The organism is Actinotignum sanguinis (assembly GCF_030230305.1).
Taxonomy (GTDB): Bacteria; Actinomycetota; Actinomycetes; order Actinomycetales; family Actinomycetaceae; genus Actinotignum; species Actinotignum sanguinis.
Map to the genome: position 1 here is coordinate 1 of NZ_JASPCQ010000001.1, position 115,343 is coordinate 115,343.

107 protein-coding genes, 1 tRNA gene and 2 pseudogenes (1 of these 110 running past the window's edge) are annotated in these 115,343 nt (G+C 61.4%); 23 read left to right on the top strand and 87 right to left on the bottom strand.

All coding sequences use genetic code 11. The features are described from left to right. The 10 genes from QP828_RS00005 to trpD all read right to left on the bottom strand — a co-directional run. Nucleotides 1–909 (bottom strand): IS256 family transposase (locus QP828_RS00005; RefSeq protein ID WP_431832374.1); only part of this gene is annotated, 909 nt, incomplete at its 3' end. A gap of 32 nt (nt 910–941) precedes the next feature. Beyond that, nucleotides 942–1,901: a BspA family leucine-rich repeat surface protein gene (locus QP828_RS00010; RefSeq protein ID WP_279058577.1), complete on the bottom strand. Its 960-nt coding sequence runs from the start codon at nt 1,899–1,901 to the stop codon at nt 942–944. A 709-nt stretch (nt 1,902–2,610) separates the two neighbouring features. Beyond that, nucleotides 2,611–3,942: a hemolysin family protein gene (locus QP828_RS00015; RefSeq protein ID WP_274733240.1), complete on the bottom strand. Its 1,332-nt coding sequence runs from the start codon at nt 3,940–3,942 to the stop codon at nt 2,611–2,613. 141 nt (nt 3,943–4,083) lie between these two features. Continuing rightward, nucleotides 4,084–4,353 carry a DUF3017 domain-containing protein gene (locus QP828_RS00020; protein ID WP_274733242.1) on the bottom strand — a complete coding sequence of 90 codons (270 nt, stop codon included), beginning with the start codon at nt 4,351–4,353 and terminating at the stop codon, nt 4,084–4,086. A gap of 70 nt (nt 4,354–4,423) precedes the next feature. Beyond that, nucleotides 4,424–5,827: an alpha/beta hydrolase gene (locus QP828_RS00025; protein WP_274755750.1), complete on the bottom strand. Its 1,404-nt coding sequence runs from the start codon at nt 5,825–5,827 to the stop codon at nt 4,424–4,426. A gap of 67 nt (nt 5,828–5,894) precedes the next feature. Further along, the gene (locus tag QP828_RS00030) at nt 5,895–7,295 is read right to left on the bottom strand and encodes a cell division protein PerM (RefSeq protein WP_274755751.1); all 1,401 of its coding nucleotides are present in this window, start codon (nt 7,293–7,295) and stop codon (nt 5,895–5,897) included. Between the two features lie 77 nt (nt 7,296–7,372). Beyond that, a complete protein-coding gene (gene trpA, locus QP828_RS00035; RefSeq protein ID WP_274733249.1) occupies nt 7,373–8,170 on the bottom strand; it encodes a tryptophan synthase subunit alpha in 798 nt (265 codons plus the stop codon). Then, nucleotides 8,163–9,395 carry a tryptophan synthase subunit beta gene (gene trpB, locus QP828_RS00040; protein WP_284891003.1) on the bottom strand — a complete coding sequence of 411 codons (1,233 nt, stop codon included), beginning with the start codon at nt 9,393–9,395 and terminating at the stop codon, nt 8,163–8,165. Before trpB ends, trpA begins: the two co-directional genes overlap by 8 nt. A gap of 2 nt (nt 9,396–9,397) precedes the next feature. Further along, nucleotides 9,398–10,234, bottom strand: coding sequence for an indole-3-glycerol phosphate synthase TrpC (gene trpC, locus QP828_RS00045; protein WP_274733253.1), 837 nt, complete (start codon nt 10,232–10,234; stop codon nt 9,398–9,400). Then, on the bottom strand, nt 10,227–11,249 hold the full coding sequence (trpD, locus tag QP828_RS00050) for an anthranilate phosphoribosyltransferase (protein WP_284891004.1): 1,023 nt from the start codon (nt 11,247–11,249) through the stop codon (nt 10,227–10,229). Before trpD ends, trpC begins: the two co-directional genes overlap by 8 nt. 619 nt (nt 11,250–11,868) lie before the next feature. On the opposite strand from trpD, the gene QP828_RS00055 reads away from it, so the two are divergent. Genes QP828_RS00055 through QP828_RS00070 form a run of 4 tightly spaced genes read left to right on the top strand, consistent with a single transcriptional unit; the run spans nt 11,869 to nt 15,641 of the window. Then, entirely contained in the window at nt 11,869–12,834 is a 966-nt protein-coding gene (locus QP828_RS00055; RefSeq protein ID WP_274733256.1) for a metal ABC transporter substrate-binding protein, read from the top strand. Nucleotides 12,835–12,843: 9 nt separating this feature from the next. Continuing rightward, nucleotides 12,844–13,587, top strand: a complete 744-nt coding sequence (locus QP828_RS00060) for a metal ABC transporter ATP-binding protein (RefSeq protein ID WP_274733257.1) — start codon at nt 12,844–12,846, stop codon at nt 13,585–13,587. Between the two features lie 12 nt (nt 13,588–13,599). After that, the gene (locus QP828_RS00065; protein WP_274733258.1) at nt 13,600–14,646 is read left to right on the top strand and encodes a metal ABC transporter permease; all 1,047 of its coding nucleotides are present in this window, start codon (nt 13,600–13,602) and stop codon (nt 14,644–14,646) included. Then, a complete protein-coding gene (locus QP828_RS00070; RefSeq protein ID WP_274733259.1) occupies nt 14,643–15,641 on the top strand; it encodes a metal ABC transporter permease in 999 nt (332 codons plus the stop codon). The genes QP828_RS00065 and QP828_RS00070 overlap by 4 nt, the downstream gene beginning before the upstream one ends. On the opposite strand, the gene QP828_RS00075 is transcribed toward QP828_RS00070, so the two are convergent. Both QP828_RS00075 and QP828_RS00080 read right to left on the bottom strand, forming a co-directional pair. Then, nucleotides 15,589–18,228: a UvrD-helicase domain-containing protein gene (locus tag QP828_RS00075; RefSeq protein ID WP_274733261.1), complete on the bottom strand. Its 2,640-nt coding sequence runs from the start codon at nt 18,226–18,228 to the stop codon at nt 15,589–15,591. The genes QP828_RS00070 and QP828_RS00075 overlap by 53 nt on opposite strands. A gap of 141 nt (nt 18,229–18,369) precedes the next feature. Next, on the bottom strand, nt 18,370–19,749 hold the full coding sequence (locus QP828_RS00080; protein WP_274733262.1) for an aldehyde dehydrogenase family protein: 1,380 nt from the start codon (nt 19,747–19,749) through the stop codon (nt 18,370–18,372). Nucleotides 19,750–19,833: 84 nt separating this feature from the next. On the opposite strand from QP828_RS00080, the gene QP828_RS00085 reads away from it, so the two are divergent. Beyond that, on the top strand, nt 19,834–20,604 hold the full coding sequence (locus QP828_RS00085; protein ID WP_274733264.1) for a DUF981 family protein: 771 nt from the start codon (nt 19,834–19,836) through the stop codon (nt 20,602–20,604). A 154-nt stretch (nt 20,605–20,758) separates the two neighbouring features. Here QP828_RS00085 and pflA read toward each other — a convergent pair whose 3' ends face one another. The 3 genes and pseudogenes from pflA to guaA all read right to left on the bottom strand — a co-directional run bounded on the left by pflA (nt 20,759) and on the right by guaA (nt 26,028). Then, entirely contained in the window at nt 20,759–21,637 is an 879-nt protein-coding gene (gene pflA, locus QP828_RS00090) for a pyruvate formate-lyase-activating protein (RefSeq protein WP_375712905.1), read from the bottom strand. 3 nt (nt 21,638–21,640) lie between these two features. Then, nucleotides 21,641–24,031: pseudogene (gene pflB / locus QP828_RS00100) on the bottom strand (formate C-acetyltransferase). 419 nt (nt 24,032–24,450) lie between these two features. Further along, nucleotides 24,451–26,028 (bottom strand): glutamine-hydrolyzing GMP synthase, encoded by a 1,578-nt coding sequence (guaA, locus tag QP828_RS00105; RefSeq protein ID WP_274733267.1) that lies wholly within the window; start codon nt 26,026–26,028, stop codon nt 24,451–24,453. Nucleotides 26,029–26,249: 221 nt separating this feature from the next. Between guaA and pta the strand changes: the two genes are divergently transcribed. Further along, complete coding sequence (gene pta / locus QP828_RS00110) at nt 26,250–27,878, top strand: phosphate acetyltransferase (RefSeq protein WP_274733268.1); 1,629 nt, start codon at nt 26,250–26,252, stop codon at nt 27,876–27,878. Between the two features lie 70 nt (nt 27,879–27,948). Beyond that, entirely contained in the window at nt 27,949–29,124 is a 1,176-nt protein-coding gene (locus QP828_RS00115; protein WP_126134734.1) for an acetate/propionate family kinase, read from the top strand. 170 nt (nt 29,125–29,294) lie between these two features. Here QP828_RS00115 and QP828_RS00120 read toward each other — a convergent pair whose 3' ends face one another. From QP828_RS00120 to QP828_RS00145, 6 genes are all read right to left on the bottom strand, one after another. Next, nucleotides 29,295–29,837 (bottom strand): hypothetical protein, encoded by a 543-nt coding sequence (locus QP828_RS00120; protein WP_274733270.1) that lies wholly within the window; start codon nt 29,835–29,837, stop codon nt 29,295–29,297. A 103-nt stretch (nt 29,838–29,940) separates the two neighbouring features. Then, complete coding sequence (locus QP828_RS00125; RefSeq protein WP_274733272.1) at nt 29,941–30,171, bottom strand: hypothetical protein; 231 nt, start codon at nt 30,169–30,171, stop codon at nt 29,941–29,943. Nucleotides 30,172–30,364: 193 nt separating this feature from the next. After that, nucleotides 30,365–32,212, bottom strand: coding sequence for an FAD-binding protein (locus tag QP828_RS00130; RefSeq protein WP_274733273.1), 1,848 nt, complete (start codon nt 32,210–32,212; stop codon nt 30,365–30,367). A gap of 39 nt (nt 32,213–32,251) precedes the next feature. Further along, nucleotides 32,252–32,695 (bottom strand): hypothetical protein, encoded by a 444-nt coding sequence (locus QP828_RS00135; protein ID WP_274733275.1) that lies wholly within the window; start codon nt 32,693–32,695, stop codon nt 32,252–32,254. After that, nucleotides 32,696–34,396 carry a sodium:solute symporter family protein gene (locus QP828_RS00140; protein ID WP_274733277.1) on the bottom strand — a complete coding sequence of 567 codons (1,701 nt, stop codon included), beginning with the start codon at nt 34,394–34,396 and terminating at the stop codon, nt 32,696–32,698. 3 nt (nt 34,397–34,399) lie between these two features. Further along, complete coding sequence (locus QP828_RS00145) at nt 34,400–35,419, bottom strand: Gfo/Idh/MocA family oxidoreductase (RefSeq protein WP_274733278.1); 1,020 nt, start codon at nt 35,417–35,419, stop codon at nt 34,400–34,402. Between the two features lie 141 nt (nt 35,420–35,560). On the opposite strand from QP828_RS00145, the gene QP828_RS00150 reads away from it, so the two are divergent. The 6 genes from QP828_RS00150 (at nt 35,561) to QP828_RS00175 (ending at nt 41,553) form a co-directional block, all read left to right on the top strand. After that, nucleotides 35,561–35,929: a GntR family transcriptional regulator gene (locus tag QP828_RS00150; RefSeq protein WP_274733280.1), complete on the top strand. Its 369-nt coding sequence runs from the start codon at nt 35,561–35,563 to the stop codon at nt 35,927–35,929. Continuing rightward, entirely contained in the window at nt 35,926–36,783 is an 858-nt protein-coding gene (locus tag QP828_RS00155) for an ATP-binding cassette domain-containing protein (protein ID WP_274733282.1), read from the top strand. The genes QP828_RS00150 and QP828_RS00155 overlap by 4 nt, the downstream gene beginning before the upstream one ends. After that, the gene (locus tag QP828_RS00160; protein ID WP_274733284.1) at nt 36,776–37,681 is read left to right on the top strand and encodes a hypothetical protein; all 906 of its coding nucleotides are present in this window, start codon (nt 36,776–36,778) and stop codon (nt 37,679–37,681) included. The genes QP828_RS00155 and QP828_RS00160 overlap by 8 nt, the downstream gene beginning before the upstream one ends. A 113-nt stretch (nt 37,682–37,794) precedes the next feature. Beyond that, nucleotides 37,795–38,934, top strand: coding sequence for an alanine dehydrogenase (gene ald, locus QP828_RS00165; RefSeq protein ID WP_274733286.1), 1,140 nt, complete (start codon nt 37,795–37,797; stop codon nt 38,932–38,934). Between the two features lie 4 nt (nt 38,935–38,938). Then, a complete protein-coding gene (locus tag QP828_RS00170; RefSeq protein WP_274733288.1) occupies nt 38,939–41,125 on the top strand; it encodes an NAD(+) synthase in 2,187 nt (728 codons plus the stop codon). Next, complete coding sequence (locus tag QP828_RS00175) at nt 41,122–41,553, top strand: GNAT family N-acetyltransferase (RefSeq protein WP_274733289.1); 432 nt, start codon at nt 41,122–41,124, stop codon at nt 41,551–41,553. The genes QP828_RS00170 and QP828_RS00175 overlap by 4 nt, the downstream gene beginning before the upstream one ends. Before the next feature lie 87 nt (nt 41,554–41,640). On the opposite strand, the gene QP828_RS00180 is transcribed toward QP828_RS00175, so the two are convergent. Both QP828_RS00180 and QP828_RS00185 read right to left on the bottom strand, forming a co-directional pair. Continuing rightward, complete coding sequence (locus QP828_RS00180; protein WP_274733290.1) at nt 41,641–42,756, bottom strand: GuaB3 family IMP dehydrogenase-related protein; 1,116 nt, start codon at nt 42,754–42,756, stop codon at nt 41,641–41,643. Nucleotides 42,757–42,801: 45 nt separating this feature from the next. After that, nucleotides 42,802–44,055 (bottom strand): lipid II:glycine glycyltransferase FemX, encoded by a 1,254-nt coding sequence (locus QP828_RS00185; protein ID WP_274733292.1) that lies wholly within the window; start codon nt 44,053–44,055, stop codon nt 42,802–42,804. Nucleotides 44,056–44,260: 205 nt separating this feature from the next. Between QP828_RS00185 and QP828_RS00190 the strand changes: the two genes are divergently transcribed. Beyond that, nucleotides 44,261–44,947, top strand: a complete 687-nt coding sequence (locus QP828_RS00190) for an exonuclease domain-containing protein (protein WP_274733294.1) — start codon at nt 44,261–44,263, stop codon at nt 44,945–44,947. A gap of 221 nt (nt 44,948–45,168) precedes the next feature. On the opposite strand, the gene guaB is transcribed toward QP828_RS00190, so the two are convergent. The 3 genes from guaB to glmS form a co-directional block, all read right to left on the bottom strand. After that, nucleotides 45,169–46,677 carry an IMP dehydrogenase gene (gene guaB / locus QP828_RS00195; protein ID WP_274733296.1) on the bottom strand — a complete coding sequence of 503 codons (1,509 nt, stop codon included), beginning with the start codon at nt 46,675–46,677 and terminating at the stop codon, nt 45,169–45,171. A gap of 206 nt (nt 46,678–46,883) precedes the next feature. After that, the gene (locus QP828_RS00200) at nt 46,884–49,511 is read right to left on the bottom strand and encodes a 5'-nucleotidase C-terminal domain-containing protein (protein WP_274733298.1); all 2,628 of its coding nucleotides are present in this window, start codon (nt 49,509–49,511) and stop codon (nt 46,884–46,886) included. A 175-nt stretch (nt 49,512–49,686) separates the two neighbouring features. After that, nucleotides 49,687–51,651 carry a glutamine--fructose-6-phosphate transaminase (isomerizing) gene (glmS, locus tag QP828_RS00205; RefSeq protein WP_274778480.1) on the bottom strand — a complete coding sequence of 655 codons (1,965 nt, stop codon included), beginning with the start codon at nt 51,649–51,651 and terminating at the stop codon, nt 49,687–49,689. A gap of 372 nt (nt 51,652–52,023) precedes the next feature. Here glmS and QP828_RS00210 point away from each other — a divergent pair, with 372 nt between their 5' ends. Beyond that, nucleotides 52,024–54,963 carry a LamG-like jellyroll fold domain-containing protein gene (locus tag QP828_RS00210; protein ID WP_274733302.1) on the top strand — a complete coding sequence of 980 codons (2,940 nt, stop codon included), beginning with the start codon at nt 52,024–52,026 and terminating at the stop codon, nt 54,961–54,963. Between the two features lie 304 nt (nt 54,964–55,267). On the opposite strand, the gene QP828_RS00215 is transcribed toward QP828_RS00210, so the two are convergent. From QP828_RS00215 to QP828_RS00230, 4 genes and pseudogenes are all read right to left on the bottom strand, one after another. After that, nucleotides 55,268–55,972 (bottom strand): hypothetical protein, encoded by a 705-nt coding sequence (locus QP828_RS00215; protein ID WP_274733304.1) that lies wholly within the window; start codon nt 55,970–55,972, stop codon nt 55,268–55,270. A gap of 232 nt (nt 55,973–56,204) precedes the next feature. After that, a pseudogene (locus QP828_RS00220) lies at nt 56,205–57,239 on the bottom strand (virulence RhuM family protein). A gap of 155 nt (nt 57,240–57,394) precedes the next feature. Further along, complete coding sequence (gene groES / locus QP828_RS00225) at nt 57,395–57,691, bottom strand: co-chaperone GroES (protein ID WP_016443059.1); 297 nt, start codon at nt 57,689–57,691, stop codon at nt 57,395–57,397. A gap of 195 nt (nt 57,692–57,886) precedes the next feature. Further along, nucleotides 57,887–58,717 carry an aldo/keto reductase gene (locus QP828_RS00230; RefSeq protein WP_274733306.1) on the bottom strand — a complete coding sequence of 277 codons (831 nt, stop codon included), beginning with the start codon at nt 58,715–58,717 and terminating at the stop codon, nt 57,887–57,889. Nucleotides 58,718–58,810: 93 nt separating this feature from the next. On the opposite strand from QP828_RS00230, the gene QP828_RS00235 reads away from it, so the two are divergent. Beyond that, the gene (locus QP828_RS00235) at nt 58,811–60,061 is read left to right on the top strand and encodes a class I SAM-dependent methyltransferase (protein ID WP_284891008.1); all 1,251 of its coding nucleotides are present in this window, start codon (nt 58,811–58,813) and stop codon (nt 60,059–60,061) included. A 4-nt stretch (nt 60,062–60,065) separates the two neighbouring features. Here the strand turns inward: QP828_RS00235 and tsaD are convergent, their stop codons facing one another. Then, nucleotides 60,066–61,106, bottom strand: coding sequence for a tRNA (adenosine(37)-N6)-threonylcarbamoyltransferase complex transferase subunit TsaD (gene tsaD, locus QP828_RS00240; RefSeq protein ID WP_274733308.1), 1,041 nt, complete (start codon nt 61,104–61,106; stop codon nt 60,066–60,068). A gap of 226 nt (nt 61,107–61,332) precedes the next feature. Between tsaD and QP828_RS00245 the strand changes: the two genes are divergently transcribed. Both QP828_RS00245 and QP828_RS00250 read left to right on the top strand, forming a co-directional pair. Continuing rightward, the gene (locus QP828_RS00245) at nt 61,333–61,563 is read left to right on the top strand and encodes a hypothetical protein (RefSeq protein WP_150867983.1); all 231 of its coding nucleotides are present in this window, start codon (nt 61,333–61,335) and stop codon (nt 61,561–61,563) included. Continuing rightward, nucleotides 61,541–62,182, top strand: coding sequence for a hypothetical protein (locus QP828_RS00250; RefSeq protein WP_274733309.1), 642 nt, complete (start codon nt 61,541–61,543; stop codon nt 62,180–62,182). The genes QP828_RS00245 and QP828_RS00250 overlap by 23 nt, the downstream gene beginning before the upstream one ends. A gap of 117 nt (nt 62,183–62,299) precedes the next feature. Here QP828_RS00250 and QP828_RS00255 read toward each other — a convergent pair whose 3' ends face one another. From QP828_RS00255 to QP828_RS00275, 5 genes are all read right to left on the bottom strand, one after another. Continuing rightward, nucleotides 62,300–62,911, bottom strand: coding sequence for a GNAT family N-acetyltransferase (locus QP828_RS00255; RefSeq protein WP_274733310.1), 612 nt, complete (start codon nt 62,909–62,911; stop codon nt 62,300–62,302). Nucleotides 62,912–62,920: 9 nt separating this feature from the next. Then, nucleotides 62,921–63,691, bottom strand: a complete 771-nt coding sequence (tsaB, locus tag QP828_RS00260; RefSeq protein WP_274733312.1) for a tRNA (adenosine(37)-N6)-threonylcarbamoyltransferase complex dimerization subunit type 1 TsaB — start codon at nt 63,689–63,691, stop codon at nt 62,921–62,923. Then, nucleotides 63,688–64,215 carry a tRNA (adenosine(37)-N6)-threonylcarbamoyltransferase complex ATPase subunit type 1 TsaE gene (gene tsaE, locus QP828_RS00265; RefSeq protein ID WP_274733314.1) on the bottom strand — a complete coding sequence of 176 codons (528 nt, stop codon included), beginning with the start codon at nt 64,213–64,215 and terminating at the stop codon, nt 63,688–63,690. Before tsaE ends, tsaB begins: the two co-directional genes overlap by 4 nt. A 92-nt stretch (nt 64,216–64,307) precedes the next feature. After that, complete coding sequence (alr, locus tag QP828_RS00270; RefSeq protein ID WP_284891011.1) at nt 64,308–65,501, bottom strand: alanine racemase; 1,194 nt, start codon at nt 65,499–65,501, stop codon at nt 64,308–64,310. 68 nt (nt 65,502–65,569) lie between these two features. Beyond that, a complete protein-coding gene (locus QP828_RS00275; protein WP_274733318.1) occupies nt 65,570–67,216 on the bottom strand; it encodes a bifunctional ADP-dependent NAD(P)H-hydrate dehydratase/NAD(P)H-hydrate epimerase in 1,647 nt (548 codons plus the stop codon). Between the two features lie 139 nt (nt 67,217–67,355). Between QP828_RS00275 and coaA the strand changes: the two genes are divergently transcribed. Beyond that, entirely contained in the window at nt 67,356–68,387 is a 1,032-nt protein-coding gene (gene coaA, locus QP828_RS00280) for a type I pantothenate kinase (protein ID WP_126134704.1), read from the top strand. On the opposite strand, the gene glmM is transcribed toward coaA, so the two are convergent. The 5 genes from glmM to truA form a co-directional block, all read right to left on the bottom strand. Then, nucleotides 68,382–69,728 carry a phosphoglucosamine mutase gene (gene glmM, locus QP828_RS00285; RefSeq protein ID WP_274733320.1) on the bottom strand — a complete coding sequence of 449 codons (1,347 nt, stop codon included), beginning with the start codon at nt 69,726–69,728 and terminating at the stop codon, nt 68,382–68,384. The genes coaA and glmM overlap by 6 nt on opposite strands. A gap of 448 nt (nt 69,729–70,176) precedes the next feature. Continuing rightward, the gene (gene rpsI, locus QP828_RS00290) at nt 70,177–70,665 is read right to left on the bottom strand and encodes a 30S ribosomal protein S9 (protein ID WP_126134702.1); all 489 of its coding nucleotides are present in this window, start codon (nt 70,663–70,665) and stop codon (nt 70,177–70,179) included. Between the two features lie 44 nt (nt 70,666–70,709). Then, nucleotides 70,710–71,153 carry a 50S ribosomal protein L13 gene (gene rplM / locus QP828_RS00295; RefSeq protein ID WP_087070545.1) on the bottom strand — a complete coding sequence of 148 codons (444 nt, stop codon included), beginning with the start codon at nt 71,151–71,153 and terminating at the stop codon, nt 70,710–70,712. Nucleotides 71,154–71,455: 302 nt separating this feature from the next. Continuing rightward, nucleotides 71,456–72,961, bottom strand: coding sequence for an LssY C-terminal domain-containing protein (locus QP828_RS00300; protein ID WP_274733323.1), 1,506 nt, complete (start codon nt 72,959–72,961; stop codon nt 71,456–71,458). A 36-nt stretch (nt 72,962–72,997) separates the two neighbouring features. Continuing rightward, nucleotides 72,998–73,873, bottom strand: a complete 876-nt coding sequence (gene truA, locus QP828_RS00305) for a tRNA pseudouridine(38-40) synthase TruA (RefSeq protein WP_274733325.1) — start codon at nt 73,871–73,873, stop codon at nt 72,998–73,000. On the opposite strand from truA, the gene QP828_RS00310 reads away from it, so the two are divergent. Then, a complete protein-coding gene (locus tag QP828_RS00310; protein ID WP_274733327.1) occupies nt 73,872–74,804 on the top strand; it encodes an ROK family protein in 933 nt (310 codons plus the stop codon). The genes truA and QP828_RS00310 overlap by 2 nt on opposite strands. A gap of 116 nt (nt 74,805–74,920) precedes the next feature. On the opposite strand, the gene rplQ is transcribed toward QP828_RS00310, so the two are convergent. The 30 genes from rplQ to rpsJ form a co-directional block, all read right to left on the bottom strand. Continuing rightward, the gene (gene rplQ, locus QP828_RS00315; protein WP_284891013.1) at nt 74,921–75,490 is read right to left on the bottom strand and encodes a 50S ribosomal protein L17; all 570 of its coding nucleotides are present in this window, start codon (nt 75,488–75,490) and stop codon (nt 74,921–74,923) included. Between the two features lie 31 nt (nt 75,491–75,521). Further along, entirely contained in the window at nt 75,522–76,523 is a 1,002-nt protein-coding gene (locus QP828_RS00320; RefSeq protein WP_016443076.1) for a DNA-directed RNA polymerase subunit alpha, read from the bottom strand. Between the two features lie 189 nt (nt 76,524–76,712). Further along, nucleotides 76,713–77,123 (bottom strand): 30S ribosomal protein S11, encoded by a 411-nt coding sequence (rpsK, locus tag QP828_RS00325; RefSeq protein ID WP_016443077.1) that lies wholly within the window; start codon nt 77,121–77,123, stop codon nt 76,713–76,715. 29 nt (nt 77,124–77,152) lie between these two features. Further along, on the bottom strand, nt 77,153–77,527 hold the full coding sequence (rpsM, locus tag QP828_RS00330; RefSeq protein ID WP_026428270.1) for a 30S ribosomal protein S13: 375 nt from the start codon (nt 77,525–77,527) through the stop codon (nt 77,153–77,155). A 127-nt stretch (nt 77,528–77,654) separates the two neighbouring features. Continuing rightward, complete coding sequence (gene rpmJ, locus QP828_RS00335; RefSeq protein ID WP_016443079.1) at nt 77,655–77,771, bottom strand: 50S ribosomal protein L36; 117 nt, start codon at nt 77,769–77,771, stop codon at nt 77,655–77,657. Nucleotides 77,772–77,790: 19 nt separating this feature from the next. Further along, nucleotides 77,791–78,012 (bottom strand): translation initiation factor IF-1, encoded by a 222-nt coding sequence (gene infA, locus QP828_RS00340; RefSeq protein ID WP_016443080.1) that lies wholly within the window; start codon nt 78,010–78,012, stop codon nt 77,791–77,793. A gap of 218 nt (nt 78,013–78,230) precedes the next feature. Beyond that, nucleotides 78,231–79,055, bottom strand: a complete 825-nt coding sequence (map, locus tag QP828_RS00345) for a type I methionyl aminopeptidase (protein WP_126134697.1) — start codon at nt 79,053–79,055, stop codon at nt 78,231–78,233. Between the two features lie 8 nt (nt 79,056–79,063). Continuing rightward, nucleotides 79,064–79,639: an adenylate kinase gene (locus tag QP828_RS00350; protein ID WP_126134696.1), complete on the bottom strand. Its 576-nt coding sequence runs from the start codon at nt 79,637–79,639 to the stop codon at nt 79,064–79,066. 71 nt (nt 79,640–79,710) lie between these two features. Continuing rightward, nucleotides 79,711–81,006: a preprotein translocase subunit SecY gene (gene secY / locus QP828_RS00355; RefSeq protein WP_274733332.1), complete on the bottom strand. Its 1,296-nt coding sequence runs from the start codon at nt 81,004–81,006 to the stop codon at nt 79,711–79,713. A gap of 281 nt (nt 81,007–81,287) precedes the next feature. Continuing rightward, nucleotides 81,288–81,764: a 50S ribosomal protein L15 gene (gene rplO, locus QP828_RS00360; protein ID WP_126134694.1), complete on the bottom strand. Its 477-nt coding sequence runs from the start codon at nt 81,762–81,764 to the stop codon at nt 81,288–81,290. Next, nucleotides 81,764–81,946, bottom strand: coding sequence for a 50S ribosomal protein L30 (gene rpmD / locus QP828_RS00365; RefSeq protein ID WP_026428275.1), 183 nt, complete (start codon nt 81,944–81,946; stop codon nt 81,764–81,766). Before rpmD ends, rplO begins: the two co-directional genes overlap by 1 nt. Next, nucleotides 81,946–82,650, bottom strand: coding sequence for a 30S ribosomal protein S5 (gene rpsE, locus QP828_RS00370; RefSeq protein WP_126134693.1), 705 nt, complete (start codon nt 82,648–82,650; stop codon nt 81,946–81,948). The genes rpmD and rpsE overlap by 1 nt, the downstream gene beginning before the upstream one ends. A 23-nt stretch (nt 82,651–82,673) precedes the next feature. Beyond that, nucleotides 82,674–83,045: a 50S ribosomal protein L18 gene (gene rplR, locus QP828_RS00375; RefSeq protein WP_016443087.1), complete on the bottom strand. Its 372-nt coding sequence runs from the start codon at nt 83,043–83,045 to the stop codon at nt 82,674–82,676. Continuing rightward, nucleotides 83,045–83,581: a 50S ribosomal protein L6 gene (gene rplF / locus QP828_RS00380; RefSeq protein WP_126134692.1), complete on the bottom strand. Its 537-nt coding sequence runs from the start codon at nt 83,579–83,581 to the stop codon at nt 83,045–83,047. The genes rplR and rplF overlap by 1 nt, the downstream gene beginning before the upstream one ends. 18 nt (nt 83,582–83,599) lie before the next feature. Then, entirely contained in the window at nt 83,600–83,998 is a 399-nt protein-coding gene (gene rpsH / locus QP828_RS00385; RefSeq protein ID WP_026428278.1) for a 30S ribosomal protein S8, read from the bottom strand. Nucleotides 83,999–84,052: 54 nt separating this feature from the next. Beyond that, complete coding sequence (locus QP828_RS00390; RefSeq protein ID WP_016443090.1) at nt 84,053–84,238, bottom strand: type Z 30S ribosomal protein S14; 186 nt, start codon at nt 84,236–84,238, stop codon at nt 84,053–84,055. Between the two features lie 2 nt (nt 84,239–84,240). Further along, a complete protein-coding gene (gene rplE / locus QP828_RS00395) occupies nt 84,241–84,792 on the bottom strand; it encodes a 50S ribosomal protein L5 (protein ID WP_016443091.1) in 552 nt (183 codons plus the stop codon). After that, a complete protein-coding gene (gene rplX, locus QP828_RS00400; protein ID WP_274733334.1) occupies nt 84,789–85,130 on the bottom strand; it encodes a 50S ribosomal protein L24 in 342 nt (113 codons plus the stop codon). Before rplX ends, rplE begins: the two co-directional genes overlap by 4 nt. Continuing rightward, the gene (gene rplN, locus QP828_RS00405; RefSeq protein ID WP_016443093.1) at nt 85,130–85,498 is read right to left on the bottom strand and encodes a 50S ribosomal protein L14; all 369 of its coding nucleotides are present in this window, start codon (nt 85,496–85,498) and stop codon (nt 85,130–85,132) included. The genes rplX and rplN overlap by 1 nt, the downstream gene beginning before the upstream one ends. 157 nt (nt 85,499–85,655) lie before the next feature. Continuing rightward, nucleotides 85,656–85,931: a 30S ribosomal protein S17 gene (rpsQ, locus tag QP828_RS00410; protein WP_126134691.1), complete on the bottom strand. Its 276-nt coding sequence runs from the start codon at nt 85,929–85,931 to the stop codon at nt 85,656–85,658. Nucleotides 85,932–85,942: 11 nt separating this feature from the next. Beyond that, complete coding sequence (rpmC, locus tag QP828_RS00415) at nt 85,943–86,170, bottom strand: 50S ribosomal protein L29 (protein WP_016443095.1); 228 nt, start codon at nt 86,168–86,170, stop codon at nt 85,943–85,945. Beyond that, nucleotides 86,170–86,586: a 50S ribosomal protein L16 gene (gene rplP, locus QP828_RS00420; protein ID WP_016443096.1), complete on the bottom strand. Its 417-nt coding sequence runs from the start codon at nt 86,584–86,586 to the stop codon at nt 86,170–86,172. Before rplP ends, rpmC begins: the two co-directional genes overlap by 1 nt. Nucleotides 86,587–86,589: 3 nt before the next feature. Next, nucleotides 86,590–87,423: a 30S ribosomal protein S3 gene (rpsC, locus tag QP828_RS00425; RefSeq protein ID WP_016443097.1), complete on the bottom strand. Its 834-nt coding sequence runs from the start codon at nt 87,421–87,423 to the stop codon at nt 86,590–86,592. Further along, nucleotides 87,423–87,803 (bottom strand): 50S ribosomal protein L22, encoded by a 381-nt coding sequence (gene rplV, locus QP828_RS00430; RefSeq protein ID WP_016443098.1) that lies wholly within the window; start codon nt 87,801–87,803, stop codon nt 87,423–87,425. The genes rpsC and rplV overlap by 1 nt, the downstream gene beginning before the upstream one ends. A gap of 34 nt (nt 87,804–87,837) precedes the next feature. Then, complete coding sequence (gene rpsS, locus QP828_RS00435; RefSeq protein ID WP_026428282.1) at nt 87,838–88,119, bottom strand: 30S ribosomal protein S19; 282 nt, start codon at nt 88,117–88,119, stop codon at nt 87,838–87,840. A 14-nt stretch (nt 88,120–88,133) separates the two neighbouring features. After that, nucleotides 88,134–88,970, bottom strand: coding sequence for a 50S ribosomal protein L2 (gene rplB / locus QP828_RS00440; protein WP_016443100.1), 837 nt, complete (start codon nt 88,968–88,970; stop codon nt 88,134–88,136). A 33-nt stretch (nt 88,971–89,003) separates the two neighbouring features. Then, nucleotides 89,004–89,315, bottom strand: a complete 312-nt coding sequence (gene rplW / locus QP828_RS00445) for a 50S ribosomal protein L23 (RefSeq protein WP_274733336.1) — start codon at nt 89,313–89,315, stop codon at nt 89,004–89,006. Next, entirely contained in the window at nt 89,315–89,962 is a 648-nt protein-coding gene (gene rplD, locus QP828_RS00450) for a 50S ribosomal protein L4 (protein ID WP_016443102.1), read from the bottom strand. The genes rplW and rplD overlap by 1 nt, the downstream gene beginning before the upstream one ends. Before the next feature lie 2 nt (nt 89,963–89,964). Then, nucleotides 89,965–90,630, bottom strand: coding sequence for a 50S ribosomal protein L3 (gene rplC, locus QP828_RS00455; protein WP_126134689.1), 666 nt, complete (start codon nt 90,628–90,630; stop codon nt 89,965–89,967). A gap of 11 nt (nt 90,631–90,641) precedes the next feature. After that, nucleotides 90,642–90,950 (bottom strand): 30S ribosomal protein S10, encoded by a 309-nt coding sequence (gene rpsJ, locus QP828_RS00460; protein WP_016443104.1) that lies wholly within the window; start codon nt 90,948–90,950, stop codon nt 90,642–90,644. 426 nt (nt 90,951–91,376) lie between these two features. Between rpsJ and QP828_RS00465 the strand changes: the two genes are divergently transcribed. Both QP828_RS00465 and QP828_RS00470 read left to right on the top strand, forming a co-directional pair. Then, entirely contained in the window at nt 91,377–92,666 is a 1,290-nt protein-coding gene (locus tag QP828_RS00465) for an aldehyde dehydrogenase family protein (protein WP_274733337.1), read from the top strand. Continuing rightward, on the top strand, nt 92,666–93,766 hold the full coding sequence (locus QP828_RS00470; protein WP_274733338.1) for a zinc-binding dehydrogenase: 1,101 nt from the start codon (nt 92,666–92,668) through the stop codon (nt 93,764–93,766). Before QP828_RS00465 ends, QP828_RS00470 begins: the two co-directional genes overlap by 1 nt. A gap of 70 nt (nt 93,767–93,836) precedes the next feature. On the opposite strand, the gene QP828_RS00475 is transcribed toward QP828_RS00470, so the two are convergent. From QP828_RS00475 to QP828_RS00550, 16 genes are all read right to left on the bottom strand, one after another. Further along, nucleotides 93,837–94,529, bottom strand: a complete 693-nt coding sequence (locus QP828_RS00475) for an HAD family hydrolase (protein ID WP_274736521.1) — start codon at nt 94,527–94,529, stop codon at nt 93,837–93,839. A 138-nt stretch (nt 94,530–94,667) separates the two neighbouring features. Beyond that, complete coding sequence (gene tuf / locus QP828_RS00480) at nt 94,668–95,858, bottom strand: elongation factor Tu (RefSeq protein ID WP_026428288.1); 1,191 nt, start codon at nt 95,856–95,858, stop codon at nt 94,668–94,670. Between the two features lie 104 nt (nt 95,859–95,962). After that, a complete protein-coding gene (fusA, locus tag QP828_RS00485) occupies nt 95,963–98,089 on the bottom strand; it encodes an elongation factor G (RefSeq protein ID WP_274732793.1) in 2,127 nt (708 codons plus the stop codon). 42 nt (nt 98,090–98,131) lie between these two features. Then, entirely contained in the window at nt 98,132–98,602 is a 471-nt protein-coding gene (gene rpsG / locus QP828_RS00490) for a 30S ribosomal protein S7 (protein ID WP_016443110.1), read from the bottom strand. Further along, complete coding sequence (rpsL, locus tag QP828_RS00495) at nt 98,602–98,976, bottom strand: 30S ribosomal protein S12 (RefSeq protein WP_016443111.1); 375 nt, start codon at nt 98,974–98,976, stop codon at nt 98,602–98,604. Before rpsL ends, rpsG begins: the two co-directional genes overlap by 1 nt. 286 nt (nt 98,977–99,262) lie before the next feature. Beyond that, a complete protein-coding gene (locus tag QP828_RS00500; protein WP_126134684.1) occupies nt 99,263–103,150 on the bottom strand; it encodes a DNA-directed RNA polymerase subunit beta' in 3,888 nt (1,295 codons plus the stop codon). A gap of 45 nt (nt 103,151–103,195) precedes the next feature. Further along, nucleotides 103,196–106,693 carry a DNA-directed RNA polymerase subunit beta gene (rpoB, locus tag QP828_RS00505; protein ID WP_274732797.1) on the bottom strand — a complete coding sequence of 1,166 codons (3,498 nt, stop codon included), beginning with the start codon at nt 106,691–106,693 and terminating at the stop codon, nt 103,196–103,198. Between the two features lie 347 nt (nt 106,694–107,040). Beyond that, nucleotides 107,041–108,297: a GNAT family N-acetyltransferase gene (locus QP828_RS00510; protein WP_274732798.1), complete on the bottom strand. Its 1,257-nt coding sequence runs from the start codon at nt 108,295–108,297 to the stop codon at nt 107,041–107,043. A 353-nt stretch (nt 108,298–108,650) separates the two neighbouring features. Then, nucleotides 108,651–109,040, bottom strand: coding sequence for a 50S ribosomal protein L7/L12 (gene rplL, locus QP828_RS00515; protein ID WP_274732800.1), 390 nt, complete (start codon nt 109,038–109,040; stop codon nt 108,651–108,653). Between the two features lie 176 nt (nt 109,041–109,216). After that, nucleotides 109,217–109,738, bottom strand: coding sequence for a 50S ribosomal protein L10 (rplJ, locus tag QP828_RS00520; protein ID WP_016443116.1), 522 nt, complete (start codon nt 109,736–109,738; stop codon nt 109,217–109,219). Between the two features lie 257 nt (nt 109,739–109,995). Beyond that, entirely contained in the window at nt 109,996–111,327 is a 1,332-nt protein-coding gene (locus QP828_RS00525; RefSeq protein WP_274732803.1) for a glycosyltransferase family protein, read from the bottom strand. A 109-nt stretch (nt 111,328–111,436) separates the two neighbouring features. Beyond that, nucleotides 111,437–112,138, bottom strand: coding sequence for a 50S ribosomal protein L1 (rplA, locus tag QP828_RS00530; RefSeq protein WP_126135016.1), 702 nt, complete (start codon nt 112,136–112,138; stop codon nt 111,437–111,439). Between the two features lie 179 nt (nt 112,139–112,317). Further along, the gene (gene rplK, locus QP828_RS00535) at nt 112,318–112,752 is read right to left on the bottom strand and encodes a 50S ribosomal protein L11 (RefSeq protein WP_016443119.1); all 435 of its coding nucleotides are present in this window, start codon (nt 112,750–112,752) and stop codon (nt 112,318–112,320) included. Nucleotides 112,753–112,974: 222 nt separating this feature from the next. After that, entirely contained in the window at nt 112,975–113,850 is an 876-nt protein-coding gene (nusG, locus tag QP828_RS00540; RefSeq protein ID WP_274732806.1) for a transcription termination/antitermination protein NusG, read from the bottom strand. Between the two features lie 42 nt (nt 113,851–113,892). Next, entirely contained in the window at nt 113,893–114,132 is a 240-nt protein-coding gene (gene secE, locus QP828_RS00545) for a preprotein translocase subunit SecE (RefSeq protein WP_016443121.1), read from the bottom strand. Nucleotides 114,133–114,187: 55 nt separating this feature from the next. Further along, nucleotides 114,188–114,260 (bottom strand) — tRNA-Trp (locus QP828_RS00550). A gap of 201 nt (nt 114,261–114,461) precedes the next feature. On the opposite strand from QP828_RS00550, the gene QP828_RS00555 reads away from it, so the two are divergent. Next, nucleotides 114,462–115,343, top strand: partial view of a pyridoxal phosphate-dependent aminotransferase gene (locus QP828_RS00555; protein ID WP_375712910.1) — the 5' portion only. Its footprint extends 327 nt past the window's final position; 882 of the gene's 1,209 nt are visible here — the first part of the coding sequence; the start codon lies at nt 114,462–114,464; the stop codon falls past the right edge of the window.

Consider the following 115,343-nt stretch of genomic DNA (forward strand, 5'->3'; position numbering starts at 1 on the left):
ATAGATAGGCTTGAGGGCTGCTGCCACGGCTTTACGGTCTTGATAGGACACAAACCGCATCGAGGCACGGATCAAGTGGACCACACACGTTTGAATGATTGCCCTTGGCCAGGTAGCCGTGATCGCTTCAGGGAAACCAGCCAGCCCGTCACAAGCCACGATTAACACGTCTTGAACACCACGATTGGCTAGCTCAGCGCAAACACCAGCCCAGAACTTCGCGCCCTCATGTGCTTGCACCCAGATCCCTAGTACGTGTTTGATACCATCACAATCCACGCCGATAGCGATATGAGCAGCCCGGGAGGCAACCCGGTTATGGTCTTTGATTTTCACGTGGATAGCATCCAGGAACAGCACTGGATAAAACGCTTCTAACGGGCGGGTCTGCCAGGCAATGACTTCCTCTTGAACAGCCTCGGTAATATTCGAGATCGTCTCATGGGATATTTGGGTACCGATAGTAGCTTCTAGGTGGTGTTGGATTTCCCGGATCGTCATGCCCCCGGCATACAGGGAGATAATCATGTCATCCAGGCCACCCATCCGGCGCTGGCCGGGAGGAACTAGGCGTGATGTGAAGGTTCCAGCCCGATCTCTGGGCTGGTCTATCCTTACCGGTCCTACCTGGGTTTGAAGTGTTTTAGGTGACGTGCCGTTACGTGAATTCCCGCTACCATGCCCGGCCCGGTCATGTTTTTCATACCCGAGATGATCTGTTAGTTCGGCTTGCATACCTCTCTCAAGGACAGCCTTGATTAATTCTGGTAGAAACCCGTTTTCGCCAGTTAAACCGATACCACGTTCGCTAGAAGACTCTACTAAACGGTCGAGTAGATCGTCGTCAATAAATTCCCGGCGTAAAGCACGAGCGGGAGATTCTGGGCCAGTAGCACGAGCATCCGTCATAGTCATAGTTAATCCTCAATTTCTTAGTCAAATCAAGCATTTACACAAACCATTTGACACCCTCCCCAGGCATTCCAACCGGAAGCAATATTTCCGTTCTTACGACAAACTTGGGCTAATACTTCCTTGCCCTCAACCTCCTTATATATGGAATAAGCATCCTCACTGAACTCAAAAAACGAGTAGCCGTAACGATCATCATGATTATCGAAATAAAACTCATCCAGATCCCAGAATGGCTTATATTCAAAACGTATGGTGGTCTTACCAAACGTCCTAAAAGCTGCTTGGAACTTTTTAAAGGTTGGATCGTCAAACGGTCCTCGGAGACGCTTCAGATTCCATTCCGTTGTATCGACATACGAAACGGATACTGCTCCGTAAAACATCCACGCGATATTGTCGATGTTCGGCAATTTCCATTGACTGGTATCAGGATCCGCAGATACAGCGTTATAAAACATCCTTCCCGTTGATGTAACTTGTTCGGTGTCCCATCGGCTAACGTCAGGATTAGCTAATTCGGCCCCCTCGAACATGCGCGATAAGTCGCGGACCTGGCTGGTGTTCCATCGACTAACATCTGGATTAGCTTTTTTCGAATGGAGGAACATCCACCTCATTGTGGTGACATTTTTTGTGTCCCAATTGGATACATCTGGGTTCGCCATATAAGCTCGAAAAAACATTCTCTGCATATTTGTAACAGAGGAAGTGTCAATACCGTGGCTCGGCAAGTCTATCTCTGCAGCATCACAGCCCTCGAAAAGTGATGATGAATCGCTTGGAAAACTAATCTGCTTATTAGAATTTGGAGAAAAAGCTATTCTTTTCGGTTCAGCTTCACCACCTTTGTCGCAATACTGCTTTTTCAGATCCATCCACTGTCTACGGTTAAGTTCGCCGTATCCAGCTACGGTAAGTGTTTTTATGGTGGCATCCCATGTGGCGGTGAGGTTAGGGCCGACGGGCACGGATGCAGCACGCTCCATTGCGCGCGTTTCTCCCCCATCGGAAGTGTCGGGTGACGCAAGGCTAGGAGCAGCTACCCCCCCCCCGCTAAAACAGCAAGCGCGGCAATAACAGCAGCCGCTCGTTTGATCAGCTTCACTACTAACCCCTCACCAATTGTCACCGTTACAGGCACACATTCCACACCCGTCGCGAAACCATTTTCACGTTCAATAAGGAATAGAAATGAGTACGACTGCATAGTCGCTTTCTTGATTTACCTTAGCTAATTTCTACAGTTTTCACCACAGGTTACATTCACGATTGCTTCAGCACCAACTGCGCAGTAGTCAGACTTTTCCGCTATTTAATGCGCCTACAGGTAGATACTTGTGACTAAAGTCTCGAGCGGAAACGTCTTTTGTAATCAACATTCAATAGTGTGGAGATTGGTCCAATATCGACCATACCATTCGGGAAACATATCGCCAATTTGTGCATAATAATTAGTTACAAATATGCCGCACCAATAAGATATTTTGATCTAATATCATTAGCGTCACACAGATCGTACGCACCCACTACGCCGTGAAAATACTATTTTTTGCGTTTTTGTGTCACCGCGGGAATGCGCCGCGCAGCCCCTGTAAAAGGTATATCCAGAATTCAACAGCACCGCGGTAGAGCGCTGACTAGCACCCCGGAGGCTGCCCACGGCTCGAAAGTTTCGCGAAACCGCTCCCCCAACCGCTAGTGCTGGCGGCCGGCTTCGCGGTGTCCCTCCATGCGAGCCATAGCGATATCCTCCGATTCGGTCACCTGGTCCACCCGCACCCGGTCGATACGGCGTCCGTCCAGGGATTGCACGGTGAGCTCCACCGCGCCCAACCGGGTGGAATCCCCCACCTGAGGCATGCGCCCGAGCTGGGCGATGATGTAGCCGGCCAGGGTATCGAAGGGCCCCTCGGGTAGTTCCACCCCGAGCATTTTGAGCACTTCGGGGCGGGTGGACAGCCCATCCATATCCCGCACTCCCCCGTGCACCTGCACCTTGGGCACCTCACGGTCGTATTCGTCACGAATTTCGCCCACGAATTCTTCCATAACGTCTTCAATCGTCACGATGCCGTCCGTGCCCCCGTATTCGTCCACCACAATGGCGAGGTGGGCGTGCGCCTTACGCAGATCCGAGAGGGCTTCCAGCACATCCTTCCCCGTGGGGAAGAAAGTCACCGGGCGCACAAGATCACTCACCCGCTGGGCGGTGGGAGCGGGGGCGAGCATATCGCGAATGTGGAGGAAGCCGATCACGTCGTCGTCGTTCCCACCGCGGCGCACCGGATAACGCGAGTGTTCCAGCGCGGTCACCAGCGGGCGCGCTTCCTTCAGGGAAAGTTCCGCGTCCAGGAATTCTACTTCGGTGCGCGGCGTCATCACTTCCTGCACCGTGCGGTCCGAAACGGAGAGCATGGAGACGACCATATCGCGCTCTTCCGTGCCGATGGTTTCTTGGCTGGCCACGAAAGCGCGCAGCTCCGCCACGCCCATTTCTTCGCGCTGCTCCTTCGGGTCGCGGCGCAGCAGGCGCAGCACCCCGTTCACGCTCACCCCGAGGAACCAGATGACCGGGCGCAGCACCGCGGTGATAAAGGCGAGGGGCCGGGCGGCCACCGTGGAGATAGTTTCCGCCGATTGCAAGGCGATGCGCTTGGGCACCAGTTCCCCGAACACGATGGAAATATAGGAGATCACGAGCGTGGTGAGCACGAAAGCAAGAGTGGTGGCGCCGTTCTCCGACATCCCCCAGGCACGGAACGTGGGCGCAATCTCCGGAGCGATGGAGGCCGCACCGAAGGAGGCGGAGAAGAATCCGGCCAGGGTCACGCCCACTTGAACGGCGGAAAGGAACTGGTTGGAATCCGCGGTTAGGCGCTGGATAGTTTTCCCGGAGGCGGAGTTTTCTGCCATCTCGTCAATCTGCGTTTGCCGCAGGGACACCAGCGCGATTTCCGAGGCGGCGAAAAACGCGCCGATGAGCGTGAAAACGATAACCCAGATAATGTTCATAGCTAAGGGACTCACCAGACCAGTATGGACGAGGCCGCGCTGAGCTACCCCACCGTGTCTCAGAAACAAGCGGCAAGCGAACACGCGGGCAGCATGCTGGTACGACGCCGCCGCCGTGCCTGCGTGGTGGCGTGCCGGGGCGCTGCGGCGTCGTTCTTAAATAACGGGAGGCGTGAGGGCGAAACGCGCGAGGAAAAAGAGGGCTGCGGCAAAGAGGAGAAGGGTGGCGGCGTCCGTGATGCGCGAGCGCACCGAGGGAACGTAGCCGGTGGGCAGGGTCAGGCGCGCCACCGCGAGAACCACGAAGCTGCCCGCGAGCGCGAGGATCGCCACGCGCGGGTCAGCGAGGAAGGCCAGGGCTATAACGATGCCGATCCAGGCCGCGCAGGCCCAGTAGACCACCGGGTGAGAAAAATGCGCATTCACATCGGCCAGTATATCCCGCGCCCGGGCGGCTATCCGTGGCCCGGGCAGTTATCCGCGGCCCGCGCGGCCGCTACATGGTGAAGAGGTGGAAGAAGGCGCCGATAAAGCGGATATCTTCAACCGTATGTGTTTTGAGATTGACGGTGAGGAGGAGGGCAACGATCCCCCAGGCTACCGTCAAGCTCACCCAGGTCCAACGCCGGATCCGGTAGCGGCCTTTGCCGCGCGGGAGGGCATGGCGGCGGGTCTGCGCGGCGTGCCGGGGCACGTAGAGGCGGCGGCGCACCAAGCTTCGCCCGCGCACCACGCTCCCGGCTGCCAGAAGCGCGAAAATCACGTAGGCGCCCGCAACGGTGGTTTTTTGAGTCATCCACCCGCGGGTGGCCACCACGCTTTTCGTTCCGCCCGTCTGGCCACCATTCCACCAGTCCAGCGCCCCGGGGAGCTGTTTTTTCCAGGTGTCCCAGGAGTGCCCGCCGTTGGGGTCGAGGTGCACGGTGGTTTTCAGGCGCGGGTTATCAACTTCCTCCAGGCCGCGCGCCAGTTCCACCGGGTCGTTATCGGTACGGGTCCCGGTGAAATACATGGACTGGGGCCAGCTCGCTTTTTTCATAAGATTGGTGACGGTGAATTGTTCACGCAGGCCGGGGGCTTGAGTCAGGCCAATAACCGGCACGTTGTATCCGGAAAAGGAGATCACCGAGGCGAAGGTTTGCGGGTTGTACAGCCCGAGCACCGGCGCGCACCAGCCCCCGTAGGAGGCCCCGGCAATGGCCCAGTCGCGCCGATCCGCGGAAACCGAGAAATTCTTGCGCACCATCTGCACGACGTCGCGGTTCACCCACGTGCCCACCGCGGGCCGCCCCGATAGATCCACGCAATCGGGCTGTTGGTTATCAACATTGAGGGAGGGAACGACGACGATAGTATCCGGCGCGCTCGCCGGCATCGTATGTTCCAAATCCAGCACGCCCGGGATTTTCTCCGTCTGGGAGGGGAATCCCTGAATCATAACGATTACCCGGTAGGTGCGTTCGGGGGAATAATCCGGGGGTAGGTAGACCCATACGGGCAGTTCAAGGCCGGATTCGGGGCCGCGGAAGACCGTGCTCACCACCCCTCCTCCGGCGGGGGTGAAATCGGCTTTCCACTCTTTACCTTCGGGCATGGGGATCTCACCGGATTGTCCGGCGTATTTGGGTAGTTCGCTCGTCACCGCGGTCACGGATGCCTTGCCACCACTTTTTGTGAAAATGGTTTTGACATCGCTCCACGTGCTCGCGTACTGCAAGTTGAGGTTCATCCCCACCCCAATAGCGACGACGCCGCATACCGCTGAGATCACCATCGCAAGCACCGGAATCGCGGTAGCCAGGCGGCGGGTACGCGGGATGGTGCGCACCCCCAGCGCCAGGAAAGCCAGCGAGCACAGGCCAGCGGCCAGGAGCGCCCCGTGCGTATTGGGTTGAAGCATAGGTAAAATTTTAGGCCGCTCGGGCGGACCCGCGCGCCGTTATTTCACTCTACGCCCAGCTCTCCTGTTATTTTTCCTCACTTTTCCCACGCTCTTCCCAGTCAGCGGCAGCCGGCGGGGCAGGTGCGGGTTCCGCAGCGGTCACGGCGGTGGGTGCGGTGGATGCGGTGGCGGTGGCATCCGCGGTAAGAGCGCTCTGCCCGCCCGCTACCTCGGCATCCTCCGGTGTGGCTTGCTCCGGCACGGCCTGGCCCGGTGTGACCTGCTCCGTCGATACGGTACCGGCAGGTGGCACGGAGGTGGCGGAGGTGGCTACCTCGGGCTGTGCGGCGGCGTCGTTCCGCTTCGCAACGGAAGGGCGCAGGGCGCGCCGTACCCGGTAACGCTCCCAGCACCCGCGCACCCACGTCCAAAAATCGCGCGCCCCGTAGCCGAGGGCGAAGGGCAGCAGCACGGTGAGCGCCACACAGCCGGTGAACAGCGGGGCATCCGTACCCACCTCGAGCATGCGGCCCGGACCGATTCCGCCGGTGGCAACCTGCCCGGCCAGGGCCACAATGACCAGCAGCTCCAGGGCGCCCACCCCGGCGCTCACCCAGTCACGCGGGCGGAGCGAACGGATAACACCCCAGGTCAGACCAGTCAGGACGGGAATGATGAGGAGCCAGGCGGGGCGCAGCGCCGGATCGGGCAACAAGCCGAAAATAGGTAGGCCGGGGATGGGTGCGAAACTGCCGCCCAGGGCAGAAAAGACGGCGCCGCTACCCACCGTGAAACCGGCGCCGGTCACGTAGGCCAGCGCCCATACCGCCAGCGCGGGTGCGAACAGCAGCTGGGTGAGGGTGAAGAGAATCGTGCCGGTGAGGTCCGTAAGGTAGGCGGCGTGCAGGGCCCGCACCTGCCCGAAGCCGAGCGCCAGCGCGCTAAGAACCAGGAGGATGCTCACCGCACCCAGGGTCGTGGCCAGCGGTGCGATGAGCCGCCAGCCGCGTTCAAGGATAGCTACGCCGGGCCAGGCGGGCCGCTCCAGCCAGGCACATTGGCTGGCCAGGAAACCGAGCACCGCCCCTCCCACGAGGGCGTGAAGCAACGAGGATTGCGGGAGGGAGAAGAGGCAGATCACCCCGGTGCTTCCCGCTCCGCTCAGCGTTGCGATAAGAACATCCCACCAATCTTCCACCACGATGGAGCGCAAGAAACGCACGGTGAGCCAGGCGATGAGCGCGGTGAGGAACAGCGGCATGAGGCCGATATGCCCACCCGCGGTCACCAGGGGTGAGCCGAGCGCGAGCAGCCACAGGGAGCCACCCAGGCGCGCAGCGCCCTGCCAGGTCACATCTCCGAGCAGCGGGGAGGCCGCGGTGAGGGTGTAGCCGAGCAGGCAGATGAGCACCACCGTGATCCAGGTGAGAACCACGGGCTGGATAACGGCCAGAGCGAGCGCCACGCGGCGCGAATACGTTAACATCCCCTCCATGGTGACGCGCGGAGCGGGCCGGGCCGCGGAAGAGGGCCCGGCGTGTTGCTCACCGCACGTTCACGGCGCTACCGCAGTGCGCCCTTGAGTTCGCTCACCCGTCCGGCAATATCCGCGGCGATGCTATCCGCGCTTTTTCCGGCAGCGGCCAGTTCGTGAATCCGGGAAACCAGGGCCGAGCCCACAATCACGCCGTCAGAGAGGGCGCCCATACGCGCGGCCTGCTCCGGGGAAGAAATCCCGAACCCGATGGCGCACGGGGTATCGGTAACCGAACGGATCTTCTCCACGATGGCACCCACATCGGTGGTGATATTCGAGCGCATGCCCGTCACCCCCATGGAGGAAACCACGTAGAGGAAACCGCGCGCCGCCCGCGCAATAGCTTCGATCCGATCCGAGGACGTGGGCGCGATCAGCGAAATGAGATCCACGTTGTGGGCCGCGAGCGGTGCTTCGAATTCGGCCTTCTCTTCAAAAGGTACATCGGGGAGAATCACGCCGGAAACCCCCACCTCCGCACAGCGGCGCGCGAAGCGCTCCGGGCCGTAGGAAAAGACCACATTGGCGTAGGTCATAATGACGAAGGGGCACTCCAGATCCGGGCGCACCTCAGCGATCATCTCAAAAATCGCGTCCGTTGTGGCTCCCCCGCGCAGCGCCCGCTCCGAGGATGCCTGGATGACGGGGCCTTCGGCGGTCGGGTCGGAGAAGGGCACGCCGAATTCAATGAGATCCGCACCTGCCCGACCGGCCGCGCGAATGATCTGCGCCGTCGTACCTAAATCCGGATCCCCGCAGGTGAAGAACGGGATAAAAGCCTTGCCGCGGGAAAAAGCCCGGGCGATGGGTACCTGTTTAGTCATGGATATCTTCTCCCCGGTAGCGCGCGATGGCCGCGACGTCCTTATCACCGCGGCCCGAGAGCGTGACGATAATGATCTTGCCCGGCATCTCCGGGGCGATCTTCATGGCGTGGGCGAGAGCGTGCGCCGATTCAATCGCGGGAATAATCCCCTCGGTACGCGAGAGGTATTCGAAAGCGTCCACAGCTTCCGCGTCGGTGACCGGAACGTACTCCGCGCGCCCGATATCGTGCCAGTAGGCGTGCTCGGGGCCGATGCCCGGGTAATCCAGGCCGGCCGAAATAGAGTACACCGGGGCGATCTGCCCGAATTCATCCTGGCAGAAATACGATTTCATGCCGTGGAAAATACCTTCGGTGCCGGTGGCGATGGTGGCGGCGGTATCCGGGGTATCCACGCCCCGCCCGGCCGCCTCCGCGCCGATGAGGCGCACGCCCGCGTCGCCTACGAAGTTATAGAACGAACCGGCCGCGTTGGAGCCCCCGCCCACGCAGGCGATCACCGCATCGGGCAGGCGCCCTTCCGCCTGGAGAATCTGGGCGCGCGCCTCGCGGGAAATCACCGCCTGGAAGTCACGCACGATCGTGGGGAAGGGATGCGGGCCCATAACCGAGCCGAGGCAGTAGTGGGTATCGCTCACCCGGCCCGTCCATTCGCGGAACGCCTCACTGGCGGCATCCTTGAGAGTGCCGGTCCCGGACTTGACGGCCACCACATCCGCACCCAGCAGCCGCATCCGATAGACGTTGAGGGCCTGGCGGCGAGTATCTTCCTCACCCATGAACACCACGCACTCCATATTGAAGAGCGCGGCGGCCGTGGCGGTGGCGACCCCGTGCTGGCCGGCCCCGGTTTCCGCGATGAGGCGAGTTTTCCCCATTTTCTTCGCGAGCAGCGCCTGACCCAGCACGTTATTGATTTTGTGGGCACCGGTATGGTTGAGATCCTCGCGTTTGAGGTAGATCTTCGCTCCTCCGAGGTCGCGCGTCATCCGCTCCGCGTAGTAGAGGAGGGAGGGCCGCCCCGCGTAATTATTGAAGAGATCGGTGAGTTCGGCATTAAATTCCGGGTCATCGCGATAATGCCGGTAGGCGGCATCGAGTTCTTCGATGGCGGGCATGAGAGTTTCGGGGATGAACTGCCCGCCGTGGATACCGAAACGGCCCGGGCGCTCGGAGGCGCCGGTTTCCGGCGCGGAGCTTCCCAACGTGTGTTCTTCGCTCATGATTACTCTTTCTCCTGTCCGGGGGCGACGACGCGCGCCGCGGCCTGGCGCCACTGGGCCAGTACACCTACTTTATCCGCGCTGCGCATGAGGGCCTCCCCCACGAGCACCGCGTCGGCGCCGCCGGCCGCGAGCGCTTCCACATCCGCGGCTCCGCGCACACCTGATTCGGCAACGACGAGCGCGTCACTGCCGATGCGGGCCCGCAGCTGACCGGCCGTGGTCAGATCCACCGAAAAATCTTTGAGGTTGCGGTTGTTGATACCGATAATGCGGGCACCTGCGGCCTGGGCGGAGTCAATTTCCGCGGCGTCGTGGGTTTCCACCAGGGCCGAAAGCCCGAGGGAATGCGCCAGTTCGAGGTACTCGCGCAGGGTAGCGGTATCCAGGAGGGAGCAGATGAGGAGCACCGCGCTGGCGCCCAGCACTTTCGCCTGGTAGATCTGGTAAGAATCCACCACGAAATCTTTGCGCAGGCAGGGCGTAGTCACGGTGCGCGCGATCTCCTCCAGGTAGCGGTCCGAGCCGAGGAACCACTGCGGTTCGGTGAGCACGGACATCGCCTCCGCCCCGGCCGCCTCGTAGGAACGGGCGATATCGAGGTAGGGGAAATCTTCGGCAATAATGCCCTTCGACGGCGAGGCTTTTTTCACCTCGCAAATGAAGCCGAGTCCGGGCCCGCGCAGGCCCGCTTCGAAGGGGAAGTTCGCCGGATCGCTCCCGGGTGCGGGCGCGAGCGCCGCGGCCAGTTCGCGCATGCGGGGCGCGGGGGTCTGTTCTTTATCGCGGGCCACCCGTTCCCGGGTGGCGGCGGCAATCTGCTCCAAAATATTAGGCACGCGAGGCCTCCACGAATTCGTCGATCTTGCGGTAGGCGCTGCCGTCGTCAATGAGGTCGCCGGCCATATCCACGCCCGCGGCAATGGAACGGGCCTTGCCGGCGATATACAGGCCGGCGCCCGCGTTGAGCTGAACCACGTTGCGCTTGGGGCCGGTGATCTTGCCGGAAAGGATATCGCGGGTGATCTGGGCGTTTTCTTCCGGGGTGCCACCGAGCATATCGGCCGGGGTGGCGCGGTTGAAACCAAAGACATCCGGGGACATTTCGAAGGTGCGGTATTCGCCGTTGCGCACTTCGCAGACCGTGGTGGGCGCGGAGAGGGAAATTTCATCGAGCTTATCCTGGCCGTAAACCACGAGGCCGCGGTGGACGCCCAGGTCATTGAGGACGCGGGCGAGGGGTTCAACGAGGTATTCGTCGTACACCCCGAGGACCTGGTACTCGGGGTGGATCGGGTTGGTCAGCGGCCCGAGAATATTGAAGACGGTGCGAAAGCCCAGTTCCTTGCGGATCGCCCCGACGTTCTTCATCGACTTGTGATAAAGCTGGGCGAACATGAAGCACATACCCACCTCATCGAGGAGACGGCGGCAGGTATCCGGATCCTGGTTGATATTCACCCCGAGGGCTTCCAGGCAGTCCGCGGTGCCCGAGAGCGAAGAGGCAGCGCGGTTGCCGTGCTTGGAGACCTTCACTCCCCCTGCGGCCAGCACAAACATCGACGTCGTCGAGATAATGAAGGAATGGGCGTTATCCCCGCCGGTTCCCACGATTTCCAGGGTGGGGAAAGGCACCTCGAAGTAGTCGGCGTGCTCACGCATGGCGGTGGCGCAGCCGGAAATCTCATCGGTGGTTTCCGCCCGGGCGTTCTTCGTGGACAGCGCGGCAAGGAAAGCTGCCGTTTGGGTGGGGGTGCTCCTCTCCCCGCCCATGATCTCATTCATAACGGTATAGGCCTCGTCGTAGGTGAGATCCTGCTTGGAGACAACTTTAATAATGGCTTCTTTAATCATGACAACTCCGTACGTGTGGAAAGATTCTTTGGACTGCATTTTTCTGAACTGCGAGGCTGAGCGGGCTCTGCCATCGCCCCCGGGCGGCTTTCCACCAGCGGCAGCGCAGCTGCGCGTGGGTGGAGGTAGAAAATGTGGTGGTAGCCAAGCGACGCGTGGATAGTGCATCGGGGACATGGTGCTCAGGTAAATGCGGTAGGTCCCGCTGCACGGGATTCTCCTCTCAAGTGGTTGGGACGGCGCTGGTACGCCGCAGGACGCGCTTCTTAGGCGCGCCACCATCGCCAGGCCGCACCGGCCCGGACCTGTACCTTGAGATCCTGCTGCATAGCTGTGAGCTTATCCCACCCCGAACCGAGCCCCCGCCCCGGTCCATCATGCGGACAGGTGGGGCGCGGCGCGGGAGCGGCGGCGTCGTACCACCGAACGTAGGCCCGCAATATCCGCAGCCACCTGGCACGAAATTATTCTTATTTATCTTTCATCCAGAGATTCTCCGGATTTTTCGCGGGGTTTCGCAGATCCGCCCTAGTGCTTTATGCGTGCATCAGTTAACATATTCAAGTCCCGAGTAAAGAAACCCATACCTTACATGCTTTCGTGATTGAAGAAGGACACCATGAAACATTCTGTTAAGTTGGCTGCGATTGCCGCAGCCGGGGCTTTGGCACTCACATCTCTGACCGGCTGCGCTACCGACAACAAGGACGCATCCGACTCCACCGCCACCGACTCCTCAAAGGCCGCGGGCCTGTCGGTGGTGGCAACAACCGGTTACCTCGAGGATGTTATTCGCAATGTCGCCCCCGAGGCTAACGTAACCACCCTGGTCAAGCCCGGCGGTGATCCTCACACCCAGGAACTGACCACCCAGGACACCCAGGCCATTGAAAAGGCCGATCTTGTGGTGTGGACCTCCCACGATATGGAACACAAGATGATGGGCCAGCTGGAGAAGCTGGGCGACCGCCAGATCGCGGCCGCCGAAGCCATCCCGGAAGATAAGCTCCTCCCCTGGGAAGAAGACGGCAAGATCGAAGGCCACGACCCGCACGTGTGGAACTCCCCGGAGAACTGGCAGTACGTGGTGACCGCCACCGCCGCCAAGCTCGGTGAGATCGACGCCGCCAACGCTGATCTCTACAAGGCGAACGCGGAAGAATACAACAAGAAGATCGCCGCGGCCGCCGAGGAAGCGAAGGCCAAGTTCGATAAGATTCCGAAGGAAAACCGCGTGCTCATCACCGGGCATGATGCCTTCAACTACCTGGGCTCGTCGTTCGGTATTGAAATTCACGCCACCGATTTCGTTTCCTCCGAATCGGAAATGTCCGCGGTGGAACTCAACGAGCTTGCCTCCCTCATTGCCGAACGCAAGGTTCCGGTGATCTTCCAGGACAACCTCAAGAATCCGGAAGTTATTAAGCACCTCCAGGACGCGGTGCGCGAAAAGGGCTGGCACGTGGAGGTCTCCGATAACGAACTCTTCGCGGATACCCTCAGCTCCGAAGCACCCACGAACACCTACCTGGGTGCTTTCAAGTACAACGTTGACTCCATCGTCAGCGCGCTCTCGCAGAAATAGGTGATATCGATGGGAACCGCTACCACGCTGGCCTGTCAGATTGACCACCTGAGCGTCGCCTACCAGGACACGATCGCGGTGAGCGATGTATCGCTCCGCGTCAGTCCAGGCCAGGTGGTGGCGCTTCTCGGACCGAACGGCGCGGGCAAATCTACTGTTATGAAGGCATCCCTGCGCCTCGTGCCCGCCCTCGCCGGAGAGGTCGCCTTCTTCGGTGAGCCTCTCCCCCGGGTGCGTTCGCGCCTTGCTTACGTGCCGCAAACCGCCACCGTGGACTGGGATTTCCCAACCACGGTGGGCGACGTCGTGCTTATGGGTACCTACGCCCAACTCGGCTGGCTACGCCGGCCGGGCGCGCGCCAGCGCGAAGCGGCCGGTGCGGCTATGGAGCGCCTGGGGATTTCGGATCTGGCCCACCGCCATATTAATGAGCTTTCCGGGGGCCAGCAGCAGCGCACCTTCGTGGCGCGCGCCCTGGCCCAGAATGCTGAGCTCTACCTTATGGACGAACCTTTCGCCGGTATCGATATCACCTCCCAGCAGGCGATTATGACGCTGCTGCGCGAACTCGTGGATGAGGGGAAGACCGTTATGATCGTGCATCACGATTTACAAACGGTTCCCGATTTCTGCGATAGCGTGGTGCTGCTCTCGGGCGGCAATCTGGTAGCGAGCGGGAGCGTGGCCGAGGCTTTCACCGCGGATAATATCGCGCGGGCTTACGGCCTTTCCGTGGCGCTCGATCGCAAGTGAGGGCGCGGCGCGATGATTGATTTTATTTCCCCGCTGGAATTGTGGGGAACCTATATTTTCCGCACCATGCTCATCGGCACCACCCTCATCGGGGTGTTTTCGGGAGTGGCTGGTTGCCTGCTCTACCTGCGCCGGCAGTCCCTGGTGTCCGATGTGATCGGGCACAGCTCCATCCTCGGCGTTGTTGCCGCATTCACCGTGGCGACGCTGCTGGGCGGTGACGGGCGCTCGATGGTGGTCCTGGTCCTCGGGGCGGGCGCGGCGGCGATGTGCGCCGTCGTGCTCACCAATATCATCGTGGCGCATTCGAAAGTGAAGCCGGATGCCGCCATGGCTATCTGCCTCTCGTTGTTTTACGGGGGCGGGATGGTGTGCCTGCGCCTCCTTACCCATTCTCACCTGCCCAATCGCGGTGGGATCGACAGTTACATGTTCGGGAATGCGGCGAATGTGCGCGCCGGGGACCTCGTGACTATCGCGGTGTTCGGGGTACTGACCGTCGCCGTGATCCTGGCCTTCTTTAAAGAAATTAAACTGGTGACTTTCGATCCGGTGACGGCACAGTTACAGGGTTTCAGCCCGCGGGTGCTCACCCCGCTCATGCTCGTGCTGGTCACCATCGCCATCGTTATCGGGATCAAGGGCGTGGGGCTCATTCTCATGGTCGCGTTCGCGATTATGCCGGCCGCTGCCGCGCGCCAGTGGACCCACCGGATGTCCTCGATGATGGTGCTCGCTGGCGTTTTCGGCGGGCTCGCGGGCGCGGCGGGCGCATACCTGTCCGTGTGCCTGGGGAAGGTTCCCACCGGCCCCGTTGTGGTCATCCACCTTTTCGTTATTTTTGCGGCGTCCCTGCTCGCCGCGCCGCGCCGCTCCATCGTGGTGGTGGCCTTGCGCCAGCGGCGTTTGCGCGGAGATCTAGTGGCGCAGGCACGCGCTGCCGCCGCAGTACCGGCCGACGTGGCAGCAGCAACCGCAGCGACGCACCATGTAGCGACGACGCCCGGGGCGCCGGCCGGTGTGGCAGCGTCCGCTGCTTCGGAAAGGAGTGAGCGATGAGTTTCATCGTGGCAGTGATGTTGCTTGCGGTGGTGACCGCGGTGACCTGCGCACTTCCCGGGGTATTCCTGGTATTACGTGGGCGATCCATGCTGGTGGATGCGATGTCCCACGCGGTGCTCCCGGGGATTGTGATCGGCACGATTCTTTCCGGTTCCACGCATTCCCCGGTCATGGTGGTGTGCGCGGCGCTCATGGGTTTGGTGGTGGTGCTCGGTGCCCAGCAATTGGATCGCACCCGCCTGCTGACCGGAGACGCGAGTCAGGGCGTCATCTTCCCGGTGCTGTTCGCCCTGGGTATTTTGTTGCTATCAACCACCCTCTCCCACGTACATATTTGCCAGGACACCGTGCTCACCGGAGATCTCAATCTCATGGCTCTGAGTCCGGAGCATATTATTATCGGCGGTTACGATATCGGCCCGCGCACCATGTGGCAGTTACTCGCGGTATGCGCGCTGAACGCTGTTTTTATCGCGGTGTTTTTCCGGGTGCTCAAAACCGATACTTTCGACGGTGATTTCGCCGCCACTATCGGTTTCCCGGTGCGCGCCGTGGAGCTGGGCCTTATGATGCTGGTCTCCCTGACCGTGGTGGCGGCTTTCAATGCCGCGGGAGCGATTCTTGTGATTGCTCTTATGGTGGTTCCGGCGGCCACCGCGATTCTTTTCGCCCGTTCGCTGCGCCACCTGCTGATCCTCACCATCATCATCGCGGTTGCTGAGGCGCTCCTTGGCTTCGTGGTGGCCCTCTACCTGGATCTGGCCACGTCCGCCATGATGGCATTCACCGATGGCGTGGTTTTCCTGGCTGCGCTGGCCTGGTGCAAGCTCGGCGGGCGGGCAGCGGCACGCAGCCACCGCCGTACCCTACGCGTGCCGGCCGGTACCGCCGTGACCGGTGAGGTTACCGGAGCTACCTCGGTTACCAGGACTCCCGGGGTTACTTCTCCACTTTCGTCAACGGAGCGAAACGCAGCATCAAGCGTTTCGTAACCGAACCGAAGGCGACCTTCGCGGTGGTGGACTTTCCTCGGCCCTCAAAACCGAGGATGGTCCCCCGCCCGAAGGAGCGGTGGTCCACGATGTCACCCACCGCGAAACCAGCGGTATCTGCCGGGCCAGCGGAGCTACCTGCCGCGCCCGCCCGCGTGCTAGCCGCGTTGGACGCATTGGACGCATTGCCTTCCGCGGAATCTGCTTGAGCGGCCGAGTTTGCCGTGGCGGGCACCCCGAGTTTCCCGGGTGTGAACTTGCCCGAACCGATAACCGGCCCGGCGTCGTCGTCAAAGAACGACGGCGCGCGCCGCTCCCGGCTTCCCCACCCGTATCCGGAACCGATACCGGATCCGATGCCGGCCCCCCGCACGAGATCCTGGGAGGAGCGCTCCCGGCGCCAATCAATAAGTTCGGGCGGGATTTCTTCAATGAAACGCGAGGGCGGAAATTCCTGGGGTGCACCCCACGACGAACGCGCTGCCGCCCGCGAAATATAGAGGCGTTCGCGCGCGCGAGTGAAAGCCACGTAGGCCAGGCGGCGTTCCTCAGCCAGTTCGCGCCGGTCATCCAGAGAGCGCATATGCGGGAACGTACCATCTTCCAGACCGGTCACGAAAACAACCGGGAACTCCAGACCTTTCGCGGTGTGAACCGTCATGAGGGTGGTTTCCCCTTCAGATTCACTCCCTTCGGGAAGCCGGTCCGTATCCGAGACCAGCGAGATCTGGTCCAGCCACTCCCCCAGCGTGGCATCCGGGTTCTGGGCGGAGAATTCCACCGCGACCGCGTGTAATTCGGCCAAGTTTTCCACCCGGCTAAGATCCTGCGGGTCTTTGGATTCTTGTAGCACAGCCACGTATCCGGATTCATCCATGAGGTAATCGAGGATATCCGCGGGTTTACCGCCGGCTTCCGCTTCCGCGCGGGCGGTTTCGAGGATCCGGGCAAGGTCAGCGACGGCGCGGCGGGCCCGAGCCGTGAGCCCCGCAACCTCACCGCGCTCCGGGTGCGGACTGGCCACATCCGCCACCGCGGCGCCGAAGGAAATATTCCAGCGTTGGGCATGGGTAGCCAGGTGGCCCTGCGCGGTATCCCCCACCCCGCGTTTCGGTTCATTAATGATGCGGCGCAGCGAGACAGTATCATCCGGATTAGCCACCGCGTGCAGATAGGCGAGGGCGTCCTTAATCTCTTTGCGTTCATAGAAACGGGTCCCGCCAATCACCCGATAAGGAATGCCAGAACGCACGAACATTTCTTCCAGGGCCCGCGCCTGGGAATTGGTGCGGTAGAACACCGCCACATCCCCGTACCGCACCCCGCTATCATCACGAAGTCGATCAATTTCCGTGACAACGAAATGCGCTTCATCGCTTTCCGAATCGGCAACGTAACCGGTGATCTTTTCCCCGCTACCCGAATCCGTCCACAGCTTTTTGGGCCGGCGCCCTTCATTATGGGAGATCACGGCATTGGCAGCAGAAAGAATATTTTGGGTAGAGCGATAGTTTTGCTCCAGAACCACACTGGTGGCATCCGCGAAATCTTTCTCAAAATCCTCAATATTGCGGATGGTGGCGCCGCGGAAAGCATAGATGGACTGGTCTGCATCTCCCACCACGGTGAGGGAGGAGCGCTGCGGCCCCTGCCCGGCGAGGGTGCGCACCAGAACGTACTGGGCGTGGTTAGTGTCCTGATATTCGTCTACCAAAATATGGCGGAAGCGAGTGCGGTAGCGTTCCGCAATATCCGGATGCGAGGTGAGAACCTCCACCGTGCGCATAATGAGATCATCAAAATCTAGCGCATTGGCACGCTCCAAACGATCCTGGTAGGCGGCATACGCCTGGGCCAGAACCTGCCCGTCCCGATCAGTGGCAGCCGCGGCCTGTGCCGCCGGGGTGACCAGTTCATCTTTGAGATTGGAAACCTGGCGGCTGAGCATTTTGAGTGGGTAGGCCCGGATGTCAATATTTTCTTCCCGGCACACCATCGTCATGAGACGCTGCGAATCTGCAGCATCGTAAATAGTGAACGTGGAACGCATCCCCAACGCGCGGTGTTCGGCGCGCAAAATCCGCACGCAGGCGGAATGGAAAGTGGAGATCCACATTCCGCGAGCCAAACCGCCGAGCATTGCCTCCAAGCGTTCGCGCATTTCCCGGGCCGCTTTATTGGTAAAGGTAATGGCGAGGATATTGGCCGGGTGAGCCTGCCCGGTAGCAATGAGATAGGCAATACGCGAGGTAAGTACCCGGGTTTTACCCGAGCCGGCCCCGGCGACCACGAGCAGTGGACCGCCCGTGTGCACCACCGCTTCCCGCTGGGCGCTATTGAGGCCGGTGAGGATACGCTCCGCGGCCCCGCTGGTACCACCGGGGCTGCCGGTTTCAGACGCCGCGGGCGCTGCGGACTGCGGCGCAGCATGGCCTACCGGCGCGGCCGCCCCCGCCGGCGCAGCTTCGGCCGCCCGGGCAGGTACGGGCACGGCAACCGGGCGGCGCCCCACGGTAGCCCCGGCTTGCTGTGCGGCCGCCACACGCTCCCGCAGCCGCGCGATTGTTGACTTGTACGATTCCTCCATAGCCCTTCTAGGGTACGACACCACCCCGACACAAAAAACGTTCCGAAGCTGTGTGGTGCTGTCAGTCCGGTCACCGCGGGAGTCGGTAAGCCACCCGGGTAGCTAGCCAGCCACCGTGCCAGCTGGGCTGCGGCGTCGTACCTACCGTGCCGGGTGGACCCGTACCGCGTGTTCGTTGGTGAAAGCACGCAAGCCCCAGGCGCCCTCTTCACGGCCGTAACCGGACCGGTTAATCCCACCGAATGGCCACGTGGGCGCCGATTCGCGGTGCTTATTGATAATGGTCATCCCGGCCGCGAGCCGCGCCGCGAAGCGCTGCGCTTTCTCCAGATCCTGGCTCCACACCGAGGATTGCAAACCGTAAGCGCTGCTATTGGCCAGCTCGAGGGCTTCTTCCTCATGAGCCACCCGGTAGAGCGCCACCACCGGCCCGAATACTTCGTTACAGGCGATATCGTGGTCCGCTGGAATATCAGTGAGCAGCGCCGGGGTCATATAGGCACCCGGTCGGTCAAGTGCGGTCCCGCCGTAGTGGAGATGCGCTCCTGCGGCGACGGCGCTCGCCACCCGCCGCACCACTTCATCACGTGCCGCAATCGAGGACAGCGGCCCCATATCCGTGGCCGGGTCATCATAGGGGCCCACCACGATACTCTCGATTTCCGCGCGGGCCGCCGCAAGAAATTCATCAAAAACGTTATCCAGCACGATAATGCGTTTATTCGAGGTGCACACTTGCCCCGCGTTAAAGACGCGGGTGCGCACCGCCTCCCGGGCCACCGCCCCGATATCAGCGGCATCCAGGACCACCATGGCGTCATTACCGCCCAATTCCAAGAGGGAACGCTTGATGTACTTCCCGGCCAAACTCGCAACCGCGGAACCCGCCCGGTCCGAACCGGTGAGCGACACTCCTTTGACTCGCGGATCCGCCAGGACTCTCTCCGTATCCGCGATATCCAGGTAGATATTCTGGTAAACACCCGCGGGCAGGCCGGCCTCGCGCAACAGCGCTTCGAAGGCGGCCGAGGAGCGCGGGCAGATCTCCGCCTGTTTCATAAGAATCGTATTGCCGACCATGAGTTGAGGTAGCGCGAAGCGTGCGATCTGCGAATAGGGGAAATTCCACGGCATGATCCCCAGCAGAACGCCCAGCGGCTGATGGAGCACGTAGGTAGGGATGCCGTCGCCGGCATCCAGCGGGGTGGGTTCTAGGTAGCGCGGCGCATTATCCGCGAACCAGTGGGCATGATGACTGACCGTGGCGAGTTCCGCGGCGCCGTCGCGCAACGGTTTGCCCATTTCGCGCCCGATAATATCAGCGAGTTCAGCGGTGCGCTCCGTAACGAGTTCCCCGAAGCGGTGCAGGATCTCGCTACGGAGTTCCATCGGAGTATCCCGCCACGTGGTGAAAGCATCCCAGGCAGCACCGATCACACCGGGGATAGCAGCTGCCGGTAGGGAGGCGAAGCGTTCTTCCACCTCGCCGGTATTGGGATTATGCACACGGTAGTTACTCATAACCCTAGCCTACTGTGCCACATCCCACTCCGCGCGAAAACCTGGCTATGATGGGGACATTAGTCCTAAACGAAGAAAGGAGTGGTGAACGTGGGAGACTTCTTTACCGGGGAAAGCACCCCGGGAATGATTGATTGGGCTTCGATGCCCACCTACAACACCATTATGGCCATCGCGGCCGGGGTGGGCCTCATCTTGGTTGGCAGACTGCTGGCGCAGCTGCGGCGCGCTGTCCCGGCAGCAGCCACAGAGGATGCAGATAGGGCCGTCAGTTTGGACGGTTATACCCTGGGGTTTTTCATCACCGGCCTTATTCAGACCTTGACCGGTTTGCACATGTCGCTCACCTGGCCGCTGGCCGCCGGGGGCTTCCCCTTTGACAATATTATCTTTGGAGAAACCTGCCTCGGCTTCGGGGCGCTCTTGCTGGCGGCGAGTTTCATCCTGTGGAAGCGCGGGGAACGTATCCTCACCTCCGCCACTCCCTTCCACACGTTCGCCCGGATTGCCCGGCCCGTCTCCATTTTCGCGCTGGCAATGGGCCTGGCTCTCCTGGCCATTATGTGCGCCGGGATGGTCTACCAGTTCTTTGCGGCGCCTCCGCAGGAGCCGATTTCCGGTTCCTTTGCGGCCTACCCTTGGCTGGAGTCCATTGCCCTCTCCGCGGTCTTTGGTTTGGCCGGTGTGGGCGCGATTCTCTTCTTCGGCGCGGTGCGGCTGGATGCCCGCGGGCAGGTGCGCGAGGGCGTGGTACGTGCCGCCTACTGGTGCCTGGTTATCAGCGGGGTGATCTTCATGCTCTTCGGTGCGATGAACTTCTATACCCATATCGGGCTGGTGGTCAACACCATGTAGTGCCGCCATGCTGCTGCGTGGGTGCAGCTGCGTCGTCGTACCTTCATTGTTGTGAACGACGACGCAGCATCGTCCCACCAGCGCACCACCCAGGCACGCACACACAAGGGCCGCATCCCTTTCGGGACGCGGCCCTTGGCGTCATCCGTAGCGTTTAGAAAGCCGGAGTGTTGAGCCCCAAGCGCCGGAAATGCTCCCGCGCTTCTTCCACAGCTTGCGGTGACGGCGGTACGACGTCTTCCAGTTGGTAGTCGTAGCCAAGTGAATGCCACTTGTCTCGACCCATCTGGTGGAACGGTAGAACTTCAACGCGGCTAACCGCGTTCTTCCACCGTGCAACGATCTTCGCAACGTTCTCCACGTTCTCCGGATCGTCTGTCAGCCCGGGCACAAGTACGAAACGTACCCAGATTTCTTTGCCCGCGGCAGCCAATCGATCACCAAAATCAATGGTCGGTTGCAGTTCACGGCCGGTCGTGCGCTTATACACCTCTTCGGATCCGGATTTAACGTCGAGTAACACCATGTCGATGTAGTTCATCATTTCGTCATCGACGTTACGCCCAAGATATCCGGAAGTATCGATACACGTATGGATTCCCATTTCTTTGGCACCGCGGAGCACGGTCTTGAGGAAGGCGGGTTGCATTAAGCATTCGCCACCCGAGATCGTGATCCCGCCACCCGTCGCCTTGAACATACGACGGTAGCGCTTCCAGCGCCGCAGTAATTCGTCGGAATCCACCGGCTGACCGTCCTTCATAATGAAGGTGTCAGGGTTATGGCAGTACAGACACCGCAGGGGGCACCCCGCCATGAAGACTGTCATTCGGGTCCCGGGCCCGTCCACCGCGGTCACAAGTTCCCACGAGTGGACGGAACCGAGGGTTCCCTCGCGCATCTTGCGAAGCCGTTCTTTACGTTCGATGTCATCGAGGATATCGATGCCTCCGAGACCGGCCCCCTGCAACCGACCGGTCGGCGCTTCGAAATCTTGAAGGCCGACCGGTGCTAGTCGCAACTCAGCAGACAATTGCTATGCCGAGTGATGGAAGGTACGCGAAAGAACGTCGAGCTGCTGTTCGCGGGTCAGCTTCACGAAGTTGACGGCGTAGCCGGAAACGCGAACGGTCAGGTTCGGGTACTTCTCGGGGTGATCAATCGCGTCCTCGAGGGTGGAACGATCCAGCACGTTGATATTAGCGTGGTACAGACCCTGCACCCCACCGTTATCTTCGCGAGCAGCCTTCATCGACTCGAGACGCTCTTCGTAGGTCTTAGCCATTTTTTACCTTCTTTTCTTTGTTGGGGGTTGAATCTTAGAGTTTTAGTCTTCTTCAGCCATGAAGCCGGCGTCCATAATTCCGACCAGGTTCTTGACCTGCTCGTCCTTATTGCGGCCGAGGCCAGCCGGCGTAATGGTATTCGTCAAGGAAATACCATCGAGGGCATCCTTGTAATCCAGCTTACCAACGGACATCATGGATGCCACCATGCCGTGGGTGTCCATGCCGTTCTCCGGGTTCGCACCCGGGGAGAACGGGGTACCAGCCTTGTGACCGGACGGGAAGGAACCCGTGGCCTTGCCGTACACCACGTTGGAGGTAATGGTCAGCACCGACTGCGTCGGGATGGCATCACGGTACATCGGGATCGCCTTGATCTTCGCCATGATGGTGTGGACCACGGTAGCCGCGATGTCATCAGCGCGGTCATCGTCGTTACCGTAAATCGGGAAGGTGCCTTCCGTCTTGTAATCAACAACGAGGCCGGTTTCATCACGAACCGGGTACACCTTCGCGTACTTGATCGCGGAAAGCGAGTCCGCCACGATGGACAGGCCGGCAATACCGCAACCCATGGTACGGATGATCTCCGAATCGTGCAGAGCCATCTCCACCGCTTCATAGGCGTAGCGATCATGGCAGTAGTGGATGATGTTGAGCGCTTCAACGTAGGTGCCAACCACCCAGTCAAGCATCTCTTCGTACTTCTGCCAGACTTCGTCGAAGTCGAGCGGGCCGTCCCCTTCGATCGGGGTGAACAGACCCGGCTCGGTCACCTGCTTGCCGGTCATTTCATCGCGACCGCCGTTGATGGCGTAGAGCAGAGCCTTGGCGGAGTTCACACGCGCGCCGAAGAACTGCATCTGCTTGCCCACCCGCATCGGGGAAACGCAGCACGCGATGGCGGCGTCGTCGCCCCACTGGTTACGAATCTGTTCGTCAGATTCGTACTGGATGGAGGAAGTTTCGATGGAAATAGCCGCGCAGAATTCCTTGTAGCCTTCCGGAAGTGCCGGATCCCAGAAAATGGTGATATTCGGTTCCGGAGCCGGACCCAGGTTACGCAGGGTCTGGAGCAGGCGGAAGGAGGTCTTGGTGACGAGGGTACGCCCGTCGTCACCGAAACCGGCATCCGACCAGGTGGCCCAGTAAGGATCACCGGAGAAGATCTGATCGTAATCGATGGTGCGCAGGAAGCGGACGATACGCAGCTTCATGACGAGGTTGTCAATCATTTCCTGCGCGTCAGATTCCGTAATGGTTCCAGCGGCCAGATCGCGCTCGAAGTAAATATCCAGGAAGGCGGACAGACGGCCGATGGACATGGCCGCGCCATCCTGGCTCTTCACGGAAGCGAGGTAGCCGAAGTACAGCCACTGCACGGCTTCACGCGAGTTCTTCGCCGGGCCGGAGATATCGAAGCCGTAGATTTCACCGAGGGTCTTGAGCTTCTTCAGAGCCTTGATCTGCTCTGCGTGTTCCTCACGGAAACGAGCCCAGTGCTCGGAGAAGGGCTGATCGGCCACCGAATCCTTCATGGCCTGCTTCTCTTCGATGAGCTTATCCACACCGTAGAGGGCCACGCGGCGGTAGTCACCAATAATGCGGCCACGGCCGTAAGCATCCGGAAGACCGGTAATAATGTGCGAGGAACGAGCCGCGCGAATACGCGGGGTGTAAATATCGAAGACCGCGTCGTTGTGGGTCTTGCGGTAGCGGGTGAAGATCTTCTTGATCTCCGGGTTGACTTCCTTGCCCGCTTCCTTGATAGCGGTTTCCACCATGCGCCAGCCGCCATTGGGCATCATCGCGCGCTTGAGCGGAACATCCGTCTGCAGGCCGACGACGACGTCGTCATCTTCGGAAATGTAGCCGGCGGGGAAAGCGTCAATGTCGGCCGGGGTGTCGGTGTCGACGTCGTACACGCGACGACGACGCTCCTCGGAGAGGTAATTTTCCTCAAGAGATTCCCACAGCCGGGTGGTCTTCTCCGTCGGGCCGGCCAGGAACGAAGCATCCCCTTCGTAGGGGGTGTAGTTCTTCTGGATGAAGTCACGAACGTCAATGGCTTCATTCCAGGTGCCGGACGTGAAACCCGCCCAGGCTTCCTCTGTTGGGGTATCGGTAGCAGTGCGCTCCATGTGCGTCTAACTCTCCTTGTGTCGTGTCAGTACCCGTTATTATCCAAGCATAAAGCAACTCACAACGGAACAGATATTCCGTGAAAAATTGCCGCACGCTTGCGTCCGCACCGCATTCACACCTTCGCGTGAATCGCTACGGCACCGAGGTAACAAGTCCTGATTCTTTTACCTGTTGTCCGTATCAATCGGTCAGGCACAAGCGACTCTCGATTTATATTGTCCGGCACGGGCGGCGGGCGTGTATCACTCGCTGTCCGCGCCTACGTTTATCCTAACGCGCTTCTGCGCAAAAACATTCCCTGACACGTGAGATGAGCGGCGCATAATCCCGCGGCGCCCCCGGCGGGCGCGCCGATACGCGACTTCACGTCACCATCCGTCTCACATGTGTGAGGAATCACTTTTTTCGATGAGTGTTACTCCCATTCGATCGTTGCCGGCGGCTTGGAGGTTACGTCCAGAACCACGCGATTCACTTCCGCAACCGAGTTGGTGATGCGGTTGGAAATATGGGCGAGCACATCATAGGGAACGCGTGCCCAATCGGCCGTCATCGCATCTTCGGAAGATACCGGGCGCAGCACGATGGGATGCCCGTAGGTGCGGTGATCACCCTGCACGCCCACCGAATGAACCTCCGCCAGCAGTACCACCGGGCACTGCCAAATCTCAGCGTCCAGCCCGGCCGCGGTGAGTTCTTCGCGAGCGATAGCATCCGCTTCACGCAGGATGCGCAGGTTATCTTCGGTGACTTCACCAATTACGCGAATCGCCAGGCCCGGCCCCGGGAACGGCTGGCGGGCCACGATTTTCTCCGGCACGCCCAGTTCACGCCCGATGGCGCGCACCTCATCTTTAAAGAGGCTGCGCAAAGGCTCGATAAGCTCGAAATTCATATCCTCGGGCAGGCCGCCCACATTGTGGTGGCTCTTAATATTGGAAGCACCTTCTCCCCCGCCCGATTCCACCACGTCGGGGTACAGGGTTCCCTGTACGAGGAATTTCACATCCTCCCCGCCCCCGAGCTTATCTACCAGCTGGCGCTGCGCGCTTTCGAAGGAGCGAATAAACTCCCGCCCGATGATCTTGCGCTTCGTTTCCGGATCGCGCACACCCGCCAGCGCGGACAGGAACCGCTGCGATTCATCGACGGTGAAGATACGGATGCCGGTACTTTCCGCGTAATCGCGTTCCACCTGCTCGCGTTCACCGGCGCGCAACAGCCCGTGGTCAATGAAGAAGCAGGTGAGCTGGTCGCCAATAGCTTTGTGCACAAGCGCGGCGGCAACCGAGGAGTCCACCCCGCCGGAGAGCGCGCAGATAACCTGCGCGGAACCCACCCGCTCGCGAATCTGGGCCACTTGCTCGTCAATAATGGAGGAAGGAGTCCAGTTCGGGCTAATCCCCGCGCCTTCGTAGAGGAAGTTTTCCAGTGCGGCCTGACCGCGCTGGGAATGGAGCACCTCCGGATGCCATTGCACGCCAAAGAGCCGGCGCTTGCGGTCTTCAAATGCGGCCACCGGAGTTTCATCGGTGGCGGCGGTAACGGTGAAGCCTTCCGGGGCTTCGCTCACGGCGTCCCCGTGGCTCATCCACACAATTTGCTTATTTTCCAGACCTGCGAAGAGGCAGGAATCGCCGGCGGTGCGGGCTTCGGTACGCCCGTATTCGCGAGTGCCGGTGCGTCCCACGCGCCCGCCTAGTGCCTGGGCCATCGCCTGGAACCCGTAGCAGATCCCGAGGATGGGCACCCCGGCCTCAAAAATATCCTTATCGATTGCGGGCGCACCCTCCGCGTACACGGATGCCGGGCCGCCGGAAAGAATAATGGCCGCGGGGTTTTTCGCCAGCATATCCGCGGCGGACATGGTATGCGGAACAATTTCTGAATAAACGTGTGCTTCACGAACGCGCCGCGCAATGAGCTGAGCGTACTGCGCACCAAAATCGACAACAAGAACCGGGGAATTATCGCTGGTATTCACGCTGTTCATTCTAATGATTAAAACGCGCCGGCGCCTACTGGGAGCCAGGCCGCACCCGGTGCGGGTCTAGGACCTTCGTCACCGCGGAAGAACGACGGCGCACATCCGAGCGCACGGGACTGAGCTGGGCATGCACATCTGCCCGCAAGATGTGAGATTATTTGAAGGGATATCCCAGCGTGGATACGCCTATTTTTTCAAGGGTCCGCAGGGGCCGGAAGGATAAGAAAGTGACCTACAGCGTATATTTCACCGCGGTAGAAGGCAATGCGGGCACCCAGGCGGTTGCCAGCGCCTACGTTGATGTACTCACCTCCACTTACAAGAACGTCGGGGTGTTCCGGGCGTTCACCAACGGAAATATCGAAAATGACTCCGCCTTCCTTCAGCTGCTCGACCAGGTTGGCCGGGGCGAGGATCGCGATATCGCCTGGGGTTCGAGCCGGCAGGCCTACGTGGCTGACGAAGAAGAAGCCATGACCCAGCTGGTGAATCGCTACACCGATTACGCCCAGAACTTCGATGCGGTGCTCATCCTCGGCATTCTGGATGGGGACCCCATTAATCCCGGGATGCTTTCGCGTACCGGCCGCACCATCGCCAACCTGGGAACCACCGGCATCGTTGCCGTCTCGGCAGCCCAGCGCAATGCCGCGCAGGTGGAGGTTGTTGCCCAGCTTTCCGCGAAGGAAATCGCGGATCGCTACGGAACCCTGAGCGCCCTCATTGTTGTGGACGCTGATGACACCGTGCCCACTACCATGCGTGACCTGGGCATTCCTACTATTTATCTCCCCGACGGCGAGGCGCGTTCCTTCAGCGAAGCGGACCGGGCCACCCTCGTTGCCGCGATGGAAGAGGAATCCTCGGTTATTACCCCGCTGTCCTTCCAGGCATCTCTAGCGGCCCGGGCCCGCAAGGCAAAGAAGCGCATTGTTATGCCGGAAGCCGAAGATGACCGCATTTTGCTAGCCACCGCCCAGATCCTGGCTCGCGATATCGCAGATATTACGCTGGTCGGGGAAAAGGATGAGGTTCTTGCCCGGGCAGCTGAGCTCGGGGTGGATGTGTCCGGCGCGGAGATTATTTCCCTGGATGACCCGGAGCGGGTGCGCCGCTACGCGGAAAAGTTCGCCGAACTGCGCGCCAAGAAGGGCGTGACCTACGAGCAGGCCGTGGAGAAGATGAAGGATCCTTCCTACTACGGCACCATGATGGTCTACATGGGGGACGCCGATGGCATGGTTTCGGGCGCGAACCACACCACCGCGAATACCATTGTTCCTTCCTTCCAGACCATCAAGATGAAGCCCGGCACAAAGACTGTCTCCGGTGCTTTCCTCATGCTCATGGATGATCGCGTCTACGTGTACGCCGATTGCGCGGTCAACACCAATCCCACCCCGGAAGAGCTGGCCGGCATCGCCATTGATTCGGCCCGCACCGCCCAGCAATTCGGCATTGAGCCGCGCGTGGCCATGCTCTCCTACTCCTCGGGTACCTCCGGGAAGGGACCGGATGTGGATGCGGTGCGCGAAGCCACGGAACTCGCGAAGAGCCTCGCCCCCGAGGGCGTTCTTATTGACGGCCCGCTCCAGTACGACGCTTCGGTGGATGCCGCGGCCGCGAAGAAGAAGCTGCCTGATTCGCCGGTAGCCGGCCGCGCCACGGTATTCGTGTTCCCGAATCTGAATGCCGGCAATATCGGCTACAAGGCCGTGCAGCGTTCTTCGGGTGCGGTGGCCGTGGGCCCGGTGCTCCAGGGCCTCAATAAGCCGGTCAACGATCTTTCCCGCGGCGCGCTCGTGGAGGATATCGTCAATACCGTGGCGATTACCGCGATCCAGGCGCAGGAATAAGCTGCACCCGGCATTACACTGAAGTTATAGGGGTGGGCGTCCACCCGGTCACAGACACAAGGAGATCATTTTGTCCGTTCTCGTAATTAATTCCGGCTCCTCCTCGATCAAGTACAAGGTCGTGGACCCCGAATCGGGTGAGGAACTCGCCTCTGGCCTCGTGGAGCAGATCGGCCTGCCCTCCGGCCACGTCAAGCACGAACACGGCGAGGACGTGCGCGAATGGGAAGGCCCCATTCCCAATCACGAAGTCGGCATGGAGAAGGTGCTCGAGTTCTTCGACGCCGCCGGCCCGTCCCTGCATGACGGCTCCATCCGCGCCGTCGGGCACCGCGTGGTTCAGGGCGGTAAGTACTTCGATGGCCCGGCCCTCATTACCGATGAGGTGCGCCAGAAGATCGAAGATCTCCAGCCGCTCGGCCCGCTGCACAACCCGCCGGCCTTGGAGGGCATCAAGGTGGCGCAGCGCCTGCTCCCCAACGTCCCGCACGTGGCGGTTTTCGATACTGCCTTCTTCCAGAGCCTGCCGGAAGAGGCCGCTCGTTACGGCCTCAACCGCGAGATTGCCGATAAGTATGAGATCCGCCGCTACGGCGCGCACGGTACCTCGCACCAGTATGTTTCCGGTGAGGTAGCAAAGATCCTCGGTCGCGATGATCTCAAGCAGATCGTGCTTCATATCGGTAACGGCGCCTCGGTTTCCGCGGTGGATTCGGGCCGCGCGGTGGAAACTTCGATGGGCCTGACCCCGCTGGAGGGCCTCGTTATGGGTGGGCGCACCGGTGATATCGATCCGGCCGCCGTCTTCCACCTGGCTCGCGAAGCGAAGATGTCCATCGATGAAATCGATAAGCTCTTCAACCGCCAGTCCGGTATGGCCGGCCTGACCGGTTCCTCCGATCTGCGTGACGTGCATGCCATGGTGGAAAAGGGAGATAAGAACGCGAAGGAAGCGGTGGATATTTACGTTCATCGTATCGTCAAGTACATCGGCTCCTACACCGCGATTCTTGGCGGCCTGGATGCCCTGACCTTCACCGCCGGTGTGGGTGAGAATGACGATATTATCCGCAAGGAAGTTCTTGATCGCCTGGCTCCCTTCGGTGTCAAGTACGATGCCGAAAAGAACTCCACGCGCTCGAAGAACGCGCGTGAGATCTCCACGGAGGATTCCACGGTGCATGTGCTCGTGGTTCCCACCAATGAGGAGCTGGCCATCGCTCAGCAGGCCATGACGCTCGTCTAGGCACGCGCCCGTTACTTTCGGGTATGACGACGCAGCGGGGGGGAGTAACCGGATCGGTTACTCCCCCCCCCGCTTATTAGGCTCTGTGCTTATCAAGCAATGATTGCTACCCAAGGCTGCCCCCATACCCGAGGGGGCGAGGCTGCTCTCCGCTACCGTTTTCCTGGCAGCTACCGGCTTTCGGAGGCCGGGACCGCTCCCATGCCGAGGGCTTGGAGTGCAATGGCGCGATTATGACGCACCACGGCCCGCACCTGGCTCTCCTCCCACTCCCGCATGCCTTGCTGGAGTGCTGCCCGGGCATCCGGTGTGCATGCCACCCCGAACTCGTCAATAACAAAAAGGAGGATTTCTTCCAAGCAGGGCCGGAATCTGCGCCCACCTACCGGGAAATGAACATCGGCAATACGGGGAGTGCGAGCCTCATTCTTGATGCGCCGGCGCGAGCGCCGGGAATTCTTACCGCCCAGGAGTAAAGCATGTGTCCATTCATCACGATGGGAATGTACCTGGACATGCGCGCAGGGAATATTCGAGCGTGGCGAGCGAATATAATCCCAACGCACCAAAGGCTCACTACTTTTTGCTCCCCGGATGACCGAGAACGTTGATTCCTCAACGGTAAGAAGACCGGTCTCCGGATTGAGAAAAACCGCGTAATCGAAGCGGACAATGAGAAAACTACCAGCGTAAATACTTCCCGACAATATCATTGTCGGAGGCTCTTCTTGCATAAGTGTTTGCTTCACGACAGAAAACTCGGGGTCGAGAAGCTCCCCAATCGACTGTAAGTGCGCCGCAAATTCATCGGCACGCTTATTTAAGTATTCGTTCACCACGGCACACTTCCTCGAAGTAATCTAGGCCCTTCATCTCGAAGTAGGCGTCAGATTCTTCCGGTCCGAGCTGGTAGTTATCAGCGCGCCGATCGAATTCTTCTCGAGTCATTCTCACTTCACGCAAGATCTCTTCCTTGCGCTTGAGAACATCTTCAAGCGAGTTGTAAACACGGTCCGGGAAAGACAAACGGTACGGATGTGTAGTCATGATGTGCCGCTCCTTCAGTCACAGAGTTCCAGGTCGGTACCTTCCTTCTCCGTCATTCTCGCATGACGTGGAGGCACCGCATAGACCTATTCGGCGCTCTGTGGACAAAGGTGGCGTTAGGAGATTCTGTGGACAACTTCTAGCCCGCAACCACCTATTTCCGGAACCTGGGTAACGCTCAGTTTTTTGGCAGCTACCGGCTTTCGGGGGCCGGGGCCGCTACCCGCTTGCGGATGAGGGTAATAAGCTCGGGAAGCACCGTGTAGAGATCCCCAACGATTCCGTAATCACAGAATTCGAACATTTCCGCTTCGGGATCATTATTGATCACCACGATCACGCCGGAATCCGTGACTCCCGCGGTATGGTGAGGCTGGCCGGAAATACCGATGGCGATATACAAATCCGGGGCGATAACCGTGCCCGAAAGCCCAACGTAGGAATCACGCGGAAGCCACGCATCCCCTTCGGCCAGCGGGCGGGTTGCTCCTTCCGCGGCATCCAGAACCTCGGCAAGCTCATGGAAGAGCCGCAGGTCCTCCTTGGCGGCGAAACCGCGACCGGCACCTACCACCCGGGTGGCGGTGGCCAAGCGCCGCTCGGACACATCTTCCGCTTCGGCTACCGTGATCCGCGCCGGCGCTATCGCGCCGGCCGGGGCCGCTACCTCCGCTACCGGAGCATCACCTGCGCGAAGCGCATTTCCATATCCCGCGGCAGCGCCGGAGCAGGCTCCCGTACCGGGCAGAGATCCGATAACGCCCACGAAGGTCACTCCCGCGCGCGCGTAAGTTTCTAGGGAGATCGCACCGAAACGCCCGCTGACCACGTGCGCGGCGCTGACTTCCCGCACATCGGTGAGGATGGGCCAGCCGCGCCGGCCGGCGATCTCCCCGCCCAGCGCGCGTTCGCTCGGCTCGTTAGGAACCAGCACAATATCCCCGGGTTGGGCATCCACGAGCTCGGTAAGCGCCGCGCTCAGGGCCTCCGGCGGCACATCGCTGGCGTGCGTGATGACCTGCACGCTGGTCGCATCCGGGAAGGCGGGCAGCTGCGCACTTTCCGAAGCCATGTCACCTTCGGGGACAAGAGCGAGCACATGAACTGCATCGTAGCGGCGCAGGGCCGGAAGGAAAGGCGAAATAGCAGCGCCGGCCGTGATCACCCATACCGCGTGCTCCGGGGCCGCGCCGGTAGCCGCCGATGCCTCTGCCGCGGGAGTGCCGGCGGCCTGAAGGGCGGCGTCGTCGCCAGAAATACCGGTGGAACCAGCGGTGGGGAGCAGGCCGCGCCGATCTAGAATTCCCACAAGTTCGCTCACGGCGCCGGGACCGTCAAGGATTTGGTGAAGCCGAGGTTGGACGGGCGGAACCGCACGCGCGATGGGGTCAAGAGTACGCCCTTCCATATCGCCAAGGTCGGCGGCGGTGAGAAGCTGCGCGGGTTTCTTGGCGGCGTCGAGGATATCCTTCATGGCCGGGACTTTGACAGCCGCGGCATCGGAGGTCACCGCGATGACCACCGGGCCGGTCACGCGCACCTCGCGGCGCTGCCCGCCGGTGTGCTGGGTGAGGAGAAGATCCTCTCCCGCCGTGGTGATGGCTGAAACATCCTGGAAAGACGGCCAGCCCAGCGCCCCGGCAATAACGCCGGAAACCATCTTCGAGCCTTCGTCGGTGGAACCCGGACCGGTGATGAGTGCGGTGATGGTGCCGTCGCGCTGGACCACCCGCGCCAGGGCCTCCCCCACCGCGGTGGAATTCCAGCTGGTGGTGGCATCATCACTCACCACGAGGAGGCGATCCGGACCTTTGGAGAGCGCGTTCTTGCGCAGCGCCGGAGTGCCGATGGAGTCGGGGCCCAGGGTGATACCCACAACCTCGGTGCCCAGGGCGTCGCCGAGTTCCCGCGCTGCCCGCATGGCAACGGCGTCGTCGTCGCTAATGGAGAGGCGCGCGCCGCTCCAATCCACCACACCGGAATCCAAAACGTGCGCTGAACGTGGATCACCGGCAATTTTGTAGGCAACCGCAATGGTCATAAGTGTCCCCTGACGTAGTCGTTAGGCTTGCACATTATCTTAGCTCTCCCGCGGCGCGGTGGGCTCCGTCTCCTCATCCGGCAGCCGCGATCCGAGGGCTTCGGAAAGTACCTGCGGGGCCGCGGCGCTGCGAGCGGCGAAGAAGATCGCCACAATAATCATCGCTAGACCGGTCCAGAGGTTGAGGTTGATGCCCGCGGCTTTGGCCAGATCTTCCTCGGTCACGAAGAAGAGCCCGTAGCCGGCCAGCATGATGCCGAAAACCCCGAACATGATGGCGATCCAGGTGCGCAGGTCAAAAAGCGAGAGCCGCCCGAGGCGCGCCTCGGGTAGTTGCGCCTCCGCCGCCGCGCCCGCATGGCTCGCGTTTTCTCTGCCCGCATGGCTCGCGTTTGCCGCACCCACGTGGCTCGAGTCCGCCCCGCCCGCGCGCGCGGCGCTCCGCCGCGCTGCGTCGTCGTTCATATCGTCGCGTCCCTTCATTTACAGCACCACATTGAGCACCGCGCACACCGTCAGCACCGCGATACCCAGCGGAAGCGGCTCTTCCCACCAGTGCAGTTTTTCGCCGGTGAGGGCACGTTCGCGGGCTTCGGCCACCCGGGCTTCGTGCAGTTTGGGGGCCGGGCGCGCGCCCTTAATATCCATCTTGACACGGCCCCACACCAGCCCGTCGAGTTCCTCAATCGGCTTGGGGCGCGTCATTTTCGTGACGAGCACCGAAACGATGAAATCAGCGATAAAAGCAATACCGGAAGCCGTAAAGGAGGCCGCCTGGGAGGAATTGAAGTCCAGCAGCCCGTTTGCGTAACCAAGCTGGATAAACCCGGCCCCGGCCGCGCCCGCCACCAGGCCCCACAGCCCGGCCTGCGGGCTCATACGCGCCCAGAACATTCCCATAATGAACGTGGCGAACAGCGGAGCGTTGAAAATGGACTGCAGCATCTGGGTGTAGTCCTGAATATTGGAGAATTCCGCGGCAATAAACGCCGCCCCGACGGCGATGAGCACCCCGATGATCGTCAGGCGCCGCCCGATTTTAATGTAGTAGGTATCGCGCCGGCCCGGGCGCACGTAAGTTTCCCAAATATCGTAGGTAACCACAGTATTGAAAGACGAAACATTCGCCGCCATCCCGGCCATAAAGGCCGCAATGAGCCCGGCGAGGGCCATGCCCAGCAGCCCGTGCGGGAGTACCTCCCCCATAAGGGCCGGGAAAGCTTCATTATGGGTGATCTCTCCGGTGTGCAGCTGCGGGATGAGGACCGCGGCAATAAGCCCGGGCACGATAATAATAAGCGGCAAAAACATTTTCGGGATCGCCGCGAGAATCGGGGTCAGCCGTGCCGAACGCATATCTTTGGCGGAAAGCGCCCGCTGCACCTCGGTGAAATTCGTGGTCCAGTACCCGAAGGAATTGACAAAGCCCATCCCCAGCAGCAGCGCGATCCAATTCCCGTACGGGTTCGTGGTGTTACCGAGCCCGGTTCCACCCCACACATCCAGGCCGTTCGGGCCGAGTACCTGGGTCTCATTGAGTGCGGCGATCAGACCACCCGGCCCGCCCACCCGCGCCAGCCCGGCGATGGTGAGCGGGGTGAGCACCGCAACGATGAGCAGGAATTGCAAAACCTCGTTGTACATGGTGGCGGTGAGCCCGCCCATCACCGTATACACGAGCACCACACCGGCCGCGATAATAATCGAGGCCCATAGCGGCACCCCGATGAGCACATTAATGAGAAGCGCGAGGGCGAAGAGGTTAATCCCGGCCACCAGGATGGTAGCCACTGAGAAAATCACCGATTGGTAGAGGTGGGTGGGCCGGTCGAAACGCAAACGCAGATATTCGGGAACCGAACGCACCCGCGAGCCGTAGTAAAAGGGCATCATGATGAGCCCGAGGAAAACCATGGCCGGCACCGCGCCGATCCAGTAGTAGTGCACCGTCGGTAGCCCGTATTGGGAACCGGAAGCCGCCATCCCGATGAGTTCCACCGCCCCGATATTCGCGGAGAGGAAAGCCAGCGCGCAGATCCACGCGGGCAAGGAGCGCCCCGAGAGGAAAAAATCTTCCGAAGTATTCACCTTGCGCCGGGTAACCACGCCGATGACGAGGACCAGCACCAGGTAGAGCACCACGAAGCTGTAGTCGAAAGCGCTCGCGTCGAGCCGCAAATCCATGCTTTAGCCCTCAATTTCGGCCAGGGAAACCACCCGGTGCTCGCGTTGCGATAACCGTACAGCTTCCGCGATGCGTAGGGAGGCGACGGCGTCGTCGACCGTGGCGGGAATCTCCCCGCTACCCGCAACTACCTCCAAGAACGCCTCAATTTCACGTTCGTAACACGCGGCGAAGCGGGCGATGAAATCCACCCAGGCGGGCTCTTGCGGATAGGAAACCCCATCCTCAAGGGAACGCACGGGCAGTTTGCTATCGAAACCAACCGCGAGGGTTTCCTTGGTTCCGTGCAGTTCCATGCGCACGTCGTAACCGTGGCCGTTGAAACGCGAGGATTGCGCGGTGGCCAGCACATCGCCTTCCAGGCGCAGTACCGCTGCTGTTTCGCATACATCTGCGAAATCGCGGAAATCAGGCAGGCCCAGGTCGGTGCCGAAAGCCATTACTTCGATGACTTCCCGCCCGGTTACCCAGCGCAGCATATCGAAATCGTGGATGAGGCAATCGATGTAGATGCCACCCGAAGCCGCCAAGAATTCACGCGCGGCCGGGGCCTGGTCCATGGTTCCCATGCTCAGGCGCCGCAGCTGACCCAGGCTTTCCTCGCGCACCGCCGCGCGGGCCCGGGTGTAGGCGGTGTCGAAGCGCCGCTGGAAACCAACCTGGATGCGGGCCCCGCGCTCGCGGGCCGCCGCGCGCACCTGCAGGGTCGAGGCCAGCGACGTGGATACCGGCTTCTCGGTAAACATGGGGATCCCCAGGTCCATGCCGCGCAGTAACTGCTCGGCGTGCACATCCGTGGGGCTGGTGAGGACAAGGGCGTCCAGGGTGGGATCAGCGAGGGTGGCGTCCACGCTTGCTTCACTGATACGGGCACGAGTTGCAGCCTCACCCTGGAGTTCTGCGACGACGGCGGCACTGCGCTCCGGCTTCGGTTCGGCAATAACAAGTTCATCAACACGGTGGGCGAGAATGCGCGCGTGCATAAGCCCGGCGCGACCCGCTCCCAGTAAACCAATTTTCAACAGGGATTCCTTCCAAACGTGACATTAGCCTAAAGCAATTTCAACCCCGCCGAAGAGACCCGCGTCACACACCCGCAAACTTGCATCTTCCCTAGTTCTGTGGTTCATTAGTTATGTAACTAACCAAGAAGGGAGGATGCGATGGAGTTCAGTTCAGCGGTGCCTATCTATGTGCAACTCGCCGAAGATCTGCGTCGTCGTATTCTTTCCGGCGAATTAGGGCCCGGAGAAAAGGTCATGTCTACCACCGAATACGCCACTACCTACCGCATTAATCCCGCCACCGCGAACAAAGCTTTTTCCCTCCTCGTAGAGGAAGGAATCCTGGAAAAACGCCGCGGCATCGGCATGTTCGTCACCGCGAGCGCCCAGGCGGCCTTACGCGAACGCGGGCGCGCCACCTACCTGAGTGACACCCTCGCCCCGGCCCTGGCCGCGGGCCGGGTGCTGGGCCTGAGCCCGGCGGAAATTTCCGCACTCGTCTCGACCTATTGGGAGGAGAACCAATGATTAGTATCGAGAACCTGAATTTCAGCTACCGGCGCGGCAGCCGCGCCCTCGATGACCTCAGCGTGGAGATCGGTCATAACACCATCACCGGCCTCTTTGGCCGCAACGGCTCAGGCAAGTCCACGCTCGGGATGCTCATCGCCGGGCTCCTCCCGATATGGCGCAGCCACGGGCGCGCCACAGGGAAAATCTTTATTGACGGGCATCCGGTGGATGAGAACCCGGAAGTCATGCCCGGGGTCGCCTATATTCCCGCGCGGGTGGAGGCTCTTTCCGGCTCGCCGCTCACCCTGACCATGGATCTGTGGCGCATGGCCCGCCCCACCTGGGATGAGGATTTCGCCCGGGAGCTTTTCGAGCTTTTTGAACTGAATCCTTCCCGGACTGTCGATGGGTTATCGGTAGGCCAGCGCTCCCTTTTCTCCGCGATTTTGGGGCTGGCAGCGCGCTGCCCCATTACCGTATTCGATGAGGTCCACCTGGGGATGGACGCGGTGATGCGCGAACTGTTCTACCGGGTACTGCTCAGTGATTTCGCTGAACATCCGCGCACAATCATCCTCTCCTCCCACCTGCTTGAGGAAGTGGAAAATCTTGTCGATAGCGTGGTTTTCCTCCACCGCGGCAAGCTCCTGGAAGCCGGTGACGCCGATGAGGTTCGCGCGCGCCATTCCACGGATAGCCTCGCCTCCCTCACCGATGTGCTCGTAACGACGACGCTCTCCCCCGCCCAACGCGAACGCCTGGCACGCCCGCTGGCAGGCCACGCGCCCCGGCCCGGTACCCCGCCGGCCGGCACGGTGGCTGCCACCGGGGAACCCACCCGCACCCAGATTGGAGTCGATCATGATTAAGCTGTATCACCGCGTCAATTCCGCCATTGATCTGACCGCTCGGCGCGTTATCGGATACCGCGGCCTTTTCTCCTATTTCTACCGGACTCTGTGGCTGATCACGGGGTGCACCCTGATTTTCATTACTGCACTAGCCCTGGCCACAAGTAACCTCCCGCATATGCCTATCGAAGGTGTCGATCACGATTTCCTCAACTGGATTATGCTGACGTGGATCTGCTTGGCTTGCGGAATGGCCATGGTAGCAATGCTCTCCACGATTTCCATGCGTGCTCATCTGCAAGCAGGTACCACGCGGCGGAAGTTCTTCACCACCCTGGCACGTGCGGCCGCGCGGATGAGTGCCGAATACTTGGCGATCACCGCCGTGCTCCTCCTCATCGCGTTCACCTTGATACGCAGCGGGAACGGTTCCCGGCTCCTCGATGGCGCCACCTTGATGAACGGGAACGCGATGGAATCCGGCAGCATCTGGTTCACGCTCATTCCCATGTGGCCCGGTGTTCTAGCATTGTTCTTCACCATTGTTCTTCTCACCACCTTCTTCCTACGCTGGTCGCTGAGCACACTAGGCCGGGCAGCCCTGGTGGTCATCGCCTTCTTTGCCGGGCTCTCCCTGGTGGGCTACCTCATCGGCATCACGGGCCTGGGCGGATTTATTCGCCGCCTCTGGCTGCCCCACTGGGAGAGTTTCAGCGCCTGGGCCGCGCGCACCGGCACGGACTTCGCACACTGGATTGAGCGGGTGGGCGATTCCGCCGGCATCTCCGAATTCCTCACCGCCAACAAGGCATTTATGGCGATGATCGCCTTCGTGCTGATCTTCGGCACCTGCGCCGTGATGAGCTGGGCGCTGGCGCGGCGCTCCACCGGGCGGCTGCATTTGGTGCGACTCTAGCTGGAAGGGCTGGAAGCGGGAACCCGCTGCGGGGCGCGCGGTGACGCGCGTCCCGCAGCGCCGTCGTCGTTCCTACCTAGGAGCAGCGGCAGGCCGCACCGTAGACTAAGCACATGATTATTGGCGTTCCCACAGAACTGAAGAATAACGAATACCGGGTCGCGCTCACCCCGGCCGGTGCGCGCGAACTCACCGCGGCCGGGCACACGGTGCTGGTCCAGGCCGGAGCCGGGGCGGCCTCCGGATGCGCCGACGCCGCCTACGCTACCGCCGGGGCACGGATCTGCGCCGCAGCAGCCGAGGTATGGGGCGCCGATGCAGTTCTCAAAGTCAAGGAACCCGAACCGGAAGAATACGGATACCTCCGTGAAGACCTGGTGCTTTTCACCTATCTGCACCTGGCCTCCCAGCCGAAACTGGCGCGCGCGCTCCTGGATGCCGGCACCACCGCCATCGCCTATGAGACCGTGCGCGAACGCGCCGCGCTGCCGCTGCTCGCCCCCATGAGCCGGGTGGCCGGCAAACTCGCCCCCATTGTGGGTTCGCATTACCTCCTCGACGCGCAGGGCGGGGCCGGAATTCTTATCGGCGGGGTGGCCGGGACCCGTAAGGGCAAGGTGACCGTTATCGGGGCGGGCATCGCCGGGGAATCCGCCGCGGTTATGGCCGCCGGGATGGGTGCGAATGTCACGATCCTGGATATTAATATTGAGCGTCTCGCCCAGCTGGAGATGCGCCACGCCGGAATGCTCACCACCCTGGCTTCCACCGCGCAAACCATTGAGGAGCAGGTGGCGGATGCCGATCTGGTTATCGGCACGGTGCTGGTGCCGGGCTCCTCCACCCCGAAACTGGTGACCTCCGCGATGGTGGAGCGGATGCGCCCGGGCAGCGTGCTCGTTGATATTGCCATTGACCAGGGCGGATGTTTTGAGGATTCCCATCCCACCACCCACGATGAGCCGACCTTCACGGTGGACGGCAAAATTTTCTATTGCGTGGCCAATATGCCCGGCGCGGTTCCGCGTACTTCCACAGAAGCTCTCACGACGGCGACACTCCCCTACGTGGTGCGCCTGGCGGGCCAGGGGTGGCGCGCGGCCACCAGCGCGGATCCCGGTTTCGCTAGCGGCGTGAATATCAGCGGTGGGAAAATCACCCACCGCGGGGTTTTTGATTCGCTGCGCGCACAGCTTGACCTGCCCGAATCTGAATTTGACGATTCCTGCGTGTCGCAGGCAATGGCAGACTAGACCCATGAGCGATTTTTCCTCGATCTACAGTCACGGTTTTGTGCGCGTGGCCGCCTGCTCCCCGGAAGTGGTGCTGGCCGATCCGCAGCGCAATGCCCAGGCCATTATTGCTGCGGCCCGGGAGGTGAGCGCGCGGGGAGCGGCACTGGCCGTATTCCCGGAACTGAGCCTCACCGGGTATTCCGCGGAGGATCTATTCCTCCAGGATGCGCTGCTGCGCGCCACCCTGGATGGCCTGGAAACCGTACGCGCGGCAAGCGTGGAATTCGATGCGGCCCTTATCGTGGGGGCGCCGCTGCACTGGCGCAACCGCCTCTACAACTGCGCGGTTGTGCTCCACCACGGGAATGTGCTCGGGGTAGTTCCCAAGTCCTATATCCCCAATTACCGGGAATTCTACGAGAAGCGGCATTTCGCTTCCGGGGCGGGACTGCGGAATGCGTCAATCGAGCTACCGGGTGTGCGCACGGATGCCGCCTGGAGCACCGGGCTTTCCGAGGAAGCGAAGGCCGAATTAGCGCAAACCGAGGAAGCCTGGGCCTATACGCTCGGGCGGGATACCGTTCCCTTCGGCCCGGATCTGATTTTCTCCGCCAGTGATATCCCGGGCTTCAGTTTCCACGTGGAAATCTGTGAGGACATGTGGGTGCCTATCCCGCCTTCGGCGCGCGCGGCCCTGGCCGGGGCGCAGGTGCTCGTTAATCTTTCGGGTTCCCCGGTCACGGTGGGGCGTGAAGATGACCGTGACCTCCTTATTCGGGGAGCCTCGGCACGCTGCGCAGCCGCCTACGTGTATGCGGCGAACGGGGAATGGGAATCCTCCACCGATCTAGCCTGGGATGGCCAAACCGTTATCTACGAGTGCGGGGAAAAAATCGCGGCCGGGCAGCGTTTCTCGGCTGGCCATAGCGCCACCCTGGGCGATATTGACCTGGATCGTATCCGCCAGGAACGCCAGCGCAACGGCTCCTTTAATGACAATGCGCTCACCCAAGGAACCGAACGCGATGCCTACACCGATCCCGGGGCGGATTCTTTCCGCACCATTAATTTCACGGCCGGTATCCCGGATATGAGCGCGGTTGCCCCGGCGCAGCAGCGCCTGCACCGCGAAGTGGTGCGTTTCCCCTTTATGGGAGGTAGCGAACGCAATCCGGATCGCGATTGTTTTGAGGCTTTTTCCATCCAGGTTTACGCACTTATCACCCGGCTGCGGGCCACCGGTTCCGCCAAGGTGATTATCGGGGTGTCCGGCGGGCTGGATTCCACCCATGCGCTGCTGGTGGCCTGCCGGGCCATGGATCTTATGGAGCGCCCCCGCACGGATATCCTCGCCTATACCCTGCCCGGTTTCGCTACCTCGCAGCACACCAAGAACAATGCCTATGCGCTGTGTGAGGCCGTGGGGGTGCCGCTGGAAGAAATCGATATTCGCCCGGCGGCCCGCCAGATGTTGGCCGATATGGGCCATCCTTTCGCGAATGGCGAGCCGGTCTATGACCTCACCTTCGAGAATGTACAAGCCGGGTTGCGCACCGATTACCTATTCCGGCTGGCCGGGTTCCACAGCGGCATCGTGCTGGGTACCGGGGATCTTTCGGAACTGGCCCTCGGGTGGTGCACCTTCGGGGTGGGTGACCATATGAGTCACTACAATGTCAATGCCGGGATGCCGAAAACCTTTATGCAGCACGTGCTGCGCTGGATGGCGCGCCAGGACTTCCTGGCCGGCGCGGCGGCGCAGGCCCTCACGGATATTCTCAATACGGAGATTTCCCCGGAGCTGGTTCCCGCGGATGCGGGCGGGGCGCTGCAATCCACCCAGGAGAAAATCGGCCCCTACGAACTCCAAGATTTCACCCTCTACTTCGCGCTGCGCTACGGTTTCCGGCCCTCGAAAATTGCTTTCCTGGCCCGGGAAGCCTGGGGCGATGCCTCCCGCGGTTTCTGGCCGGAAGGTATTGAGGGCGATGCCCGCCACACCTATAACCTGGCGGAGATCAAGACGTGGATGGAGCTGTTCTACCGCCGTTTCTTCTCCCAGCAATTCAAACGTTCCACTCTCCCGAACGGCCCGAAGATCCTTTCGGGTGGCTCGCTCTCCCCGCGCGGGGATTGGCGGATGCCGTCCGATGCCACCAGCCGGGTCTGGCTGGCCGATCTGGCTACTATCCCCACGGAGGACGCATGATTTCCCTGCAAGAAACCGTTACCGAGGATTTCCTGGCGGCCTGCCAGCGCCTCATCCCCCAGCTTTCCTCGAGTAGCGCGCCATTATCACGTAGCACCGCCGCGCAGTTGCTCGCCCAGCCCGGGGTCTACCAATTGGTGTACCGGGTGGAAGAAGGCGCCCCGATCCTCGGGATGCTCACCCTCGTGACTTTCCAGATCCCCACCGGAACGCGCGCCTGGATCGAGGACGTGGTGGTGGACGACGCCGCCCGCGGCCACGGCGCCGGCCAGCAACTCGTAGAAGCCGCCCTGGCGCACGCGGCCCGGCTCGGGGTGAAATCGGTGGATCTGACCTCCCGGCCCAGCCGCGAAGCTGCCAACCGGCTCTACCGGCGCTGCGGTTTCGAGGCGCGGGATACCAACGTATACCGCTATCACGCCCAGTAAATCGTGGTGCTCTGAGCGGTCCGGGCCTGGCTGCATACAGCTTGACGGGGCGCGTGCGCGCTTAACCCTGCGCGCCCGGCCCCGGCGCTAGTGGGCGCGCACCACCACTTGAGCGCGCTGGAACTCCTTGCAATCGGAGTAACCATTAGCGGCCATAGCGTGACGCAGCGCCCCCATAATATTGGTGTGCCCGCGGGCGCTTGAGGTGGGACCGGTGAGGATTTCTTCCAGGGTTCCCGCGGTGCCCACCCATACGCGTTCCCCGCGGGGTAGGCGAGGGTGGCGGGCTTCCGGTCCCCAGTGCCAGCCACGCCCGGGTGCTTCGCTGGCCCGCGCCAGAATAGTTCCGAGCATCACGCCGTCTGCTCCGCAAGCGAGGGCTTTAATGAGGTCCCCGGAGCTACCTACCGAGCCGTCCGCAATCACATGCACGTAGCGCCCGCCCGATTCGTCAAGGTAGTCACGGCGGGCGGCCGCGATATCGGCAATCGTCGTCGCCATCGGGGCAGCGATCCCCACGGTACGCAACGTCGCGGAAGCGGCCCCTCCCCCGTAACCGGCCAGCACCCCGGCCGCGCCGGTGCGCATGAGATGCAATGCGCTCTGGTAGGTGACGGCCCCGCCCACGAGCACCGGAATATCAAGATCGTAAATAAGACCGCGCAGGTTGAGCGGTTCACGGGTGGTAGATACATGCTCGGCACTCACCGTGGTCCCGCGGATGACCAGGAGATCCAGGCCGGCATCGGCGGCCGGCGGCACAATTTCTTTCGCGTGCCCCGGCGAGCAGGCCCCGGCCACGGTGATTCCGGCTGCCCGCAGCTGGGCGACCCGGTAACGCACCAGCCCGGTATCGATGGGGCGTTCCGCGTAGACCTGCTGGAGCCGCGCGGTGGCGTGTTCGGGAGCCAGCTGCGCAATTTCTTCGTACAGCGGGGTGGGGTTCTCATAACGGGTCCACAGACCTTCGAGGTCCGCCACGCCCAATCCTCCGGCGCGCCCCAGGCGGATCATCATATCCGGGGAGGCCACCGAATCCATGGGGGCACTGAGCACCGGGATATCGAGGTGGTAGGCGTCTAACTGCCAGGCGGTAGAGACTTCGCGAACGTCGCGGGTGCGCCGGGTGGGCACAATCGCGACGTCGTCCAGGGTATAGGTTATCCGCGCGCGTTTGCCGCGCCCAATCTCGATTTCGCTCACGCCCTCCACTTTACCGGCCCGCGCCCGCCGCGGCTCGGGCCGCACCTACCTGGTTTCAGCTCCGAGCACGCGCGCGAGGAAACGCGGGGCGAACGTCTTTTCGTAGGTGCCCACGAATTCCTCGACCTGCCCGTTGAGCCAGCGCTTGAAGGCGAGGATATTGGCATCATCCGCATCCTCCGAAAAGTCACCGGAAATCCCGAAAGTGTTGTAGGTATCCAGGCCCTCATCGCAGGCGTATTTGAACATGGCGCGCTCCACCGGGTAATCGCGCGCGTAGGCGGACAGTGTTTTATCCATCCCGCCCAGCAGCAAAATGAGTTCGGAACCGACCCGGAATCCGAGTGCGGCATTGAAGGGAATCTCCGCGTCGCCGCGCTCGGCCAGGGTTTCGCGCGCCATTTCTTCCTGACCGTCAAGCACCTCTAGGCGCTGGGCGGCCTGCTCAAGTTCCCGCTCGCGTGCTTTTGTTTCTTTGCGCCCGCGCAGCACCTCAATCCGCTCGTGCACCTCAGTGCGTTCGGCGGCAATTTGGTCGAGGTAGCGGCGCGGAGACACGTACGCCACCGCGAGCAGCGCGCGTTCGGGGCCCATATCCGCCATGAGATCGCGGTAGAAACGCACCGCGGAGGCCGAAAGCGCGGGCATTCCGTCCGTGCGGTCCCGGGTACTCGCGTAAAGCTGGGCGAAAACATCGAAGTCTTCCGGCCCGAGGAAACGGGTCTGCACCCCGTAGCGGTTTTCGTTATTGAAACGACGCCGCAGTCCCTTGGCAAGCGTGGCTTTGGCTTCCTCGAAGTTCATCCCGGAGATGGTTTTGGTGTAGATCCAACGCAATTGAATATCGGAGCGCTCCCCGAATTCGTAAGGGAGGTGGCGCCAGCCATCGCGTTCGAGGGCTTGGGAGACCGTGCCGGCAACCGGGTTATCCTCAACGGGCGTAATGTCCGTGTACCAGCGGCGCGCCAGAATCGGGTTAATCCGAGCGGTGAGCAGGCGCGACTGGGAAGCGAAATGCCGATTGAGCCCGCTGAAGAAAGCGGCAACTACCTCGCGCTGGCTCCAATCCAAGGTGGGCCCGTAGGCGAGGGAAGCCCGGGTAAAAATCTTCTTCCAGGGCTGATACATAATGAGGCCGGCACCGCAAACAGTGCCGGTTTCGTCGCGTACGCCCACGTATTCCACCCGGTAGCCTTCGGCTTGGCGCACCCGCCCGTAGCTGACCGTTTGGGAGAGGAAACACCGTTGCGTGGCCATATAGTCGTTATAGTCATTCTCGGATAACACCGCGAACTGCATAGCGTTCCTTTCCTACCGGGCAGCTCAGAGCCAATTCGTCAGCTCCCTATTAGAGTAACTTAAGCTGAAACAGCCCTGGAAATGCGATATGGCTGCCAGCGCTTATTTTGGTGTGGTAAGCGCCGATTTTTATGTCGTAGGGGCCGATTAGACTACAAAGCACCAGCACAGAAGCGCGGCGCGGGCCGCGGAAAGGATAAGAACCGTGTGGACCACGCTGCCGCTTATCGGCTTTGATACAGAAACAACCGGGGTGGATCCCCGGCGTGATCGCCTCGTCACCTGCTCGCTCGTGCGGGTGGATAGTGAGGGCAGCTCACGGCAGTATTGGTTGGCAGATCCCGGGGTAGATATTCCGGAGGCGGCCAGCCGGGTGCACGGCATCACCACGGAGCAGGCACGTTCGGAAGGCCGGCCCATCACGGAAGTTCTCGGTGAAATCGCAGATGTTTTGGGGGCACAGCTAGCGGCCGGCCAACCGGTGGTGGCTTTTAACGCCTCCTATGATTTCACGCTGCTCGAAAGTGAACTGGCCCGCCACGGGCTCCCCACCCTCAGCCAGCGCCTCGGCGGGGATATTTTCCCGGTTATTGACCCCTACCTGCTAGATCGCGGGGTGGATCGCTACCGGAAGGGTAAGCGCCGCCTGGAAAACCTCGTTATGCACTACGGGGTATTCCAGGATGATTCTTTCCATAATGCGGAAGCGGATGTGGTGGCCACGCTCCGGGTATTGGGAGCCATGTTGGAGCGCTTCCCCCAGCTGCGGGAAAAAGAGCTGCGGGAAATCGTGGATATCCAGATCGCGGCCGAACGCGAATTCCAAGAATTTTTACGCAAGGTAGGCCGCTCGGATGGCCCCAAGGAAGGCTGGCCCGTCCCGCGCGCCTAAACCCAGCCACGTGTGTAGTTCGCAGGGTTCTTCCTACCGGACCACGCACAATTCGGCCACGCGCGTCACCCAACCATGCAAGAAGCCGGGTTGCGGCGTCGTACCTTGCGGCGCATAGGGAAGGCCGGGAACATATCAGTGTGTTCCCGGCCCTCACTACCGCCTTCAGCCATGCCACTCGCGGTGGTTCCCACCGGAAGTCTATGTATGGCTAGGCGCCTTTAGGACTTGAGCCCGGAGTAATTCGGGGCTTCCACAGTCATCTCCACGTCGTGAGGATGCGATTCCTTGAGGCCGGCTCCGGTCATGCGGACCATGCGGCCCTTTTCCTTGAGTTCGGCAATGGTGGAGGCACCCGAGTAAAACATGGTCTGGCCCAGGCCGCCCACCAATTCGTAAAGCACCGAAGCCAGCGGGCCGCGGAAGGGAATCTGGCCTTCGATGCCTTCCGGAATGAGCTTCGCATCGGAGGTCACATCGGCCTGGAAGTAGCGATCCTTGGAGTAGGACTTCTTGCCGCGCGAGCTCATCGCACCCAGGGAGCCCATGCCGCGGAAGTGCTTGTACTGCTTGCCGTTCACGAAAATAACCTCGCCGGGAGTTTCCACACAGCCAGCCAGGAGCGAACCGAGCATAACCGTATCCGCACCGGCCACGATGGCCTTGCCAATATCCCCGGACCAGTGCAGGCCACCGTCCGCGATCAGCGGGATACCGGCCGGCTTGCAGGCGCGCGCCGCGTCAACAATAGCGGTCACCTGCGGCACGCCCACACCGGCCACCACGCGGGTGGTGCAGATGGACCCGGGGCCCACCCCAACCTTGACCGCGTCAACGCCGGCGTCGATCAACGCCTGGGCACCCGAGCGGGTAGCAATATTTCCGCCGATAATCTCCACGCCGTCGAAACCAGAATCGGCACGCAGGCGGCGAATCATATCGAGGGCAAGCTTCGCTTCCCCGTTCGCTGAATCGATCACGAGCACGTCCACACCCGCATCGGCAAGCATCCCGGCCCGCTCCCAAGAATCGGTCAGGTAGCCAACGCCCGCACCCACGAGGAGGCGCCCCTGGGAATCCTTCGACGCATTGGGGTACTGCTGGGTTTTAACGAAATCTTTGACGGTGATGAGGCCGGTGAGGCGCCCATCCTCATCAATAAGGGGCAGCTTTTCAATCCGGTGGCTCTTGAGGAGCGCCCGCGCATCCGCGCGGGACACTCCCGTGGGTGCGGTGACCAGCGGCATGCGGGTCATAACATCCTCAACCCGAGTGGTGGCATATTCATCTTCCGGAACGAAACGCAAATCACGGTTGGTAATAATGCCGAGCAGATGCTTCTGCTCATCCACCACGGGAAGGCCGGAAACTCGATACTGCCCGCACAGGGCATCAAGCTGGGCGATCGTGGCATGTGGAGCAACGGTCACCGGATCGGTGATCATACCGGATTCGGAACGTTTAACCTCGCGAACCTGCTGGGCCTGATCTTCCGGGGAAAGATTACGGTGAATAATCCCAATACCGCCCTGGCGTGCCATCGCAACAGCCATATCGCGCTCCGTCACCGTATCCATAGCCGCGGAAGCCATGGGGGTTTTCAGCACAATATTGCGGGTCAGGTGGGAAGAGGTATCGACTTCGGAAGGAATAACATCAGTTGGTTGCGGAACAAGCAACACATCGTCATAGGTTAGAGCAAGAGGAGCAAAATCGTTCACGAAATCCATTTTCCCATGTTATCGCGCCTAGCTGATAACTCCAATGCGGCCGGCACGCGAAAATCAACACAGCTCGCGTGTACCCCGCCCCCGGGCACAGCTGCAAACTCCCAGTTCACGAGCGTGCCCGCGGCTTATATACAACTAGCCCGCAGGCCGGCGGACTCACCTAGGAGCCACGCCAGCCCGCGGGCTAGCAGCGTGGGAGCGCCCCCTTAACGGACTCGGCGGACGGCCGGAGTATCTACGCCGTCGCCATTCCAGTCACCCAGGAGATGCGCATCGGTGTGCTTACCGAAGGAGTACACCGCGCTGGCGGGGCCGGAGCTCAAGGACCCGGCCAGGTAGTAGGCGTTACCGCGGACCACCGCAATCGTGTCCTTTCCGTCGCCATCAGTATCACCCACCAGGGCGATATCCGAGGCACGGCCGAAGGAGAAGGTGGCCGAGGCCGCCCCTCCCAGAGAATCCTGCACGAAGAAAGTATTACCGCGCTGGACCGCTACTTCGTCACGGCCGTCGCCATTGAAATCGCCGGCCAGGTAGGTATCCCCGTGGCGCCCGAAAGTGAAGACGTGGTCTGCCACGCCGCCGCGCAGGGAATCCACCGCGTAAATGGTGTTTCCACGCACCACGGCTACGGTGTCTCGACCGTCGCCGTTCCAATCCCCCACGAGCACCCGGTCACCGGCCTTCCCGAAAGCAAATACCTCGGTAGCGTTCCCGGAGAAGCCGTTAGTCAGGAGGAACTGGTTACCGCGCACAACGCCGAGGCTATCCACGCCATCACCATCCCAGTCCCCGTAAATGAAGTCTTCCCCGGAACGCCCGTAGCCGGTGTCGATACTGCCGGCTCCCGAGTTCCAGTTATTGGTGGCGATGAAGCGGTTGCCCGCCGCAGCACCCGGCTTCGCGGGCTGTTCCGGCTGCGTCGGTTCCGGCTTGCTCGGCTGCGTCGGTTCCGGAGTACCCGGATCCGGCGTTACCGCGGCGGGAGCAACGGCCACCTGGAAGGACACATCGGTGGGCCCGGCCACCACGCGCAGCACGGAATCCGCGGGCGCATCGGCTGGAACCACGACCTGCACGGTGGCCCGGCCGGTGTTATCAAGAGCCGGAGTGACGGTGGTGTCCAGCGCCGCGCTACCAACTTCCACCCCGTTGAGGTAGACGGTGACTTTCTCACCCTTGGGTTCGGTAGAGGTATGGGCCAGCGAGGAGAAGCTCAGCTCCGCGCTTGCACCCGCCCGCAGGGCATCTTCCCCGGTAATGCCCACCGAGGTCTGGTTATAGCGGATCTGGTAGCCGGGATTGGCCTTGAGGAACGCGTTGAATACATCGTTATCGATAAGCCCGGTATCGGCGTAATTGCTACCTTCGCCCAGCACCGTGAAGCCGTCACCGCCGGCCAGGATGAACTGGTTGGAGGCCACGGTATAGACCTTCTTACCCTCCCGATCCAGTTTCTCACCGTTGATGTAGACGGCCTTGACACGCTGGCCCGGGGTGGCATCCGCCGCGGCGTCGAAAACGTAATGCATATTGTAGGAGAGCCCGAGGCGCAGCATGGGCCGCGAGGCGCCTTCCTTGTCATTCCACTGCTGTTCGAGCATGGTGTAGATCTGCGCTTCGGTCAGATCCACGGTGGCATAGGAGTTCCCGAACGGCTGCACCGTGTAGGACTCCTCCAGGGTGACGATGCCGTCCCCGTTGGGGTCTAGATCCGCACGGATCCCGCCCGGGTTAATAATGCCGAAATCGGCCTTTTTCTCCATGCCTTGAGAGTACTGGTAGAAAGCTTCCGCGATCATATTGCCGGCCGAGGATTCGGTCCCGCGGTTCGCCCCGGTATCGTTCCCGTTATTGGTGCCACGGTTCGCGATTCCCTCAATGGTCCCGATCTGCTGAGCGCCCAATTCCTTGGCTTTCACTTCGGCAGCCTGGTACATCTTGTCGATATCGGCTGACTTGGGGACCTCGGGGTTCTTGTAGTCAATCGCAATATTGGCGGCCTGAGCACTCACGAGCTTCTTAGCTGCGGCGTCGTACACAAAAGTGTAACGGCCGTACATGCGCCCGTATTCGCCCACTTCCAGAACCGGCGCGCCCGAAGGCGTGGTCACGCTATCCACGGCGAGGTGCGTGTGACCGGCGACGACGGCGTCCACATCGCTTCCGAGCGTTGCCGCTACCGCATTATTGGCGTGCATCAGGGCGACGACGATATCCGCCTCCCCGTTGCTTTCGTCCCCATCCTTGAGCAGCGCGGCCTGGGCATCCACAGCCTTGACGGGATCCTTAATATCCAAGCCGGTAATCGCGGTGGGAGACACCAGGGTATTGAGCTCGTCAGTCACACCGGAAACGAAAGCCACCCGCACTCCGCCAACCGTCTTAGCGGTGTAGGGAGCGATTTTTTCCGTATCGATACCGCCCACACTCGCCAAAGTCCACGGGAATTCGGAGGCCGGTACGATGCGGTTCTCGAAATCCTTGACGCCCTGGTCGAATTCGTGATTGCCCGCCCCGGAAAGGTCGAGCTTCATGGCGTTGAGAATATCGAGGGTGGGCTGGTCATTGGCGATCGAAGAAACGTAGGCGGAGCCGCCCACCAGATCCCCGTTGCCCACGAAGAGGGTATTCGGATTGGCCTTGCGCAGCTCATCAATCTGGTAATCGAGGGCAGCCGCATTCTCGATATGGCCGTGGAAATCGGAGATCGCCGCGATGTCAATGGTGACGTGGTCGGCTGGCGCTGCATGAGCCGGCGTGGTGAGCACGCCGGCGCCCAGTACCGCGACCGCACCGAACGCGGTCATACGCCGAAGGGAGAATATGGTCATGGTGTTCCTTCATCCGAGGGAAATAGGACACCGCCACCCTACGAAGCGCGGGTTAACGCCCGGCCAAGTGAATGTGACTGGAAAGTGAGCGCCGGGTGGCCGGGGCCGGCGGGAAGCCGCGAGCGCGCCGGCCCTTGGCCGGAGCTGGCGCGCAACCGGCCACCCGCCGTTCCAGCTATTCGACCGTCACCGATTTAGCCAGGTTGCGCGGTTTATCCACGTCATAGCCGCGCACCGCCGCCATCTCCGAGGCGAAGATCTGCAGGGGGATCACGGTGACGAGCGGCATCATGAGGGTGGGCGTGCCGCGGGGTGCCCAGAATACCGAGGTGGCGAAATCGCGCACGGCGTCGTCGCCCTCCTCCGCAACCACAATGGTTCGTGCCCCGCGCGAACGGACCTCTTGCAGATTCGAGAGCGTTTTCGCGTGCAACTCGGGGCGGCGCGGGGTCGGGACGATCACGAAAATAGGCAGATCTTCGGTCACGAGCGCAATGGGGCCGTGCTTGAGTTCCCCAGCGGCGAAACCTTCGGCGTGCACGTAGGCAATTTCTTTGAGTTTGAGGGCGCCTTCGAGCGCGATGGGGAAGCCGACGTGCCGGCCGAGGAAAAGCACCGAGTTTTCGCCCTTGAGCTCGCGGGCCAGGGCGCGGATCTGCGGTTCCTGGGCGAGCATTTTTTCCATGCGCGCCGGCATGCGTTCGAGTTCGTCGAGGTAGCCGGTGATTTCATCGCGGAATTTATTGCCGCGAATCTGGGACAGGTAGAGTCCAAGCAGGTAGGAGGCGGTGATTTGGGCAACGAAGGCCTTGGTGGAAGCCACCGCAATTTCGGGGCCGGCGTGGGTGTAAAGCACCGCGTCGGATTCGCGCGCGATGGTCGAGCCGTACGTGTTCACGATGGCAAGGACTTTCGAGCCCTGCTCGCGCGCGTGGCGCACCGCCATAATCGTGTCCATCGTTTCCCCGGATTGCGAGATCGCGACGACGAGCGTCTTCTCCCCCACCACCGGGTCGCGGTAGCGGAATTCGGAGGCGAGCTCCACCTCCACCGGGATACGGCACCAATGCTCAATGGCGTAGCGGGCCACCTGCCCAGCATAAGAAGCGGTACCCGCGGCAATAACAATAATTTTATCGATGGTGCGCAGCACAGATTCACTAATGCGCATCTCGTCCAATTGAAGAGAATCGTTGACCACGCGCCCGCGTAGCGTATCGGCGACGGCGCGCGGCTGCTCGTGGATCTCTTTGTCCATGAAAGTGGCGTATCCACCCTTGACCGCTGCCGAAGCATCCCAATCCACCGTAAATTCCCGGCCCGCGCGCGGCGAGCCGTCAAAACCGAGGAGGCGCACCGTATCCGCGCTGATTTCCACCACGGTATCTTGGGGCACTTCCAGAGCGCGCTGGGTTTCGGAGATAAAAGCGGCCACATCGCTGCCCAGGTAGTTCTCCCCTTCTCCCAGGCCGATCACCAGCGGGGAATTACGCCGGGCCGCCACCACGGTATCGGGGCGGTCGCGGTCGATAGCAACAAGGGTGAAGGAGCCGTCAATAATATTCGCGGTGGCGAGCATGGCGCGGAAGAGGGCCGAGCCTGAATCTGTGGCGCCGGTGGTGGGCTCCGCGGCCGTCGCCTCTACCGCGGCCGTCGCCTCTACCGCGGCCGTCGCCTCTACCGCGGCCAGCTGCTGGGCGAGGATATGCGCCGCGATTTCCGAATCGGTATCGGAGATGGGAGTGATACCGTCCGCCGCGAGCGCCTGGGCGAGTTCGCGGTAGTTTTCGATAATTCCGTTATGGACGATAGCAACCCGCCCGTCAAAAGAGACATGGGGATGGGCGTTGGTATCGGAGGGCGAACCGTGAGTGGCCCAACGGGTGTGCCCGATGGCCACCTGCGCGGGTGGCAAGGGAGTATCGCTAAGGGCGTGGCGCAGGTTATCGAGGCGCCCGGCACGCTTGACCGCACGCAGGCCTTCCGGCCCCGCCACCGCTACCCCGGCCGAGTCGTAGCCGCGGTATTCCAGGCGGGCTAAGCCTTCGAGGACCACCTGAAGGGCGCGCTGTGTACCGCTGTTTGTTCTTCCCTGTTCTGCTCGCGAGCGCGGGCCCGCGTACCCAACAATTCCGCACATGGAAGTTAAAGTACTGCGCCGGTGGCTCCAAGAAAAGAGCCAACACCCTTAAAAGCCGCATATTTGCGCAGGTCAGACAAATTTAGTTACGGGCATCCGGAAACTTGCTCGCCAACGCCGCTGCAGCGCGTACGAGGCGCGTACAAACCTGGTTTCTGAGTACCACCACACACACGCCGTGTAACTCACTTCACAAATAGTTGTCAGACTTAAAGTCCATAAAACGCTTGCACCTGGGCGTAGACCTCCTAGAATGTTCACAACAAGGACCGGTCATCTTGTAGACGGAGTACCCCAACCCAGTTGGGAGCATCGGCAGCGCTGCCGATGCTAGGTGCTCCACATATAGCAATCCATCGAAAGTGAAGACTGGTGAAACGGTTATATAGATTCATATCATGCGCAAGCGCGTTCCTGCTCGCCTTGCCAGCCGGGGGCACGCTCGTCGCGCACGCGGCGGAGGAGGCCGAGGGAGCAGCCCCGATTCATAAATACTCCTTCAATACCGACCTCGCGGATTCTGCGGGCCAACGCAATCCAGATCAGGCACAGGCGCCGCTGGTGGCCGGCGTATCCGGCACAGCCCTGCGGGTCGAAAACGGTAAGGGCCTGAGCTTTTCCCAGCCGATCTCGATTGGTGAGAACGACCCGTGGTCGGTGAGCTACTGGGTGCGCTCGGATGCCGCGCCGCGTGAGCGCTCATCAGTCCTCATGGATAAAGAGAAGAATTTTTCTTTTGATCTCAAATTAGCTGCCGGCCGCCAAGCTGGATTCCATGTAGGTCAGCGAAGCGGTGATGTTCTCACCTTCAAATACGATTTTTCCGGTGGCACCTGGTATCACGTCGCGTGGACGCAGTCGAAATCCGCTGGCATGACGATGTATGTCAACGGGCAAGCCGTTGATACAAATGCCTGGACGAAGAACCACCGCGCCCTCATCCCAGCGGACATCATTGGTGGAACGGGTTTCACCGGCGCCATTGATGAACTGGCGGTTTACAACTCTGCGCTGAGCGCGGCTGATGTGAAGGCCCTTTATGACAAGGAGCGGCCGCAGAATTCCGGCCAAGAAAATCCAGATCCGGGTAAGCCGGTTCCAGATCAGCCGGATCAAGATGAACCTGCGCAAGCTCAGCTACCGCTGCGCAATACCATTCCCGAATACAAACTTAGTGCCGATAACGTGAGCACCGTTATGCGCCAGCCGGGTGGTAACCGCCAGTACTTGGGCCAACCCGATGTGGTTCAAACGAAAACGGGGCGCTTGATCTCCGCTTTCCCGGCCGGGCACGGTAAAGGCCCGCTGGTCATGATGGTCTCTGATGACCAGGGAGCCACCTGGACAGAGAAAACCGATACCCCGAAGTCGTGGACCGGTTCGCAGGAGACTCCCACGCTGTATTCCCTGATCCGGGAGGACGGCTCGGAGCGCCTCGTGCTCATCACCGCTAACCCGGGCTGGGGCGTTGATAATGCCGGCAATCGTTACGGGTGGAATACCTCCTATTCGGATGACAATGGCGAGACGTGGAGCGAATACAAGAATTTCCACCCGGTACGTCAGCACGACGGGAAGGACAACGCCGCGATTGTGGCCATGGCATCACTGGTGCAGCTGCGTGACGACGCAGGTCAGCCGATTCAAAAATGGATGGGCGTGTACCACGACTACAGTTTCGTCAATTACAAGACCTACCTGACCTTCGAGAACGGTGTTGAGAAGTGGTCTGATCCGGTTCCTTATCTTGCGGAATACCGGGATATTGAAAAGTCCCATCAGATGTGTGAGATCGGAATGTTCCGTTCTCCCGATGGCAAGCAAATCGTGGGTTTGGCGCGCAGCCAGTCCCACGCACATCTCCCCACGATGATTGTGTCGAAGGATGAGGGGAAGACGTGGTCACAGCCGGTCGAGCTTCCCGGTTCCCTCGCCGGAGAACGGCATAAGCCGACATATGATCCCGTTTCGGGCCGCGTGGTGGTTCCGATGCGGGAAATCCGCTACGACCTCAACGGGAACGGGCGCCACGATGGGGCTAGTGACTGGAAAGCCGGCAACTGGGTGGCCTGGGTCGGTACTTTTGATGATTTGATGAACCAGCGTGCAGGGCAGTATCGCATTCTCCTGGAGCGGGACTGGTCGAATAACCGTTACGGCGGGGATACCGGATATACGGGTGTCACAACGCTGCCCGATGGCACGTTTATCATGCATTCCTACGGTCACTGGGATAAAGACTTTTCACATTCGTGGAAGGGAACAGCCGGGCGCGGGTACGATGTACGCACCGATCTTGCGTATATCAAGCAAGCGAAATTCACCCTGGCTGGGTTTGAGCAATCAGCAGGGATTGCGCAACCCGATCCGAAACCTGTTCCTTCAGTAACGACGACGCCTACCGAGAAACCGGCACCTTCGGCACAGCCTGTTCCCTCGGCTACGCCCACTCCCCCGGTGCCGCCAACGCCTACGGCTCAGCCGACGCCGACAGTGAAGCCAGCTCCTACAGAAAAGCCGGATCCAACGGTGCAGCCGACTCCCACGGTGTCCCCTGACCCGACTCCGGCGCCTGACCCGACTCTGGTGCCTAGCCCGAGCGCAACTGATGTTCCGGAAAAACCGGGTAACACCGGTAATACGTTCTACCTGTCCAATGATTGGAAGTCCGGGGCAGCCGAGCCGGCCTTCTCCTACGGGCGAGCCGGTGACGAAGTCCTGGCCGGGGATTGGAATGGTGATGGTCAGCAAACCTTGGCTGTCCGCCGCGGCAACCAGATCTACATCAAGAACAGCCTCGCCGGTGGAATCGCAGATGAGGTGATCTCCTTCGGGCGCGCTGATGACACTATCGCGGTCGGTGACTGGGATGGCGATGGTAAGGATACCTTCGCTGTCCGGCGCGGCAACCAGATCTTCGTTCTCAACTCGATTCGTTCGGGTGCAGCTGATGCAACCGTGAGCTTCGGGCGCGACGGCGATACCTTGGTCAGCGGTGATTTTGACGGTGACGGGAAGGTCAGCTTCGCGGTCCAGCGTGGCAATCAGTTCTTCGTGACTAACTCGCTCACGGGCGGTAAGGCTGAGATGAGCTTCTCCTATGGCCGGATCGGTGACCGAGTCTTGGTAGGTGACTGGGATGGCGATGGCGTGGATACCTTCGCGGTGCACCGCGGCAACCAGGTATTCCTAGCAAACTCACTCAAGAGCGGCAATGCTGATGTGGCGCTGGCGTACGGAAATCCCGGCGACCAGCTGCTCGTGGGCGATTGGGATGGTGATGGCGTTGATACGCCAATGCTCCGCCAATGATCTATCGCTGACACAACACTGTTAGCAGCCCGTTAACAACTAGCTCCTTGTGCGGGATGCTGGCCCACCGGCCGGTATCCCACCCATGACAAACGGAAGGGGAGGCCCCGGATTATCCGGGGTCTCCCCTTCCCTCACGTTCAGCTAGAAACAAAGTGGACGTGGCTGACAGTTTTCCGCTAATTTTCTGTTCCTGACGCACACTTGACGGCCCGAACGGTCCGGAATGCACTGTGAGACTTGTGCGTAGCTGATCTGGGATCGGCTGGCCGGGAGCCCAGCTGCGCCGCAATTAACTGTCGAGCTAGCCCCGGTCCTCTTGAGAGTGCGGATCTGAGTGCGCATCAGGCTGCCCCGCGGCGTCGGGCTCGGCACGCGGCGGAATAAAGTTAACGCGGTGCGGCCGGAATTCAAAACCACCCGGCTTTACCGTGATAATCGGACTGGTGTCCTCCGGTAAACCGAGCCGCTTGCGGCGCTCGGCCGCTCTGCGCCGAGCTATCTCCCGCCGCTCTATGCGCAGTTCTATAGCTATGTCCTCAAGCGCTTTCTTGGCTGCCAGCGTGGCTTCTCTCTCCTCCGCTATGGTCAAGCCGGATTTCCACTGCCGTATCCCGATCACCTCAATAATCGCGACCGCGGTAGCCACACCACCACAGATGAGTGCCTGCCGAGAGTCCCACGTCAGTGCGAGCGCGACAAGAAAATAGACCCCTGCGAAGAATGCAATCCGGCTCAGCGGAGGAAGCCATCCTCCCGGGTGGGGGTGATGGTACCTTTGCTGTTGCCACAGGTGCGGGATAGTCGAAAGAAACTCAACAGCCACGGTGCTCAGCACAACAATGAGCAGCAGAGCGAAAAAATTCACCTGATGAGAGAGGAACAACCTGCTCAGCGCCAGCGCAATCACAATACCTATCGCGGTCAGCGTGCCGACAATGAGGTGCCCGCTCCATGACCGGTGGAAAGGCACCGGCGTCCAATCCGGATCCGGAGAAACACGAACCATAGCTATCCCTTCACTCGACGCATGTGCAAAGTGTGCGCGACGGACAGTTTTCCGCTAATTTTCTGTTCCTGACGCACACTTGACGGCCCGAACGGTCCGGAATGCACACCCTGTCCAGATTCAAAACTTGCGCCCGCTCCTCGCCGCGTTCCGTCACAACCAAACTGCCACCTATTGGCGCCTCAATTTAGGCTCCAAGCATTACATCAGCATTTCTTTCACACGCCATTAGCTAGTCGCCCCTGGAGGCTTGTTTTGCCTCACCCTCAATCTCCTTGATCGCTCTAAGATAGTCTTTCTCAACCGGAGATAGAGTCTGAGTTTGGAATTTGCGGTACTCGCTGATCGCTTTATCCACGGCTTGCTGGTGACTGATCTTTCCAGCGCCACAGAGCACTGGTTTGCCGGTAGCGGCCAAAAGTTTGTCGAGATGCTCGACATAGTCGGCCATACGCATCGGATTGTGGCTCATTGCCTGGACTTCAGCGAAATCAAAATAACCCGACACCAACCTGTTCAAGATTTTAAGCTCATCTTCACTCAGGTAATTCTTCGCGATTTTGACCTCGGATAATATCGGCAAGTCACCTTTGAACGTAGTTAGCCCCATGAACGGCTGAGTGGCATCAGCACGTTCATAGATCACCTCAGCAGCAGTGTGCCCATGCACAGCGTAATGAAGTTTGTTTTGCACCATTTTAAAAAACGCAACTGACTCAGCACTACGCGGGTCATAATCAACACTCGTGGCCTACAGGTCAAGCACTTGCCGGTACATCACCTTTTCTGACGAGCGAATGTCCCGAATGCGCTCCAGCAGCTCACGCCAGTAGGCGCCACCACCAAAGTTTTTCAACCGCTGATCATCAAGAACAAAGCCCTTGACCAGATACTCTTTCAGCCGCTCAGTTGCCCACCTGCGAAACTTGGTTGCCGTCTTGGATTTCACCCGGTAACCCAACGAAATAATCATGTCGAGGTTGTAGTGGGCGACCAGGTAGCGTTTACCGTCAGCGGCAGTTGTTCGGAATTTCCGAACAACTGATTCTTCGTCCAGTTCACCTTCTTCGAAAATATGCTTGATGTGCTCACTGAGATTGGATTTCGAGGACTGAAACAACTCTGCCATCTGTGCTTGAGTCAACCAGACTGTTTCCCCTTCGAGGCGCACCTCAATATCAGCAGCGCTATCAGGGTTGTAGTAGATCAACACCTGCCCAACATCCGCCTGAGCATCGAATCCTTCTTCGTTTGGAACGCTATCCATCACACCCCCGTAGAACGTTTATGCAACATGTTGAACACAAGTGTATGCAAAAACGTGGTGGGGCCGGCCCGAGAGAGCCAGCCCCACCACGTACTACGCTGCCGCCGAATCGCGGCGCTACTAGTTGCCGCAAAAACGGCGCTGCCTAGGTGATGTTACTTTTCCACCACGGCGAGCACGTCACGCGCGGAGAGGATGATGAATTCATCCCCGCCGTACTTGACTTCGGTGCCTCCGTAGCGGGAGTACACCACAACGTCCCCCACCTTGACATCCATGGGGACGCGGTTGCCCTTGTCATCAATACGACCCGGACCCACCGCCAGCACGGTGCCCTCCTGGGGCTTTTCCGAAGCGGTATCGGGAACGATCAGACCGGAAGCGGTGGTCGTTTCTGCTTCTGCCTGGCGGATAACAACGCGATCCTCAAGCGGCTTAATGGAGACCGACATGCGGCTCCTCCTTACTTCTCAACTCGTGCACTACAAACGCGCTCAGAACCGGGACCCGCCGTCGCGGGGGCCGGGCCCGCACTAAGCACAAGCCGTAGCATGAACTACGTCCGCTATTAAAGGTAAGCCGCACTTAGCACTCAGTCAAGGTGAGTGCTAAGGATTTGCGAAAAGCGAAGTTTCTCGCACGCGCGCTTAGTTCACCTCATCAGGGTGAGAGCTCACCCGCCCGGCTTCCCCGGCATCCAGCCCGGCAATCGCCCGCATTTCCGCGGCACTGAGCTCAAAATCGAAGATATCGATATTCTCTTCCATGCGCGCCCGGTGGGTGGTTTTCGGGAAAACGATATGCCCACTTTGCAGATGCCAGCGCAGCGTCACCTGCGCGGCCGTTTTCCCGTACGCGCGAGCCGCGGCCGCAATCGGCCCCAGCTCATCAAGCCCGTACTTGGACTGCCCCAGCGGCCCCCACGCCTCAATCTTGATGTCGCGCGCGGCGCAATACTGGGAAACGTCGCGTTGCTGGAAACGCGGGTGCAGCTCAACTTGGTTCACGACCGGTACGACGCCGCCATCGGCCAGGATGCGATTGAGATGCGCAGGTTGGAAATTGGATACGCCCACCGAACGAACCAGCCCGGCCTCCCGGAAGCTCACCAGATCTTTCCATGCCTCCCCGTACAGTCCCTGCTGGGGTGCCGGCCAGTGAATGAGATAGAGATCCACGTAATCAAGCCCGAGCTTGTCCAAAGATTGCGCCAGCGCGGCCGGAGCATCGGCCTGCCGGTCATTCCACAGCTTCGTGGTGATAAACAGCTCCTCGCGCGGGATACCGGAGGCCGCAAGCGCGCGCCCCACCTCAGCTTCATTGCCGTAAATGGCTGCGGTGTCAATATGCCGATACCCGGTGGCCAGCGCCTCGCTCACCACGCGCTGCGCCTCCTGCGGCTCCACCAGGAAAACGCCGAAGCCGAGCTGCGGGATGGTGTGTCCGTCGTTCAATGTCAATGTCGGAATATTAGCCATATCACATAGTGTGCCAGGTGCGGGCTGGTCTGGCCAGGTTTCACCTCCCAAGCACGTTAGGTTCCACCTCCCCGGGCACGCTAGGCTAGGAGCGTGGAACAGCTCGACGTCGCCCACTGGCTCACCTCCCCCGCCGGGCAGGCCCTCCTGGCCACCATGCCGGCCCACAACGTGGCCGACGCTTTCAAACTTTCCACTGAGCTGCGTGAACGCGGCCTGAGCCCCGCGCAAAGCTCCGCTGTTCTCACTCAGACCCGCTTGCGTGATGCCGCCCGCGCAAAATTCGGGGAACGTGCCGCGCGCATGTTCTTCACCGACGCCGGCCTCCAGCAATCCACCCGTGCCAGCGTGGCCCGCCAGCACGCCTCGGTCTTCCAGCGTGCCGGGGTCACCTCCGTGCTCGATTTCGGGTGCGGGATCGGGGCGGATTGCCAAGCTTTTGTGGACGGCGGCTTAACCGCTCTGGGAGTGGAGCGCGACCCGGTCACCGCTCATTTCGCGCAGGCTAATGCCGGCTGCGCCGTCGTACCAACAGATGGGTACGCCCTGCTGGAGCAGTACGACAACCGGGAGGGGCTGTGGTTGGATCCGGCGCGGCGTGATGCGCGGGGGAAGCGGATTTCACACTCGGAACACTGGCAGCCGGCTCTTAGTGACGCTATTGCGCTCGCGCGGGAGTTTCGGGTCACCGGTATTAAGCTCGGGCCCGGGATTCGCTACGCGGATTTGCCCGCCGATGCGTTTGTCGATTGGGTGAGCGTGGACGGGGACCTCGTGGAGGCGGTGGCGTGGTTTGGTACGCGCGATCCGGGGCGCGGCGCCACGATCCTCACCGAAAAGGCCGGGCAGCACCGCGGCACCACTTCCGCCACTTCCGCCAGCCCCGCTCCCGGGAACTTGGTCGGCTACTACCGCACCTGGCGCGGGGATCCGAGCCAGTCGGCCGCTCCCCTGCCGGCCCGCCCTCTGGATGCCTACCTGTATGAGCCGGATCCGGCGCTCATGCGCGCCGGGGGCCTCGACCAGGTGTGTAGCGATTTTGATTTAGCTCCGATTTCGCCCGGGCTCGCGTATCTAAGTGGCGACGCCGTCGCCTCCCCGCTCCTCGCCCGTTTCAAAATACTGGACGTGCTCCCGCTGCACGCCAAAACCGTGGCTGCCGAGCTGCGCAAACGCGGCGTGGTGCGGGCCGAAATCAAAAAACGCGGAACCGATATTGACCCGGCGCTCTTCCGCAAACAACTCCAGCTGCACAAGAACGCCGGGGAGGCCGAGGCCACCGTGATCCTCACCCGGATCCTCGGCGAGCATCGGGCTATCGTGGCCGAACGCGAAGGCTGGTAAAAAGTTAGAAAGCTACCAAGTCGAGGGGCATATTCGTGTCCACCGTAATATCGAGGGCCGACGGCGCCCGCCCGCTCACCGCCACACTGTAACCGAGGGCCGCAATCATGGCGCCATTATCGGTGCAGTAGCGCAGTGCCGGGATACGCACGGTGATCCCGCGTTCGGCTCCGCGCTGGGCGGCCAGTTCCCGCAGCCGGGAATTTGCGGAGAATCCTCCACCCACCACCAGGGTGTCACAGCCTTTATCTTCGCAGGCGCGCAGGGCTTTATCGGTGAGAGTATCGGTAATCGCTTCGGTGAATCCAGCGGCAATATCGGGAACATTGACCTCTTCGCCGCGTTCCTCCAGGCCCTCGATATAGCGAGCCACCGCGGTTTTCAGGCCGGAGAAGGAGAAATCATAACGATGGCGAGCTTTGTTCTTCCCGCCTTCCAGGCCGCGCGGGAAACGGATGGCATCGCGGTTACCGGTACGCGAGAGCCGGTCAATATGCGGGCCGCCCGGGTAGGGCAGGCCGAGGAGGCGCCCCACTTTATCGAAAGCTTCGCCGGCGGCATCATCCAGCGTGCCACCCAGCTCGGTGACATCTCCGGCAATATCACGCACGTGCAGAATCGACGAATGCCCACCGGAAACAACCAGGCCAATAAAGCTCTCCGGGAAAGGCCCGCTGGCCAGCTGGTCCACCGCCAGGTGCCCGATAATATGATTAACTCCGTACAGCGGAATGTCCAGCGCCAAGGCCAGGGATTTCGCCGCGGATACCCCCACGGTGAGCGATCCGATAAGTCCCGGGCCGGCGGTCACCGCAATGGCATCCAGGTCGCGCAGCCCCACACCTGCTTTCTCCAGGGCGGCATTCAAGGTGGGGACCATTTGCTGGAGGTGAGCACGCGAAGCAATCTCGGGAATAATGCCGCCGTAACGGGCATATTCATCCATTGAGGTGGCGGTGACATCCGCCAGCAATTCGCCGTCACGTACGATGCCGATCCCCGTTTCATCGCACGAGGTTTCGATTCCCAAAACTGTTGTACTCACGCCCGCTAATCTTACTCCTTTAACGCTTATTCCTCACTGGCATCGGGGTCCGCTCTCATCCGCATCGTTGGTAGCGATGGGCGAGAAGTTATCCACAAAATCGCCACGCGCTACCCTTTTCCACAGGGAAATAGCTAGCTCTTTTTTGTGTCTCTATGCCATGCGAGAATGGCGGAGAAGGACGGGGATAACCACCCGGAACTATAGGAGTAAGGGAGTGACAGATATGACTGCGCAGCCGGACCGTTTGTATTTTCCGGACCGTGTTTACAACTCACTGGAGGAGGTTCTCGAGCGCAAGGAAGAAATCTTGCGTGAGGTCAGAATGACCCGGGAAGAATTCGACCTCCGGGCCGATAATTACCAGCTCGGTCCAAAAGAAACTCACGCCTACATTGAGATGGAAGGCCTAGATTACTTTGAGGAGATGTACCGTGGTGAGCGAACACTTGGATGAGCGAACCAATGAGTTCGCCTCGCATCTACAGCTGATTGGGGAGCTGATCGATCCCGGTTTTTCATTGGTAAAACAAGAAGGCACAAAGGGAACCCTTCCGTCAAAAAGACTGTTGGGAAGTATTTACGTTGATCGTTTCCTCATTGTCCGTTTCGATTACGTGGTTTTCCTCGATCCAGAGGCCGGTCTTCTTACTGTTAATCAGTCAACGTTCTCGGTGATCCGTGGGAAAGATGGAAAAGAGCCCTTGGTGCGCTGGGATTATATTCGCTCACCACGCTCGAATATCCCCTGCGCGCATATCCAGGTACATGCCCATCGTGATGAATGGACACATGCTTTGCTCCTGGGCGGCCACCACTCCCGGCGCTCGCGCCGGCGCATCAAGAACGAAGCACGCACTCCCCGTATTGCCGATGTCCACTTCCCGGTAGGCGGGCGCAGGTTCCGGCCCTGCCTGGAAGAAATCCTCCTCTTCGTTATCGACGAGTTCGGGGTGGCATGCACACCCGAAGCCCGCGCAACACTCGAACAAGGCATGCGGAAATGGGAGGAGAGCCAGGTGCGGGCCGTGGTGCGTCATAACCGTACCATCGCACTCCAAGCCCTCGAAGCGTAACCACCCGCACTTGAGTCAGGAATTCAGTTCTCTGGCGCGATAAAAGCCCAGGATTATACGCCAATACGAATCCCACCACGCCGCAACGAGCTAACTCAGAGCTTGCTCAGTTAGTGCTCATACCTCACCGGCATCGGGAGCCGCGCTCTCACCGCCGCCGGCTTGCTCACCAACACCGGTTTCTGCATGGCCGCGCAGCGCGCACCGCATAATCGTGGCATCCGCCCCGTGGTAGTAGCCCGGGCGCCGCCCCACTGCGATAAAGCCGCGCGAAGCGTAGAGCCCGGTGGCAATCGGGTCCTCCGAACGCACTTCCAGGAACATGGTTTCCCCACCGGCATCACGCGCGAGCGTCATGAGGTCATCCAAGAGCGCGCCGCCCAGGCCCTGCCCGCGCACCGCCCCCGCGACCGCGAGGGTGAGAATTTCGGATTCCACTCCCAGGCTCACCCCACCGGCTGCCAGGATAGGAGGATGCATATCATCTAGCGCATTAATGGAAGGAACGGAATTGCACACCTCAGCTACCTCCCGCGGAGGCTCCACCGTGTAGAGCAGATACACTTCACTGCTGGCCCGCAGCGCCTGTTCCCAGGCTCCACGCGGCCAGGATTCTCGCGTTCCAAATTGCGCCGCATCGAAACGCGCCAGGTCGCGCGCCCAGCTCGCATCAGCTACCACCCGCCGCACCGGCAGATCGCGCCAATGCCGCGGCATATTGGCCGTCATCGTCCGCGCCTAGCTGCCCAGGTAACCGCTGCCCGCCGGCTGGGCCACCCCCTGCGCGATATCGGGGCGCCGCAAATACTGCGGTTCGGTATCGAGCACCTCACCCGCGGCAAGCTTCGCCGCCGCGCGCGCCACCATGAGCTCCGGTTCGCATTCCACCACGTGTGCCCCGCTCAGTTCCGGATACATATCCTCATGGGAAACGACGACGCTCGTATGTTCGCCGCGCAATTCCGGCACCTCGGCCGGGCGGATAATCCGGGGGCCGTCCACCACGCGCAGCGCGCCACTGAGTGCCTTACCGCAGGCAGCCGCCTCCGAGGTCGCACCAGACACTGCGCCAGCACCCGCTTCCGGAGCACCCGCGACCGCTTCGGCTGCCAACACGTAAAGTTCCTTACGCCGGGCATCAATCACCGCGAGGGCGCGGGCAGCACCCTCGCGCAGCGCACCCATGGCCCGCACTTCCAGAGATGAGACGCCGTATAGCGGAACATCCCAGGCAAAGGCAAGAGTACGGGCAGTCACGAGACCGGCGCGCAACCCGGTGAATGCTCCGGGCCCGGTTCCCGCCACGATAGCGTCCGCGCGGTCCACCCCGGCTGCCTTCAGCACTGCGGCAACCATCGGGGTGAGGGTTTCCGCATGGTGGCGCGAATCCGCAGAAACTTCGCGGGCCAAGGTGGCGATGTTCCCGGTGGCGCCGTCGTTCCCGAAACGATCCACGCGAACCAGGCCCACCACGGACAGATCGCTGGTATCAATGGTCAAAATATTCATGAAGCATTCTCCTGGTGGTACGAGGCGAGCAAGTCGGCAGCGAGCTGGCGCGAACGCGGGCCGGAGGCACGCAGCGTGAGGGTGCGCGGCGAATCAACGTACAGGTCAAGCACATCGCTACCCGCTTCCGAGCCAACGGGCCGATCAATATCTATATCGAGGCGGTCATTTGTGAGGACTTCAGTTTTGCCCTCGCCCCATTCCACCACGGTGGCGGATTCTTCCAGGGAGGAATCCAGGTCCAGGGCGTCCAGTTCTTCCAGGGAGGTGAGGCGGTAAGCATCCACGTGGACGAGGTCGGGACCGCCCGCCCGCGCGCGGTGCACATTGGCAATAACGAAGGTCGGGGAAGTTACGCGCCCGCCCACGTTCATCCCTTCCGCGATCCCGCGGGTCATTGTGGTTTTCCCGGCGCCCAGCGGCCCGTTGAGCATGATGAGGTCGCCGCCGCGCAGGAGCTTTCCGAGGGCACGGCCCACCGCGTGCATCGCATCGGCGTCCGCAATAAGGATCTTCTCAGTCACCGTGCTATTCTACGTCGCTTCGCAGCCGCGGGCGTAGGCCACCCTAAGCCACAGGGCACCGTAAGTAACGCGCTTATTCCTCGGGCGCGTGCCTATTTCACGTAGACGCGCGGGACCCGGGCCGCAACCCTGGTAATAATCTCATAAGAAATCGTGCCGCCGGCCAGCGCCCATTGCGCGGCGCTCACTTCCCCACGGGCCGGATCCCCGAACAGCACCACCGGGGTGCCGGCCGGCAGCGGCCCGTCCAGGCGCACCACAAACTGATCCATGCATACCCGCCCGGTCATGGGCGCGCGCTGGGCGGCGGCCCCCTCCCCGACCGTGACATAGCCCTTATTTGATAGTGCCCGCGGAACACCATCGGCGTATCCCAGCGGTACGACGCCGAGCACGGCCCCGTCCTCAACAACGGCCGTGTGCCCGTAGGAAACGCCGGCGCGGTGGGAGAGCTGGCGGGTGGTAAGCAGCTCAGATTCTAGGCGCATGGCGGGGCGCAGCCCGAGGTCGGAGGCCAGGGTGCGGCGCGGTTCGGGACTGAGTCCGTAAAGAATAATGCCGGGGCGCACCATATCGTAGCGGGCTCCCGGGTGCCAGAGAACCCCGCTGGAGGCAGCCAGGTGAGCCAGGTGCGGGGCCAGGCCGGCGCTTGCGGCGAAGCTGCGGGCTTCGTCGAAAGCGGTGATTTGGCTGGCGGTGGCATCGCTTTCCGGGTCGTCCGCGCAGGCCAGGTGGCTCCAGATGCCAACAACCTTGAGGAGGCCGGCTTGTTCGTGGCTGGCCAGCAGCTGCGCGGCCGCCGGGATATCCTCCACATTGAAACCTTCGCGGCTCATCCCGCTATCCACACTCAAGTGGACCCGCGCCGTGCGGCCGGTAGCCGCAGCTGCCCGCGCCACCGCCTCGATCATCCAGGTATCCCCCACCGAGAGTTCAATTCCGGCTTTCAGCGCGGGGGTGAGGTCGCTATCGGGAGTGTAGATCCATGAGAAAACCGGGGGCAGGGCCGGGTGGCCGGCCAGCGCTTCGCCTTCCGCGGGTAGCTCCCCCCATTCCCGCACCAGCTCGAGTGCTTCGGCAAGCTGGGCAACCCCAAGGTAGTCCGCTCCCGCGCGCGCGAAGGCGCGCGCGGCGGGAAGCAACCCGTGGCCGTACGCATCTCCTTTAATAACCGCCATGATTTTCTGGCCCGTGAGATGAGCCCGTACCCGGGTGAGGTTCTGTTCGAGCGCACCCAGGCTGATGGTAGCTCGAGAGGTGAAAACTGCGGGATCAAGGCTAAGCATGTGTTCTTCCTGTTGGAGAGCGGAACGGGCCGGGGCGGAAAGGTGCGGGGCGCGGATGTGCCTGTATTCTACGCGCCGCCGGCCAGGATCTGGCCGATGACCTCCGGAATGCGCGCGGCAATCTGAGCTGCGGTGATGGGCCGGCCTGGCAGCGGCGCGGGTTCTCCGAGAGCGCTGGTACCCACCGCCCCGAAAGGAGTTCCGGCCGCGAGCGCGGCGGCGCGGGCATGCACATGCAGGGCGGCGGCCGCGATGCGGGCAGCTGCCCCGGGGGCAAGGGCGCTCGCACCGGGCCCGTCGGGAGCAGCACCGGTGGGTTCCGCGTGCTGCGCAAACCCAGCATGCTGTTCACTCCCAACGTACTGCGCGAGCAGGGCACCGATCAGCCCGGCTAGAACATCTCCGGCGCCGGCCACGGCGCGCCACCCGGGCGCCCCGCCCTGGGCATAACACGGTCCGCTCGGGCTGGCCACCACATCGACGGCGCCCTTGAGCACCACCGTCGCTCCCATTCGGGCCGCGAGCGCCCGCGCCGCCGCCACCGGGCATGATTCAATCACCGCGCGGCTGAAAGGAGTGCCATCTGCGCTACGAAGATCCAGTTGAGCGGCCAGCGTGGCCGCTTCCCCGGCGTGCGGAGTGAGCACCACGTGTTCGCCGAGCTCCTTGCCCTCACGCCACACCATATGGCCAAGCTCGGGCAGAGCCCCGGCATCCACCACCACCGGGGATTCATTTTTCAACGCCGCCCGCAGCAGGGCCGGCGCCCCCGGAGGATCACCCGAACCAACCGTGAGGGCCTGGATCTGCCCCGCAGCAGCCACCACTTCCGGATGCTCGGCGATGATCAGCTCCGCTACCGCACTCTCGCCGAGGTACCGTACCATCCCGGGTCCCGCTGCCAGCGCCGCCGTCGTCGTTAATAACCCCGCACCCGGATACTGCACGGAACCGGCCACAACTCCCACCACGCCGCGGGTGTATTTGTGGTCATCCGCGCCCGGTACCCGCCACAGGTCCGCCGCATCGGCATCGCCCAGTTGCAGTACGGCCGGCTCGCCCAGGTACGGGCCGAAACCGAGCTCCACCACCTCGACGCGCCCCGCGGCCCGCCGCGCCGGCTCCAGCACCAAACCTGCTTTGGCCGCCCCCATGGTTACGGTGAGGTGGGCGGAGAGGTACGGGCCGGGGAGGGCGCCGTCGTCCACCCCGATACCCGACGGAGTATCCACCGCCACCACGAGCGGCTCCACCGGGCTGGCCAGACGCTCGGTTTCCAGCGCGCGCAGCACCGATGCCAGGGGTTCGCGGGCCGCCCCACGCGCCCCGATGCCGAGCAAGCCGTCCACCCAGACAGCGCTGCGCCGCGCAACGCCCACCGCCTGCGCCGCGCTCGCCTCGCGGATGAGGCTCCCGCCGGCCCGCTCGAGAGCCGCCGCTCCCTCCCGGTGATACGCCGCCAGCGGCGCCACCGCCACCACGGCTGCCCCGCGCCGCGCCAGATACGCGCCAGCGTAGAGGGCATCCCCACCGTTATTACCCGCCCCGGCGAAAATAGCGATGCGGGTCCCGCTCACACGGATGGAACGCCTGCGCAACTCCCAGATAACTGCATTCGCGAGCGCCCGGGCCGCCCGCGCCATAAGCGGCTCACCGGCCGCCAGCAGTGGTTCTTCCGCGGCTCGCACGGTCGCGGCATCATAGGTACGCAACATACTGGTATCGTAACGCGCGCAGCGCCCCCGGAACCGGGTCGCGCAGCCGGACCGCCGAAACGGGGCGCGCAACCGGACCGCCGAAACGGGGCGCGCAACCGGGCCGCGCAACCGCGCGCCCAACTAGTAGGCTGGCCCCATGGAGTCCAACCGTCACCTCGTCACGTTCACGCACGACGAATGGAGCGCCCTTGCTAAAAACGCGCCCCTCCCCCTCACGCACACCGATGTGCGCCACCTAAAAGCTCTTGGCGACCCGATTGACCTAGCCGAAGCGGACGCTATTTACCGCCCGCTGTCCGCGTTGCTGCAAATGTACGCCCAGGAAATCGGCGATCTCCACCGCAAAACTTCCGATTTTTTGGGCTTGCGGGAACAGCGCACGCCTTTTGTGATCGGGATTGCCGGGTCGGTTGCGGTAGGGAAATCGACGACGGCGCGTCTGCTCCAAGAGCTCCTGCGCCGCTGGCCCTACACTCCCCGCGTGGATCTGGTGACCACCGACGGCTTCCTCTACCCCAATGCGGTGCTGGCCGAACGTGGCCTCATGGACCGCAAAGGCTTCCCGGAATCCTATGATCACGCCGCCCTTCTCGATTTTCTGCGGCGGGTCAAATCCGGGGAAGAGCGCGTGGAAGTTCCCCGCTACGACCACGTGATTTACGATATTGTGCCCGGCCAGCACCAGGTGGTGGCCCACCCGGATATTCTCATCCTGGAAGGGCTTAATGTGCTCCAGCCGCCGCTGCTTGCCGCAGGTGGGCGCACCGGGGCCGGAAAACTATCCGGCTGCCCGGCCGGTTCTCCAGCCGGTTCTCCGGCGCGCCTCACCCCCACGGATCCTGCTTTCTACACCGGGAACCTCACCGCGGTCTCCGATTTCTTCGACGTCTCGATTTACGTAGATGCCTCCCCCGAGGATCTAGAAACCTGGTATCTCTCGCGTATTTTCAAATTGCGCGACGTCGCCTTTAACCTGCCCGGCGCCTATTTCCACCAATTCGCCCATATGCCGGACGAAGAATTGCGGGCCCGTTCCCTCGAGATCTGGAACGCCATCAACCTTCCCAATCTGTTGGAAAATATCCAGCCCACCCGTGAGCGCGCCGATATCATGCTCTGCAAGGGTGCCGACCACCGGGTGCAGCGCATTCACTTGCGTAAGTTATAGCGCGAGGTTCGTGGCCACCACATCCGCGAGTTCGTGGGCCACGGCGTCCGCCTCCTCCTGGGTGGCAGCTTCGACCATAACGCGCACCAGCGGTTCGGTGCCCGAGGGGCGCAGCAGCACCCGGCCGGTCTCCCCCAGGCGTTCCTCCGCCTCGCGCACCGCGCGCTGAACCTGCTCGTTCGTCGAAGCCGCGGCTTTATCAACATTGGGCACATTCACGAGAATTTGCGGGAGGCGGGTGACAACGCTGGCGAGTTCGCGCAGGCTGCGCCCCGAGGCCGCGACCTGCTGGGCCAGCAGCAAGCTGGTGAGCGAGCCGTCGCCGGTGGTGGCCTTGGCGAGGGAAATGACGTGACCGGATTGTTCGCCGCCCAGGCTGTAGCCCCCGCGGCGCATCTCCTCAAGGACGTAGCGGTCCCCCACCCCGGTTTGGACCGTGCGCACGCCGTGCTCCTTCATCGCGAGCAGCAGGCCCAGATTGGACATGACCGTGACAACGAGGGTGTCCTTTGCGAGTTTGCCGGCCTCTTTAAGGGCGAGAGCGAGGATAGCCATGATTTGATCGCCATCCACGAGCTCACCTTCATGATCGACCGCGAGGCAGCGGTCTGCGTCGCCGTCGAAAGCCACCCCGAAATCAGCGCCGTTATCCACGACCGCGCGCTGGAGAGCCTCCGGGTGCGTTGAGCCGCAACCGTCGTTGATGTTGTAGCCGGAGGGATCCGCATTAATAACAATAACCTTCGCTCCGGCGCGGCGCAGGGCCTCGGGAGCGATGGCGGAAGTCGCGCCGTTCGCGCAATCGGTGACGATGGTCAGGCCATCCAAGCGGGTGGTGATCGCGGTGGTCAGGTGGTCCAGATAGAGCCGATCCCCAAATTCTGCGGTATCGCTAATGCGACCAATACCGGCGCCGGTGGGGCGGCCCCAATCCGTGCCGAGGAGTTCTTCGATTTCGTCCTCGAGGCTGTCCTCGAGTTTGAAGCCGCCCTTGGCGAAGAATTTAATGCCGTTGTCCTGCATGGGGTTGTGGGACGCGGAGATCATCACGCCCAGGTCATAGCCACCTTCCGCGGTGAGGAAAGCGATACCGGGGGTGGGGATAACATCCACATGTTCCACATCCACCCCGGCCCCAGCTAGCCCGGCAGCCACGGCCTGCGAGAGCATCCCGCCCGAGACACGAGAATCCTGGCCAATAACCGCACGCGGTCGGCCTTCCCCATCGAATTCGCGGGTGAGAACCCGAGCTGCGGCTTCACCCAATTTCACCGCGAGATCCGCCGTGAGAGCGCGGTTTGCGAGTCCGCGAACGCCGTCTGTTCCAAAAAGTCGTGGCATTGCTCAGCCTTTCGCTGGGGCGCGGCCAGGCCGCGCCGTGTTGTTCTTCCCTCATATTCTGACCTCGCCCGCGGCGGCGGCCGCTATGGACAGCCCGGCGTGGAGCCGATAGTTACTGCCGGCTGCTGCTGGCACCGCGGGTGCGCTGTGTTCTACTGTAACGCGCGCGGCCGGCTGGCGGAAAAAGGAACGCGGAGTGGACGGTTGAATGCAGCCGAGCACAGGATGCAACCCCACGACAACACCCACCACACAATGCAACCCCACGACATGTAATCCAATTAATTATGTAGCTAGAGTTGCATTATGTGTCTAGGAGAATCGCTAGAGCCCGCGCGCCAGTAGGGAGCATAAGCACCCACGCCACATGCAACAAGGGAGGCCCCGGATCGGGACCTCCCTTGTAAGACGCGAGCGCGGCGCCCAGCTAGGGGCATAGCGCCACAGCTTAACGCTTGGAGAACTGCGAAGCCTTGCGGGCCTTCTTCAGGCCGGCCTTCTTGCGTTCCACCGCGCGAGCATCGCGGGTGAGGTAGCCGGCCTTCTTGAGGGCCGGGCGATTCGCTTCGCGGTCAATTTCATTGAGGGCGCGGGCGATGCCAAGACGCAGCGCACCGGCCTGGCCGGACGTGCCGCCGCCGTTGATACGGGCGATGACGTCGAAACGGCCTTCGAGATCAAGCAGGGTGAAGGGGGACTTCACGAGCTGCTGATGGAGCTTATTGGGGAAGTAATCGGCCAGGTCTCGACCGTTTACCTTCCATTCCCCCGAGCCGGGGACGAGCCGGACGCGGGCAACGGCTTCCTTGCGGCGGCCGAGTGCCTGACCCGGGACAGCGGCGGATACACCCTGACCAACCTTAGCGGTTTCGGTCTCCGTGGTGTAGGAGCCGCTGAACTCCTCCTCCACCTGGGTGTCAACATGAGTTTCTGACATTGATGTAAATCCTGTTCCGAAAAAAGCGGCCGAACGCGACTCGCTTATTGGGCGATCTTCTTCAGCTCGTAAGGTTCGGGCTTCTGAGCTCCGTGCGGATGCTCAGCGCCGGCGAAAACCTTCAGCTTCTTCAGCTGCTGGCGTCCGAGAGACGTGTGCGGAAGCATGCCGCGCACCGCCTTAATAACGGCCTGCTCGGGATTCGAGGCAAGGAGTTCGGCGTACGAGGTAGCCTTGAGGCCCCCCGGGTAACCGGAATGCCGGTAAGCCATCTTCTGCGTTGCCTTGCTTCCCGTGAGGGTCACCTTGCTCGCATTCGTGATAATAACGAAATCGCCGGTATCCATGTGAGGAGCAAAATTCGGTTTGTGCTTCCCACGGAGCAGGGCGGCAACCTGAGCTGCCAAGCGCCCGAGGACAACATCGGTGGCGTCAATGATGTACCACTTCTTCTCAATGTCGCCGGGCTTAGGAGTGTACGTGCGCACGTGCGTAGCCTTCGTTTCTGATATTGGTTCCGAACATCCGCCGTGGTGGCGGGCGAAACCGTAACGGTCAAAAGTTAGATGTGCCCTTCACAGCGCGCGACGAGTGGGAATAAGCATCGCGCCGATGGTATGGACAACAACGCTCTATCATACCCGTAGCACCTATACCGGTCAAAGCTTTACCAGCGCTGTGAGGTACTCCACCGGCGCTTGCGCGTGGAAGTACGACGACGCCGCACGGGCCCGCCGCCTCACCTTCGTGCGCACGCGCTTTCCGCCGCGCCGCCCCGGCCGCGAGTGCGCTACAAAATAGGAGTGGGCAGGTCCACCACGGGTTCGGCCCGGCCTTCCGTCACCCACAAGCGCACATGCGGCGCGGTAATAGCCAAGACCACCAGCACCGAGATCCCCGCCGGGTACATGGCCGCGGTTGCCCCCGTGGTTGCCAGCAAGAGATAGAGCAGCGCGATACCTGCCTCACAGGCGAGGAAAAACACCCAGGCCACCCGGGAATGGTTTGCTACCCCGAGCAAAAGCAGCAGCATGACCAGGTAGAGCACCACGTCCACCGCGGAGGCGGGCATCATATCGGTGACCAGCGCGGTGCCGAGCAGCACCGTGATCGCCACGGCGGAGAAGAGCAAGGCCCCGGGCGGCACGCGATGTTCAGCAGCATTACGTGCCAACTCAGTGGCTTTTTCTGCCATGACACTTGAGTTACGCCACCCCGCTTTGCCCTCGGAGCCACCGCGCCGCGGCCCCAAACGCTGATCGCCCGTTCGCCGGTGGCCCGCTCGCTGGTGACCCGGAAGTGCAGCCCCTCCCGCGCCGGCACCGCCTTGGCCGCACGTTCCCTGCGCATCCGGTTGGCGTTCCTCCAGCCGCGCGGCCGCCCCGGTGACATCGAGGATGGGCAGATCGCCATCTGTTTGGATCTCATCACCGCCGCCGTTGCGCGAACTATAGGCGTTGAAATACTGCTCGATAACGCTCACGTGGCTTTCGGGATCCGCGTAGCGCACCGTATTGATAATGAAGTCCCGTTCCGCATCGATATTCGGGTCAATTTTATGGGTGAATTGCCCAGTGAAAATAGACAGGCCCACGCTACGATCAAAAGTTCCGGCAGCGAGCCAGGTGATCCGTTCCCCGCCCGGGAGTGTCCAATCCGGCGGGCAGCGCCAGAAACGCACGTGGTGGCGCTGGGCCGCATTTCCGTCCACTTCCTGCTGGTAGGCGAATTCTTGCTTTCGGGAGAATAAATACAGATCAGAGACCGGCGCGGAAGGATAGGAGCGGCGCAGCACCGCGGCCACGATAATACGCCAGGACGTGCGGAAAGTAATGGGTTCGGCTTCGATCCAGCCCGCGGCCCGCATAGCCGCGTGAATATCCGCCTCGCTCCCCTCCCAGCCAATATTGACCGGGTCCCCGAGAATACCGTCAGCAGTTTTGGTGCGCCCGAAGAAATAATCCGGCACGTACATGAGCGAAAACAGCTGATGCAGCCGCGGGAAAGCGAAATACGCCGCGAGCGCCCAAAACACCAGCAGGTGCAGCCACCACAACGGCTGCCCGGGCAACCCGCGCAACAAAAGGAGCACGGCCAACCAGAAACTATAGATAAGAGCGACGACGACGAAGAGCCCTGCCAATACGGCATAGAGGGGGAAACCCCGCCGCAGCGGCTGCCGGGGCAGGCGCGCATAGGCGGGCGGGCGCGAGGGAACCGGCCAGCGCTGGTCAGCGCTGTGCCGCACCGAGCGTACCGGCGTTGATTGCGCAGCTTGGCTTTGTTCCTGAGTCACGTTATCGATTTTACCCGGGGCCTACGACGCTCTCGGTTAGTCCTCCAGCAGCATCCGGATGGCCCGCGAAGCCTCCGCGCGCGCGGCCCATTCACCGGGCTCGGGGTAATTCACGCGTTCCAGGGTGAGCGGATGGGGCGGAGCTACCACCACTTCCCCATCCCGGCTCGCTTCGCGTAGGCGGCGGGCCGGCCAGGCGGCGTCGCGCTGTCCCTCACCCACCCGGAGCAGCGAGCCGACGAGGGTACGCACCATGGAATGGCAAAACGCGTCCGCGACCGCGTGGATGGTCACCAACTCGCCTTCCTCGGCAACGTCCAGCGCCAGGAGCTCCCGAATCGTCGTCGCTCCCGCGCGAGGTTTGCAGTAGGAGAGGAAATCGTGTTCGCCCAGGAGGGAGGCCGCGGCCTCCCGCATCGCATTGAGATCCAGCGGACCGGCCAGCCAGAGGACGTCGCGTCGTCGTAAAGGATCGAAGTGACCCACCGCGATACGGTACGTGTATTCGCGCGAAACCGCCGAAAAACGCGCGTCAAAATCAGGAGAAACCACACGGGTGCTATGCAGCACAATATCGGCACTCCCCCGCGGACCGCTCGCACCGCGAGCCAGCATACCCTGCACCCGGCGCACCAGCACCCGGGTAGGCGCCTCCACGGAGCGCCCCTGCACCGCGGCGAGCACCTCCCGCGGCACATCCATATGGGCGACCTGCCCGCGGGCATGCACCCCCGCATCGGTCCGGCCGGCCACCGTGAGCGTGACCGGTACCCGCAGGACCGTGCCGAGCGCCTCCGAGAGTGTTCCTTCCACGGTACGCAGGCCCGGCTGCGCCGCCCAACCGTGAAATTCGGTACCGTCGTAGGAAAGATCAAGCCGAAGCCGAAGATTTTGCGCTAGCGTGTCACTCATGGATCCAGTTTCCCACGCCGAGCCCATCGCCCGCATACCGGAGAACGAGGAGCCGGCCCTCCCCCGCGGCACCGCACCGCTTTACGCAAGCGCGCCCAGCCCGGAGGATGCCGCCACTACCACCCCGGCAGCCGCGGCCTCCGGCCCGCGCACCTTCGCGGTGGACTGCGGCGGGGGCGGCATCAAAACAGCGCTATTAGACGCGGCCGGCACCCAGATCGGACCCGCTCGCCGTACCCCGGTCCGCTACCCCTTCTCACCCGCAGATCTCGAAAATATCATTGCCGCGGATGCCGCCGCGCTGCGCGCCGAGGGCGCTGATTTCGAGCGACTCACGGTGGGCATGCCCGGAATGTTACGCCACGGCGTTGTGGTGTATACCCCGCATTACATTCGCCGGGCCGGCCCGCATACCCGCCTCGACCCGGACATGGAGGCAGCCTGGAACGGCCTGGATATTCGTACCGCCCTCGCCGCGCGCTTTTCGCGCCCCACTCTGGTTCTCAACGACGCCGAAGTGGCCGCCGCCGCGACCGTGACCGGTCAGGGCCTGGAAGTGGTGCTGACCTTCGGGACCGGTTTGGGAAATGCAATCGTCGATAACGGGGTGCTGGCCCCCCACCTGGAGTTTTCCCACGCGCCGTTGCGGTGGGGACTCACCTACGATGACGTGATCGGTGAAATCGAACGTATCCGCCTGGGCGACGCTGCGTGGAGCCGGCAGGTGGCGCGCGCTATCGAATCGCTCTACCCGGTAATCCGCTGGGACACCCTCTACCTCGGGGGCGGCAACGCGGCACGCATAACCGATACGGTACGCGAACGGCTAAGCAGCTCCGTGGTATTTATTCCCAATGCGGCCGGCATGAGCGGCGGGGTGCGGGCCTGGGATTTAGTGGCCGCCTCCGAACGTGCCCGGGCGGAGGGATAGGCGCGCTTCTTCTCTGGCGTACAGAAAAGGGCTCCGGAAACTCATGTTTCCGAAGCCCTTTTCTCAAGCTTCCCGGACGGCCCGGCCAGTCAAACAGCCGGACCTACCGCAGGCTTTTACTTAGCTTCTTCAGCCTTCTCGGCTTCCGCAGCTTCATCCGCACTGGCGGCCGACTCGGCCGACTCTGCGCTTTCGACCGATTCAGCGGACTCCGCACTTTCAGCAGATTCAGCCGACTCAGCAGATTCTGCAGCTTCGGCTTCTTCCGCGGCAGCGGCACGCTCGGCGGCCTTTTCCGCTTCCTTGACAACCGCCTGCTTCGGGGAGACCTTCTCGGTCACCAGCGAAATAACGGCCATCGGGGTGTTATCACCGCGGCGGTTGCCCACCTTGGTGATGCGGGTGTAGCCGCCCTCGCGTTCCGCGAACAGCGGGGCGAGTTCCTCGAAGAGGATGTAGGCGGTTTCACGATCGCCGAGCACCTTGAGGGCCAGGCGGCGATTGTGGGTATCACCCTTCTTCGCCTTCGTGATGAGCTTTTCGATATGAGGACGCACCGCGCGAGCCTTCGCTTCGGTGGTCTTAATCGACGTGTGATGAATAAGTTCCTTGCACAGATTGGCAAGAATCTTGCGCTGGTGGGCGGGGCTGCCGCCGAGGCGCGGACCCTTGGTGGGCTTAGGCATTGTCTACTCTCCTAGTAAATTATGTGGCTGCTCAGGCCTGAGAATCGTCGCTGAACTGCATCCCGTAGTCATCGAATCCGCCACCGAGGAAACTCGATCCGGAATCCTTGAGGCTCAGGTCCATCTTCGCCAGTTCATCCTTGACATCATCGATGGACTTCGCCCCGAAGTTGCGAATATCGAGCAGGTCGGCTTCCGAGCGCTGCACCAGTTCCCCAATAGTATGGATACCTTCGCGCTGCAGGCAGTTCTGGGAACGTGCCGGCAGGTTGAGGATGGTGATCGGACGCTGCAGATCCGAGGAGCGCTGCTCGGTGACCGGAGCCGGACCAATTTCGATGCCTTCGGCTTCGTCATTGAGATCCACCGCCAGGCCGAAGAGCTCCACGAGGGTCTTGCCGGCAGAGGCGAGAGCGTCCCGCGGCGTCGTCGATTCCTTGGTTTCCACATCAACCACGAGGCGATCAAAGTCGGTGCGCTGTTCCACGCGGGTGGCTTCCACCTTGTAGGAAACCTTGAGCACCGGCGAGTAGATCGAGTCAATCGGAATGCGGCCGATCTCATCGTTATCGCCCTTGTTGAGAGCCGCGGAAACATACCCGCGCCCGCGTTCAACCGTGAGGTCGATTTCGAGCTTGCCCTTGTCATTGAGGGTGGCGATATGGAGATCCTGGTTGAGGATTTCCACGCCCGCCGGCGGGGTGATATCCGCGGCGGTCACTTCGCCCGGGCCCGTCTTCCGCAGGTACATGAGGACCGGTTCGTCGTTATCCGAGGAGACAACAAGTTCCTTGAGGTTGAGGATGATTTCCGCAACATCTTCCTTCACACCGGGGATGGTGGAGAACTCATGGAGCACCCCATCGATGCGGATCGACGTGACCGCAGCACCGGGGATGGAGGACAGCAGGGTACGGCGCAGGGAATTACCCAGCGTGTACCCGAATCCGGGCTCGAGCGGCTCGAGGACGAACCGGGAGCGGAATTCGGAGATCTTCTCTTCACTCAGAACGGGACGTTGTGCAATGAGCACGATTCTTTCCTTTCCGCAAACAACCGCTATATGAGGTTTGCGTACCCTCGCGAAACTCTGTCTGTCCGCGAGGTGCGGGCACGGCTTTTCCTGTCAAAGCTCGCGCCCTGGGAGGGGTGCCGCAGAGGCCGTGGCCTCTGCGCCGGCGTCGTACCTACAAAGGCGACGCCGCAACGCACCGCGCCGCAACTAGACGCGACGGCGCTTGGGCGGGCGGCACCCGTTGAAGGCCTGCGGAGTCACATCGGAAATGGAGGTGACTTCCAGCCCGGAGGCGGTCAGGGAACGGATCGCGGTTTCGCGCCCGGAACCCGGACCCTTGACGAATACATCAACCTTCTTCATGCCCTGTTCCATGGCCTGACGCGCGGCATTTTCCGCAGCGAGCTGCGCGGCGTAGGGAGTCGACTTACGCGAGCCCTTGAAGCCAACCATCCCGGAGGAGGCGGAAGCAATAACCGCACCGGTGGGGTCGGTGATAGACACGATGGTGTTATTGAAGGTGGACTTAATGTGGGCCTGACCCACGGTGACATTACGACGCTGATTGCGACGCGGACGGCGCGCACCGGCGTTAGCAGAACGAGTCTGACGAGCCATAATCTATTTCTCCTGAACTACGACGAAGCCTACTTGGCCTTCTTCTTACCGGCCACGGTGCGCTTGGGGCCCTTGCGGGTGCGCGCGTTGGTCTTGGTGCGCTGCCCGTGCACGGGCAGGCCGCGACGGTGACGCAGGCCCTGGTACGAACCGATTTCGATCTTGCGGCGAATATCAGCCTGGACTTCGCGGCGCAGGTCGCCTTCAACCTTGTAGTTCTCGTCGATATGGTTCTTGAGCTTCACCAGATCGTCTTCAGTGAGATCGCGCACGCGGGTATCCGGGTTCACCCCGGTAGCGGCGAGGGTCTCGTGGGCGCGGGTGCGTCCAATGCCAAAAATGTAAGTAAGCGCGATCTCAATCCGCTTTTCGCGGGGGAGATCAACGCCGGAGAGACGTGCCAATTTCTTAGCTCCCTTAGTTATGCCGGAGGTGTCGGGCACTGCTGTTCCCACGGGTCTCTATTCCGTGAGCCCCGGCCTCCGGACCGGGGGTTGCCTTGCGGCTAACAGTGCTGGTGCAACGGGGCATTTAGCCCTGACGCTGCTTATGGCGCGGATTCGAGCTGCAGATCACCATGACGCGACCGTGGCGCCGAATGACCTTGCAGTTATCGCAAATGCGCTTAACGCTCGGCTTGACCTTCATGAATAACTTTCCTTGTTGATCACTTGTAGCGGTAGACAATCCGCCCGCGGTTCAGGTCATAGGGCGTGAGCTCTACAACCACCCGATCCTCGGGCAGGATACGAATGTAGTGCTGACGCATTTTGCCGGAAATATGGGCCAGAACTTCGTGCCCGTTTTCCAGCTCGACCTTGAACATCGCGTTGGGCAGCGCTTCAATCACGCTACCTTCAACTTCGATGACGCCGTCTTTCTTCGCCATGTTCCTCGCTAACAGTGTTGCCCACACCGGATTGTGCGGGGCATCAAAATCGGTGCGCAGGCGTGCGCCATACAGGCACACGGCACCGACGTCCAATACTACTGCACGAAGCCGCCCCTATGTAAGGGGCGGCTTCGATGTTATGGATCACGTGTATGCGAGGCGCGGACGCAGTACCGGAACTGCATGCCCGCTGCGAAGCGGTACGACGGCGCAGCCTAGTCTCCGAGAGGAACCGGAACTACTCCGTACTTCGCGAGGCGGGCCGCTCCCCCATCGGGTTCGTTGAGTACCCAAATACCACCGGCGTGCTTAGCGATTTGGCTTTCCCAATGGCAGGCATCCTGGCCGTCGGCGGTTTTCACCGTCCAACCATCGGCCAGGGTGATGTTCTCCTGGGAGCCGGCGGTAAGAATCGGCTCGATACACAGCACCATCCCAGCCTTGAGGCGGGGCCCGCGCCCGCGGGTGCGGTAATTGAAGACCGTGGGATCTTCGTGCATGGCGCGCCCAATCCCGTGCCCGGTGAATTCTTCAACAATACCCGGTTCGGGATCCTGGCTCACTACGAAATCATCAATGGCCGCCCCGATATCGGATACAAATTTCCCGGTCGCCATCGCCGCAATACCCACCCACATGGATTCTTCCGTGATGTCGGAGAGGCGCTGGCGGGCAGCCATCTGCTTCTCATCTCCACCCGGGAGGACTATGGAAAAGCAGGAGTCGCCATTCCAGCCGTTGAGAAGAGCCCCGCAGTCAAAGGAGACCAGGTCCCCCGGCTCCAGGATTTCTTCTTCGCTGGGGATACCGTGCACCACGGTGTTATTCACCGAGATGCAGGTCTGGGCCGGGTAATCGTAATACCCGTAAAAATTCGAGACGGCTCCGTGTGCCTCCAAGACCGCTTTGGCGCGTTGGTCGAGCTGCGCCGTCGACATCCCGGCTGCCACGTGGGCCCGCAGGTCATCGTGAATCGCGCGCACCACCAGCGCCGCCTGGCGCATGCCCAGAATATCCGCCTCGGAACGAAGATTAATCATTGCTGCGCCTACCGGCCCAAGAAATCGCTCAGCGCGCTATCAATAGCGGCAGCAACTTCCTCCACGGTGCCCAGGCCGTTGACGGACACCACGAGCCCGCGGCTGGCGTAGGCATCGATAATCGGCTTGGTGGTGGCGTGATAGACCTCGATGCGGTGGCGGATAACCTCTTCCGTATCATCAGCCCGGCCCTGTTCCTGGGCGCGCCCGAGCAGGCGCTGGACCACCACGTCGTCGTCGGCCTGCAGTTCCACCACGGCGTCCACGTTCTTCTCACCGAGCATGGCGTCGAGGGCGCTCACCTGATCGAGATTGCGCGGATAGCCATCCAGGAGGAAACCGGCAGCTGCATCGGCTTCACCCAGGCGCTCCTCCACCATCTGGTTCGTAACGGAATCGGGAACCAGCTCGCCCTTTTCCGAGTAGGAGGCGGCCAGGCGCCCCAGTTCATCCTGAGCCTTGGCATGCGCGCGGAAAAGATCACCGGTGGAAATGGCCGGGATACCGTAACGCTCCGCAATACCGGCCGCCTGGGTGCCTTTGCCCGCGCCCGGGGGGCCAACCAAAATCAAACGTACTGACATGAGTGGCACCTTTCTGTGTTATCGGTGCGGAGCGCGCCTGCGCCCCGCCGGAAAGAGGGGGCGAGGCCGCGTTAGCGGATACCGCCGAGGAAGCCTTCGTAATGGCGCTGCTGGAGCTGGGCGTTGATGTCCTTGACGGTCTGGAGGCCCACACCCACCAGAATCATGATGGAGGTGCCGCCGAAACCGGACTGCACAATACCGAGCGCGCTGAAGAGCAGCAGCGGGATGAGGGCCACGATGGTGAGGTAGGTGGCGCCCACCCACGTGAGGCGATTAGAGACGAAGTGGAGATAATCCGCAGTGGGCTTACCCGCGCGCACATTCGGAATGAAGCCGCCGTACTTCTTCATATTGTCCGCGACTTCGTCCGTGTCGAAAGCGATCGAGGTGTAGAAGAAGGTGAAGGCGAAAGTGAGAAGCGCGTAGGTGAGGATGTAGGCCCAGCCGTTGTGCTGGAAATTGCGCTGAATCCAGACCACCCAGGAAGAATTCTGATTTCCGAACGTGGAGATCATCGTGGGGAGCATGAGGATTGAGGACGCGAAGATCACCGGGATAACGTTCGCCATATTGATCTTGATAGGCAGGTACGTGGTGGACCCGCCGTAGGTGCGCCGGCCAATAACGCGCTTGGCGTACTGCACAGGGATACGGCGCTGGGACTGCTCCACGAAGGTAACAACCAGGGTGATGAGAGCGAAGACCGCAATGACGATGAGGAGGGTGCCCACCCCGTGCCCGGCGTAGATCTGACCCATCATCGAGGGGAAACCGGCGCAAATACCGGTGAAGATGAGGATGGACATACCATTGCCCACCCCGCGTTCGGTGATGAGTTCCGCCATCCACATGATGAGGCCGGTGCCGGCCGTCATGGCGAGGATGGTCATGGTGTAGGTCCACCAGGTGGCGTTCGGAATCACCGGTTCTTTACAGCCGGCGAACAGCGTGAAGTTCGCGGTTGCTACCACGACCGAGGACTGGAGCAGGCCCAGCCCGATAGTGAGGTAGCGGGTGTATTCCGTCAGCTTCGCGGTACCCGATTGGCCTTGCTTATGCAGTTCCTGGAAACGCGGGATGACCACACGCAGCAGCTGCACAATAATCGAGGCCGTAATATAGGGCATAATTCCCAGGGCGAAAACGGAAAGCTGCATCATCGCGCCGCCTGAGAACAGGTTGAGCATATCGATGAGATCCTGCGCGCCCGATTGCTGCGTGGTGCACTCCCGAATATTGCTCAAGCTCACGAACGGAGCCGGGATGAAGCTACCCAAGCGGTAAATCACCATAATCATCATGGTGAAAAGCAGCTTGCGGCGCAGATCCGGGGTGCGGAAAGCAGCTGCGAAAGCCTTAATCAAGATTCCTCCTGATGGTGACGGATCGCGCGGGGCAGTCCGTTATCGTCGAGAACCGTCGGGTGACGGAAATGGGGACAAGCGTATTTTCGGGGAAAGTACGCACGACGGCGCACTGGCAACGCTGCGTATTTGCCACTGAAAGCAATCTTTCAGCAACGCTGCCCGCGCCCAGAAAAAAGCTCGCCCCCGCCATAATAGCGGGGACGAGCAAATTTCGCACTGTTCATCCACAGAGTGTGGGTGAGTGCTCAGTCAAACGGTGGCCGTGCGGCCAGCGCGTATTACTTGGATTCGACCTGCGGCGCGGAGATAGAACCCCCGGCAGCCTCGATCTTTTCCTTAGCCGAGTTCGACCACGCTTCCACTTCGACGTCGAGCTTGACGGAAATCTCACCGGTTCCGAGAACCTTGACCGGGGAGTTCTTGCGAACCGCACCCTTGGCCACGAGATCCGCCGAGGTTACCTTCCCACCTTCCGGGAAGAGCTCGCCGAGCGCCGAAACGTTAACGACCTGGTATTCAACCCGGAACGGGTTCTTGAAACCACGCAGCTTCGGAAGGCGCATATGCAGCGGCATCTGGCCACCTTCGAAACCGGGACGCACGGTATTACGTGCCCGGGTACCCTTGGTACCGCGGCCGGACGTCTTACCCTTGGATCCTTCACCGCGACCAACGCGAATCTTCGCCTTGTTCGAACCCGGAGCCGGACGCAGGTCGTGCAGCTTAATGATGGAATCCTTTTCCGTTTCCGCCATTAGTCAACCTCCTCCACGGTAACGAGGTGAGCCACGGCGCGAACCATGCCCTTCACCTCGGGGGTATCCTCGCGCACAACGGACTGTCCGATCTTACGCAGCCCGAGCGTGCGCAGGGTGTCCTTCTGGCGCTGGATCGCACCAACAACACCCTTGACCTGGGTGATCTTAAGATTTGCCATTACGCACCAACTCCCGCGGCCGCGGCCTCATTTTCCGCCTTGGCGGCTTCGGCCTCTTCGATCTCGCGTTCCTTGGCTTCCGCTTCGGCGCGCGCCCGCAGCATAGCTTCGGGGACAACACGCTCGATGGGGAGCCCACGCCGGGCAGCAACCGCTTCGGGCTGCTCGAGCTGCTTGAGGGCAGCCACGGTGGCGTGCACGATATTGATCGCGTTCGAGGAACCGAGCGACTTGGAGAGCACATCGTGAATACCCGCGCACTCCATGAGGGCACGCACCGGGCCGCCGGCAATTACGCCGGTACCGGGAGCGGCCGGGCGCAGCAGCACGACGCCGGCGGCGTCTTCGCCCTGCACCACGTGCGGGATAGTCCGCGCGATACGCGGGATGCGGAAGAAGTTCTTCTTCGCTTCCTCGGTACCCTTAGCGATAGCGGCGGGAACTTCGCGGGCCTTGCCGTACCCGACACCCACGAGGCCATTGCCGTCGCCCACCACCACGAGAGCGGTGAAGGACATCCGGCGGCCACCCTTGACCGTCTTCGCAACGCGGTTAATGGTCACCACGCGCTCGATATAAGCGTTCTTTTCTTCACCGCGACGATTGTCACGGCGGTTATCACGACGGTTATCGCGGCGTCCGCGACGACCTTCGTTGCGATTTTCCCGGCCGTTCTGGGCCGGATCCTGCTGCTCTGCAGCCATTTTCCTCTGCCTTTCCTCAGCCGTTAGAAATCGAGTCCAGCTTCGCGCGCACCTTCGGCGACAGCTGCAACGCGACCGTGGTACTGGTTGCCACCGCGGTCGAAGACCACGGCGCTGATCCCAGCGTCCTTGGCGCGCTGACCGACACGTTCGCCGACCTTCCGCGCGATTTCTGTCTTGGTACCCTCCGCTTCGCGCAGGTCAGCTTCGTAGGACGAGGCGGCCGCGAGAGTGCGACCCACGACGTCGTCGATAACCTGGGCGTAAATGTGGCGGTTGGAACGCGAGACCACGAGACGCGGCCGCGCGGCGGTACCGGAAATACGCTTGCGCAACCGGAAGTGGCGGCGCGCACGAGCGATGTACTTGCCCTTGCCCTTGATGGTAACAGCCATCACTTACCAGCCTTTCCAGCCTTGCGACGAATAACTTCGTCAGCGTACTTGACGCCCTTGCCCTTGTAGGGTTCGGGCTTACGAAGCTTGCGAATCTTCGCGGCGGTTTCGCCCACGAGCTGCTTATCGATACCCGAGACCGTGAACTTGGTCGGGGTGGCTACGGTGAAGGTGATACCTTCCGGAGCTTCGAAAAGAATCGTGTGGGAGTAGCCCAGCGAGAATTCAAGATCAGAGCCCTTGGCGACCACGCGGTACCCGGTTCCGACGATTTCCATCGCCTTGCTGTACCCGTTGGTGACGCCCTCGACCATATTCGCAACGAGGGTGCGGGTCAGGCCGTGCAGCGAACGCGATTCGCGCTCGTCATTCGGCCGGGTCACCAGAACCGTATTGTCATCAACATTCACCGCGATCGGCTCGGCTACCGAGAGCTCGAGCTGACCCTTGGGGCCCTTGACAGTGACGTTCTGGCCGGAAACCGACACATCGACGCCGCTGGGGATAGCGATGGGAAGCCTACCAATTCGAGACATTATTGCACCTACTTCCCATTACCAGACGTAAGCGAGGACTTCCCCGCCAACGCCCTTATCCTTGGCCTCACGGTCCGTCATAAGGCCGGAGGAGGTGGACAAAATAGCCACACCCAGGCCGTCGAGAACGCGCGGCAGGTTGGTGGACTTCGCGTAAACGCGCAGGCCCGGCTTCGAGATGCGCCGGACGCCAGCGAGGGCGCGTTCACGGTTAGATCCGTACTTCAACGTGAGGGTGAGGGTCTTGCCCACCTGGGCGCTCTCCACCTCGTAGGAGTCGATGTAGCCTTCGCGCTTCAAGATGTCCGCGATATGGGACTTAATCTTGGAGTACGGCATAGACACCGACTCATGGAACGCCGAATTGGCGTTACGCAGACGCGTCAGCATGTCTGCGATTGGGTCAGTCATTGTCATTTTGGGCTGTGGCCCTTCCTCGTCGCGGTTTCCGATGGACCTGCGACGTAGTCTTTACCAGCTGGACTTCTTAACACCGGGGAGTTCGCCGCGCAGGGCCAACTCACGCAGGCAAATACGGCACAGGCCGAACTTGCGGTAAACGGAATGCGGACGGCCGCACCGGTTGCAACGGGTGTACGCACGAACGGCGAACTTCTGCTTACCGGCGGCCTTTTGCTTCAGAGCGGTCTTTGCCATATTTAGGCCTCCTTGAAGGGGAATCCGAGATGCTTGAGAAGAGCGCGCCCTTCGTCGTCGCTCCCGGCAGAGGTCACCACGGTGATGTCCATACCGCGCACGCGATCAATCTTGTCCTGGTCGATCTCGTGGAACACGGTCTGTTCGGTCAAACCGAAGGTGTAGTTCCCGTTGCCGTCAAACTGCTTGGGCGAAAGGCCGCGGAAGTCGCGGATACGCGGCAGCGCGGTGGAAATCAGCCGGTCAAGGAACTCCCACATGCGGTCGCCGCGGATGGTCACGAAGCACCCGATGGCCTGGCCCTCACGCAGTTTAAACTGCGCGATGGACTTCTTGGCCTTGGTGATCATCGGCTTCTGGCCGGTAATCGCCGTCATATCAGCGACGGCGCCGTCGAGCACCTTGGAATCGCGCGCAGCATCACCCACGCCCATATTCACCACGACCTTGACGATCTTGGGAACCTGGTTAACGTTGACGTACTTAAATTCTTCCTGGAGTTCCGGGATGATGTGTTCCCGGTACTTCACCTTGAGACGGGGGGTATCGCTCACAGTTCGATTTCCTTCCCGCCGCGGCGTCCGATGCGCTCACGGACAATCTTCTTCTTGCCATCGCGCTCAACTTCTACCTCACGGTAGCCCACGCGAATCGGCTTGCCATCGTGAACGAGGGCAACGTTCGAAATGTGAATGGGTGCCTCGACGGTTTCGATACCGCCGGTGGTGCCGCCCCGCGAGGTCTGCCCCACGCGCACGTGCTTCTTCACGCGCTGGACGCCTTCCACGATCACGCGCTCACGCTTGGTGTCAACGGACAGCACGCGACCCTGCATCCCCTTATCGCGCCCGGCGATAACCTGGACGAGATCATCCTTCTTAATCTTCGCCATTAGATCACCTCCGGAGCCAGCGAAATGATGCGCATGAACTTCGCATCGCGAAGCTCACGCCCGACGGGCCCGAAGATACGGGTGCCGCGGGGTTCGCCGTCGTTCTTCAACAGCACGGCTGCGTTTTCGTCGAACTTGATGTAGGACCCGTCCTTGCGGCGCGTTTCCTTAACTGCACGGACGACGACCGCCTTGACGACGTCGCCCTTCTTTACGTTTCCGCCCGGAATAGCATCCTTGACGGTGGCGACGATGGTGTCACCAATTCCGGCGTAGCGCCGGCCGGAGCCGCCGAGCACCCGGATGCACAAAAGTTCCTTGGCACCGGTGTTATCGGCGACGCTAAGCCGCGTCTCCTGCTGGATCATGTGTTTCTATCTCCTATTGTCGTGCCGGTTCTCGGATTCGAGCCTTGCCGAACGAATGGGTTTGCGCGAACTGCGCCGGCCCAAACGCCTTTGGCCCACATGCGAGGGCCGCCTGCGTTCAGGCCGGTCACATTCGCTAAAGCTAGGAAAGCCCTAACTACTTCGCCTTCTCGATGATCGTAACGACCCGGAAGTGCTTGGTCGCGGACAGCGGGCGGGTTTCCATAATGGAGACCAAATCGCCTACGCGAACCTCGTTATTTTCGTCGTGCGCCTTCACTCGCTTGGTGCGGGTAATAACTTTACCGTATAGCGGGTGCTTAACGCGATCTTCAACTTCAACGACAACGGTCTTGTCCATTTTGTCGGAGACCACGTAGCCGCGCAGCGTCTTGCGGTGATTACGTGTTTCAGTGGTTGCGTTCTCGCTCATCTCATCCTCACTTACTGAGCGGCCGGAGCGGTTCGAATGTTCTTCTCCCGCTCGCTCTTAATGGTGTAAATGCGAGCAATCTCGCGACGAACTTCCCGCAGGCGGCCACTGTCCTCCAGGCGGTGAGTCACCGCCGAGAAGCGGAGGTTGAACAGTTCCTTCTTCGACTCGGCAAGCTTCTCGAGAAGCTCCGCGTCGGTCATCGCGTCGAGTTCCGCGGTGGTCAGTCCCTTAGCCATTACTCAACCTCCTCACGGGTGATAAAGCGGGTCTTGATGGGCAGCTTGTGCTGGGCGCGGCTCATGGCCTCACGGGCGAGAGCCTCGTCAACACCGGCCATTTCGAACATGACACGACCGGGCTTGATATTGGCAACCCAGGTTTCCACCGGGCCCTTACCCGAACCCATACGCACGCCGAGCGGCTTCTTCGTGAGCGGGCGATCCGGGAAGATGTTAATCCAGATCTTGCCGCCACGCTTGACGTGACGCGTCATGGCGATACGAGCTGCTTCAATTTGACGGTTGGTGATGTAGGCCGGCTCGAGCGCCTGGATGCCGTATTCACCGAAAGCCAGCTGCGTTCCGCCCTTGGCCATACCCTTACGGTGCGGACGGTGCTGCTTGCGCCATTTAGTACGACGAGGAATCAGCATGAGTTATGCCTCCGTTCCGGTTGATTCCGGCGCGGCTACCGGAGCTTCGGCTCCGGCTGCCGGGCTCTGAGCCTGTTCGCTGCGGGCTTCCCCACGCTGGCCACCGCGACCGCGACCGGTGCCGCGACGTCCGCGACGATCCGAACGGCCTCCGCGCCCACCGCGCGGTGCTTCCGCGAGGCTGCGGTAGTACTCAGCGTCGGTAAGATCACCGCGGTAAATCCACACCTTCACGCCAATGCGGCCGAAGGTGGTACGCGCTTCGTAGAAACCGTAGTTGATATTCGCGCGCAGGGTGTGCAGCGGCACGCGCCCTTCACGGTAGAACTCACTACGCGACATTTCCGCGCCACCCAGACGGCCCGAGCACTGCACGCGGATGCCCTTGGCACCGGCGCGCTCGGCGGACTGGATACCCTTGCGCATAGCGCGGCGGAAAGACACACGCGAGGCGAGCTGTTCCGCGATACCCTGCGCTACGAGCTGGGCGTCAGCTTCCGGGTTCTTCACTTCGAGAATATTGAGCTGGACGGCCTTGCCGGTCAGCTTCTCGAGGTCGGCGCGGAGGCGATCAGCTTCCGCACCGCGCCGGCCGATGACGATACCGGGACGAGCGGTGTGGATATCCACAACCACACGCTCGGCGCGGCGCTCGATATGCACGCTGGAAATACCGGCGCGCTCGAGTGTCTTTTCGATCATGTCACGGATTTTGACATCTTCGAGGACATAGTCCGAGTAGCGCTGCCCCTTCTTGGTGGAATCAGCGAACCACTTGGAGCGGTGGTCGGTCGTGATGCCGAGACGGAACCCAATAGGGTTGACTTTCTGTCCCACTAGCGGGCCCTCCTCTGGTTCTTGGTCTTGGGCTTCTCGTCGGTAACGATAACGGTGATGTGACTCGTCCGCTTATTGATGCGGTTCGCCCGGCCCTGAGCACGCGGCTGGATACGCTTCATCGTCGGGCCTTCGTCGGCGTAAATTTCGCCGATGAAGAGCTCAGACTCATCGAAGCGCTCCCCCGCCTGCTCGGCGGCGTAGCGCGCGTTGGCAATAGCCGACTCCACGATCTTACGAACCGGAGTGGCGGCTGCAAACGGTGCGAACTGCAGTACGTCAATAGCGTCCAGGGCGCGCCGGCCGCGGATGGTGTCCACGACACGACGGGCCTTCATGGGCGACACGCGCACGAAGCGCGCCTGCGCCTTTGCTTCCATAGTTCTGCCTTACTCTCTCGCTCGAGGCCCCGGCTTAGCGCCGGCGGCCCTTTCGGTCGTCCTTGTCGTGCCCGCGGAAGGTGCGGGTCGGGGCGAACTCCCCGAGCTTGTGGCCAACCATGGATTCGGTAATGAATACCGGCACATGCTTGCGTCCATCGTGCACTGCAAAGGTGTGACCCAGGAAATCGGGGGTGATAACCGACCGACGCGACCAGGTCTTGATTACGTTCTTGGTGTTCTTCTCGTTCTGCTCGTCGACCTTCTTGTAGAGGTGCTCGTCGACGAACGGACCCTTCTTCAAACTGCGGGGCATCAGCTAATCCTTCCTCAGCGCTTCTTGCCGGTCTTGCGACGGCGCACGATGAGCTTGTCGCTGGCCTTGTTCGGACGGCGGGTACGGCCTTCCTTCTTGCCCCACGGGCTAACGGGATGGCGCCCACCGGACGTCTTACCTTCACCACCACCGTGCGGGTGGTCCACCGGGTTCATGACAACACCGCGGACGGTCGGGCGAACGCCCTTCCAGCGCATACGGCCGGCCTTGCCCCAGTTGATATTCGCTTGCTCGGCATTGCCGACTTCACCGACGGTGGCGCGGCAACGCACGTCCACGTTACGGATTTCACCGGAAGGCATACGCAGCTGCGCGTACTTGCCTTCGCGGGCGACCAACTGCACGGAAGCACCGGCGCTGCGGGCGATCTTCGCCCCGCCGAGCGGCTTGAGTTCCACATTGTGCACCGTGGTACCGAGAGGGATATTGCGCAGCGGCAGGTTGTTGCCGGGCTTGATATCCGCATTCGGACCGGTTTCGATGAGATCGCCCTGCTTGACGCCGCGAGGAGCAACGATATAACGCTTCTCGCCATCAGCGAAGTGGAGCAGCGCGATACGCGCGGTGCGGTTCGGATCGTATTCGATGTGCGCGACCTTGGCCGGCACGCCGTCCTTATCCCAGCGACGGAAGTCGATGAGACGGTACTGGCGCTTGTGCCCACCGCCCTTGTGGCGGGTGGTGATGCGTCCCTGGTTGTTGCGTCCACCGGTCTTCTTCAGGGGACGAACGAGGGACTTCTCCGGGGTCGAACGAGTGATCTCGGCGAAGTCGGCAACGCTCGCACCGCGACGACCCGGGGTCGTCGGCTTGTACTTACGAATTCCCATGAGTTCTTATTCCTCAGTTCCTCGAATCGCCTATTAGACGATTTCGCCGTAGATGTCGATGGAGCCCTCGCGCAAGGTCACGATGGCCCGCTTGGTATTCTTGCGCCGCCCAATGCCGTTGCGCGTACGCCGGGTCTTGCCCTGGCGGTTCTGCGTATTGACGGAGGCAACCTTGACGCCAAAAATCGCTTCGGCGGCCTGCTTGATTTCGGTCTTGTTCGAACGCGGATCCACGAAGAAGGTGTACTTACCTTGTTCTTCGAGCAGCGCGCTCTTCTCCGACATCACCGGGGCGAGGATGACATCGTGCGGGTTCTTATTCCAGAAGTTACCGTTCTCAGTCATTACTTCTCATCCTTCTTGGTGTTCTTCTCCACGAACGCGCCGAGCGCGGCTTCCGTGAAGATGACGTCGTCAGCAGCAAGAACGTCGTAGCTATTGAGCTGATCAACGTAGAGGACGTGGATCTGCGGGAGATTGCGCACGGAGAGCACCGAAGCATCATCTTCACGCTGGACCACAACGAGTGCCTTGCGCCCTTCGTTCATCTTTTCGATGAGCGCACGCGCAGCCTTGGTGGACGGGGTCTCGTCCGCAACGAAAGCCGTCACGGCGTGAATACGCTCGTGGCGAGCCCGGTCCGAGAGGGACTGCAACAGCGCTGCCGCAATCATCTTCTTGGGGGTGCGCTGCGAGTAGTCACGCGGCTGCGGGCCGTGGACAACGCCGCCACCGACCCACTGCGGAGCGCGGATCGAACCCTGGCGGGCCCGGCCGGTCCCCTTCTGGCGCCACGGCTTCTTACCGCCGCCGGACACCTGACCGCGGGTCTTCGTGGCGTGGGTACCCAGGCGAGCCGCAGCTTGCTGCGCGTTGACGACCTGGTGCACCAGCGCCATATTGAAGTCGAGATCAAAGAGCTGAGCCGGGAGGGTGGCCTGCGAGGTCACCTTGCCGGTTTCATCGAGAACGTCAATCTTGAAGTCTGCCATTGTTAGGCTCCCTTCACGGACGTGCGGACCACAACCGAGCCACCCTTTGCACCGGGGATGGCGCCAACCACGAGCAACAGGCCGTTCTCGAGGTCAACGGAGTGGATGGACAGATTCTGCACCGTCACGCGGTCCTGACCCATGCGACCAGCCATGCGCAGACCCTTGAAGACGCGCGAGGGGGTGGCGCAGGCGCCGATGGAACCGGGCTTGCGGTGGTTGCGGTGCGCACCGTGGGAGGCCGAAACACCGGCGAAGCCGTGACGCTTCATAACACCGGCGAAGCCCTTACCGCGGGAGGTACCAATAACGTCAACGGACTGACCCGCTTCGAAGATATCCGCGGTCAGTTCCTGCCCGAGCGTGTATTCGCTGGCATCGGGAGTGCGGATTTCCGCCAGCTTCTTGCGCGGCGTGACACCGGCCTTATCGAAGTGGCCCTGGAGCGGCTTGGTGACGTTCTTCGTCTTTTCGTCGCCCGAGGCGAGCTGCACGGCGGAATAGCCGTCGACCTCGGGGGTGCGAACCTGGGTCACCACATTGGTGCCCACGCGCACAACAGTAATGGGAAGGAGGCGCCCGTCCTCATCCCAGAGCTGGGTCATCCCCAGCTTCGTGCCCAGCAAAGCCTTCACGGGCTTGCTGGCAACAGCTTGCTTGGAGTTCATTGCGTATTACCTCAGAGCTTGATTTCCACGTTGACGTCAGCCGGAAGATCGAGACGGCGCAGGCTGTCAATCGTCTTCAGGGTGGGATCCACGATGTCAATAAGGCGCTTGTGTGTGCGCATCTCAAAGTGATCGCGGGAGTCCTTGTACTTGTGGGGCGAGCGGATAACGCAAAAAACGTTTTTTTCCGTCGGCAGCGGGACGGGTCCCACCACGGTCGCGCCGGTACGCGCAACTTCATCGACGAGCTTCTTGGCCGCGCTATCAATGACCTCGTGGTCATATGACTTCAGCCGAATGCGGATCTTCTGTCCCGCCATGGCGCGTCTACCTCTCTTTAGCTTCGGTGCCCGGTACCCGCACTCGGGCGTGTCGTACCGGAGGTAAATCTAGTAGCCATGCCCTATGTGAGGTTACGGAGAACCCTATTATACGATAATCGGCGTTGGGTAACCGATTAAGTTCCTTCGCTCGTAATCCGAGCAACTTGTTAAGTATGCCAAAAGCTTCGGCTTACTTTCAAGACTTTCACGGCGAACGTGCGCCGTTTCTCATTTCCAGCGAGCCCGAAGGCCAGCCGGCACGGGTAAAAATTTTACCGAAAGGCCGCAGCTCACGCAAGAAACGCACGTCGTGAGGCGCTTCACATCCATAGTACGACGACGCCGCCTCTCGATCTCTCAGCCCCACGGGCCGCCAACGGCACCATTTCCCCACCCTTGCCCCGGGGTGCGCCACCACTTAGCATGGCGTTAAGTGATCTACATCGCGTAGCGACGCGGGTGTCGCGGGCGAGCGAACTGGGGGCGCTGGCCACCCTGGAAATGGGCAAACTCATCGGAGAAGCCACCGGGGAAGCGGGTAACACCGTGCCGACCATGCTGCGCTGGCTCGCTGATGAAGCGGAAAATATTTTAGCTCCGCGCCCGGTCAGCTCTACCGCCGCGCCTTTCGAAGGCTATATTGCTTATCGCCCCGAGGGCGTCGTCGTCGAAATTGAACCGTGGAACTTCCCCTACTACCAGGCCATTCGTGGCTTCGCTCCCGCAATGCTCTGCGGAAATACGGTTATTCTCAAGCACGCGTCAATTTTGCCGCAATGTGCCGCGGCTATCGTTCACGTACTCTACGATGCCGGACTACCCCGCGGGGTATGGCAAAATCTCTACGCCACCCACGCGCAAGTGGAGCGGCTCATCAGCGATGATCGGGTGCGTATTGTCACGCTCACCGGTTCGGAAGCCGCGGGGGCAAAAATCGCACAGCTCGCTTCCCGGCACCTGAAGAAATCCGTTATGGAACTGGGCGGTTCTGATCCCTTTATTATTTTGGACGACGCCGATATTGAGGCCACCATCCAGCTGGCGATTATGGGCCGGTGCTTCAACGCTGGGCAGGTCTGCGCCTCCCCCAAGCGCATGATCGTTCCCGATGCTCTCTATGACAGGTTCGTGGCCGGGCTCAAAGAGAGCACCGCGCAGCTGCGACCCGGGGATCCAGCTGCCGAAGATACCACCGTGCCGCCCATGTCCTCCCGCGAGCAAGCCGCCACGGTCAATGATCAGATCCGGCGGGCTATCGAGGGCGGGGCAAGCGCCACTCCCCTGGGCCATATTGTTCCCGAGGGAGATACCTGGGTGCAGCCGACGCTTCTGGAAAACGTGGAGCGGGATAACCCCGTCTTCTACGAGGAAATTTTCGGGCCGGTCTGGAGTGTTTACCGGGTATCCTCGGAAGAAGAAGCAATCCGACTGGCTAACGATTCGTGCTACGGGCTGGGCGGAACGGTTCATTCGGTGAACGTGGCGCACGCTGCGCGCGTTGCCGCTCGGGTAGATACCGGCACCGTTGCCATTAACTCCCCGGTTCCCGCTGTTCCCGCCGGCATGCCATTCGGCGGTGTCAAGCGCTCCGGCTTCGGGCGCGAGATGGGCTACGAAGGGGTACGCGAATTCGCCAATATCCAGTCGATTCTTCTCCCGGAGGGAATCTCCGCGGCGGTGTTTCTCTCCTCGCTTTCAGGAAAGGAGTCATAGTGAAAGCAGCAGTAGTAAATTCTGTGGGTGGCGGGTTCACCATCGAAGATATCGAGATTGCCGAACCCATCGGCCGCGAGGTCCTTTTCGACGTCAAGGCCTCCGGCCTGTGCCGCTCGGATCTCACGCTCTCCACCACCAATTTCGGGTTCCCCTTCCCGCAGGTGCTCGGGCACGAAGCCGCCGGTATTGTTACCGCCGTCGGCCCGGACGTGAAGGAAATTAAGGTCGGAGACCACGTGGTTGCCTCCCTTATCCAATACTGCGGGCACTGCCGGGCCTGCCGGGAATCGCGTATGTACGAATGCGAATTCCCGGAGGAAACGCTGCGCGGCCCAGATGAAGCCCCGCGGCTGAGCCGCAACGGCGAACCGATTTTCCAGACCTACGGTATCGCCGGCTTTGCTGAACAAGCGCTCGTACACGAACACCAGGTGGCGAAAATTGACCCCGAGATGCCGTTCCCGCAGGCCTGTGTGATCGGCTGCGCGGTTATTACCGGCGCGGGCGCCGCTCTTAACACCGCGCAGGTGCGCCCCGGCGACACCGTGGCCGTGGTGGGCTTGGGCGGGGTGGGCCTGAGCATCGTCAACGGCGCCCGCATTGCCGGGGCCGGGCGGATTATCGGGGTGGATACCAACCCGGAGAAGGAAGAATTCGGGAAGAGATTTGGGATGACCCATTTCGTCAACGCGGGTGATCCGAACGCTATCGAGCAGATTTTCGCGGCTACTGATGGGCGCGGGGTCGATAAGTCCTTCGAGGCGCTCGGCATCGTACCCACGATGGAAACGGCCATCGCGGCAACCCGGCAGGGTGGGGACGTGTACGTGGCGGGGGTCTTTAAGCCCGAGATGGAGTGGACGATCAATCCGCTCAACGAATTCTTCGTGCACCGGCGCCATATCCACGCGGTGTACATGGGGAATACCGATATCAAGACGGATATTCCCCAGTACGTAGAGTTCTACCAACAGGGCCGCCTCCATCTCGATGACCTTGTCGCCACCGAGATTAGCCTCGATGATATCGATGCGACCTATCAGGCGATGGCCGAGCACCACGCCGGCATTGGCCGCGTAGTCATCACGTCCTTCTAGCGGCGCTCTAGCTGCGCTGCCGGCCTCGACTGCGCCACCAGATGTGGCCAGGAACTCATCAGCGCACTGGCTAAAGTAAGGCCGCTAGTTCAACCAGGGGGAACTCCCCCACATCCACGGTGAAAGCGCCGGCGCTGCGAGCCGCGGCTAATCCGGGCCCGGAATCCTCGAAAGCGAGGCAGTTCTCAATAGCAACGCCTAGGCGCTCAGCACCCAGGAGGTAGGGAGCGGGATTCGGTTTACCGGGGACATCATCGTCCCCGGTAACCGCAGCTTCCAACCGGCTGCCCGGACCGGCGAGGAAGATCTCCACGGGGCGGCCCGGGGTAGCCGTCACAAGAGCCTGCGGGATACCCGCCGCGGAAAAAGCATCGAGAAGCGCCCCCGCACCGTCAATAAGCTGGGCATCTGCCATGTGATCGGCCATGGCGCGCAGCACCTCGGCAAACATCTTCCAGGGGTCCACCTCTCCCCCGCCGCGGCGCACCGCATCCATCATGCGCCGTCCGTGCGCGATGGTATCCGCCCCGCGGATAGCCACGATATCTTCATCCGTCCAGATTCCGCCGTGGGCACGCACCACATTCCCCGATACCCGGGCCCATTCTTCTTCCGAATCCACCAGGGTGCCGTCCATATCCCAGAGCACCGCGGCCGGCGCCGCCGGGACCGCGGCTACCGCGATTGCGTTTTCCGCCCGAGCCCCGCCGCCCGCCGTATTAGCGAGAAACCCGATTTTTCTATACACATCCTCGAGAGCCATAGCGCCACTCTGCCAAGTTCTGCGTCGTCGTGCAAATACAAAGGGACCCTAGCGCAATGCTAGGGTCCCTTCCCGCCTCGCGGCGGACGTTTTGCTCAGTTACCCGGTGGCCGGGTAGCCTCGCGCCGATGCATCAAGTTACTTGATGATCTTGGTGACGCGCCCTGAACCAACGGTGTGGCCGCCCTCGCGAATAGCGAAGCCGAGGCCTTCTTCCATGGCGATGGGCTGGATGAGCTCAACCGACATCTCGGTGTTGTCGCCGGGCATGACCATCTCGGTGCCTTCGGGCAGCGTGATGACGCCGGTGACGTCCGTGGTGCGGAAGTAGAACTGCGGGCGGTAGTTGGAGAAGAACGGGTTGTGACGGCCGCCTTCTTCCTTCTTCAGCACGTAGACCTGAGCTTCGAACTGGGTGTGCGGGGTGATGGTGCCGGGCTTGGCCACAACCTGGCCGCGCTCAACATCTTCACGCTTGGTGCCGCGGAGCAGCAGACCGCAGTTTTCGCCAGCTTCGGCGTAATCCATCTGCTTGTGGAACATTTCGATACCGGTAACGGTGGTCTTCTGGGTATCGCGGATACCGAGAATTTCCACTTCCTCGTTGAGGTTGAGGATACCGCGCTCCACACGACCGGTGACCACGGTGCCACGGCCGGTAATGGTGAAGACGTCCTCAATTGGCATGAGGAACGGCTTGTCGGTGTCACGCACCGGATCCTCGAAGTAGTTGTCCACCTGATCCATGAGCTCTTCGATGGAAGCAACCCACTTCGGATCGCCTTCCAGCGCCTTGAGAGCGGAGATCTTCACGACCGGGAGGTCATCGCCCGGGTAATCCTGGGAGGAGAGAAGTTCGCGAACTTCCATTTCCACCAGTTCGAGCAGCTCTTCGTCGTCAACCATATCGGACTTGTTGAGAGCAACGATGATCTGGGGCACGCCCACCTGACGGGCGAGCAGCACGTGCTCACGGGTCTGGGCCATCGGGCCGTCGGTCGCCGCAACCACGAGGATCGCGCCGTCCATCTGGGCCGCACCGGTAATCATGTTCTTGATGTAGTCCGCGTGGCCGGGGGCGTCAACGTGTGCGTAGTGACGCTTCTCGGTCTGGTATTCCACGTGGGACACGTTGATGGTAATACCGCGCTGGCGCTCTTCGGGAGCGTTGTCAACCTGATCGAACGGGGTGTACTCGTTCAGATCCGGGTACTTATCCGACAGAACCTTGGTGATCGCAGCGGTCGTGGTCGTCTTTCCGTGATCGACGTGACCGATGGTGCCAATGTTCATATGCGGCTTGGACTTATCGTACTTGGCCTTCGCCACTGGGCCCTCCTGGGACTCTAGAAATTACTTACAGCTATGTGGATGATGCTCGCGCATAATCCGGTCTGTTCCGAACAGTTACCTATTGTAAACGAAACCGGCGACTATTCACCACGAGATTCCGCGATGATCTGTTCCGCAACGGCCTTCGGGACTTCGGCGTAGGAATCCATCTGCATGGAATACACCGCGCGCCCCTGGGTCTTCGACCGCAGGTCACCAACGTAGCCGAACATTTCGCTCAGCGGCACGTTGGCACGCACGATCTTGACGCCCGTCGCATCCTCCATGGACTTGATCATACCGCGCCGGGAGTTCAGGTCGCCGATAACGTCGCCCATGTACTCTTCCGGGGTGCGGACTTCCACGTCCATGATGGGTTCCAGGAGCACCGGGTTGGCGCGACGTGCGCCTTCCTTGAACACCTGGTTACCCGCGATCTTGAACGCCAGCTCCGAGGAGTCGACGTCGTGATAAGCGCCGTCTTCCAGGGTGGCCTTGACGCCCACCACCGGGAACCCGGCGAGGACACCATTCTGCATGGCTTCCTGGATACCCTGATCGACAGACGGGATGTATTCACGCGGAACGCGACCACCGGTCACGGCGTTGACAAATTCGTAGGTGTCGCCGTCTTCGTTGGAGTCAAGCGGCTCAAACGTCACGATGACACGTGCGAACTGGCCCGAACCACCCGTCTGCTTCTTATGGGTGTATTCGACGCTATCGACCTTCTTGCGGATCGTCTCGCGGTAGGCAACCATCGGAGCACCGACGTTCGCATCAACCTTGAACTCACGCTTCATACGGTCGACGAGGATGTCGAGGTGGAGTTCGCCCATACCGCCGATAACGGTCTGGCCGGTTTCCTCATCCTGACGAACCGTGAAGGTCGGATCCTCTTCCGCGAGCTTCTGAATAGCCACGGAAAGCTTTTCTTGGTCGCCCTTCGACTTCGGCTCGATGGCCACGTGAATCACGGGCTCCGGGAAGGACATGGACTCAAGAATAATCGGGGCGTCCTGGGCGCAGAGGGTATCACCGGTGGTGGTGTCCTTCAGCCCAATGAACGCGTAAATATGCCCGGCATGCGCTTCTTCAACAGGGTTTTCCTTATTGGAGTGCATCTGGAACATCTTGCCCACGCGCTCCTTGCGGCCCTTGACCGAATTGAGCACCTGGGTGCCGGCCGAGACCTTACCGGAGTACACGCGGATGTAGGTGAGCTTGCCGTAGAAGGGATGCACCGCAATCTTGAAAGCCAGCGCGGAGAACGGTTCGTTCTCGCTCGGGTGGCGTTCTTCGGTTTCACCGTCTTCTTCGTGACCCGGCTTGAAGCCCTTGATAGCGGGAACGTCAATCGGGGCGGGCAGGAAGTGCACCACGCCGTCCAGCGCGGGCTGGATACCCTTGTTCTTGTAGGCCGAACCGGCGTACACGGGGTAGATTTCCGAGGCGATCGTGCGGATACGCAGACCCTTGATCATATCCTCGGTGCTCAGCTCGCCGTCCTCAAGGTACTTCTCCATGAGTTCATCGGAAGCTTCCGCGGCATCTTCCATAGCGGCCATGCGCAGTTCTTCCGCCTTGGCCTGGAGTTCCGCCGGGATCTCCTCTTCCACCACCACGGCGCCCCAGGTGTCATTACCCTGAGCGTCCTTTTCGGGGAAGCGGATCGCCTTCATCTTGAGAACGTCCACCACACCGGAGAAGTCATTTTCCGCACCGATCGGGAAGGTGATGACCGTCGGGTGAGCGCTGAGGCGATCCCGAATGGTCTGGACGGAGAAGTCGAAGTTGGCCCCCAACTTATCCATCTTGTTGATGAGGCAAATACGCGGCACGTGGTACTTATCAGCCTGGCGCCACACCGTTTCGGACTGCGGCTCCACGCCTTCCTTACCGTCGAACACCGCGATGGCGCCGTCCAGCACGCGCAGGGACCGCTCCACTTCCACGGTGAAATCAACGTGGCCGGGGGTGTCGATGATATTGAACTGCGTACCCTTCCAGAACGCGGTGACCGCGGCGGACGTAATCGTAATGCCGCGTTCCTTTTCCTGTTCCATCCAGTCGGTCGTCGATGCGCCGTCATGGGTTTCACCCAGCTTGTGGTTAATGCCGGTGTAGAGCAGGATGCGTTCGGTGGTCGTTGTCTTGCCGGCATCGATGTGCGCCATGATGCCGATATTGCGAACCTTGGAAAGGTCCGTAAGCACTTCTTGTGCCACTTTTCGCTCTCTTCTATCTCGCGGGTCAGATAACCCTGGTGATTACCAGCGGTAGTGGGCGAAGGCCTTATTGGCTTCCGCCATGCGGTGGGTATCCTCGCGGCGCTTGACAGCGCCACCAAGGCCGTTGGAGGCATCGAGGATTTCGTTGAGGAGACGTTCCGTCATGGTGTTTTCGCGACGCTGGCGCGCGAATTCCACCAGCCAGCGCAGGCCAAGGGCCGTGGAACGGCCAGCCTTGACTTCCACCGGCACCTGGTAGGTGGCACCACCAACACGGCGGGAACGCACTTCCAGCTGCGGACGAATGTTATCCATAGCGCGCTTGAGAACCGCCAGGGCATCCTGCCCGGACTTTTCCGCCACGCCTTCCATCGCACCGTAGACGATGGACTGCGCCAGGGACTTCTTGCCATCCACGAGGACGCGGTTGACCAGCTGAGTCACCAGCTGAGAATTGTAAACCGGATCGCTGACCAGCGGACGCTTCTTAACCGGACCCTTACGAGGCATTACTTCTTCTCCTTCTTGGCGCCGTAACGGGAGCGAGCCTGATTGCGGCTCTTCACGCCCTGGGTGTCAAGGGCGCCGCGGACAATCTTGTACCGCACACCGGGGAGGTCCTTCACGCCACCGCCGCGAACGAGCACGATGGAGTGTTCCTGCAGGTTGTGACCTTCACCGGGAATGTACGCCGTCACTTCGATGCCGGAGGACAGGCGAACACGGGCAACCTTACGGAGCGCAGAGTTCGGTTTCTTGGGGGTGGTGGTGAACACGCGGGTGCACACCCCACGACGCTGGGGGCTCCCCTTAAGCGCCGGGCGCTTAGGAGCGCGCTTCTTCTTCGCGCGGCCCTCGCGGACCAGCTGCTGAATTGTAGGCACTACTTCTCCTGATAGACAGATGAATATTATAACGTTTGCCAAATCTGCCCGAACGCACACCGCTCATTACGGGACGGCCGGAGGCCGCCACAACAGACCCGCAAACAGGCAACCTAAACAAGAATAGCGGTTAACACGAGGAGCCGTCAAAGCTTCGCGGGCTGAGGTGTTAGGAAACACACGGGTTGCGGGCCCGTCCCGGCTCTTCTTTGTACGACGACGCCGCAGCGGGGCGGCCACACCGTGGCCGCCCCGCTGGGAACTCCCCCGCTACCGGGGAACTTGTTTAGGAGAACATTCCGTAGCCGGCTCCGAGATCGAACTCTTGGAAGTCGGTATACGGGAAGGTGTCATCGAACATGTCGAAATCGGTGGCGGCAAAGCCGTTGTTCTTTTCGAACTCCACCCGAGCTTCGGCAGTCGGTTCGATCTTGGCCGAGCGCATCGTCTCCAGACCGGTACCGGCCGGGATGAGCTTACCGAGGATAACGTTTTCCTTCAGACCCTCGAGCGGATCGGACTTGGAATTGAGCGCGGCCTCGGTGAGGACGCGGGTGGTCTCCTGGAAGGAGGCAGCCGAGAGCCAGGAATCCGTAGCCAGGGAGGCCTTGGTAATACCCATAAGCTCCGGGCGCCCGGAGGCGGGCTTGCCGCCTTCGGCCATCGCCGCGCGGTTCTCATCTTCAAAGCGCGCCACGTCCACCAATTCGCCCGGCAGCAGTTTCGTGGTTCCCGCTTCCAGCACGGTAATACGGCGCAGCATCTGGCGCACAATAACCTCAATGTGCTTATCGTGGATTTCCACACCCTGGGAGCGGTACACGGCCTGCACTTCGGAAACGATATGTTCCTGAGCCACCCGACGGCCGGAAATACGCAGCACCTTCTTGGGGTCGACACTGCCTTCCACGAGCTGCTGGCCCACATTGACGTGGCCACCTTCGGGGACGAAGAGCTTGGCTCGCTTGGCGACCTGGTAGACAAGGTCTTCTTCGCCGTCGTCGCGCTGAATAATGAGGCGACGCACGCGTTCCCCGTCCTCGATCTGGAGGTGCCCGGCCGCTTCCGCGATCGGTGCCTCACCCTTCGGGGTACGGGCTTCGAAGAGTTCCTGCACACGGGGAAGACCCTGGGTGATGTCGTCCGCGGAGGCCGAACCACCGGTGTGGAAGGTACGCATCGTCAGCTGGGTACCCGGTTCACCAATGGACTGAGCGGCCACGATACCCACGGCCTCGCCAATATCAACGAGCTTGCCGGTGGCCATGGAGCGGCCGTAGCACTTGGCGCAGGTGCCGGTACGCGACTGGCAGGTCAGCACCGAACGCACCGATACCTGAGTGACACCGTTCTCGATGAGGTGTTCGATAATCGCATCGCCCAGATCGGTTCCGGCCGCCGCCAACACTTCGCCGTCGTCGGAAACTACATCCTTGGCCAGCGTGCGAGCGTACACCGAGGTATCCAGCTGCGGATCGGGAACGAGAGTGCCGTCCGCGCCCTTTTCTGCGATGGTCTTCAGCAGGCCGCGACTGGTCCCGCAATCGGATTCGCGCACGATAACATCCTGCGCCACGTCCACGAGACGGCGGGTAAGGTACCCGGAGTCGGCGGTACGCAACGCGGTATCCGCCAGGCCCTTGCGGGCACCGTGGGTCGCCACGAAGTATTCGAGAACCGAGAGGCCCTCGCGGTAATTCGAGGTAATCGGGCGGGGAATAATCGCTCCCTTCGGGTCAGCAACCAGACCGCGCATACCGGCAATCTGACGAACCTGTTCCCAGTTACCGCGCGCCCCGGAGGACACCATGCGGTTCACGGTGTTATCCGCGGTGAAGTTTTCACGCATCTCCACGGCGATCGCGTCCGTGACTTCGGACCAGAGATCCACGAGGTCGCGACGGCGATCCTCGTCCTCGATACGACCGGTGAGGAACTGGTTTTCGATAACCGCGGCCTTCTTTTCGGCTTCCGCCAAAATTTCCGGCTTCGATTCGGGTACGACGACGTCCGATACCGCAATGGTGGCGCCGGAGCGCCCGGCCCAGTAGAAACCGGCGGACTTCAGGGCGTCCAGCGAGGCAGCTACGTAGACCTTTTCGTAGCGTTCGGCCAGCCGATTGACGATGCCGCCCAGCACCTTCTTGTCGACCGTCTCGTTGACGTAGGGGAAGTCCACGGGGAGCGAATCATTGAAGATCGCGCGGCCCAGGGTGGTTTCCAGCAGCAGCCGATCCCCTTCTTCGAAGTTCTCCGGAGCCTTCCAGCCGCGCGGGGGAACAACATCCGCTTCGAAACGGATCTTAACCTTGGCATTGAGATCGAGACTGCCCATGTCATAGGCCATCCGCGCTTCATCAATGGAGGTGAAGGATCGGCCTTCCCCGGTGGCGCCGTCGACCTGAGATGTCAGGTAGAACAGCCCGATAACCATGTCCTGCGAAGGCATGGTCACGGGGCGCCCGTCAGAAGGCTTGAGGATGTTATTCGAGGAGAGCATGAGGATGCGGGCCTCGGCCTGGGCCTCCACGGAGAGCGGGAGGTGTACAGCCATCTGGTCGCCGTCGAAGTCTGCGTTGAAAGCGGAGCACACCAGCGGGTGCAGGCGGATAGCCTTGCCTTCAATCATGAGCGGCTCAAACGCCTGAATACCCAGGCGGTGCAGGGTTGGGGCGCGGTTGAGGAGCACCGGGTGTTCGCGCATAACCTCTTCGAGGACGTCCCACACCTCGGGGCGCTGGCGGTCGATAAAACGCTTGGATGCCTTGATATTCTTGGCGATTTCCAGGTCCACGAGGCGCTTTTGCACGAAGGGCTTGAAGAGCTCGAGAGCCATGACGCGCGGCAGCCCGCACTGGTGCAGCTTCATGGTCGGGCCCACCACGATCACGGAGCGGCCCGAGTAATCCACGCGCTTACCCAGGAGGTTCTGGCGGAAGCGGCCCTGCTTGCCCTTGAGCATATCGGAGAGCGACTTGAGGGGACGGTTGCCGGCACCCTGCACCGGGCGCCCGCGCCGGCCGTTATCGAAGAGCGCGTCCACGGATTCCTGGAGCATGCGCTTTTCGTTATTGACCATGATCTCCGGAGCACCCAGGTCAAGCATGCGCTTGAGGCGGTTATTCCGGTTGATCACACGGCGGTAGAGGTCGTTGAGATCGGAGGTCGCGAAACGGCCACCGTCCAGCTGCACCATGGGGCGCAGATCCGGCGGGATCACCGGCAGCGCATCAAGCACCATCGATTCGGGCTTGGTATCCGAGTGCAGGAAAGCGTTAACCACCTTGATGCGCTTGAGGGCGCGAGCCTTGCGCTGAGCGGTACCCGATTCGATGATCTCAACGAGGCGGTCGTGTTCGGCCTGCAGGTCGAAAGAGCGCAGCCGAGCCTGGATCGCTTCCGCACCGCGCGCGGCCTTGAAATAGTCGCCGTAGTGCGCGTCCATTTCCCGGTAGAGATCTTCGTCGCCTTCCAGGTCCCCCACCTTGAGCTTGGTGAAGCGATCCCACATGGTTTCCAGGCGCTCGAGTTCACGATCCGTATTCTTGCGGATCTTAGCGAGATCGTTATCAGCCTGGCGCTTGATCTTCTGCTTCTGGGAATCGGTGGCACCATCTTCTTCCGCCTGCGCGAGCTCCTTTTCGAGCTCCTGCTGGCGGGTTTCGAGGGTGACATCCCGGTTCTTTTCCAGGGCGCGGCGCTCCAGTTCGTATTCAGACTGGAGGGTGGGCATATCCGCGCGGCGCGCCTCTTCATCAACTTCGGTCACCATATAGGCGGCGAAGTAGATGACCTTTTCGAGGTCCTTGGGGGCCACGTCCAGGAGGTAGCCCAGGCGCGAAGGCACGCCCTTGAAGTACCAAATATGGGTGACGGGAGCGGCGAGCTCAATATGGCCCATCCGTTCGCGCCGCACCTTCGAGCGGGTGACTTCCACGCCGCAGCGTTCGCAGACAATACCCTTGAACCGCGGCCGCTTGTACTTACCGCAGGCACATTCCCAATCGCGGGTGGGCCCGAAGATCTGTTCACCGAACAGGCCGTCCTTTTCCGGCTTGAGGGTGCGGTAGTTGATAGTTTCCGGCTTCTTCACCTCACCGTGCGACCAGGCACGGATATCATCCGAGGTTGCCAGACCAATGTGGAGCTGGTCAAAACGATTAACGTCGAGCAAGATTCCTACTTCCGATGTTGTGCGCCACTAAGAAGATTTGAGAGTTTAGAAGTCGGCTCCGGTGGACAGATCCTCCAGACCGGTCTGCAGCACGGGCTCCTCCGGGCCGGCCGCAGCGCGCATACGATCTTCTTCCGCATCCTGGAGGTCAATGACCTGCCCGGAGGCGTCAAGAGCTGCCACGTTCAGGCACAGCGACCGCATTTCCTGCATGAGAACCTTGAAGGATTCCGGAATACCAGCTTCGGGGACGTTATCGCCCTTGACGATGGCTTCGTACACCTTGACGCGGCCCACGGTGTCGTCGGACTTGATCGTGAGCATTTCCTGCAGGGTGTGCGCGGCACCGTAAGCTTCCAGGGCCCACACTTCCATTTCACCGAAGCGCTGGCCACCGAATTGTGCCTTACCACCAAGCGGCTGCTGGGTCACCATCGAGTACGGACCCGTGGAGCGGGCGTGGATCTTATCATCCACAAGGTGATGCAGCTTGAGCATGTACATGTAGCCAACCGAGACCGGATCCGGGAAGGGATCGCCGGTACGTCCATCGAAAAGGCGAGCCTTGCCGAAGCGATTGACCAGGGTGTGGCCTTCCGCGTCGGGCAGGGTGGACTGCAGCAGCCCATCCAGCTCATCGGCCTGCAGACCGTCGAATACCGGAGTGGCAACCCGGGTGCCCGGGGCGGCCTTGACGGTATCTTCCGGAAGGCGCAGGGCCCATTCTTCACCCGCTTCGCGGGCGGCGCTGGCATCCCAACCGCGGGAAGCCACCCAACCCAGGTGCAATTCGTAAACCTGACCGAGGTTCATGCGGCCGGGAACGCCCAGCGGGTTGAGGATGATATCAACCGGGGTGCCATCTTCCATGAAAGGCATATCTTCCACCGGAAGAATGCGGGAGATAACGCCCTTATTTCCGTGGCGGCCGGCCATCTTATCGCCCACCGTGATCTTGCGGCGCTGGGCAATGTAAACGCGAACGGTTTCGTTGACATCCGAGGGAAGTTCGTCGTTATTTTCCTTGTCGAACTGGCGGATATCGATAACGATGCCGGATTCGCCGTGCGGGACGCGCAGCGAGGTATCGCGAACTTCCTTGGCCTTTTCCCCGAAGATGGCGCGCAGCAGGCGCTCTTCGCTGGTGAGCTCCGTTTCACCCTTGGGGGTAATCTTGCCCACGATAATATCGCCGGCGCGCACTTCCGCACCGATACGAATAATCCCGTGGTCATCGAGATGCGAGAGCATTTCCTCGGACACATTGGGGATATCGCGAGTGATTTCCTCGGGGCCGAGCTTGGTATCGCGCGCATCAACCTCGTGTTCCTCGATGTGAATCGAGGTGAGGAGGTCATCGCGCACGCAGCGCTCGGAGAGGATGATGGCGTCTTCGTAGTTGTAGCCATTCCAGGACATGAAAGCCACGAGCAAGTTCTGCCCCAGCGCAAGTTCGCCACCTTCGGTAGCTGCGCCGTCGGCAATAAGAGTGCCCGCCTCCAGGCGATCCCCGGCGGAGACCACCACGCGCTGGTTGATGCAGTTACCGGGGTTGGAACGCTCGAACTTGGACATCTTGTAGATGACATGGCGCCCGTCGTCCTGCTCGACGTGCACGGCATCGGCGTCCACTTCGGTGACCACGCCGGGGGCCGCAGCCACCGTCACGTCACCGGAGTCAACCGCGCAGCGCATCTCCCAGCCGGTACCCACGTACGGGGAAACCGGGCGGATCAGCGGCACAGCCTGGCGCTGCATATTCGCACCCATAAGGGCGCGGTTGGCGTCGTCGTGCTCGAGGAAGGGAATCATGCCGGTACCGATGGAAACCATCTGGCGCGCGGACACGTCCATGTAATCAATTTCGTCTACCGGAACGAGAGCCGGCTCGCCACCCGGAACGCGCACGAGCGCTTCTTCTTCCAGGAAGTGGCCGTCCGCATCAATAGGTGCTTCGGCCTGTGCGATATTGTGGTTGTCTTCGTCGCCGGCCTGGAGATAATCGATCTCATTCGTGACCCGACCATCGACCACGCGCCGGTAGGGCGTTTCGATGAAGCCGAAGGAATTGATCTGCGCGAAGGATGCCAGCGAACCGATGAGGCCGATGTTCGGGCCTTCCGGCGTTTCGATGGGGCACATGCGCCCGTAGTGCGAGGGGTGCACGTCGCGCACTTCCATGCCGGCACGATCACGGGACAGACCGCCCGGGCCCAGGGCCGACAGGCGGCGCTTGTGGGTCAGGCCCGCAAGCGGGTTGTTCTGATCCATGAACTGCGAGAGCTGGGATGTTCCGAAGAATTCCTTAATCGCGGCGACGATCGGGCGGATGTTGATGAGCGAGGAGGGCGTAATCGCTTCCACTTCCTGAGTGGTCATGCGTTCGCGCACCATCCGATCCAGGCGCGCCAAACCGGTGCGCACCTGGTTTTGGATGAGCTCACCAACAGCGCGCACGCGCCGGTTGGAGAAGTTGTCGATATCGTCGGTGCTCACGCGCACCGGGGTGGCACCTTCGGCGCAGAGGATGGTCGGGAATTCGCCATCCTCCCCCATGCGGTCCATGCCCTGGTGGAGGGCGAGGAGGTAGCGCAGCGCGGCGGTGATATCCGTGAGCGTGAGCTGGCGTGCGGTGTTATCTTCCGGCAGGCCCAGCTTCTTATTGATCTTGTAGCGCCCCACCTTCGCGGTGTCATAGCGCTTGGGGTTGAAGTAGAAGTTATTGAGCAAGGTGCGGCCCGCTTCCGCCGTGGGCGGTTCACCCGGGCGGAGCTTGCGGTACAGATCCTGGAGGGCTTCTTCCTGGTTGTGGACGGTGTCCTTTTCCAGGGTGTCGATGAGGATGGGGAATTCGGAGAAGGTTTCGCGAATTTCCGATTCCGTCATGCCCAGGGCCTTGAGGAATACGGTGACCGACTGCTTACGCTTGCGATCCACACGCACGCCCACCGCGTCACGCTTGTCGATTTCGAATTCGAGCCAGGCGCCGCGCGAAGGGATCACCTTGGTGTTGTAAATGTCCTTATCGGAGGTCTTATCCGCGGTGCGTTCGAAGTACACACCCGGAGAACGCACCAGCTGGGACACAACCACGCGCTCGGTACCGTTAACGATGAAAGTGCCGCGATCCGTCATGAGCGGGAAATCACCAATGAAGGTGGTCTGCGACTTGATTTCACCCGTTTCGTAGTTCTGGAATTCCGCGGTGACGTACAGGGGCGCCGAATAGGTGAGATCACGTTCGCGGCATTCGAGGATGGAATACTTCGGTTCCTCGAGATGCGGGGCGGAGAGCACCAGGCCCATGGTTTGCGCGGCGTTTTCGATCGGAGAAATTTCTTCGAAGATTTCTTCGAGCCCGGACTGAGCACCGGGGTTTTCCGCGACCCATTTATCCGAGCCGATCAGCCACCCGAAGCTATCGGTCTGGAGGCCGAGCAAATTCGGCACTTGCAGTGGTTCATGGATTTTCGCGAAAGATACGCGGTCAACAACCGGCTTGCCGTTAGATGCAGCGAGCGAGTATGTGCGCGAAGCAGCCAAAGTGGATCCTTCCCTGACGAATCTGGCAGAAGGACAATCCAGTCACCCTCACCGAAAACCGCGATATCACGCCAAAAAGCGCTGCGGAGGTGATCAAGGGCATAGGAGTGTCAACGCAAGTTTCTACACTACACGTTTTAACGGCAAGAACCAAGGCCCCCGGCCTATGCGAGGGGTCACATATAGGGATACCAGCGCGCGGTGGTACCGGTATCTCATCCGAACTTCATCGTCCGAAAGTACTTTCGCACAAGAATGGCGTACATGCAAGTGCGGGCGCGTCGAGGCAGCTCAACGCACCCCTCCACCAGCACGACGACGCCGCGGCCCCGCGTGGTCACTTTCCGCTAACGCAAGCGTTTTTCCAGGGTCACTTCAGCGCAGTATCCTTCGAAACCGTGCGCAACGTAGAGTCGGCCGGCTCCGGTGGAGCTATGGGTATCCACGTCCAATCCGACGGTGGCATACCCGGCCCGCGCCGCGTTCGTAATAACACGATCCACGAGCTGGCCACCCACTCCGCGCCCGCGCACCGCGCGCAAAGATCCGAGGTATTCGATGTACAGCTCCGTGCCGTAGTCATTCGCCAGCGCATAGCCCACCACAGCACCGGTTTCTTCGCTGTGCGCCACGACTGAGCAGTCCAGACGCATGCGCCACCCGGTGAGGAAGGAGTGCCAGGATGCGGCGTCGTAATCATAACGCCCGTAATGGTCATGGAAAGCTTCGGCATGGGCGAGGCGCAGCGGTTCTTCGTCGGCAAGCGTGGGGGCGCGGAAGCTAACTCCAGCTATGTGAGTGGCAGGAAGTTCGGCGGCCGGGCGGCGCATTACCTCGTACTTACGGGTGGGGTGATAGCCGAGCTCCCCCAGCGCCGCGTTCGTTTCCGATGCGTCATCGTCACGCGCCACCTGCACCGACAGTCCGGAATAGCGAATTTCGGAGCGCTCGGCAAGCCCGGTGGCAAGTTCCTCGCACCGGCTGAGAAGCTCCGGGAGGTACGTGAGGTCCGGGCAGGCATAACCGATATAAATATCCAAGTCATCATCTTGGTCGACGTCGCCCATAATGGACACCGTAGCGCCGGCAAGGAGGTGCTCCCCGCGGTAGAGCGCGAGGGTTTCGGTGGCCGGATCAACCTCCGGATTGGAGAGGAAATCGCGCAGATCGCGCTCGGTGTCCGAATGGAGCAGCGAAGGATCCGCCGCGCCCAGTGCGGCCCAGGCAGGGATATCACCCGGGGTGAGCGGACGCCAGCTCAGGGCTGCACTCGAACTCGGGTTCGAGCTGTTTTTCGAGCTCTGCGTAGGGTTCTGCATTGGGTTCTGCGTTGAGCTCTGCATTGGGTTCTGCGTTGAGCTCTGCATTGGGTTCTGCATTGAGCTCTGGTTTGGGCGTGATTCGGGGTTGTGATTCGTCGTCGTTTCCTGCGTCATTTTCACGTTCGTCTTCGCGTTAGTCTTCGTTGTCTTCTTCAGGCTCGCACCCGGCTTCAGATCAAGTTTCGGATCGGGCTTCGTATCTGGCTTCGTATCCGGCTTCGTATCCGGCTTCGTATCCGGCCTAGTACGCGACCTAGTACCCGGATCTGTTTCCAGGCTCACCCGTGCCAGTGTAGTCGAGAGCTTTCTTCGAAGGGCTAGCCGCGGGCGCGGCCGCCGGGCCTACAGGATGCAACACCACAACACCACACCCCACAGGATGCAACCCCACAACAGCGGGGCCCACAGGATGCAACCCCACGACATCAAAACGATTTCTTAATGTAGTTGCAGTTGCACTTTGTGAGTGGGTAGGCCGCGCTCTCCGCGATGTCGAGAAACTTCACGTGGGAGCGTATACACAAACAAGCGGATACGCCGGGGCGTATCCGCTTGTAAAACGGGGCGCGAGCACAAAGCTCGCGCCCCGCCGGCTGATTGCTCAGCCGATAAGCCGAATGACTCGGCGTGCCGTGTTACTTGAGGGTAACGGTGGCGCCGGCGCCCTCGAGGGCTTCCTTGGCCTTGTCGGCGGTATCCTTGTCCACACCTTCGAGGACGGCCTTGGGGGCCGAGTCCACGAGGTCCTTGGCTTCCTTGAGGCCGAGGGAGGTGAGTGCGCGGACTTCCTTGATGACCGCAACCTTCTTGTCGCCAGCGGCTTCGAGGACAACATCGAAGTCGGACTTTTCTTCGGTGGCGGCACCGGCGTCGCCACCGGCAGCGGCCGGAGCGGCAACGGCGGCAACGGGAGCCGCGGCTTCAACGTCGAATTCCTCTTCGAACGCCTTGACGAAATCGTTGAGCTCAACGAGGGTGAGCTCCTTGAAAGCTGCAATGAGCTCTTCGGTCGAGAGCTTAGCCATGATGGCCTTCCTTTCCGCTCTAGCGAGCAGATCTCTATCTGGCCGGCAGACTTACCTGGCCGGCAGATCTAACTGGGTGCGCGGCTGAGGGCCGCTCCGCGACGCGTATGCCGAGCCGCGAAAACTCCGAGATATTCGTGATATCCGATATCCGTAATATCTCGAGGTGGAAGCGGCTACGCAGCCGCTTCCTGCTTGGCGCGCAAGGCGTCGATGGTGCGAACGGCCTTGGTGGCCGGCGCGTTGAGTACGTACGCTGCCTGGTACATGAGCGCCTTGAGAACACCGGCGGACTTGGCCAGCAGGACTTCGCGGGATTCGAGTTCCGCGAGCTGCTTGACGTCGTCTGCGGACAGCTGAGCGCCGTCCATCACGCCGCCCTTGAGGATAAGGGCTTCGTTCTCCTTGGCGAAGGTCTTGAGAGCCTTCGCGGCTTCCGGAGCTTCACCGGTAACGAAAGCAACGGCGGTCGGACCCTGGAAGGTCCCCTCCGCTACCTCGATTCCGGCCTGCTTCGCGGCGATGTCAAGAAGAGTGTTCTTGGCGACCTTGTAGACAGCTCCACCCTGGAACGACCGGCGCAGATCTTTCATCTGGCCGACCGTCAGGCCACGGTACTCAGTAAACAGCACAGCGGTGGAGTTCTCGAAGAGCTCCTTGAGTTCCGCAATCGCTGCAGACTTATCGGTCCGTGCCATGGGGCCTCCTTCCGGTCTTACCCGCAGGATCGGCAACGAAAAAGCCCCGCGCGGTAAGGCACGGGGCTTGGATGACCTGCCGTGAGCACGGCAACATTCAGCTCTGTTCTTACCTGCGCTGGCCTCGCGGTGCGAGTTTGATCCCGTTGGAACCTGCGGTCTTTGGCATCGGATAGTCTATCGTTTTCGCGCGGCCACGCCAAGGCCGAGTAGCGTGGCTTGCCTCACGGGCGCAGCCAGGAGGTACGACGGCGCAGCTAGGCCCATACCGGCCCAGCGAGCATACACAGGTAACCCAGCGCCCCCGCACCCATGAGCACACCGCGCCAGATAGGCCGGTCAGCGAGGTGGGCGATGGCGGCTAGCGCCCCAGCCACATTGGCGATTCCGTAGCGGCGCGGAATGGAACGGAAATATAGGCCGCCGTTGATAATTTCCCGCACCTGGACCACCACGCCGACGATAAGGGGCCCGGTAGCGCCCGAAAGCCCGAGAACCCGCCCGCGCACCGAGCGCAATCCCAGCACCAGGGCAAGCAGCGGGCCAGCCAGCAATATCAGGTAGGCAGCCGTCCCCCAGATTTGGGTGGGAGCGGAGATGAGCTCCGGAGAGAAGTGATACTTCGCTCCGGGATTAGTCAGGCCATAGGGGTTGAGGAGGCTGAGAAGCAAGGTTCCGGTGCTAGCTTCACTGACCGGGGAGGTGGAAATCGCGTTAATAGCGGGCACATACCCCTCCGGGGTTCGGGCGCCCTGGATTGCATCCCAGCTCAGGTAGCAGGCCGCCACCGTGAGAATCTGAGTACCGAGCAACACCGCGAGGGGCCGCCGCTCCGCGCGCCCGAATCCGGCCACTCGCGGCCAGCAGATAGCAAGCGCGACAGGTACCAGCACGGCCAGAACTCCGGTAACGGAAATGACTCGGGAAAGGCAAATAGCTGCGGTTATAAGCGCGGGCAGCACCCAGCCGGTCTTTTTCCCCACCACGATGCGCGCGCTCAGCCAGACCGCGGCCGCACCGGCCAGCGGACCAACGGCATCGTTATGCACCATGGTGGCACTTGCCGCCACCGAGGGCACCGCCAGGAAGAAAAGCGCCGCGGCGAAGGACACCGCCGGGCTCAACCGCCACGCGCGCAGTGCGGCATAGAAGAGCCCCACGCCGACAGCCACCAGCACGGCCGAACCCAGGCGCGCCCCCGTGAGAAAGCTCAGTCCCGCCATACCGGCCAGGCGTGCGATGGCGCCGTCGACCAAAAAATACAGCGGCGGGTGGAAAGCATTGTAGTTTTCCGCACGATAGGGCCACTCCGCGGGGGCCACCTGATCCCATGCCGCGCAGGGAGGCGGGGTGATGGCCGTGCCCGCCGGGGCGTGACAGGCCCAAGCTTGACGTGCCTGCGGGGCCATCACATCCCCGGGAGCGGGAATGCTGCCGTGGGAGGCTTTGAGGGAGTAGTCCAGGTAGGTCCACTCCCCCACGGGATTGATGGACGGGTTGTGCGCGAAGGCCCAGGCCGCCCACCCCAGGCAGAGCGCCATGAGGAGGCAGGCGAGCAATGTGTCACGTACATGCGGATGGGAAGTCACGGATCTAGCCTAAAGCACGGTTACGACAAGAAAAAACGCGAAAGGCGGAGACCCCTGAGGATCCCCGCCTTTCGCGATACAGCATTACTGCCGAGCCCGCAGCTCTACCTTAGGCTTCGGCGCGAGTCTTGGCAGCGTCAATCGGAATACCCGGGCCCATCGTGGTGGACACGGTGGCCTTGAGAATGTAGCGGCCCTTCGAGGAGGACGGCTTGAGACGCATGATCTCTTCGTAAGCGGCAGCGTAGTTCTCCAGGAGCTGCTGCTCGGTGAAGGAAGTGTTGCCGATGATGAAGGGCAAGTTGGAGTTCTTGTCCACGCGGAATTCGATACGGCCGCCCTTAATATCGCTGACAGCCTTCGCCACGTCCATGGTAACGGTGCCGGTCTTGGGGTTCGGCATGAGACCACGGGGGCCGAGCACGCGGCCGAGGCGACCGACCTTGCCCATCATATCCGGGGTGGCCACAGCCGAATCGAAATCGGTCCAGCCGCCGGCAACGCGTTCAATGAGTTCGTCGCTGCCAACTTCGTCCGCGCCAGCTTCGATCGCCTGCTGGGCCCGCTCGCCCTGGGCGAAGACGATCACCCGGGCGGTCTTGCCGGTGCCATTGGGCAGGCTCACGGTACCGCGAACCATCTGATCCGCCTTACGCGGATCCACGCCGAGACGGAACACAACCTCAACGGTTGCGTCAAACTTCGTCACCGACGTTTCCTTCGCGAGGCGCATTGCCTCCGCGGGGGTGTAGAGCACGCCGTCCGCAATCTTTTCTGCTGCGGCGCGGTATGCCTTCGAGCGCTTTGCCATTTCTGCTTCTCCTTTAGTGCAGGTGTGGTCAACGAGCCTGCGTGGCCCTTCCACGGTTCCGCGCGGGAACCTGCAGACGCTGAGAGCGCGGTTGCTCGATGCTCTCAGGTCCGGTTAAGTTGTGATCTCGGTTCGTGGTGGAACGACGGCGCCGCCCCGCCAACAACTCAGCTATCTATTTAGATAGCGTCCGAGGTGATGCCCATAGAGCGGGCGGTGCCGGCAATGATGCGGGCGGCGTTATCAATGTCATTCGCATTGAGATCCGGCTCCTTGATCTTCGCGATTTCGCGAAGCTGGTCAGCCGTGAGGTGCCCAACCTTCTGGGTGTGCGGAGTGGGAGAACCCTTCTGCACCCCGGCAGCCTTCTTAATGAGCTGCGCCGCCGGCGGGGTCTTGAGAACGAAATCAAATGTGCGGTCCTCGTAGACGGTGATTTCCACCGGGACGATGTTTCCGCGCTGGGATTCGGTCGCGGCGTTGTACGCCTTCGTGAACTCAACAATGTTCACGCCGTGCTGACCGAGAGCCGGACCAACCGGCGGGGCCGGGGTGGCCTGGCCGGCAGGAATCTGTAGCTTAATGAAGCCTGCAACCTTCTTCTTCGGTGCCATATCTGGTCCTTTTCTCATTGAACAGCCGTCGCAATGGCTAGCGACGGCACGCCTATCTATATTACGGGAAAGTGAGCGATGCACAAAGCCCCGCCCGTGTGAGACACACCGCGGAGCTTATGCAAAATGACGCGCGATACGTGCAGGTTTTCTCAAAACGGGCACGCCTATACGCACTCACGAGTATAAAAGTACGACGACGGCGCAGCGGCCAGGAGGGCGTTAGTCTTCCTTGCGCACCTGGGCGAAGGAGAGCTCCACCGGGGTTTCCTGGCCGACGAGGGTCATCATAACGGTGAGGCGCTGGTTTTCGGCGTCGATCTCCGAAACGGTGGCCGGCATCCCGGCCCACGGTTCGGCGGTGAGGGTAACCGGATCGCCCACCTCGAAGGGAGCGATGGTTTCCGGGGCCGCGCCGGTGGGCAGGCCCGCCGCGCGCGCTTCGTCCGCCGCGGCGGCTTCCACCACGGGAGTCAGCATGGTGACAACCTCATCAAAGGTGAGGGCCACCGGGGTACGACCATTGCCCACGAATCCGGTGACGCCGTTGGTGGACTGCACCACGCGCCAGGAATCATCGGTGAGATTCATGCGAATAAGCACGTAACCGGGCATGCGCACTCGGGACACGAGCTTGCGCTGCCCGCGGCGCACTTCGAAGACTTCTTCCATGGGGACTTCGATCTGGAAGATGTAGTCCTCCATGTTCATGGAGACGAGACGGACTTCCAAGTCCTGCTTGACGCGCTTTTCGTAACCGGAGTACGTATGGAGCACGTACCAGCGGCCTTCCAGGCCCTTGAGCTTGGCTCGCACCTCTTCTTCGGTGACGATGCCGTCCTTCTTCTTGTCCTTCTTGGAAGAACGGGGAGCGGCATCCGCGGCGGGTGCAGGGGCCTCGGTTTCGGAGGACTCGTCAGTTTCCGCGGCGGCTCCGGGAGCTTCTTCAAGAGTGGCACCGGCGGTTTCTTCCGCGGCTACAGCTTCCGAGGTGGTGGTATCGGTGAGGGAATCCGCGCTGGGAGCAGCCTCCGCAGCAGGCACGGTGGCACCCGGTTCCATAAAAAGATCGCCGTGTTCGGTAACGTTCTCAGACACGCTGTTCCCTCACTGTTCTTGGGGCCGGCCCTGGTTCTGGACCTACCCGAAGATCCAGACGGTGGCGCGACCGAAAATAAGATCGAAGATTCCGATAAAGACCATCACGGCGAGAATGAAGAGCACCACCGTGGTGAACAGCTGCCCCAGTTCCTCCCGGGAGGGGCGTTGGACGCGCTTCAATTCACCGAAGATTTCGTGGAAGAACTGCGCGAGCCGGGCAAAGAAACCCTTCTTCTCCGCAGCGCCCTTGGAGGACTTGGATGCTGCAACTTCCTTCACAGTGCGTCCTTTTCCTCGTCGTAACAATGCCCCGTCAGTATTGGCGGGGCAGGAGCAGGGTAGGAGGGACTCGAACCCCCAACCGCCGGTTTTGGAGACCGATGCGCTACCAATTGCGCCACTACCCTAGGTTGGCAACTCCACCATTATGCCTGAAACCGGAACGCTCCGCGAGCGCCGGCCGCCAGGTGGACGTTGGTGCATCACGACCGTAAGGCCGTCATACCCGGAATAGCATAGTCGATAACGCTCCGGACGTCCACTTCCGTCCCTGTCCTTGGAGAAAGGTCACAGCTCCATCCAGAACAGTGTTTAATGGGAGGGTGAGTATTACACCGACGTCGAAGACCCCGCGCCGCGTTTCTGCGCGCCTGGAAGCACTTGCGCCCTCCGCCACTCTCGCGGTGGATGCCCGCCAGCGTGAGCTGCGGGCGGCCGGCCGCCCCATTATTTCCTTCGGGGCCGGGGAACCGGACTTCCCCACCCCGGCTCATATCGTGGCCGCAGCGGCCGCCGCCACCGGGGATATCCGGAATCACAAGTATTCCGATCCCAATGGCTTGCCGGAACTGCGCGAGGCGATTTGCGCCAAAGTCGCGTTCGATGCGAAGGTGCGGATTTCCCCGGGCGACGTCGTCGTTACTAACGGCGCCAAGCAAGCGAACTTTGAAGCCTGGGCGGCGCTTATCGACCCGGGCGATAACGTGCTCCTCCCCTCCCCCTACTGGGTGACCTACCCGGAAGTCATTAAGCTCTTCGGCGGTACCGTCACCGAGGTGTACGCGCCCCCGGCGCAGGGCTTCAAAGTGAGCGTGGCGCAGCTCGAAGCGGCCCGCACCGATAAGACGAAGGCGCTGCTGCTGTGCTCACCCACCAACCCCACCGGGGCGGTCTATAGCGCCGCGGAAGTGCGCGCCATCGGTGCCTGGGCCCTCGAGCACGGGATTTGGCTGGTGGTCGATGAAATTTACGAACACCTCACTTACGACGGGGTACGCACGGCCTACCCGCTGGCCGAAGTTCCCGAACTGGCCCAGCAAACCCTCGTTATCGGTGGGGTCTCGAAGTCTTTCGCCATGACGGGGTGGCGGGTTGGCTGGCTTTACGGCCCCTCGGACGTCATCGCCGCGGTCAAACGGGTGCATTCGCATCTGACCGGGAATATCAATAATGTGGCGCAGCGTGCCACCATCGCCGCACTCACCGGCCCG

Excerpts from the sequence above, each read along its gene's own strand:
- QP828_RS00120 (WP_274733270.1), bottom strand. The coding sequence starts at position 29,837 with ATGATATTGTCGGGAAGTATTTACGCTGGTAGTTTTCTCATTGTCCGC.
- QP828_RS00140 (WP_274733277.1), bottom strand. The coding sequence starts at position 34,396 with ATGGATTTGCGGCTCGACGCGAGCGCTTTCGACTACAGCTTCGTGGTG.
- rplQ (WP_284891013.1), bottom strand. The coding sequence starts at position 75,490 with ATGCCTAAGCCCACCAAGGGTCCGCGCCTCGGCGGCAGCCCCGCCCAC.
- rpsS (WP_026428282.1), bottom strand. The coding sequence starts at position 88,119 with ATGCCCCGCAGTTTGAAGAAGGGTCCGTTCGTCGACGAGCACCTCTAC.
- rpsG (WP_016443110.1), bottom strand. The coding sequence starts at position 98,602 with ATGCCTCGTAAGGGTCCGGTTAAGAAGCGTCCGCTGGTCAGCGATCCG.
- trpB (WP_284891003.1), bottom strand. The coding sequence starts at position 9,395 with ATGAGCGAAGAACACACGTTGGGAAGCTCCGCGCCGGAAACCGGCGCC.
- QP828_RS00185 (WP_274733292.1), bottom strand. The coding sequence starts at position 44,055 with ATGCAGTTCGCGGTGTTATCCGAGAATGACTATAACGACTATATGGCC.
- QP828_RS00230 (WP_274733306.1), bottom strand. The coding sequence starts at position 58,717 with ATGGCTAATATTCCGACATTGACATTGAACGACGGACACACCATCCCG.
- rpsQ (WP_126134691.1), bottom strand. The coding sequence starts at position 85,931 with ATGAGCGAGAACGCAACCACTGAAACACGTAATCACCGCAAGACGCTG.
- rpsJ (WP_016443104.1), bottom strand. The coding sequence starts at position 90,950 with ATGGCGGGACAGAAGATCCGCATTCGGCTGAAGTCATATGACCACGAG.
- rpsH (WP_026428278.1), bottom strand. The coding sequence starts at position 83,998 with ATGACAATGACTGACCCAATCGCAGACATGCTGACGCGTCTGCGTAAC.
- trpA (WP_274733249.1), bottom strand. The coding sequence starts at position 8,170 with ATGACTAAACAGGTACCCATCGCCCGGGCTTTTTCCCGCGGCAAGGCT.
- rpsI (WP_126134702.1), bottom strand. The coding sequence starts at position 70,665 with ATGTCAGAAACTCATGTTGACACCCAGGTGGAGGAGGAGTTCAGCGGC.
- QP828_RS00080 (WP_274733262.1), bottom strand. The coding sequence starts at position 19,749 with ATGAGTAACTACCGTGTGCATAATCCCAATACCGGCGAGGTGGAAGAA.
- QP828_RS00465 (WP_274733337.1), top strand. The coding sequence starts at position 91,377 with ATGGCGTTAAGTGATCTACATCGCGTAGCGACGCGGGTGTCGCGGGCG.
- guaB (WP_274733296.1), bottom strand. The coding sequence starts at position 46,677 with ATGGATTTCGTGAACGATTTTGCTCCTCTTGCTCTAACCTATGACGAT.
- glmM (WP_274733320.1), bottom strand. The coding sequence starts at position 69,728 with ATGCCACGACTTTTTGGAACAGACGGCGTTCGCGGACTCGCAAACCGC.
- QP828_RS00060 (WP_274733257.1), top strand. The coding sequence starts at position 12,844 with ATGGGAACCGCTACCACGCTGGCCTGTCAGATTGACCACCTGAGCGTC.
- groES (WP_016443059.1), bottom strand. The coding sequence starts at position 57,691 with ATGTCGGTCTCCATTAAGCCGCTTGAGGATCGCGTTGTTATCCGCCAG.
- rplO (WP_126134694.1), bottom strand. The coding sequence starts at position 81,764 with ATGGCGGAAACGGAAAAGGATTCCATCATTAAGCTGCACGACCTGCGT.
- rplV (WP_016443098.1), bottom strand. The coding sequence starts at position 87,803 with ATGGAAGCAAAGGCGCAGGCGCGCTTCGTGCGCGTGTCGCCCATGAAG.
- rplW (WP_274733336.1), bottom strand. The coding sequence starts at position 89,315 with ATGACTGAGAACGGTAACTTCTGGAATAAGAACCCGCACGATGTCATC.
- rplA (WP_126135016.1), bottom strand. The coding sequence starts at position 112,138 with ATGGCAAAGCGCTCGAAGGCATACCGCGCCGCAGCAGAAAAGATTGCG.
- QP828_RS00155 (WP_274733282.1), top strand. The coding sequence starts at position 35,926 with ATGATTAGTATCGAGAACCTGAATTTCAGCTACCGGCGCGGCAGCCGC.
- QP828_RS00065 (WP_274733258.1), top strand. The coding sequence starts at position 13,600 with ATGATTGATTTTATTTCCCCGCTGGAATTGTGGGGAACCTATATTTTC.
- coaA (WP_126134704.1), top strand. The coding sequence starts at position 67,356 with ATGGAGTCCAACCGTCACCTCGTCACGTTCACGCACGACGAATGGAGC.
- QP828_RS00070 (WP_274733259.1), top strand. The coding sequence starts at position 14,643 with ATGAGTTTCATCGTGGCAGTGATGTTGCTTGCGGTGGTGACCGCGGTG.
- QP828_RS00075 (WP_274733261.1), bottom strand. The coding sequence starts at position 18,228 with ATGGAGGAATCGTACAAGTCAACAATCGCGCGGCTGCGGGAGCGTGTG.
- QP828_RS00135 (WP_274733275.1), bottom strand. The coding sequence starts at position 32,695 with ATGAAGGGACGCGACGATATGAACGACGACGCAGCGCGGCGGAGCGCC.
- rpsK (WP_016443077.1), bottom strand. The coding sequence starts at position 77,123 with ATGGCTCGTCAGACTCGTTCTGCTAACGCCGGTGCGCGCCGTCCGCGT.
- alr (WP_284891011.1), bottom strand. The coding sequence starts at position 65,501 with ATGCTTAGCCTTGATCCCGCAGTTTTCACCTCTCGAGCTACCATCAGC.
- QP828_RS00245 (WP_150867983.1), top strand. The coding sequence starts at position 61,333 with ATGACTGCGCAGCCGGACCGTTTGTATTTTCCGGACCGTGTTTACAAC.
- QP828_RS00130 (WP_274733273.1), bottom strand. The coding sequence starts at position 32,212 with ATGACCATTGCGGTTGCCTACAAAATTGCCGGTGATCCACGTTCAGCG.
- rplC (WP_126134689.1), bottom strand. The coding sequence starts at position 90,630 with ATGAACTCCAAGCAAGCTGTTGCCAGCAAGCCCGTGAAGGCTTTGCTG.
- rpmD (WP_026428275.1), bottom strand. The coding sequence starts at position 81,946 with ATGGCAAATCTTAAGATCACCCAGGTCAAGGGTGTTGTTGGTGCGATC.
- QP828_RS00475 (WP_274736521.1), bottom strand. The coding sequence starts at position 94,529 with ATGGCTCTCGAGGATGTGTATAGAAAAATCGGGTTTCTCGCTAATACG.
- QP828_RS00215 (WP_274733304.1), bottom strand. The coding sequence starts at position 55,972 with ATGGTTCGTGTTTCTCCGGATCCGGATTGGACGCCGGTGCCTTTCCAC.
- trpD (WP_284891004.1), bottom strand. The coding sequence starts at position 11,249 with ATGATTAAAGAAGCCATTATTAAAGTTGTCTCCAAGCAGGATCTCACC.
- QP828_RS00390 (WP_016443090.1), bottom strand. The coding sequence starts at position 84,238 with ATGGCAAAGACCGCTCTGAAGCAAAAGGCCGCCGGTAAGCAGAAGTTC.
- truA (WP_274733325.1), bottom strand. The coding sequence starts at position 73,873 with ATGAGTGACACGCTAGCGCAAAATCTTCGGCTTCGGCTTGATCTTTCC.
- rpmC (WP_016443095.1), bottom strand. The coding sequence starts at position 86,170 with ATGGCTAAGGGACTGACCACCGCGGAACTCGACGCGATGACCGACGCG.
- QP828_RS00150 (WP_274733280.1), top strand. The coding sequence starts at position 35,561 with ATGGAGTTCAGTTCAGCGGTGCCTATCTATGTGCAACTCGCCGAAGAT.
- QP828_RS00175 (WP_274733289.1), top strand. The coding sequence starts at position 41,122 with ATGATTTCCCTGCAAGAAACCGTTACCGAGGATTTCCTGGCGGCCTGC.
- rplD (WP_016443102.1), bottom strand. The coding sequence starts at position 89,962 with ATGGCAGACTTCAAGATTGACGTTCTCGATGAAACCGGCAAGGTGACC.
- QP828_RS00030 (WP_274755751.1), bottom strand. The coding sequence starts at position 7,295 with ATGTTAACGTATTCGCGCCGCGTGGCGCTCGCTCTGGCCGTTATCCAG.
- ald (WP_274733286.1), top strand. The coding sequence starts at position 37,795 with ATGATTATTGGCGTTCCCACAGAACTGAAGAATAACGAATACCGGGTC.
- guaA (WP_274733267.1), bottom strand. The coding sequence starts at position 26,028 with ATGAACAGCGTGAATACCAGCGATAATTCCCCGGTTCTTGTTGTCGAT.
- QP828_RS00170 (WP_274733288.1), top strand. The coding sequence starts at position 38,939 with ATGAGCGATTTTTCCTCGATCTACAGTCACGGTTTTGTGCGCGTGGCC.
- rplK (WP_016443119.1), bottom strand. The coding sequence starts at position 112,752 with ATGGCACCGAAGAAGAAGGTTGCAGGCTTCATTAAGCTACAGATTCCT.
- QP828_RS00055 (WP_274733256.1), top strand. The coding sequence starts at position 11,869 with ATGAAACATTCTGTTAAGTTGGCTGCGATTGCCGCAGCCGGGGCTTTG.
- QP828_RS00010 (WP_279058577.1), bottom strand. The coding sequence starts at position 1,901 with ATGGAGCGTGCTGCATCCGTGCCCGTCGGCCCTAACCTCACCGCCACA.
- rplL (WP_274732800.1), bottom strand. The coding sequence starts at position 109,040 with ATGGCTAAGCTCTCGACCGAAGAGCTCATTGCAGCTTTCAAGGAGCTC.
- rplX (WP_274733334.1), bottom strand. The coding sequence starts at position 85,130 with ATGGCGAAGATTAAGAAGGATGATCTCGTCCAGGTTATCGCCGGGCGC.
- rpsE (WP_126134693.1), bottom strand. The coding sequence starts at position 82,650 with ATGGCTGCAGAGCAGCAGGATCCGGCCCAGAACGGCCGGGAAAATCGC.
- infA (WP_016443080.1), bottom strand. The coding sequence starts at position 78,012 with ATGGCGAAGAAAGACGGCGTCATCGAAGTTGAAGGTAGCGTGATTGAA.
- rplF (WP_126134692.1), bottom strand. The coding sequence starts at position 83,581 with ATGTCTCGAATTGGTAGGCTTCCCATCGCTATCCCCAGCGGCGTCGAT.
- rpmJ (WP_016443079.1), bottom strand. The coding sequence starts at position 77,771 with ATGAAGGTCAAGCCGAGCGTTAAGCGCATTTGCGATAACTGCAAGGTC.
- map (WP_126134697.1), bottom strand. The coding sequence starts at position 79,055 with ATGATTAATCTTCGTTCCGAGGCGGATATTCTGGGCATGCGCCAGGCG.
- rplJ (WP_016443116.1), bottom strand. The coding sequence starts at position 109,738 with ATGGCACGGACCGATAAGTCTGCAGCGATTGCGGAACTCAAGGAGCTC.
- QP828_RS00200 (WP_274733298.1), bottom strand. The coding sequence starts at position 49,511 with ATGACCATATTCTCCCTTCGGCGTATGACCGCGTTCGGTGCGGTCGCG.
- QP828_RS00125 (WP_274733272.1), bottom strand. The coding sequence starts at position 30,171 with ATGACTACACATCCGTACCGTTTGTCTTTCCCGGACCGTGTTTACAAC.
- rplB (WP_016443100.1), bottom strand. The coding sequence starts at position 88,970 with ATGGGAATTCGTAAGTACAAGCCGACGACCCCGGGTCGTCGCGGTGCG.
- QP828_RS00025 (WP_274755750.1), bottom strand. The coding sequence starts at position 5,827 with ATGCTTCAACCCAATACGCACGGGGCGCTCCTGGCCGCTGGCCTGTGC.
- rplP (WP_016443096.1), bottom strand. The coding sequence starts at position 86,586 with ATGCTGATTCCTCGTCGTACTAAATGGCGCAAGCAGCACCGTCCGCAC.
- rplR (WP_016443087.1), bottom strand. The coding sequence starts at position 83,045 with ATGGCTGTTACCATCAAGGGCAAGGGCAAGTACATCGCTCGTGCGCGC.
- QP828_RS00350 (WP_126134696.1), bottom strand. The coding sequence starts at position 79,639 with ATGTCAGTACGTTTGATTTTGGTTGGCCCCCCGGGCGCGGGCAAAGGC.
- QP828_RS00255 (WP_274733310.1), bottom strand. The coding sequence starts at position 62,911 with ATGACGGCCAATATGCCGCGGCATTGGCGCGATCTGCCGGTGCGGCGG.
- rplN (WP_016443093.1), bottom strand. The coding sequence starts at position 85,498 with ATGATCCAGCAGGAGACGCGGCTTAGCGTCGCCGATAACACCGGTGCC.
- tsaB (WP_274733312.1), bottom strand. The coding sequence starts at position 63,691 with ATGAATATTTTGACCATTGATACCAGCGATCTGTCCGTGGTGGGCCTG.
- QP828_RS00160 (WP_274733284.1), top strand. The coding sequence starts at position 36,776 with ATGATTAAGCTGTATCACCGCGTCAATTCCGCCATTGATCTGACCGCT.
- QP828_RS00275 (WP_274733318.1), bottom strand. The coding sequence starts at position 67,216 with ATGTTGCGTACCTATGATGCCGCGACCGTGCGAGCCGCGGAAGAACCA.
- QP828_RS00310 (WP_274733327.1), top strand. The coding sequence starts at position 73,872 with ATGGATCCAGTTTCCCACGCCGAGCCCATCGCCCGCATACCGGAGAAC.
- glmS (WP_274778480.1), bottom strand. The coding sequence starts at position 51,651 with ATGTGCGGAATTGTTGGGTACGCGGGCCCGCGCTCGCGAGCAGAACAG.